This window comes from Streptomyces sp. L2 (assembly GCF_004124325.1).
GTDB lineage: Bacteria > Actinomycetota > Actinomycetes > Streptomycetales > Streptomycetaceae > Streptomyces.
In genome coordinates, this window is sequence record NZ_QBDT01000001.1 from 1 (window position 1) to 113,075 (window position 113,075).

Below are 113,075 nucleotides of genomic sequence, written 5' to 3' on the forward strand. Positions count from 1 at the left end.
ACGGGGGTCGGTATGCGTCTGAGTTAATGAGCCAAGATCGGGGGGGAACACCCAGCCAAATCTCTGGCCTTCGGGCCTTAGTCTGGCAGGTTGCCGATCATGGCAGGAAGTACGGCTCGCAGGCCGAAGAAGCGGCTGGTGCCGTCGGAGAAGTACGAGAGTTCGTTGGCGTACTCACTGACCAGCACACCCAGCGTGGGGCGGCGGAGCGCTGGGGAGTGGACCGCTCCACAGTGATCACGGTGCTGTGGCGCGCGAAAGAGAGTCTGTTGGACGGGTTCGCGGCTGCGGCGCCGGGGCGGCCCCGGATGACGGCCGAACAGGCTCAACTGGCTGAGGCGAGAGCGGAGCTGGACGGTTGCGGGCCACCGTGACCGAGCAGGCCGTCGCTCTGCATCTGTATCAGGGAAAAGCGCGATGGGCCTGAGCCCCAGCCCGGTCCCGGCGCGGGCCGACGCACAGGTCAAGGCCGGGCTGCTGGAGCTGGTCAACCATGCCGGCCGGGCCGGCTGGTCGGTGCGCCGTGCCGCCGGTGTGCTGGGCATCGACCACATGCGTGTGCTGCGCCGACAGCAACGCCGCGCTGCCAGACAGCTCCAGGACGCGATGCCGGGCTCGGATGTCGCGCTGCACGCGCTGCTGGACTTCGAGCGTGAAGCGATCGCCAAGCTCGCCGAGGACTGGGGGCCACCTGGACCGCTCGCACCGCAAACTCGCCCACCGCGGCTCCCGCCTGGGCTGGGTCCACGCCATCGAGTCGTCCTTGTCGGCGTCGATCCAGTGCTTGAACTTGGAGCGCTCATATCCGGTGCGGTCTTCGCTGCGCAGGGGAAGCTGGGCGAGGGCGTCGCGGACGGGGAGGGTGATGGTGTCGGTGGTGGTGGCCGCTGCTGCGGGGGCGGGGCCGGTGAGCGCAGTGAGGAGAGCAGCGAGTACGGCGGTGGCGGCGAGAGCGCGCGGCAGGCGCATGGGCGGGAGTCCTCTCGGAGATCACAAACAGTTCGTGATCTTCGTAGCGGCTCCGGCAGGCGACCGCCCGGGCATCCGTGGCGGCTCTACCCGATCGGGCGGTAAGTCCGATCGTCGGCACCCCGCCTTGGCGGCCTAGGATCCGTGTTCGTGGCAGAGGTCCTCGACGAGTTGATCATGCTGGAACGGTCCGCTGAGGAAGAGCGCGCGAAACTCGCGGGCCTCACCGGCGACGCCTACGACGCCCAGCTGCACCGCTGGCGCGAGGCCAGCGCGGCTGTGCAGGAAGCCATCACCCGGCACGCCGACACCACCGGGACCGACCGCTACGAGGTCGAGCAGGCCGTCAAACGCGCCGTACGGCACGCCCAGGAAGACCCGGCCGTCGAATAGCACCGCGCCAGCCCGCGGCCCACGCCAGTCGGGCCGCCACACAGGCGGTCTCTGGGGCCGTGCTCGCCGATCCAGCCTCCGGGGCCTCTCCCCCGCGACCGCCTCCCGGCTCCACCTGCTCTGCTGCACCGGGCGGCCGACGGTGACCAGCAGGACGGAGCGAGCGAGTCGAAGGCGATCACGCGAGGCGGATCCCCCGGTGCCAACGTCTTCGCCGCCCGTCGTCCACGCCGAGGCCGGCCTTGCCATCGTCCAGGATCCGGATGCAGGCATTTCACTCTTCCTCTGGTCGAACGCCTCCGATGAGGCGCTGCGGGCCTTGTCGGCACTGGACATGGACGAACTGGCGCTCCGACGGCTCGCTCAAGGGCAGGTTCACCTGGTGTGGCACCCGGAACCCGGTACCTGCACATCCGCGGCCACTGACCCGGGCCATCGGCAGGTCCAACTCGTTGTCGGCACCCGGCAGCGGATCGCCGGCCACCGCGCAGCCCGCTGCCTCGACCGCCGCTACCGGCGGCTCTCCCCTGCTGAGCCGTCAACGCTCATGGTGAGCAGACCGGTGAGGGCACCCACGAACCCGCAGGTCAAGTGCTCAGCGATCGAAAAGGTCAGCACTGACGATCAGTCAACGCCGGTGCATTCCGCTCTCCGAACTGAGCAACGCGCAGGCCAGCAGCGAAGGACTGCTCACTTCCGGCAAGGCCGCAACAGGATCTCGTCGACCCGCGAGCGTGATCGGCCCGCATCGGCCACTGCCAGCGCTGACGTGGCCATTACACCTCCATCCACCCGGCGAAGTGCCCCTGAACGCTCGCACTTGACATTCCCCTTCAGCGACGAAACGATCCTGCCGCGAGAGCACCGCAGGAAGCGCTGGGGGCGTACACGGCCTGTGCACGCCCCCCCAATGCCTGCACGCGTTCCAGTACACAACCGCCTCTCATCAGGCACTGGCTGCACCAGGACCTGTGCATCGGACTTGACGGAGCCGGCCGGCCAGGACGTCCACGCGCGGAGATGATCCCTCAGCCCCGAAGCTCTACTAGCCGCTCAAGATCATGCACGCAGGGGCTGCCGCCGCGGAGGGCGCCCCCGACGGCGTCGCCCCAGATGCCGCGTCGGCTTCCCAACCGATCTAGGGCGTGTCTCTTCGATTAGTCAACGGGCTCGTGCACGGTAGGCGGTGAGACGTCGAGTTCTCGATCGTCGATCATGGTCGTGTGGTGGGGAACGCGTCTCGTGCAGTGATCATCAGCGATCGCAGGATCACCGGCCTGTCGGCTGACGTGATCGCTGAACTCGCCGCTGGAGTAGGATCGTTGTGGCGCACGCGGCACCAGGCCAAGCTCGCGTCCGGGCCACCGAAGCGGGCTGTGGGCGCGGGTGCGAAACACCGACTGGTGTTCGTCGACCGGCTCCTGGCGACGCTCGTGCATCTGCGCCATGCCGTCACCCAGGACGTGCTGGCCTGCTGGTTCGGTGTGAACCGTTCCACCATCACCCGTGCTGTCGGCGAGGTGCGGCCGCTGCTCGCCGAGCGACGGTGCACCATCAGCCCGGGTGTGCGGCTGCGGACACTGGCAGAGGTCGTCGACCACCTCGGAACCAGTGGGCAGACCGGCATTATCGACGGAACCGAGATCCGCGTCAGGCGCCAGGCCGCGGGCCGCAAGGACCGGGACAAGTTTTATCTCCGGCAAGAGCAAGCAGAACGCGGTCAAGACCATGGTTGTCACGGACGGCGAGGGCCGCATCCTCTTCTGCAGCCCGTCCCGGCACGGCAGCTGCGCAGACATCACCCATGCCCGCCAATTAGGGCTGGCCGGGCTCCTGGACGGCGGACCCGCACTGGAGATCCTCGCGGATGCCGGCTACCAGGGTCTGGGAGCCCAGACCGGCGGGCGCGTGGTGACGCCACCGCACCGCAAGTTCAAGAAGAACGCCCCGGACTGGTACGAGGAGATGCACGAGCGGAGACGCAAGGCGCACTCCTCGCGACGCATCCGCGTCGAGCACGGCGTCGCGCACCTGAAGAACTGGCGGGCGCTGGCCCGCCACCTCGGCCGCCGCGAGCACATCAGCGGCACCGTGCAAGCCGTCGCCGCCCTGTAGTCCCACCAGCAGACCGCCGACCTGACCCCGCCACGAACAATGTGAAACACCAAGCCCCACCGAGGCCCACGGCGTCTCACCGCCAACCGTGCACGAGCTCGTTAGAGGCCGTGCCATCACGCGTACGACTGGGTCCGCGTGCCGAGTGAGTGATCAAAGACGATTCCGGCGTTGATGCCGGAATAGGTGTCATTGACGCCTCCAGGCGCCGGGGCGATGCTCGAGGACCCCGGTCCGTCCTGCAATGACTGCTGACACACGAGGACAACGGCATGTCCGGATACGCACTGTCTCCCGACGAACTGTCCTGCAGCGCACAGAAGGTGGATCAGTCCTCACAGAACATCAAGGGCATGTATGCCCACCTGCAGAGCACGGTGCAGGACATCGGCGACCAGTGGCCGGGCGACGCGGGCACCGCCTTCAACAAGCTCACCGAGCAGCTCCACGCAACGCCCAAATCAATGGGTCCTTGAACAGGATCGCGGAGAACCTCAAGGCTGCCGGCGTGATCTACGACCGGCAGGAGCAGGGCCCGCCGTCCAGCACCACCAGCCGACTCGGCTGATCCCGCCACCTACCACGCACCGACGAGACGATCCAGGGGAACCGAGACCATCAAAGTCACCTTCGCGCAGCCGCAGTCGGCGCCGTCCGTCCAGGGCACCGCCGCCAAACTGCAGAGCGAGCTCGACGACATGAAGGCCCTCGTCCACAAATTTGCTGAGGGCTGTGACGGCGAGGATTCGGAATCTTGGCAGCGTGTGCAGCAGCGGTGGGAACAGGTCACGACGGAACTGCACCAGATCATCCAGGCAACCCAGCAAGCCCTCGGAAAGGCGGCGGACAACCACCAGGCCGCCGAGAAGAAGAACGTCGGCATGTGAGGCTGCCCAGCGCACCTCTCCTCCACCACGGCGGTGGCCCGGAAGCCATCGTGCACCTGGTGTTTTAGTCCCAGGCACTGGTCATCCAGTCGGCGGACATCGCCTTGGGGAGCCTGCCTCCGGTCACGTAGCCGAAGTACCGCCCACCGCCCGAGCGCACCAGTCGGGGAGCTGCACCTCGGACCAGCACTTCCAATACCTTTGGAAGCATCCGTGGTGTCCTGTGGGAGCTCGCCACCCACAATCTCGCATCGAACGGGTACTCAACGATTAGGGCCAGCTGTCGCCTCGCCCATCTGAGAACGTATCCCTCCAGCTCCGGCCCTTAGGGCCTCATCTTATCTTCGGCACCCCGAGGGATCCAAAAGGCGTACGAGCTGGGTCCATCCGGATGAGCCCATTCAAAGAGCTTCCTGGCCCCCAGTCGCTCGTAAAGCGAAAGGTTGCGGTGACTTGTGGCCTCACCGTAAATTGGTTCACCCTTATCCCGGATAGATCGACGGAAGAGTGATCGCCCAACACCGATTCCCCGACTGGACGGCAAAACAGAACCGAACGACCAATACCAATGCGATTCCTCCATTGGATGGACGTCCGCCCCGCCGAACATGTAGGAGGCCAACCGGTCGGCACAATCGCCGTTGCCGCCGATGGTTTGAATTTCACTGCGGCCGTGCTCACGCCCAGCCCCGGATGGACTGACGGGCTCGGTCAGCAGAACGCCGCGGCCATCGGCATCTAGAAGAGCCTCGCCCACAGCTAGGGTGTGGTCAAACATGTACTTGAAGAAGGCGGGTGCGAGGCTTCGGTACTCCTGCTCGCCTGGATAGATCCACCGAATAACGGCATCATCGGCGAAGCCTTCGGTCAAGATGTTGACGACTGTCTCGGCGTTCTTCGCCTTTGCTATATTAACTGCCATCACAGCTCCTTCATGCATCCTGTCACTAGAATCCGAGTCCGGAAGACCTATTGTGACCCATCGGGTACAAGTTCCGCGCACCCCGTGCCGGTCGAGCCGCAATTGACGCAATACTCCGCGCATTAGCTACGCGGTGCGCTGTTCTACAGACTTGTTGCCATTTTGAACGCGACGCCATCCAGGCATGCCGTCGAACTTAAACATCGCATCTTGAGGGAATGTGAGGTATTTTGGAGCACTATCGGCTCTATCTATCGAACGACTCACGAGCGGCTCGATAGGTATGTTGAGCGGATGAGGATAGGGGCGCAACTAGACTCAGCGACTGAGGTTGTGAACGCGTTGAATCCTGTGAGTTCTCCGCGTTGATCATGAATGTCATGTACCTGCCAATTGATTCGAGCACGGTTGACTGCGGTTCGGCGACTAGTACGCCAGCAGCGTCTTGCTACCTGGCCTGGTCAGAGGCGTTGCCGGGAGTGTAGTTGGCTGATGAAATGTCAGGGGCGGTCTTGGCTGACCGCCCCTCGAGCGAGTGGCGCTGGGACCTGTCTGAGCGGTGACGAGGGCAGCTCCACGCGTGATCGATGACCTCGTCGACGCGACCTGGGACCGTGAACTCAACGACCTCTTCCTGCGCATCGGCCACCGTTTCGGCCGCGCCGACCTGCGACGCCGCATGCGGGACTACGTCCGCGCCCTGCCGGCCCTGTCGGCCGCAAAAACGTCTGGCAACTGGTCGAACACGCAGGCCACCGTTCCCGTGACGGCCTCCAACGGCTACTCAACCGGGCCACCTGGAACGCCGACGACGTCTGCGACGACCTGCAGACATAGATCGCCGACACATTCGGCGAAGACGACGGGGTGCTCATCCTCGACGACACAGGCTTCATCAAGAAAGGCACCACCTCCGCAGGCATCCAGCGCCAGTACTCCGGCACCGCCGGCCTCCCACCGGCCCGGCGAGAGCCTCGACCTCGCCCTCGCGCCGCTGCTGCGGACCCGTATCCACGGGGGGACTCGATGAGCGGCCTTCCTGCCCGGTTCACTCGGTCCACGCGGTCCACTGCAGGGCGGTCCACGCGGTCCACGCGGCTCGCCTGGTTCGCCTGGTTCGCCCGGCTCGGTCCGCGTCCGGCCGGCAGGCGAGCTCCCCGGCTCGTCGTACGTCTCACCTCGCGCATCACCGACCGGCTCCTCGGCACCGGCCTGGCCGTCGCCGCATGCGATCCACCGGCCGCCCTGCACGCGGCGCTGCCGGTCAGGGTGCTGGTGATCGCAGCGGCGGCGGCCGCGTGGTGGGCCGCTCCCATGGTCGATTCGCGGCCTGTCCTGACCTCCATGCGCCGGCGGACCGTCGCGGCCCGCCGCAGGACGACCGTGCTGCCGGCGGCGGCGATCGCGCTCGCTGCGGTGACCGGGCCTCCGCTCTGGCTGATCGCGTGCATCGCCGCCCTGCTGATCGCCTACCTGATCGTCACCGACGCGTGGACAGCCGGTGCCACCGCCCCGCCCGGACCCCGGCAGGCGACACCCGCGCTGACGGCCGCCGCCGCCGGCGCAGTGGTCCTGCTCGCCGCCCAGGCGCCGGTCGTGGGCACCTCATGGGCACGTCTGGCCGCCTCACTCGCCATCATTGCGACCATGGGTTGCGTGGTACTGGCGCTCCGCATCCGCCGCAACCCGCCCCACTGACCAACAGGACTCCTGGCGAGTCCCGCGCTCATCCCGCACCGCAGCGTGCGTGATCTCGCAACGTCTCTCACGATGCCCCTAGGCAGGACGGGCCCGGTCGGCTGCCGCTGAGGGATCACTCACCCACATCCGCAGACAGCGTCTACGGACCCATGGTAGACACTGTCTATGAACAATGAGAGCTCCCTTCGGGAGCGGTTGATCGACGTCGGGGTCGACCTTGTGCTGACCGAGGGCTCCGCGTCCGTGGGGCTGCGGGAAATAGCCCGTCGAGCGGGGGTGTCGCACGGTGCGCCGCGTCGGTACTTCCCCACGCACCACGCGCTGCTCTCGGCGATCGCCCGTCGCGGCTTCGAGGATCTCGCGGCCAGGTTCGAGGCCGCGGTCGCCGGCACGACCACACCGCGCGGCCAACTGGAGGCCCTCGCGCGGGCGTACGTCGGGTACGCACGGGAACGCCGCGGCATGTTCGAGCTCATGTGGCGGCACGACCTGCTCGACAGCGCGGCGCAGGCATCGGATCAACCGACGCTGCGCGAGTCGGCCCTCCCGCTGTTCGGGCACTTCACCGGACTCGTCGCCCGGTGCCGGACGGAGCGGGATGCCGCGCGAAACGCCGACGGGCCGAGCGAGACCGCACCGCCGCCTGCGGTGACTGCCGCCGCCCTGTGGTCGAACCTGCACGGCATGGCTCAGCTGTGGGCCTGGGGCAGCCTGCAACTCGCCCTCGGCGTCTCACCGCTGGACGCCGACGCCGGTGACGACCACCACGACCGGCTCATCGCGGCAGTCCTGGACGCCCATCTCGGCCCGGTGACCTCATGACCGCACCGGCACAGCGGCAGATCGCACTTCTGGTCAGCGTGATCGGCGCGATGATCGTCGCACTGGACGGAACCATCCTGCTCATGGCGCAGCCTCGCATACAGCGTGATCTCGGCGCGAGCGTGGCGCAGATCCAGTGGACGAGCACCGGCTATCTGGTCGCCGTGGCCGCGTTACTTGTGATCGCCGGGCGCCTCGGGGATCGGTACGGACACCCGCGCCTGCTGTTCGTCGGCGTCCTCGGTTTCGGGGCTGCCTCGGCCGGGATCGCGCTCGCGCCGGCCGTCGGCTGGGTGATCGTCCTGCGTGCCGTGCAGGGCGGGTTCGCCGCTTTCCTGCAACCTGCGACGCTCGCGCTGCTACGGCTGGCGTATCCCGCGGACCGGCTCGGCACGCCGATCGCCATCCGTACCAGTGCGATCGCGGTGGCGGCTGGATCCGGGCCGCTGCTGGGTGGTGTTCTCGTGGCGCATCTGGGATGGCGAGCCGTCTTCTGGGTCAACGTGCCCCTCGCGTTCGTGATCGCCGTTCTCGCCCTCGCCGTACGGACGCCGGCACCTCAACGTGCCGAGCCTCCGCGGCTCAACCTCACCAGCGCGGGCCTGCTGACGGTCGCACTCGCCATCCTGGTCCACGCCTTGGCCGACGTACCCGCGCGGGGGTGGACCGCCGCTCCGACGCTGCTCGAATTCCTCGCCGTCATCGGCGTCGCGACGGTGCTCACCCGGCATGAACGCCGTACGACGCACGCGCTCGTTCCACCGGCCGTAGCGCGGTCCGTACCGGTGATGGCGTCGATGGCGATCCTGCTGTTCGTCAGCGCCGGCCTGTTCGGCGCGCTGTTCAAGGCCACGTTCTACCTCCAGGACGTGCTTCGCCTCGGCCCCCTCGCCAGTGGTCTGCGGGTGCTTCCGCTGACCGTGCTCATGGTCCTCGGCGCACCCGCCGCGGTCACCGCCCTGCGCCGGTACGGTGCCCGCCGCACCGCGATCGCCGGCACGGTCCTCGTCGTGGTCGGCATCGCGGGGCTGTCCCGGCTCGGTCCCGCCGGCTCATGGATGGCCATGGCTGCGGCGTTTGGCACTCTCGGTGCCGGGTTCGCCACCGTGATGGTCACCGCCACCGGGACCGTCGTCGGTGACGCGCCGCCCGGGTACGCCGGAGTCGTCGGCGGGCTCAAGCAGACCGCCATGAACATCGGGCCGAGCCTCGGCATCGCCGTCGCGGCAAGCATGAGCAGGACGCCTGTACCCGCATTCGATTCCGCCCTGCTGATCCTGGCCGCGATAGCCGTCCTCGGCCTGCTGCCCGCGTCGCTCCTCCCCTCTGGGAGCCTGGCCCACCCGGCGGGACGCGGCATCGCCAGTAAGGCCGACCCCCGACAACCGAGCCGTTGACCCTTCGATACACGTCTCCTAGTAGAGAACCAACAAATCCTTACCCGGCCACTCCGTCGATCACAGCGCCTGATGGCGCGTAACTCTCCTGGAAGGGTGGCAGATGTCTTGATCATCGCCCGCCTGACCTCCACGCGGGAGGTGTGCCTATTACACAAAGGAGGCTGTTCGGTGACTACTGGCATGACGAAGGTCGTGGTGACAGGACTGGGCGCCACGACGCCTCTCGGCGGAGACGTTTCCTCGACCTGGAGCGGAATGCTGGCCGGAGAATCCGGGATCAGCACGATCGACGAAGAGTGGGCAACCCACCTGCCAGTGCGCGTCGCGGGCCGACTGCGGGTCGAACCGAGCGAGGTCATCGACCGCGTGCAGGCCCGCCGTCTGGACCGCGGTGAGCAGATCGCGCTCATCGCGGCCCGTGAGGCATGGGCCGATGCGGGGCAACCGGAAATCGAACCGGAACGCTTGGCCGTGGTCATCGGCACAGGCACAGGCGGCGCACTGAGCATGCTCGGGCAGGACGACATCCTCGAATCCTCCGGTGTGCGCCGGGTCTCGCCCCACACCGTGCCCATGCTGATGGCGAACGGCCCCGCGGCCTGGGTCAGCATGGAACTCGATGCCCGCGCAGGGGCCCATACCCCCGTCAGCGCATGCGCCTCTGGCGCCGGGGCGATCGCCATGGGACTGGACCTGATCCGCCTGGGACGCGCGGATGTCGTCGTCGCGGGCGGGACCGCGGCATGCATCCACCCGCTGCCACTCGCAGGGTTCGCCCACGCCAAGGCGCACTTCCGTGTCGGTCGGAGGGTTGGGGCTGGATCAAACGGCTGTCGCCGGAGGGCCTTTGCTGAAGTCGACGGCGTACTCCGATCGTGTCCTGCCGACGGCGTCGGCCCCATGGGCGGCTGTCTGGAAGCCGATGCCAAGGACTCGACTGAGGACGAGGGTGGTATCTGGGCTGCGAGGTCCATCAGGGCGCCCTTGCGTCCGCGTCGGGAGGGCTGGCCGTAGGCGGGGCAAGTTTGGCCTGGCCGGGGCGTGGCTCAGTGGGGGTAGCGCAGGCGGGGGTGGGGGGTCAGGTGGAGGTAGAGGCCGGCTGTGGGTTGGTCGGGGTGGATGGGCAGGTTCAGCATGTGGCTGGTGCCGTGGCCACCCAGTCCGCGGTCGGGGCGTCCGTCCAGCGGCTGGGTGAGGGCGTGCTGGAGGCGGTCGACGGCGTCGGACCGGCTGTCGTGGAGGTCTTCGGCGCCGGTGATGATGTTGAGGAAGGACTCGTGCAGGTGCAGTCCTTCCTGGTCGCGGCGGCTGAGCGACTGGGCTTTGCGGAAGTAGGCGTCGCGGCCGTCGTGGATGCGGTAGAAGGCGCTGACCAGGACGAGCAGTCTCTCGTAGGCGTGGCGGTAGGCCGTCTGGTAGAAGCCGCGTGCGTCGGCCTGTTCGACTTCGCCGGTCAGGACGCTCGCGAGGGAGGCGGCGGCGAGGGTGGCGCTGTACATGGCCAGGTGGACACCGGTGGACAGCAGCGGGTCGAGGAAGCAGGCGGCGTCACCCGCCAGGAAGTAGCCGGGGCCGCAGAAGGCGTCGCTGACGTAGGAGTAGTCGCTCTCCACCTTGAGGCCGGAGGCGAGGTGGGCGTCGTCGAGGAGCCGGGCGAGGGAGGGACACTGGGCCAGCGCCCGGTCGTAGAGCGCTTGGGTGGAGCCGGCGTGCCGGCGCGCCTGGGTGAAGGAGTGTTTGTCGGTGACCAGGCCGACGCTGAGGGTGCCGTCGTGCAGAGGTATGGCCCACAGCCAGCCGTGCCGAGGCAGGGAGAAGACACCGATGGCCCCGTCAGGGGCATGCGGCAGCGGCTTGGCTCCTCGCCAGTAGCCCCAGGCGGCCACGTTCCGGAAGACATCGTGGAAGCGCCGGTGGCGCAGTTGGCGGGCGCCGAGGACGCCGGCGCGGCCTGAGGCGTCGATGAGGTACTGGAACGACGTCCGGCCTTCGCGGCCGTCCGGGCCGGTCCAGTCGACGGCCACGGGGCGGCCCTGTTCGAACTCGACGCGCCGTACGGTGGTCCCTTCCCGTACGCCGGCGCCCTGCCCCTGGGCGTGCCGCAGGAGCAGTTCGTCGAACTCGCTGCGCAGGACCTGGAAGCTGTAGGCGGCCGGTCTGCCGGGTTCATCGAAGCCCAGGGACCATTCCTGGCCGCCCCAGCCGTAGAAGGCGCCGGTCTTGCGGACGAAACCGTGCCGCTCGACGACGTCCCTGGCGCCCATCACGTCCAGCAGCGGCAACAAGGAGGGCAGGAGGGACTCGCCCACGTGGTAGCGGGGGAAGCGGTCGCGCTCGAGCAGTGTCACCTCGAAGCCCTGACGTGCCAGCAGCGCGGCGGCCGTCGATCCCGCCGGACCGCCGCCGATGACGAGCACGTGTGTGGTCTCCCGCACGGGGTCCCCTTATGGCTGGCGCGCGCACTGCGATATGGTCACGGTAAGTGACACCCTGGTTGCCATGAAGAGCGAGAAGTGGACATCCTCCGGGGCACGCACTTCGCCGACGGCCCACAACCCGTCACCACTGCCCGTCACCGGCATTCCGCCGACGCTCACGGTGGGCGTCGAGGAGGAGTACCTGCTGGTGGACCCGGTCTCCCGGCAGTTGAGTACCCGGGCGGACAAGGTCGTACGGGAAGCCGCGGAGGAGCTCGGCGACCGGGTCACCACCGAGCTCACCCGCTATCAGATCGAGATCCGCACCGAGCCGCACACCCGCCTGGCCGACCTGTCGGAAGACTTGCGCCGGACTCGGAGCGCCGTGGCACGCGCCGCGGCTCGCCTGGGGCTGCGCATCATCTCCAGCGGCACACCCGTCCTGGGCCAGCACACTCCCCCGCCTCTGACCGCCGGCGCCCGCTACGCCCAGAGCCTGGCCGCCTTCCGCGCCCTGGACCACGAACAGACAGTCTGCGCCTGCCACGTCCACATCGGAATGCCCGACCTGACCACCGCGCTCCAGGTCAGCAACCACCTGCGGCCCTGGCTGCCGACGCTCATCGCCATCAGCGCGAACTCCCCCTACTGGGACGGCCACGACACCGGCTACGACAGCTGGCGCACCCTCACCTGGGGCCGCTGGCCGGCGTCCGGTCCCCCTCCGTACTTCGAGTCGGCGGCCCACTTCGAGAGCCTGGTCGACGACCTCATCATGAGCGGGACGCTGCTGGACCGCGGGGGCCTCTATTGGGACATCCGCCCCTCCCACCACGTCCCCACCCTGGAGATCCGCGTCGCCGACGCCGCCCCCACCGTCAACGACACCGTGGTCCTCGCCGCTGCCGTCAAGGGTCTGGCCGCAGCCGCCCTGAGCGCCCTGCAGGACGGCCGGCCCGCCCCTTGCCCCGCGCCGGAGTTGCTGCGCGCCGCGTACTGGCGGGCCGCCCGCGACGGTGTCCGGGGGCAGGGCATCGACCTGCGCACAAGCCGGCTCGAACCCGCCGACGCCCAGGTGGCCCGCCTCTGGAACACCGTCCTGCCGGCCCTCATCCCAGCCGAGACGGCGTACGTCCGCTCCGCGCGGGGGCGCCTGAGTACGGCGGGAAACGGCGCCGACCGCCAGCGCGCAGCCTACCGCCGGCGGCACAGCCTCCACGACGTCGTCGACCACCTCATCACGGAGGCCATTGCGCCCTGAGGAGGGCGAGGCTCTCGGCCACCGATGAGCTGTACGAGGCGTGGGTGGGTGGCGCGCAGCCGGCAGTCGCCTCCTTCCGGCTGCGCACATATCCACTCGGGGAGAGGAGCTCGTCGCCGCACGAGGCGACGTGAAGGGGTGACCAGGGGGTTGGCAACGGGAGACTTCTGCGGCTCGTAGTGGGCCGGCACGGCTGGTCTCCTATCCCCCCGGATGGCTTTCCCCAAGGGCGCCGCAGGAGATGTCGATCTAGCCTCTGAGATGAGCGCGCGCTGATGGATCTACCGATTGCGCGCTTCGACCCTTGGAGGAGAAATGCGCACCATACAGAAGGCCGCTGTCGCGGCCGCCATCATCGTCGGCGCCAGCTTCATGGGCGCCGGTTCGGCCAACGCCCTGACCGCCGAGAGCATGCACCGTGGCGGTGGGTGCGTCGACATCCTGGGAGAGGTCGGCGTCCTCAACGGATTGCTCGGAAACGTGCTCAACGGCGAGGGAAGTCCAGGTGGACAGAGCACGCGGTGCTAGACCTTTGTCCAACCCCAAGGGTATTCGTTCCAATGCGCCGGACGTCGTAGTGCTCGACGGCGAGGTGGGGGGATCGTCAGCGTAGTTGACCCCGCCTGCGCAAGTCGGTGGCTGGTCGGTGGTGTTGGCGGGCATCCGGCCGAGGGCCTGCGGGTGTCGGCGTTCGCCACGCTGGGGCCGGATGTCCTCGGCCTCCAGCACGGCACGGATCTCGCGGAGGAACAGCGCGTCGTCGCCCACGAGTTGGCGGGCGCGAGCGTGGCCGGCATTCTCGGCTCTTCCTCCGCGAGATCCTTTTGGTGGGAGCCCTCCGTCTCTGCAGGAGGGGGCACCCCGGCGCGTCGAGGGCTGACAGGCAGGCCTTCAGACGCTCCGGCGACTTGTTGCAGCAACAGACGATCACGTTTACGGACAGGGAGAAGCCCTCAGGAGCAGGGCCAAGCGGTGCACGGCGGTGGCACCGCTCGCTCTTTGCCCGCGGACGCCCGCCGCCCAATCCGCTGTGCTGCGGCACCTGGACCGCCCGAGCCGCCGGCCTCCATCCCGGTCCCGCCTACGAGGGCTGGGCGCAAGCGATGGCCCAGGCCACGATCGACCACCCCCTCCTGGCGCAGTGCCTGCGCGAGTGGTCGCTCTTTCGCGCCATCACGCTCAAGCCGCCCTGGCAGCCGGAGGACCTGCTCGCGTCATCCAACTGGCTCCAGCTCACGACCGCCACCGCAACGAACAGCGAGGCCATCGAGATCCTCGCCGAAGCCGGCCGCACCAAGCGGATCCGCAACTCTGCAAGGGCCGGCCGCGACCAGCGCAGCGAGAGCTGAACTCAACTCCCCCGCGCCTCTTGGCCATTGCTCACAGCCTTCCTCCGAATCAGGCGGCTGGAGGCCAGAAATTCCGTCACGAGGGGTCTCAAGATCGCGAGCAGGCAGGCGGGCTCTTGATCCAGGACACGATCGCGATCCGCAGCTCTTCACGACTGGCCGAGGTCCGGCGGTCGATGACGTTCTCTGCAGCAGGCTAGGAAGGGCTCCATGGCCGCGTTGTCTACCGCCGTCCCGATTCTTCCTATCGACCTGGCCATCCTCGCGAAGACACTCCACCGGCGGCTGTGCCGGCAGATCCTCCACGCGGTCTGGTCCGCCACCCTGGCCCCGGCGCAACGCGCTTCATCGGCCATGACCGGTAGCCGAACTCCGGGTCGTCGCGGTGCGCGTCGACCAGCGCGTGCGCGCGACACGTCTCCTCCGGCACGGCGCCGGCAACCGGCCGGTCCAGCCAGCGGTCGTAGGGCTGCCTGGCGAGCTTGAGCGCCCGACACGTCACCGTGACGGGCACCCCCGTCCACAGCCGGCTCCTTCGCGCGCGGGCCGATCCCTTTCCCTGCAGATGCAGCTGGCTTCGTGCATCTCTGGGAACAGCAGATGTTGACCGGTTTGGGAGTCAGTTGATGATCTTTCGCCGCCTGGATGTCGATGAGAAATGACGGCGCGAACGATGGTGGAAGCTGGTTCACGTTCCTGATGCGAGCCCGGCTTGGCCGGCGTCGTCGACTGCTGAGGGAAACTGACGTGACAGGCGATGTCCGCTGAGCAAGACTCGCGTCGTGCGCGATCGTGTAGCTACTTCCTCTGGCCTGGTGCTGCGGAGATGGAAAGTCGAGGACGCTGGGGCGGTGATGACCGCGTTCGCGGATCCGCTCATGCGTGGCCAGTCCATCGAGCCGGTTGATTCTGTCCAGGCCGCCGAGCGGTGGCTAGTGGCTCGTGATGAACAGTGGGCTGCGGACTCTTCCTATTCCTTCGCCGTCGTCGGTGGCGGTGGTCTCGTTCTCGGCCAGGTGTGTGTTGGCCCGGTGGATCGGCGTCATGCCACTGGATGGGTGTCTCACTGGACGACGGCGGCGGCCCGGGGACAGGGCGTGGCTTCCGGTGCCTGCCGTGCTGTGGCCCGCTGGGCCTTCGACGACGTGGGGCTCTTCCGTTTGGAGCTTGGGCACCGGGTGAACAATCCCGCCTCATGCGGGGTGGCTTGCGCTGCCGGCTTCGCGGTGGAAGGTCAGCAACGACAGAAGCTCGAATACGACGGTGTCCGCTTCGATGTGGAACTCCATGCCCGGCTGGCAACTGATGCTGAGCCCGATTCGTCGTGAGGTCGGATCGCTCGTGCGGCAGCTGCTTTCTGGGGAGGCCAGCCGTCCTCAGGGCGGCTGGCGGTCGATGCAGTAAGCGGCAACAGTCAGCCGGTTTTGGCTGAATCCTCAGCTCGGGCCCTGGTGCTGGCGAGGCGGTAGGAGTCGGTTCGGTCTCGATGATGGTTCCGTTGAAGGTGAGCCGGTCGACGATGGCCGCGCAGAGGCGGGGGTCGGTGAAGGTCTTGGTGGTCCGTCTTCCGGAAGCAGCCGTTGGCCGTGATGCAGGCGGGCAGGCCGTGCTGCTTGCGGTAGGTGGCGAGGTCGCTCTCGGCGCGGGGATCGTCGTAGGCGTCGACGATGGCGACGGTCACGCCGTCGCCGCCGTCCGGCAGGTTGTAGGCCGACTTGATGTCGGACGGCCCGTAGCCCGACGGCGCGGCGGGCAGCACACCCTGGCCGCCGTGCGCGTCGTCACGCCCCATGGCCCAGCAGTGCGCGTGCCCGGCCCGGGTGTCGGCGCAGGCACGGGAGACCGTGGCCGGGGCCGTCCCGGGCGAGGGCGGGGCCGGCATGGCGAAGGCCACGGCCGCCGTGGGCAGCACACCGAGCCCTGCCGACAGGGCGGCGGCCATCGTCAGACCGGTCAGCACGGACGGGCGGGCGCGGATGCGGGAACGGGTCAACTTGCGTCTCATGGCGTCCCTTCCGGGTGTGGGGACGGCGCGCGGCGCCGAGCGTCCGGCGGCGAGGTGGTCGCCGTCGGACGCCGGTGCCCGCGCCGAGTGCCTCGCACCGTAGGGCCGCCTCCGCCGGCCGGGCAGGGCGGAGTACGACAATGTCGTCAACAGGACATCGGATCAGCCGACCCCGCTCCCGGAGGTGCGGCGGTCAAGGGCGTACGGGCCGCTCCAGTTGACGCAGGACCTCTTCGAGGGCGTCGGCGGTGGCGTCGATGTCCGCCTGGCGGTGCGCGGTGCTGAGGAAGATCTTGCCGGAGGGCATGAACATCACGCCGCCCGCGAGCATCCCGCCCAGAATCTCCGGCCAGAGGCCGCCCGTCCCGTGCAGGCCGGTGGCCTCGACGTCGGGGACGAACTGGAGCAGAGATCCGACGCGCTTGAGGCGGGCGGGCCGGGGCGCGGAGGCCAGCAGGTCACCGATCACCCGCTCGAACTGGGCGGAGACGCTCTCCAGGGTCTGGTAGATGGACGGGTCCGCGAGGACGCGCATGGTCGCCTGCACCGCGGCCAGCGCCACCGGGTTTCCGTTGAACGTGCCGGCGTGGACCACGCCGTCGGTCACCTGGTCGATCAGGTCGGCTCGGCCGACGACGGCGCTCTGGGTGAAGCCGCCGGCCATGGCCTTGCCGAAGACGGACAGGTCGGGGTGCACCCCGAAGCGCTCGGCCGCGCCGCCCCGGGCGATCCGGAAGCCGGTGATGACCTCGTCGTAGATGAGCGCCACCCCGTGCCGGTCGCAGCGGGACCGCAGCGTCCGCAGGAAGTCCTGCGTGGGTGAGGCGAGGCCCGCGTTGCTCATGACCGGGTCGACGAGTACGGCGGCGATGTCCCGTTCGACGGTGTCCGCGAGGATCCGGTCCGCCATCTCCACGTCGTTGAACCGCGCCACCACGAGGTCGTCGAGGGCACTCGGGCTCTGGCCCCTGCTCGCCGGCACCGCGGCCTCACCCGTGTCGGTGTCGCTCAGGCCCGCGTACACGGTGTCGTGCCATCCGTGGTAGCTCTTGGCGAACTTCACGACCCGCCGGCGTCCCGTGGCCGCACGTGCCAGGCGCAGCGCGACCTGGACCGCCTCGGTCCCGGTGTTGCTCCAGAGGAGGCGTTCGCCGTGCGGCACGGACTCAAGGACCGCCTCCGCCGCCGCGTACTCGAGGACGTGGCCGGTGCCGACGACCTGCATCCGCGTGAGCACGTCGCGTACGGCGTCCACGATGCGGGGATCACTGTGTCCGAGGACGAGCGGACCCCACGCCATGACGTAGTCGATGTAGCGGTCGCCGTCCAGGTCCCAGACATGGGCTCCCCGTGCTTCGCTCACGAAGAGCGGATGGGGTCGCATGGCTGCGCGGAGGCCGGAGCCGACCCCTGCTCCCACGCTGCGCCGGGCTCGCTCGAAGGCGGTGCGCGATGACTCCAGGCCCATCTGACGTTCGTTCCTTTCTCAGGGGCTTGCAGGTGCCTCAGGGGCGAGGCGGGCGCCTTTGCTGGCAAGGGCGCCCACCGGCAGGTCCTCGACGGTGCGGAATCCCGGTGCCGCCTCGACGACCGCGGTCACGGCGTTCGACGCCATGGCCACGGTGGAGAGGAAGCTCTCGAACCCGCCGGGCACCGCGACTTCGATCGTCTGCTCACGACCGGCGATGAGGAGCCGGTCGCCGCGTTCGACGGGGTCCTGCGGGTCGAAGATGCCGAAGCGGGTGGCCAGTTCGATGACGGCCTTCCCCCGCAGCAGGCCACGCGCCCGGTGCAGGACGCTCGTCACGGTTCCCGCGGCGATGACGGCGTGCTGCCCGGTGCGTTCCGTTTCCGCGATCAGGTCCCGCTCGACGGCGTCGACCTCGATCGCGTCGAGGTCCCACTCCAGTCCTCGGGCCAGGGCGCCGATGCTCTGCGCGAAACCGACGTGCCCCATGACGCGGCCGGCATCGCGCTCGGCGTCGAACTCGGCCGGCGTGAGCCCCAGTCCGAACTTCTTCAGGATGGCGCCGTAGCGGCTCATGTCCGCCGTACGCCGCACGGATACGCGATCCACCCCGAGCGTGAGGCCGCTCAGCACCAGCGGAAGCGTGTCCATCAGCATTCCCGGATTGCAGCCGGTGCCGAGGACGGAGACGCCGTGTTCGCGCGCGAGCCGGTCCAGGCGAGCCACGGCCTGAGCGTGGCTGAGGGTCGGGTCCCGTAGCTCCTCGCAGATCGACACGACGTTCGTCCCGCGCTCGACGAGGGCGGCGACGGTCGGTTCTATCGCGTCGACCCAGGACGACGTGGCGACGACGGCCACGTCGGCGGGCGGCAGCTCTGCGACGGTGGCAACCACGGGGACTCGCGGCGCACCGGTGACGAAGTCGGCGAGGGGCACTCCGGCCTTGTCCGCCCCGATGTCCAGCGCGCCCAGCAGGTCGCAGTCGCGCCGGCTCACCAGCGACTCGGCGATGGCGATGCCCGTGGCGCCGAGTCCGGCGAGGACGACACCGGTGGCGTTGGTCATGTTTGAGTGCCTCCTTCAGCACACGCGGGACAGCGGCGCCGACTCGGGCGTCCCGTAGGTCGGCGAGCGGGAACGAGGGGCGGTCCCCGGCGGCGTCCCGCAGAGGGCCGGTGGAGGCCGTCCGCGGGACGTCTTGCCCACGAGGGCGTCGGAGTCGAGGCCGCGTGGGCCGAGGGGCCGGCTCTCAGAGGTTGAGGTAGTCCCCCAGGTCGGCGTAGTCGACCTGCCACAGGCCCGGGGAGCCCGTCGGGTACTGGGAGCGGAAGCCGAGGATGCGCTGGACACGCGGCGAGAGCGTCTTGGCGATCTCCATGTCGACGAGGAAGGGGTACGCCTCCTCGCCGGTCAGGAAGCCCGGGTTGAGGGCGAAGGCCACAGCCCGCCGGTACTCGTCGCCGGTCTGGTTCGCCCCGCCGCCGTGCGCGACCTTGCCGCTGAACACGAGAACGTCTCCGGCGTTCATGATCGCGGGGATCGTCTGCTCAGGGGTCCCCCGGTCCTCGAAGTCGCTCCAGTGGTTGCTCCCGGGGATGACGCGGGTGGCGCCGTTCTCCTCCGTGAAGTCGGTCAGGGCGATCAGGAAGTTGATGGTGACTTCCGGGCCGCCGGGCCCCATGCCGATGAACGGGAACCAGTTCTCCAGGTCACGGTGGAGCATCTGCGCCTGGCTGTTGGGGCCGATCTCGATGACCTGCGCGGTGGTCATCCAGTACGTGCCCGACTCCGGGAGGAAGGTCAGGTCGCAGATCTCGTGGACGAGGGGGTGTTCGAGGATCTCGTTGCGGAAGGTGGCGCTGTGCGTGACCAGGTTCGTGAGTCGCTTGGTGTTGCTGCCGTGGAACGCGGCCACGATTTCGTTCTCGTGGGTCGAGCCGGGGCGAAGCGCCTGCAACGGCCGCTCGATATCGGTGTTGAAGTGCTGGATCTGTTCCCGCGTCAGGAAGTTCTCGATGATGACGCCGCCGTCACGGGCCACGATCTTGAGGATCTCTTCCGCAGGCGTGTCGTTCGCCACGGACGTCAAGGCCTGGGCCTTGTTCTGAGTTGTCATCTGACTTTCTCCCTCAATCTGAATTACTGGTCGACCGAGTACTCGGTCAGCCGGGCCGCCCTTCGCCGTGCGGGGCGTACGGCGGGCCGGCGCTTTCGTGAGGTTGACGGTGCGGCTCGGACGAGCGCCGCGGTCTCCTCAGGCTCGCAGTTCGATCCAGGTCGTCTTCACGGTCGTGAACTTCTCCAGGCCGTGCAGGCTCCGGTCCGAGCCGTGGCCGGAGAGCTTCTGGCCGCCGAACGGTACCGACGTGTCGCCCTCCTCGTAGCAGTTGACCCAGACCAGGCCGGCCTGGATGTCCCGGGAGAGGCGGTGGGCCCGGGTGAGGTCGCCGGTCCAGATCGCGGACCCGAGTCCGTAGTCGGAGTTGTTGGCGATCGCGACCACCTCCGCTTCGTCGCGGAAGGTCGTGACCGACAGGACGGGGCCGAAGATCTCGTGCTGGGCGAGGCGGCTGTCCTGGTCCACGTCCACGAAGACGACCGGGTCCACGTACAGGCCGTCGGTCCTCTTCCGGTCCGATCCGAGGACGAGGCGGGCTCCGTCCGCGATGCCCTTGCGGACCTCGTCCAGCACGTCGTCGCGGTGCTGCTCGTACGCCAGCGGCCCCATCGTGGTCTCCGGGTCCAGCGGATCGCCGATCCGGTGCCGGCCGAGGTGGTCCGCGACCCGGGCGACCAGGTCGTCGCGGATGTCCTCGTGCACGAGAAGCCTCGAACCCGCCGTGCACATCTGTCCGCTGTTGAAGGAGATCGCCCAGGCGGCCGTCCGCGCGGCCTCGTCGAGGTCCGGTGCGTCGGGGAAGACGATGTTGGGGGACTTGCCGCCCAGTTCCAGCCAGACCGGCTTGGCGTTGGACTGTCCGGCGTAGGTCAGCAGTTGCTTGCCGACCTCCGTCGAACCGGTGAAGGTCAGCGTGGCGACGTCGTTGTGCAGCGCCAAGGCCGAGCCGACGGTCGCACCGCTGCCCGTGACCACCTGGAGCACCCCGGCCGGCATGCCCGCCTCGGCGGAGAGTTCCGCCGCGCGCAGGAGGGAGAGGGGGGTCTGTGTCGCGGGCTTGACGACGACGCTGTTCCCCGACACGAGGGCCGCGGGAATCTTGAACATCGACAGCGTCATCGGGAAGTTCCAGGGCGTGATCGCGCCCACGACCCCCAGCGGTTCCCGCGTCACCAGGGCGACGGAGCCGTTACGGCCCCGCGGCGACTCGTCCATCAGCTTGTCCGCGAGTTCGCCGTACCAGCGGATCGTGTTGATGGCGGTGCGCAGTTCGACGGACCACGCCACCGTGACGGGCTTGCCCATCTCGAGCGCGACCAGCAGGGCCAGTTCGTCGCGGTGCCGGTCGAGCAGGTCCGCCCAGCGGATCAGCACGGCCCCGCGCTCACGTGGCTCCAGACCCGCCCAGACCCGGGAGGCGAACGCCTGCCTGGCTCCTTGGACGGCCCGGTCGACGTCGTCGCCGTCCGCGCTGGGGACCTCGGCGAAGGGCAGTTGGTCGCGCGGACTGGTGAGGGTGGCCGTCCGGCCGGTCCGGGACGCGGCCCATTCGCCGTTGATCCACATTCCGCCGGGAAGGCTCAGCTGGTCCTTGAGGGCGACCCAGTCGTCCACAGAACGCGCGGCGGGTGCCCGGTCCGTGTTCAGCATGTCACGCCTCCTGCCATGGCGGGCCGGGATGCGCTCGTCACCGATCGGGCGACGAGCCAGTCGAAGAGGGGGTCCGGCGAGGCCATCCACTCGGGATGCCACTGCACTCCCACCACCGGCCTGTCGGCCAGCTGGATCGCTTCGACGACACCGTCGGCGGTGCTTCCCGTGACGGTCAGTCCTCGGCCGAGGCGGTCGACCGCCTGGTGGTGCCAGGAGTTGACGACGCGCCGGGGCCCGTAGAGCGTGTGCGCGACGCTTCCCGGCGTGAAGCTGACGGTGTGTTCGTCATCGCCGCCGTCGGGTGCGAAGTTCGGGGACGCGTGGACGATCCGGCCCTCGTCGAGGTGTTCGACGAGCGTGCCGCCGAGTACGACGTTGAGGAGCTGGTGACCGCGGCACACGCCCAGGATCGGGACGTCCGCCTGGAGCGCGGCCACGATCAGGGCCGCCTCGTGGTCGTCGCGGTCGAGGTCCGGCGCGTCGTGGTCCCACCTCGGGTCGACCGCGGGGTCGACGTGGACGGACCCGCCCCATCGGGAAGGGTGGATGTCCTGCCCGCCGGTGACGATGAGTCCGTCGAGCCGTTCGACCACGCGTTCCGCGTCGACGTTGAACGGCACGTTGACCGGTATGCCGCCGGCAGCCGCCACGTTGTCGCCGAACGCGCTGAAGTAGGAGTTGATGAACTGGAACTGGAAGCGCCGGGACGTCCGCGCCACCATGCCCAGACTCAGGCGGCGGCCCGTGATTCCGATCAGCGGCTGCGGCATGTCACACCTCCCCGACCCGGGCGACGACGCGGATCTCCCGTCCGGACGCCAAGGCCTTGAACCCTTCGTTGATGGTGGCCAGGTCGCACCGGGCCGTGACGAGGTCGTCCAGGTGTAGCAGGCCCATGCGGTTGAAGTGCACGTACAGCGGGACATCGACCTTGAAGTGGTTGGATCCCATGAACGAGCCCTGGATGCGCTTCTCCTGGAGGAACAGCTCCGCCCCGCGGAGCGGGACCGGCTGGGAGTCCGGGATCATGCCCATCACGGTGGCGGTCCCGCCCGGCCGGAGCATGGCGAACGCCTGGCCGGCCGTGGTGCCCGAGCCGACGGCCTCGAACGCGTGGTGCACACCGGTGCCGGTGATCGCCCGCACCGCCGAGACCGGGTCGCCCTTACTCGCGTCGACGACGTGCGTCGCACCGAACCGGACGGCCCGCTCCAGCTTGCCCGGCACGACGTCGATCCCGATGATCTGCGCGGCACCCGCCAGTTGTGCGGCTTGGACGGCGGAGAAGCCGACCCCGCCCAGCCCGATGACGGCGACGCTGTCGCCGGCGTGCACCGAGGCGCTGTGCAGGACCGCGCCCATGCCGGTGGTGACGGCGCAGCCGAGCACACTCGCCGTCTCCGGGCGGATGTCGTCCGGGATGGCGACGAGGGCGTTCTTGTGGACGAGGATCATCTCCGCGAAGGCGCCGATGCCGGCGGTCGGCCGCACCGGCCGGCCGTCGCCCTTGGTCAGGCGCGGCCGGGGCCGGTCCTGTTGCAGCCGTGAGCGGTTCACGCACAGGGTCTGCCGTCCGGTCACGCAGTACTCGCAGGTGCCGCAGTGCACGGACAGGCAGGTGACGACCGTGTCGCCGGGCGCGAACTCCGGCACGCCCGGACCGGCGGCCACGACCCGGCCGACCGCCTCGTGACCGAGGACGATGGGCGGTTGGGTGTCGAAGGTTCCGTCGATCTCGTGCAGGTCCGAGTGGCACAGGCCGGCGTACGCCACCTTCACCAGGACCTCGTCCGGTCCCGGGTCGTCGATCGCGAGCTCCTCGAGTTCGAGCGGGCCCGGGGCCGTGTTCAGGACGGCGGCTGTGATCCGGGTGCTCATGCCAGCTCGAAGTATCGGCCGCGCTCCCACGGGGTGATCCCGGAGTCGGGGTCGCCCCCGCCGGTGTGGAACGACAGCCACTCCGACAGGCGCGTGCCGATCCAGTAGCCGACGAACTCGACTCCGAGCGCCTCGGGCAGGATCTTGTCCGCTTCGAGTGCCGCGACCGCCTGGGTGATGCTCGCCGGAATCGGCTCCCCGTCGGGGCGGAACCAGGCCATGCCGGTCAGGGGGGTGGGCGGTTCGAGTTCGTTGCGGATTCCGTGGAGGCCCGCGCCGAGGACGGCCGCGGTGACCAGGTACATGTTCGCGTCCGAGCCGGGGACGCGGTACTCGATGCGGGACTGCTCGGGGTGGTCCGCGACGGCGCGCACCGCCGTCGTCTTGTTGCCGACTCCCCAGCTGACGGTCGTGGGCGGACCCTCGGCGGGGACGAGCCGGCGGTAGGAGGTGATGAAGGGAAGGGCGATCGACGTCGTACCCGCCATCGCCGGCATCACGCCGCCGATGAACCGGCTCATCACCGCGGACGGGCCGTCGGGGCTGTGGAAGGCGTTCCCGTCCGGCGTCGCCAGCGAGAGGTTCAGGTGCGAGGCCTGGCCCCAGGCGTCCGACCACTTCGCCATGAAGGTCACGGTCCGGCCGAGCTCGTGGGCCACCTCGCGCATCACCTGGCGGGTCCGGGCCCACCGGTCGGCGACCTCGACGGCACCGCCCAGGGCGACGTTGACTTCGATCTGCCCTGCGGCGGCCTCGTCGTTCCAGGCCTCCCAGTCGATGCCGACGGCCCGCAGCCGCTCCTCCACCCGCTCCAGGTAGGCGCGCCAGTCGGCGTCCTTGGCGAGCACGTACGCACCGCCGCTGGTGCCGCCGAGCGGAGTGAGATTGTCGTAGCCGTTGGCGCGGGCCTCGCGGACCGATTCCTCGAAGACGGTCGCTTCGATCTCGATGGCGGTGCTGACCGCGAACCCGAGCTGCTGGGCGTCGGCCTCGACGCGGCGCAGCAGGTTGCGCGGGCAGACGGAGACCGGGGTGCCCTCCTTGGTCCAGAAGTCGCCGATGACGGCCGCCTTGCCCGGCTTCCACACCACCAGCGTGCCGAGGTCGGGGCGGAGGAAGATGTCCGCGAGTTCGCCGCGCCAGGAAGGGAAGGGGATACCGAGGATCGGGTTGCCGCCCAGGTCGTTGCCGAACACGACATCCGCGAAGGCGAATCCCTGCTCGACGCCGCCCAGGAACTTCTCCCGCGACAGGGTCTTGCCGACGAACGTGCCGTCGAGGTCGGTGGCCTGGATCTCGACGGACGTGATGCCGTGCTCGTCCAGCCAGCGGTCAAGGTCGTTGATGGTCATCTCAGCCACTGAACCGGGCCTTCCAGTGCGCGCCACACAGTGCCGACAGGTGCGCCACACTGCCGACGACGGTGACGCCGGTCGCGAGCGCGAACAGAAAAGAATCACCGCGGCCGCTGAACGCCGCCGCCAGCGCCTCCGCTGGGCCGTGCACCTCGTACGCCCCTGCGCCCTCACCGAAGAGGACTTCCTGCTCCTCGGTCTGGCAGACCACGCGGAGCCCCCCGGGGAATCCGGTCGAGCCCCGGTTCGCCGCCCAGAAGGACGATGCGGCTTCACGCCAGTCGGGTATCGGCGGGTTCAGCAGGGTCTCCACCGCCGAGGCGAGCGCATCGGGTGTCTCGGCGAGCGCGTAGTCGGAAAAGGGCACGAGGGGGATCGCTTCGACGCCCTCGTCCACGCCGTGGTGGATGTCCACGCCGCCCTCGGCGAAGAGCAGGGTCGCGGTCTGGGAGTCCAGCTGCGATCGCAGCGCCACGGTGCCGCCCAGTCCCGTGAGCAGATCACGGAGTTCGGGAACCGCCGCGCTCTCGCGCAAGGCCCTCGCCAGCGAGAGCACGAGCGGAGTCGGATCCGCTTCGGCCTCGATTCTCACAGCGCCGTTCATGGGCACTCACCTCAATCATTCGCGGCCGGACTCAGGGGGCCGGCACCCGTTCACAGAATTTGCGGGTCAAGTGACCTGTTCATATGACTGAGTCGCTTGACTGACTCGAAACTAGACCTGGCAGAGCGCGGGTGTCAACCACATGCCGGCACAGAATTCGGTCCTTGCCGCGGCTCTAGGAGAAGCGCAGGGCGCCGTCCTCGAGAGGCGCGCTCAGAAGGTCCCTCATCTGCTCGTGGACCTGGGGGTTGATCCACGGCGCGCGGTCGCCCTGGACCGGCATCTCGCCCATGTGGCGCACCAGGTAGCCCGAGGAGACGTCCTTGATCCAGGGCCCCCTCGTCATGCCCTGGTCCTCGTCGCGCAGCACCGGCGTCACGACCGCCGCGCCCAGCTCGTCCATCCTGGTGAGCAGCGAGCTCCAGAACCGGTTGACCAGTTCGAGGCGGAGGGTCCAGGAGGAGTTGAGGTAGCCGAAGGCCATCAGGAGGTTCGGGACCCCGCTGAACGCGACCCCCTTGTAGGTGAAGGTCTTCGAGAAGTCGATCGGCTCACCGTCCAGGCTGAACAGGATCTTTCCCAGCGTGACGAGCCGCAGGCCGGTCGCGGTCACGATCACGTCGGCCGGGACCTCCTCGCCGGACGTCATGCGAAGGCCCGTCTCGGTGAACGTCTCGATGTGCCCCGTCACCACGTCGGCCCTGCCGTCCCTGATGGCGTGGAAGAGGTCCCCGTTGGGCACCAGGCACAGGCGCTGGTCCCAGGGCTCGTAGGCCGGGGTGAAGTGCCTCTCCCGGCAGTCACGGCCGACGATCTTCTCGATCTCGTCGAAGAGGGGCTTCTTGAACGCCTCGGGATCCGCCCGGGCGAACCGGTACTTGGCCTGCTGGTCGTGGGTGTTGCGCAGCCGGATCCGGGTGAAGGCCTCGTGCCCTCCCACCTCCACGCGCAGCCGGTTCGCCTCCTCGTCGACATCCGAGTCGATGGCCACGTAGGAGGGCGACCGCTGCACCATCGTGACCTTCGACGCGGTCTGCGCGAGGGCGGGGACCAGGGTGATCGCGGTGGCACCGGATCCGATGACGGCGACCCGCTTTCCGGTGCAGTCGAGGTCGTCCGGCCACTGCTGGGGGTGGACGACCGATCCGCGGAACGCCGACTGGCCGGGGAACTCCGGCTTGTGGCCGCCGTCGTGGTCGTAGTAGCCGGCGGCCACGTAGAGGTAGGAGCAGGAGACGAGTTCGCGACCGGTGGGCCCCACGATCTGGAGGTCCCAGGAGCGGTCGTCCTGCGACCAGTCGGCGCTCAGAACCCGGCGCCCGAGGCGGATGTGGGGCGTCAGGCCGTACTCGTCGACGGTCTCCTTCAGGTAGTCGAGGATGGCCCCTCCGGAGGCGATCGACTTCTCGGGGGTCCACGGCTTGAAGCTGTACCCCAGCGTGAACATGTCGCTGTCGGACCGGATCCCGGGGTACCGGAACAGGTCCCACGTGCCGCCGACGTCGGCGCGCGCCTCGATCATGACGAAGGACCGCTCGGGGTGCGTCTCCTTCAGTTCGACCGCCGCCGCGATGCCCGAGAGGCCGGCGCCGACGATCACGACGTCGACGCGCTCGATGGTCTGGTCCACAAGGATCACTTCCAACCGTGTTCACACGATGCGTTTCAGCACGTCGGTCCGGCCGGGCAGCACCTGGCCGGACATCCCGCCGCCCTTCGTCAGGGCATTGCGACGGCCTCGCAAAGTTGAGTAGAGTCATATGACTAGATCGATCGTCTAGATCAATCGTTCAACATGAGGGTAGCCAGGCCCTCCGGGCCCGCGTCAACCCCGGCCGCGTCGATCGCGTTCTCCGCGACCAGGCAGGACCCCTGCTGCGCACCTCGCATGCCGACACGGCGACCTCCCCACCCAAGGAGCAAGGAATGCTGAGCACGATGCAGGACGGGCCGCTGTCGCTCGCCACGCTGCTGCGCCACGCGACCTCTGTACACGCCGACGCCACCGTCACCACCTGGACCGGCCAGGCGGCACGCCGCCGTACGTTCGGTGAACTCGGCTCGCGGAGCGCACAACTGGCGAACGCCCTGCGCGCCTTGGGCGTCGGCGCCTTCGACCGCGTGGCGACGTTCATGTGGAACAACACCGAACACATGGAGATCTACGCCACGGTCCCCGCCACGGGCGCGGTCCTCCACGCCCTGAACATCCGGCTCTTCCCCGAGCAGCTCGTGTTCATCGCCCACCACGCCGAGGACCGGGTGGTGTTCGTGGACGGAACGCTCGCGTCCGCCTTCGAGGAGGTGCTCCCCCGCCTTCACACCGTGCGCCATGTGGTGGTCGTGAACGGTGACGCGGCCGGCTTCCGCGCGCCGCGCGGGGTCGAGGTCCACGACTACGAGTCCCTGCTCAAGGCTCAGCCCGGCGGGTACGACTTTCCCGTCCTGGACGAACGCTCAGCCGCGGCGATGTGCTACACGTCGGGCACGACCGGCGATCCCAAGGGCGTGGTGTACTCGCACCGTTCGCTCTTCCTGCACGCGATGCACGTCACCACTCCGGCCGCGATGGGGCTGTCGACGGGCGACAGATGCCTGGCGGTCGTGCCGATGTTCCACGTCAACGCCTGGAGCCTGCCGTTCGCCTCCATGCTGTCCGGCACGTCGCTCCTCATGCCCGACCGCTTCCTGCAGCCCGAGCCGCTGCTGGCCATGATGGCAGCGGAGCGGCCGACCACCGCCGCCGCCGTACCGACCATCTGGACGGGGCTGGCCGCCAGGCTCGCGACGCACCCCCAGGACATCAGCCATCTGCGCGAAGTCGTCGTGGGAGGCTCGGCGATGCCGCCCACGCTGATGAGGACGTTCGAGGAGGATCACCGGGTCAAGGTCGTCCACGGCTGGGGGATGACCGAGACCTCGTCCGTGGGCACGGTCGCCCACCCACCGGCCCACGCCAGGGGTGAGGAGCTGTGGCGCTACAGGATGAGCCAGGGACGGTTCGCGCCGCTCGTCGCGTTCCGGCTCAAGGACGACAACGACGCCCTCGTCCCCCACGACGGCGAGTCGCTCGGCGAGCTGCAGGTGAGCGGCCCCTGGATCACGGGGTCCTATTACAGCCCGGGCGAGGAGCCGGTCGAAGCCGGTTCCTTCGACGACGGATGGCTGCGGACCGGTGATGTCGGCCGGATCAGCCCCGACGGGTTCCTCACCCTGGTCGACCGCGCGAAGGACGTCATCAAGTCCGGCGGCGAATGGATCTCCTCCATCGACATGGAGAACGACATCATGGCGCATCCCGCCGTCGCCGAGGCAGCCGTCTTCGGTGTCCCCGACGAACGCTGGGACGAACGGCCCTGCGTGGCCGTCGTCCTGAGGGACGGTGAACCGGCCGACGCCGCGGCCCTGAGGGAGCACCTGGCCGGGACCTGGGCCAAGTGGCAGCTCCCCGAACGCTGGGCCTTCGTCGCCGAGATCCCCAAGACCAGCGTGGGCAAGTTCGACAAGAAGGTCCTGCGCCGCCAGTACGCCGATCGCCGGCTCGCCTTCATCCGCCTGGGTTAGAGCCGCGCCTCAGCCCCGGGTGCGCTCGTGACGGCGGCGTCTGCGGCACGCGCTCCAGCGTCCGGAGACGCCGCCGTTCACGGCGGCGTCTCACGCGTTATCCCCCAGGAAGGCCCTCAGCATCGCGCAGGCGGTCGCGGTGTCGCGCAGCGTGCGCTCCTTGTCGCCGTTGGTGAGCAGCTGCAGCGAGAGCCCGTCGACGAGGGACATCGCGACCCTCACCACCGAGTGCAGCTCCTCGTCCGAGAGGGTCACCTCGACCTGGCGCAGGACGTCCTCCGACGACTTGAGGAAGGCGTCGTAGAAGCCGACGGACAGCTCGGGGTCGTAGCGCTCGGCCCACAGGGTGACCTCGATCATGGCCCGTATCCGCACGGGGTTGTCCACACTCCACCGCATGGCGCGCGTCAGACACTGTTCCATGACGGGCCCCAGGCTCGCCTTCTCACCCTCCGGCAGATCGACGTCGACGGGCAGTTCCTCGGAGAGCTGCGCGAAGACGGCGAGCAGGAGGTTTTCCTTGTTCTGGAAGCAGTAGTGGAGGGACGCGAGGGGGGCCTTCGCCTCGTCGGCGATCTTCCGGGTGGTGGCTCCGTCGGCACCCTCGCGAGCGATCACCCGCACAGCCGCCTCGATGAGCTGCTCTCGCCGCGCGTCTGCTGACACGTACGCCATCCGACCCTCCCGGACATAGTGACTTAGTCATTTGAACCACTTGAACGCTACCACGCCCGGGCGCCCGCCTTCGGCGAAGCGTCGTGGCCGGACGAGAAAGCGCCTTCCTCCTGGCCGGTGAACCCTGCTGCGGGATTCCGCCGGTCCGGGCGGAAGGCGCTTACGACGCCGTTCGGATCCTCGGTGCGATGTTCAGGTCCGGGCAACGCTCCGTTCGTCCGACGCCGGCTCCGCACCCGTCGCCACGTTGTGGCGGTGCAGCGCGCGGTACGCGATGTAGTACACGAAGGCCTGGAGCCCCCAGGTGGTCAGCGCGAGGATGTAGAAGATGGTGCGGGACTCGTCGTCGCCCGGAATCGGGAAGAAGTCGTACGTGAGGGCGATGGCGGTCGCCGCGGCGGTGGTGAGCGCGGCACCGATGGCCGGACCTCTGGCCCTGATCTTCCAGAGCCGCCACGAGAAATAGGCGAGAAACACGGTGGAGATCGCGTTGACGACGACGTAGAACGTCGCCGGGACGACGTGGAACCCATGGCCGTGGAACTGCTGGAGATACAGCCCGGCGACGATGCCCAGCACGAACACGCCGATGTCGACGGCCGGTGTCGGCTTGTACCGGTGCGTCACCCGCATCAGACCCATGACGAGAATCAGGGAGACGCCCACCGATCGCGAGAAGGCGTCGAAGAAGTACGCGATGAAGTACATGAAGCTGTGCTTGTCGCCGCCGAGGAGCGACCAGACGAGGAAGTTCGAGCCGGATGTGGCGACGATGAACCATTCCAGGCCGAGCAGGTAATTGTGGTACTGCCGAATGAGTTTCCATCCGTAGAAGAAGCCGGCGAAGATCATCCAGAGGTCGGCCAGCATGAAGAGCAGGTTTTTCACGGTGTGCGGTTCCTTTGGCTGGGCCTGTGTTGCCGAGCGGAAGACCGGTCTGTACAGGGATTCCGGTTCAGGACGCGGTGCTTTCGGCCCGCCGGCCGGAGCGCGCGCGTGAGACCAGCACGGTCACCACGACGAGCAGGGCGAGAACTCCCGAGAGCCAGTAGCCGATGCCGTAGAGACCCTTCGCGGCGACCTCGAGTCCGGTGCCGGGCACGGAAATCAGGGAGGCACTGAGGTCGCCGCTGACCAGGGCCGTGCCGAGGGTGAATCCCACGGCCATGAACGTGCCGGCGGCCCCGGCCGCCATTCCGGCCTTCTCCTCGGGCACGGCCATCTGCACCAGGGTGAAGCTCGCCGTGTAGCCGATCCTGCACCCGAGACCCATGACCGCGGCGCCCACCAGGTAGTGCCACCGCTGGTCGTGCGCCACGGCGAGCCAGGCCAGTCCCGCCGCGCTGACCAGCGCTCCGGTGACGAAGACGGGCACGGCCCGGCCCTTGAACAACGCGCGGTCGAGCACGGTACCGCGGACCAGGAACGCCGCCGCGAAGGGCGCCATGAGCCAAGCGGTGTCCAGCGCGTCGAGGCCGAGGCCGTACGCGTCCGCCGGGCGAAGAGCAGTGGGACTGGTCTGGGCGTAGGTGCTCAGCAGGAGCAGGAAGGCCGAGTTCACCGCCGCGAACAAAGCGATGCACACGCACGAGGCGGTGACCAACGGCGCTTTCATCATCGCGACGTCGAACACCGCCGAGGACGACCTGCGCTCGACGCGCACCCAGGCGATGCCACCGATGACCCCGGCCGCCAGGGGAATGAGTGCGGCCCTGCCCCACACCAGGCCCTGCGTCAAAGTGAGCAGGACGGCGGCGACCCAGGCGATCATCCACACCGTGCCGAGCACTCCGATGCGGCGGCCGCGTTCGGCGGGCGGGGCGTGCGGGATCGTGGCGTAGGAGGCGACGGTGGTGGCCGCGCAGGCGGCGGTGAGGATGATGAAGAAGCTGCGGAGCGACAGGGTCGCGACGATGACGCCGCCGCCGATCATGCCGACGACGATGCCGACACCGGTGGCGATGACCAGGACCGCGACGCCCACCGTGATGCCGCTCTCGCCCAGATTGCGGCGCAGGAATCCCAGCGGGAGCAACTGTGCCGCGCCGCCGAAGCCCATCAGCGTGCAGCCGGCCAGAAGGGTCGGGTACGAGTCACCGACGGCCGGGATGAGCGCGCCGATCGTGAGGAACGCGGAGGCGGCCACGGCGGCGTTCCGGTCGCCGTGCACGTCGGCGAGACGCGGCAGCAGGATGAAACCGGCTCCCCCGCCGAGGGTCAGCGCCGAGTAGATCCACGTCGTCTCGGCCACCGTGGCCAGGTGGTACTGCGCCTGTATGAGCGGCAGGAGCGGTGGCAGGAGGAAGACGACCGCGTTGGTCAGGACGACCAGCACCGCGCCCACGGCGATGAGCGCCCCCTTGTTCGGCGCCGGGCGAGAGGGCGCCGCGCGGCCGAGTCCGGCGGGCTGATGGATTTCTGTCATGGGTGTTCTCCGGTTCCTGGGCAAAATGTGGTCCGGGAGCCCAGCGCCGACGGCGAGGCAGCCGTCGGCGGCTGAGCAGATCCGTGGGGACGGGGGGTCTTCCCCGGGGCGCGGGAGGGCGAGGTCATCGCCCGTCGAGAGCGCGTCGATGGTTCGGCCGCGTGTGCTCGCCTCGACCGCGGCGTCTGCGCTGACGCCGGGAGCGGCCTGTCGCGGGGCTCGGCCGCGCGCCGGAGCGGCGCCGCCCCGTACGCTAAGACCAAGTGAGTCATCTGTTCAAGACATGCGACCAAGAAAAAGAGACGTGCGCCGGTACTTCCGTTTCCGTGCCGTGGCGATCGCGGCGACCTGACGTCACCCGAGAGGCGTCACAGTCCGAACGCCAGCGGGGTGAGCTTGTCGGGGTCCAGCGACAGTTCCGTCCAGATCGTCTTGCCGGCCGGCGTGTAGCGGGTGCCCCAGCGTTGCGTCATCTGGGCGACGAGGAAGAGGCCGCGGCCCCCCTCGTCCTCCATCGCGGCTCGCCGCAGGTGCGGGGAGGTGTGGCCGCCGTCGGAGACCTCGACGATGAGTCCGCGTTCCCGGATCAGCCGCAGGCGGACCGGGGGGCGGCCGTAGCGGATCGCGTTGGTGACCAGTTCACTGACGACGAGTTCCACGGTGAAGGAGGCGCTCTCGTCGACTTCCCACCGCTCGAGCCGTTCGGTGACCAGCGACCGCGAGCGGGCCACTTCGCCGGGGTCGGCGGGGATGTCCCACGTGGACACCAGGTCCTCGGCGAGGGCGTGCACGCGGACGAGGAGCAGGGCGGCGTCGTCCTCGGGCGGCCGCGGCAGCAGCGCGGCGGTGACGCTGTCGCAGAGGTCTTCCAGCGGGTCGCGCCCAGGGCGGGTGATCGCCTCGCACAAGGCGCGGATCCCCCCGTCGACGTCCCTGTCCCGGCTCTCCACCAGCCCGTCGGTGTACAGCGCGAGCACAGCCCCTTCCGGCAGCTCGACTTCCGCGCTCTCGAAGGGAAGGCCGCCCAGGCCCAGCGGCGGCCCGGAGGGGAGGTCGAGAAGTTCGGCGTGCCGGCCGGGCACGACCAGCACGGGCGGCGGGTGCCCCGCTCGCGCCATGACGCAGCGCCGCGACACCGGATCGTAGATCGCGTACAGGCAGGTGACGCCGAACGCCTGGTCCTCCGCCTCGTCCGCCGTCCGGATGGCACCGGACTGGACCACCAAGTCGTCCAGGCGGGCGAGCAGTTCCTCAGGCGCGAGGTCCAGCGCCGCGAGGGCGCCCACGGTGGTACGCAGACGTCCCATGGTGGCCGCCGCGTTCATCCCACGGCCCGCCACGTCCCCGACGACGAACCCGACGCGCGCCCCGGACAGCGGGATGACGTCGTACCAGTCCCCGCCCACGCCCTCGCCGCCCGTGGCCGGCAGGTAGCGGTGGGCGAGCTCCACCCCGGCCGGCCGGGGCAGTGCGCGGGGCAGGAGGTCCTGCTGCAGCATCAGCGCGGTCGCGTGTTCGCGGGCGTACCGGCGGGCGTTGTCCACGCACACAGCGGTACGGGACGCCAGTTCCTCGGCGAGCGCGATTTCCTCGGCGTCGAAGGGATCACGCGGCGCGGACCGCACGAGGGCCACGGCCCCCATCGCGACTCCGCGGGCTTCCAACGGCAGCACCAGAGCACCGGCGGCCGGGTCGCGGACCGGCGCGGCGTCCGCGAGGCATCGCGGACCTGCCGCGTCCAGGACCGCGGCCGCGACGTCACCGGCCGCCGCGGGCCGCGCGCTCCGCGCCACCTCGCGCAACTCGGCACCGGCCTTGCCGCCGCTCACCGGCACCGGGGGTTCCTGGCCGCTCAGCACCGGCGCGAACAGAGCGACCACGGCCGCGTCGGCGAACTGTGGAACCACCAGGTCGCCCAGCTCAGCCGCCGTGCGCCGCATGTCCAGGGTGCCACCGATGCTGCCTCCCGCCCCGCTCAGCAGCGCCAGGCGCTGCCGGGCCACATAGCGCTCGCTGATGTCCACGCCGGTCTCGCAGACTCCGACCGGCGCTCCGTCCTCGTCGTTGAGCACGAAGTACGAGGCCGTCCAGACGTGCTCGCGCAGCGGCTCGAGCGGGGTGTCGCTCCGGTAGCGCATGTCGATCACCGGCTCGCCGGTCCGCACGACGCGTCGGACGATCTCCTCGATGTCCGGCACCTCATACCCCTCGTCGCTCAGCAGCGCGCCTTGCGGGAGGAGGTCCTTCGGGAACTTCCCGGCACATTCCCCCGCGGGGACGCCGAACTGCTCCTCGACCGCGTGGTTGAACCAGCGGAGCCTGCCGTCCGTTTCGTAGAGGGTCAGCAGGACGGGTGACTGGTGGTAGAGCCCGGCCAGCACCGCCTGATCGACGGCCCGCTCGCGCAGTTCCTTCGCCGGCATCGCCTGGACGAGCCAGGCGGCCTGGGAATTGCCATCGGGCAGCCGGCCGCAGGTCACGGCCGCCTCGACCCTGTGCCCGTCGCGGTGTCGTACCCCCCGGACCGTCGGCGTCCGCCCACGACGCCCGCTGGTGGCGAGCAGGCCGGTGCCGGTGTCCGCGTCGGCCAGGATCACATCGGCGGGACGGCCCAGCACCTCATCCGGGCGGTACCCGAACAACGTCTCGGCTTCTCGGCTCCATCCAGCGAGCCGCTTTTCGTCGTCCAACACCATGATCGCGGTCTCGGCAGCGGACACACCCGCGCACAGACCGCCGTGCGGCGATTCCGCGTCCTGAGGGTCCTGGGAGTCCTGAGGGCTGTTGAGCTCGGTCATGGCCGTTGTCCGTATCCCGTGGGACGGAGCCTGTGGCTCGTTCAATGTATCGCCGGATCTCGGGTCCGGCCTCTCCGCACGACGGGCCGGCCGGCCTGTCGTGCGGAGCCGGGGACGGCGATCGGTCCCCCACCGAAAGCACGTCCCAAGTGTTGATCGCTTGATTTAGTCATGCGACTATGTCCAGATCGTGTCAAGGCCCTTTCCCGTGGAGTTGCCAGTGACCACTCCCTCTGTCCAGCGATCGACACCCTCCGCCGGCCCGGACGGCGCCCGACCACAACCCCCCGCCGCAGGAGGGCAAGCGCCACCCGCCTGGCGCGGACTCCTCGATGCCGAGTCGCTCGTGGCAGCCGACTTCCTGGCCGAGGTCCTCCCCCAGCCCCTGCACACCCTCGGCCTGGACGGGGTACGGAAATTCACGGCCCCGCAGCCCCCGCCCCGGCTCACCCAGGTCGCGTCCGTGGCGGAAGAGAACGCGACCTGGGCGGGACCGGCCGGTACGCACTCCTCCGTGAGGGTGCGGGTCTATCGGCCGCGCGTGCCCCGCTCGGGTGCTGCCGGCCTGCCCTGTCTGCTCTATCTCCACGGTGGGGGCTTCACGGTCGGCAGCCTGGACGGAGTCGACGAAGTGTGCCGTCTCTTCAGCCGCCACGCGGAGTGCGTCGTGGTCTCGGTCGACTACCGGCTGGCCCCCGAGCATCCGTGCCCCGCCGCCATCGACGACACCAGGACGGCTCACGCCTGGCTCGTCGAGAACGCGGCGGATCTCGGCATAGACAGCCGCCGCATCGCGGTCGGCGGCGACTCGGCCGGTGGAGGTCTGGCGGCGGCGCTCTGCCTGGACCTGCGCGACCGCGCCCTGCCCCAGCCCGCGCTCCAGGTCCTCGTCTACCCGGCGGTGGACGACTCCTTCGCGCGCCCGTCCTGGACCGAGTTCGCGGACGCCCCCCTGATGGGGGCCGCCGACGCGCAATGGTTCTGGCGTCAGTACGTCGGTGACGACGGCGTTGCCCCCAGTCCACTCGCGGTGCCCTTCAAGGCCGCGACTCTCGCCGGTCTCGCTCCCGCCCACATCATCACCGCGGAAGTGGATCCCCTGCGCGACGACGGCGAGGCGTATGCGCGACGGCTCGACGCGGAAGGCGTCCCGGTGCGGCACCGCCGCTGTCCGGGCGTGTTCCACGGGTTCTTCACCGAGGTCGGCGCCTTCTCCAAGGCCGCCGAGGCCGTCACGGACGCGTGTGCCGACCTGCGCGGCGTCTTCACCGGCGGGGGCCTCCCCGGCCCCCCCGCGTGATCGAGTCATCCGGCCCACGCCCGACGGAAGTCTCACCTCATCGGCAACGCGGACGTGCACGCCGTCACGGGTCGCCCTGACCCCGCCCGAACGCCACTTCACATCCTCCCGATCACCCAACTCGACCGCATAGGCGTCGAGTTGGGTGATCGGGCTGTCTGGGGCCGAGACGTCCAGCCCCGGCAGCGTCGGCACCGGGGACGTCAGTGGCCGGACATGCCGCCGTCGACGGCGAGGGTGCTGCCGGTGATGTAGGAGGAGGCCGGTGATGCCAGGAAGAGCACCGCGGCGTCCAGTTCGCACTGCCGGCCCAGCCTGCCGAGGGGGCTGCGTTCCGCGATGAAGCCCTTCAGCAGGTCCTCCGGTACGGCCGCTGTCATCTCGCTGGCGAAGTAGCCGGGCGCCACGGCGTTGACCCGGATGCCCTTGCGGCCCGACCACTGGGCGGACAGGTCTCGGGTCAGTCCCATCAGTCCGGCTTTGCTCGCCGAGTACGCGGCTTGAGGGGCGTAGGACGTGATGAAGCCCAGCGTGCTGGCGACGTTGACGATGCTGGAACCGTGCTCCATGACCTTCGCGCAGGCCTGGGCCGACCAGTAGGCGCCGTTGAGGTTGACGTCGATGACCTGGCGGAACTCCTCCGGACGCTCACGCAACGCGGGGACGGCCGTGCCGATGCCGGCGTTGTTGACCAGGACGTCGATCCGGCCGAACTCCTCCAGCCCGGCCCCGGCCATCACCTCGCACTGCTCCGGGTCGGTGACGTCGGTGGCGACGGTGACCGCCCGCCCCCCGGCCGCCCGCACCCGCTCGGCGACGGCGTCCAGCTTGTCGGTGCGGCGCGCGGCCAGCACGAGGTCGGCACCGGCCTGAGCCAGCGCGACGGCGAAGCCGGCGCCGAGTCCGGAGCCGGCACCGGTGATGACGGCCACTTTGCCGTCCAGGCGGAACCGGTCGAGGAGGGGCGTGGTCACAGGTTCCTCCGCAGTGCTCGCAGTCCGGCCGCGGCCAGGGGCGCGGGGGCGTCGCCCACGGTCTCGAACCCGGAGCCGACGGTGAGGCCTTGGCGGTGGCGGGCGTGAATGCCTTCGGCGATCACCGCGATCTTGAAGTAGCCGAGGGCGATGTAGTAGCCGAGGTTGTCCAGGCCACGGCCGCTGACGGTGGCGTAGCGCTCGGCCAGGTGGGCGGGGGCGGGCAGACGTGGGCTGGTCGAGGCGGCCCGGCCGGCCAGCACCGGTGCGAAGACCGGGTCGGTGTAGACCAGGTGCAGGCCGAGGTCGGCGAGCGGATCGCCGAGGGTGGCCATCTCCCAGTCCACGAGGGCGCGGATCTGTGACGGGTCGTCCCGGGCGAGGATGGCGTTGTCGATGCGGAAGTCCCCGTGCACGATCGAGGCGCCGCTCTCGGGCGGGCAGGTCTGCGCGAGGAGCGTGTGCAGGGCCTCGACGTCGGGCAGCGGGCGGGTGCGGACGCGCTGCCACTGGTCGTGCCAGCGCGCGACCTGGCGGGCGAGGTAGCCCGCGGGCCGCCCGAAGTCGTCCAGCCCGACGGCGGTGGGCTCGATGGCGTGCAGCCGGGCGAGCACGTCCACCAGGGCGTGGGCGCAGTCGGCGACCGTCTGGTCGGGCCACGCGTCAAGTTGGGCTTCGGTGCGGAGGACGACACCGTCCACGTACTCGACCAGAGCGAACGGCACGCCCATCACCTGGGCGTCGCCCAGGGCGACGGCGCGTGCCACCGGAACACCGCTGTCGGCGAGTGCCGAGACCACCCGGTACTCGCGGGCCATGTCGTGTGCCGAGGGCGTCAGCCCGCCCAGGGGAGGACGGCGCAGCACCCAGCTGCCGTGGCCGTCCGTCAGCCGGTACGTCAGATTGGAGCGGCCGCCCTGCACGAGCTCGGCGTGGAGCTCGCCACGGAAGCCGGGGACGCTCTGCGTGAAGAACCGCGTGAGTGCGCCCAGGTCCAGCCCCTCGACGGTGTTCACCGGGCGGCCGCCTGCTCGTGGCGCTTCACCGTGCGGCGGGCGATGGCCCAGCGGTGGGTCTCGGACGGGCCGTCGTAGATCCGGAACGGGCGGACCTCGCGCAGGAACCGGCCGAGCAGCGCGTCCCCGGAGACTCCGAGCGAACCGCAGATCTGCAGCGAGCGGTCCACCACGCGATAGATGGCCTCGGCACAGAAGGTCTTGGCGATCGCCGTGGACTGCGCCGCCGAGCGGCCCTCGTCCAGCTCGAAGCACGCCTGTGTGATCAGCCCTCGCGAGGCGGCGATGTCGATCTCGTTGTCCGCGATCATCTGCTGGATCATCCCGAGATCGGCCAGACGCGATCCGAACAGCCGACGCTCCGCGGCTCGCGCCACGGCGATGTCCTGTGCGCGGCGGGCGATGCCGAGCCAGCGCATGCAGTGCGTCATACGGGCCGGACCGAGCCGGACCTGGGCATGACGGAAACCCTCGTCCACGGCGCCGAGCACCGCGTCGTCGGACACGAGGCAGTCGTCGAAGACCAACTCGATGTGGCCGCCGAACAGGCTCTCGTCGAGGGTCTCGATGTGCCTGACCGTCTTCATACCCGGGTTGCCGGCGTCGACCAGGAACATGGTCGCGCCGCCCCGGTCCCCCACCTCGCCGCTGGTGCGGGCCATCACGATGGCGAACCCGGCGCCGTCGGCCCCGGTGATGAACCACTTGTGGCCGTTGATCCGCCAGCCGCCCGAGGCCCGCTCGGCCCGGGTCGACAGCGCGCTGGGGTCGGACCCCGCCCCGGGCGCCGGCTCGGTCATGGCGAAGCACGAGCGGACCGCTCCGGTGGCGAGCGGGCGCAGGTAGCGCTCTCGCTGCTCCGGCGTCGCGATGGCTTCCAGCATGTGCATGTTGCCTTCGTCGGGCGCCGCGATGTTCAACGCCAACGGCCCCAGCAGCGAGTAGCCGGCCTCCTCGAAGACCGGCGCGCGCCCTCGCATGTCCAGCCCGTGGCCGCCGTATTCAGGGGACACGTGGGGGGCGAAGACGCCCGCTTCCCTGGCCGCGGTCTGCAGCTGTGTCCGTACCCGGTCCGAACGCACGACACCGCGGTGTTCCTCCTCGACGGGAAGCACCACCTCACGGACGAATCGCGCCGTACGGTCCGTCAGGTCCGCCACGGCGGCCTCAGGGGTCAGGTCGATGCTCACATACCCTCCAGTTGGCTAATGCTCATTAGCTGACTCTAGATGCAGCTCAGGTCGCCCGCAAGGCGCATATGCTACTCTTCGTTAGCCACCTCGGGCGATCGGTTGGAACAACAGAAGGTGCTCCGTGTCCCGGACCGACGACATCCGCGCCGCCGCGCTGGAGCTGTTCACCAGCCGCGGCTACGAATCGACGACCATGGCGGACATCGGCGCGGCCGTCGGCATCCGCGGCCCCAGCCTCTACAAGCACGTCGCGTCCAAACAGGACCTGCTCGCGCGGATCATGACCGGCACCATGCGGGACCTGATGGACCTGCACCGCACGGCCATCGCCACCACCACCGACCCCGCCGAGCGGCTGCGCAGAGCCACCGAAGCGCATGTGCGCTACCACGCCCGCCACCGCCTCGAAGCCTTCGTCGGCAACCGCGAGATCCGCAGCCTCGAAGAACCGCACCTCGGCGAAGTGCTGGCACAACGAGCCCAGTACGAGACAGGCTTCCGCGACCTGATCAACACCGGAGTCGCCGCGGGCCGCTTCCACGTGGCCTCCGCCCGCCTGGCCTCATACGCGGTCCTCGACCTCGGCATGGGCGTCGCCGTCTGGTTCCGCGAGGACGGCGAGATCACCGAGGATGCCGTGGTGTGGGAGTACGGCGAATTCGCCCTGCGCCTCGTCGGCGCCATCGGCTGAAACCAGCGGGCGGCTCAGCACCGCGCGCACGCCCGGGCCGACCGCGGCCGTACCGCCGCGGAGGACGTGCTGTGGCCGGCGTCCGATTGATAAGATCTCGAATCATGTTCGAAAGGTCTTCGCCGGGCCAGGCGGCCTCCCGGCCGGGCGGTGTGCAGCGCCGGGGGAAGGAACGCAGGCAGGCCATCCTGGACGCCGCGGCGGCCGTGCTCGCCGAACAAGGCTACGAAGCCGCCACCCTCAAGGCGATGGGCGAGCGGGCGGGCATCCCGACCGCTTCCGTCTACTACTACTTCTCCGACCGCCATGAGGTCGAGGCCGAACTCATGGAACGTCACATGTCCGAGCTGGCCGAGCTCATCGCCGAGGCCCTGGACAGTCCCGACGCCCGAACTCTCGCCGGAGCCGTCGACACCCTCATCGACACGCCGCGGGACTACTTCCGTCAGCACCGCGGCTGTGTGGAACTGTGGTTCGCCGGGGAGGTCGCCCCCATCGTGCGGGCCTTCGACGAGGCCCAGGCGGACCGGGCGTGGACCCTCTTGGTCGAGCGAGGACTGCTTCGCGCCGACACTCCCCGACTCGTCGCGCACACAGCGTGGGAGGCAGGGAACCGTCTCTTCGAGATGGCCTTCCGCCGCAGCGCGACCGGCGACTCCGGCACGATCGAGGAAGCACGACGTCTCGTCGGCGCCTACCTCGCCACCTATGCCCCGGCAGACCGGCAGCAGCCTCGCCGGTAGGGGAACCACCGGCAGCGCGGACGCGGCGCAGACGGTCTCTGTCAGACGCGACAGACGCGAGTGCGCACCTTGACGGTGTGTCACCCGCACTGTCCTGCGGGCTGATCCAACGCCGTCGCAGACCGCCCGAGGGCCGTGCCCGAGGCGAGCGGCCGCATCTCCCCCGACGGATCTTGACAGTGGCAGCTCGGCAACGGATAACCTGAACTCGATTCGGAATCGAGTATCTTGTCGACGGCCACACGATCGCCCACTCACGCGGTCGACATGAGCCTGTCCCGGCGTCTGTCCGGCCCACCACGGCCCGGACCTCGGCCGGCTGACTCCCCATGCTTCCCCTCAGAGACGGTCGTCGTGCCCTCGACCGCAGGCCTACGACGCCCCTGGGGCCCGCACCCCGCCAGGAGAGAGGTTTTCCGTGCCACCCGCCTCCACCCAGAACCCCGCAGCCCGCAGCAGACGTGCGTTCTGTACCGTCAACGCGCTCCCGCTGGCCGCGAGCGTCCTGCTGTCCTGCTCCGCCACGATCGGCGGTGTCGCCGTGTACGGCCGACTCACGCTCGGCATCGGATGGGCCGTCCTGCAACTGGCGCTCTTCGTCGCCTCGACGTGGTGGTACGAGAGCCGCGCCAGGAGGCGGTCCGACCTTCCCGATCCGCCCCGACCGACTACGGGCATCGGTGCCGCACCGCGTGCGGGCGGTGCTCGGTGACACCTCATCTGCTGAGCTCCGGCGCACTCGACCCGGTCGGCAGCGGCGCCAGAGTGGCCGTGATCACCGCCTTCTTCGTGTTCATCGGGCTGTGCCTGCTCTGGCTCTTCACACTCGCCACCCATGAGGACGATCCGGAACGGCTGTACGTCGCCGACCGGTCCCTGTCCGCCGCCTTCAACGGATTCGCGATGGCCGGTGAGCAGATGACGGTCGTCATGCTGGTCGCCGTGCCGGGGGTCGTCGCGCTCTTCGGATACGACGGAGTCACGTCGGCCGTCGACAGCGTCATCGCCCTGGGTGTCCTCTTGCTCCTGGCGCCGAGAATCCGGGCCACCGGCCGCTACACACTGGGGGAACTGTTCTCCCTGCGCGCCACGGGACCGGGGCCGCGCACCGCCGGGGCCGTGGTGACCGTGGTCATCGCCATACCTCTGCTCATGGTGCAACTCCGGGCAGGCGGCGTCAGTGCGGCGCTGCTGACCGGTATGTCGTCCGAGACGGCACAGGTGGTGTGCACGGTACTGATGGGCTGCCTCGTCGCGTGCTTCGCCGTGGTGGCCGATCTGCGCGGCACCAGCTTCATGCAGGTCGTCAAGGTGCCGGTGACCCTGCTGACGCTGACCGTGGTGACTCTGCTGGCTCTGAGAAGGTTCGCGTGGCACCCCGGGAACCTGCTGTCCGCCGCGGCGGACAAGAGCACCTCGCCGGGCGAGTACCTGGCTCCGGGGCTCTGGACGCACGCGGCCGGTCTGGGACCGCTCAGCACGATCAGCGACCACGCGGTGGTGATCCTGGGCACGGCGATGATGCCCCACCTGATCCTCAGGGTCTCCGCCAGCCGTACCGGCTCCACGGCGAGACGTTCCATGAGCATCGCCGTAGGGCTGTCCGGCGCGTTCTTCCTCCTCCTGATCGTGGCCGGGTTCGCGGCCGCGGCCGTGGTGGGCGCCGAAGGCATCGGTGCCGTCGACAGCAAGGGACAAGGGGCGCCGATCCTGCTGGCGTCGGGCGTCCTTCCCCACGATTCGACGCGGCGCGTGGTCCTCATCACCGTCGTGGCGTGCGTGGCCTTCCTCGCCGTCCTGACAGCGGTGGCCAGCGTCACCTTCGCGACCGCCGTCTCCCTGGCACGTGACCTGTTCCCACGGGCCGGACGCCCCCGCGCGGGCATACGGGAAACAGGGGTGCTGCGTCTGACCGTCGTGCTGCTCTGCGTCGTCAGTCTGGTGCTCGCCACCGCGTTGCACCGCTATCCCATCGAATTCCTGCTCACCTTCTCGATGAGCGTCGCCGCCTCCTGTGTCTTCCCCGCATTGATCTACTCCTTCTTCTGGGACGGGTTCGACCGGCGAGGACTCATGTGGGCCGTGTACGGAGGGCTGTTGCTCTGCGTCGTGCTCACAGCCCTGTCCCCCACGGTGTCCGGGACGGACTACGCGGTGTGGCCGCAGGACGACTTCGACTGGTTCCCCTCCAACACCCCTGGCCTGGTCTCCGTACCGGCCGCTTTCCTGTTCGGCTGGCTCGGCAGCGCACGACCATGGGTCCAGGCCCAGCGAGTCGAAGGGGACACCGTGTGACGCCGGGCGGAGGGGGCCGGCCGCCCTGTGTCGGCTCCCTCCCACACGGGCTTGTACACCTGCCTGACGCCCAGGATGCCGGTCAGGCGGTGTATCCGCCGTCCACGGCGAGGTTCGTGCCGGTCACGTAGCGGCCGCCGGGCCCCACGAGGAACGCCACCGCGGCGGCGATGTCGTCCGCCTCGCCGAAGCGGCCCAGCGCGGTCAGATCCCGCTGGAAGTCCCCGGCGTCGCCGTCGGCCGGGTTCATGTCGGTGTCGATCGGGCCGGGGTCGACGGTGGTCGCGGTGATCCCGCGCGGCCCCAACTCCCGGGCGAGCGCCTTGGTCATGCCGAGCAGCGCGGTCTTGGCCATGGCCTGGACGACGAAGTCGGCGCCGGGCACGCGTCCGTTGAAGCACGAGCCGATGCTGATGATCCTGCCGCCGTCGCCCATGTGCCGGGCGGCGGCCTGGGCCGCCAGGAACACCGACCGGACGTCCACGGCAAGAGCCCGGTCCAGGTCCTCGGCGGTCACCTCGGCCAGTGGGCCGTAGGCGAGGAAGCCGGCGTTCTTCACCAGGATGTCGATGCTGCCGAGTTCCTCGACGGTCCGCTCAACGGCCTGCGCGGCGGCGTTCGGCAGCGTGAGATCGGCCTGGAGGACCGAGGCCGTACCGCCCGCCGCCTCTATCTCCTTGGCGACCGCGCGTGCCTGTTCCTCCGCCCGTACGTAGGTCAGCGCGACCGAGGCGCCCTCCCGGGCCAGCCGTCTCGCCACGGCCGCGCCGATACCGCGGCTGCCGCCCGTCACCAGGGCCGCCTTCTGGGGCGTGAAGCGGCGCGACGCCCTGCTGGCCGGTCTGGCGGCCGATCGCGACGGTGAGGACACGGCGGTCGGACGGCTGCGCCAGTGCATGATCGCCCTCGCCCGGATGAACGAGGGGCACCGTCAGGAGACCAACTCGCTGCTGATGGCGTGGGTGCGGGCCGGACGGCCGCTGCTGGAGGATCCCTACCTGGCCGACCTGTTCGCCACGATCGCCGCCGCCGGCCTGGAGAGCGGCGAGTTCCGGACCGGGGTGGGCGCCGAGCGGATCGGCCACTCCCTGCGCGACCTCTACCTCGGCGCGCTGTACCGCTGGTGCGGTAGTCCGGAAAGGGGCGAGAAGGAGGCGGCGGCTCCCGACGGCCTCACCACCGAACTGCTCGACATCCTCGACCTGACCCTGAACGGCATCCGGGCGGCCTGAGCCTCCAGCCCGGCTCGGCAAGACGTGAAGCGCCTGGCGGTTCCAGGAAGGAGACGATCGCGGTGAGCGCGCCGCGGTGACCAGGAAGCCCTGGCCGAACCGATGGAGCCACGGTCGCCGTGGAGTCGCGGGCCGGTGCGGGTACCGGTGCTGGAAGCGACGGATTCCGCGGCGTCACCCCGCCGTCACGAATTGGGCAGGCGGCGGAAGCGGTGGTCGCCCTGGTAGCCGACCGCCGGAATGCCCAGCAGGTCGTCCACGCCGGGGAAGTCCTCGCCCGCCTCGAACTGTGCGCCGTGCACCGAGGCGTTCTGCGGCGGACCCGTGTACGTGCCGGTGTGCGCGCTGCCCAGTTCCATGAGGTAGCCGCCCGTCGCCGAGGGACGGCGCCGGTCGCTGGCGACGACCTGCGTGGCGTAGGTGTTCATGGCGGCGACGCGCTCGTAGAGGGCGGTCGCCGACATCGTGGGGCGACGGGCCGGGCGGCCGTCCAGGCCCTTGACCCGGATGCGGTGCGTCCGGGCCGCCTCCAGCACCGCTCCCAGCCCGGTCGCGCCCAGGTTCATGCCGGCGTCGTAACGGGTGACGAACGCCCGCAGCTCGGGGCTCATGGTGCCGCCGGCGAGGTAGGCGTCGACGTGGGACTGGTAACCGTCGTCCCGGATGCTCTCCAGGTAGAGGGTGCGCACCCCGGCGGCCTGGATCTGCTCCATGTGCGAGCGCAGGAACTGCCAGACCAGCGCCGCGGAATGGGTGCCGCCGACGGCCACGCCCTCGAACCGCTCCAGCAGCGCGCGCAGGTCGCCCATCGCGTCCTCGGAACCGGCGCCGGCCAGTGTGTCCTCCACGGTCTGATGGCGCTGTTGCCGGGCCCCGGGCGTCTCCGTGTACGCGTCGCGTGTGGCTCGCGCGTCGCGGCCGAGCTGTGTGTCGCGGGCGTCCTGGCGGTTCCAGTGGCCGAGCGTTCGCGGGTCGGCGCGGCCGATGCCCTCCAGCACGTCGTTGCGCCCGGCCGTCGGGGGGACGTCCGGGGCCAGCCTGCGGATGTTGCCCAGGTTGTAGTGGAGCAGCGGATCGGTCTCCTGGAGCGTCTGCGGGTCCGCGTCGACGTCCACGCGCTGCTTGTGGCCGGCGTCCCGGGTGGCCTGCGGCAGGCTCTGCCATTCGGCCGCCGACAGGGCGTTCGGTGTGCGGTCGCTCGCGCGGGAGGTACGGGGGCCCCGTACCCGTAGCGCGGGGCCCGGCGGGTGCTGGTGCAGTTCGTCCTGCCGCATGCGCTGGACCACGGGAGCGGGGCCCGACGGCGCCGCCGCGCGCTGGACGGGAGGTGTGTGGCCGCAGGCCGCGGTGTGCGTGTGCCGCTGTTCCTCGATGACGCGGGACACCGCCGAGTTCCCGGCGAGACGCTGGAGTTGCAGCAGCGACTCGGCGGCCGTTCCGCCGCCGGACCGGGACTGTCCGGCGGACCGGGGCCGTCGCGCGGCCTTCGCGGCTCCAAGGGGCTGCGGTCCCTTCCCCTGTTCGTCACCGGTCTGCTGCGCCCGCATGCGTGCCTCCCCCTCTGGAACACGGACTGGGAACGTCCAGTGTCACCGCACTGCCCTGCCCGGCGGTACGTCCGGACGGGCAGGCACGGGTGCAGACCCCTTGCCCTCTCCGCGCGGGGCGCGGGGAGGACCCGCCCGCCAGCGGTGCTCAGCCGTTCGGCCGGCCGGCAGCGCTCGACAGCACGGCCGACGGACCTACGGTGCCGACAGGGTTGTGCGTTCGGCCTTCTCCAGCCAGCCGGTGTACCAGCGGGCGAACGTCACGAACGTCACCGGCACACCGTCGGCGTCGAGCAGCGGGGCGAGGTCGACGTCGTCCACCCGGCAGTCGGACCAGATCGTGCCACGGTGGCTGCCGCTGATGCTCAGCCACTCCCGCCGGGCGCAACCCAGGTGGGAGATCACGACGGCGTCGGCGGTGCGCTCCGGGGCGAACATGACGACCTCCCAGCGCTCGTCCATCTGTGTCCACTGGCCCCGAACGTGCGGGCCCCCGAGTGGCGCACACGAGTGGTGGGCGTCCCTCCGCTCGCACAGGCTGGCCACGCCTGGTCGCCGTAGTCACGCGTCGGCCGGCGAGGCGCCGTGTGCCGGCCCGGATGGGGCGGCCTCGGACGTATGAGAGACGGGGTCACAGGGCGGAACAGGTCGTCGATCGATGGTGGCTGCCCTTCCCACGGGGCAGCGGCTGCGGGGCGGTACACGCGGGGGCACGGCATCCGCGCACGCGGCGGTACCTTCGGCGCGTGCGCGGCGGGGCCGCCCTCGCCGTTGCCGGTCCGGCGCTCTTGGGGGCGGCGGGTCCGGCCGCCGGCCGTGCCACGTCAGCCCTCGTCAGCAGCACACGGCCAGGACCTCCCGCGCGGTTCGTGCCCGGCCGCTCCCGAGCCGGTCCCCGGGCGGTGCGGGTTCCTGGAGGTGCCGGAGAACCGCGCCCGCCCCGGCGGGCGGACCATCCGGCTGGCCGTGGTCATCGTTCCGGCCACGTCCGCGAAACCGGCCGAGGACCCGGTCGTGTTCATGGAGGGTGGACCCGGGGGCGACGCGATCGGGGCCATTCCCTTCCTGATCGACTCACGGGTGGACCGGGACCGCGATCTCATCGTCATGACCCAGCGGGGCGGCCTGTACTCGCAGCCGAATCTCGCCTGCCCGGAGATCGACCGGTTCCAGGCTGACGCCGTAGGACTGCGCTACGACGCGCCGTCCACCGGACGGCTCCTCGTGCGCGCGACGGAGCAGTGCCGGAAGGGTCTGACGGCCGCCGGGGCCGATCTGAGCGCGTACAACACCACTGAGAACGCGGCTGACTTCGCCGACCTGCGCAAGGCGCTCGGCATCGGCCGTTGGACCGTCTACGGGTACTCCTACGGCACCGATCTGGCCCTCACCTATCCGCGCAGGCACCCCGCCGGGATCCGGTCGGTGGCCATCGACTCGGTCGCGCCTCCGCGGGTCGTGAGCCTGCCGTGGACCTGGGACAGCGCCAGGGAGGGGATCGACGCGATCTTCCGCGCCTGTGCGGCCCAGCCGCGCTGCAACAGCCGCTACCCCCACCTGCACCGCGCGCTGACGGAGCAGGTCCGCCGGCTGGAGGCGCATCCTCTGACGACGACGGCCGAGCCTCCCGGCGGAGGGGATCCGGTGAAGGTCGTCCTCGACGGGGGGCGCGCTGGTGAACCTTCTGGTCGCCGACGGTGGCGCCCTGCCGGCCGTCGACGTCCCCGCCGCGCTCGACGAACTCGCCCACAAAAACCCGGAGCGCTTCGCCCGCGCGCGTGCCGCCGGTGCGACGCCCACCACCGGCGAGTTCGCCTACGGCCTGACGAACTCCTCCTCGCCGGCCTCGCCGTGGCGCCCGCCTCGGCCGGTCCCGCAGCCGCCGCGCCCCTCGGCACGGTCGCCCGGACAGCGGGCCACGCCCGCTTCGTGCCGGGGCCCTGCCCGAGAACCGCGGACCCGATTCCCGCTCTGGAGACCGCCCGCTGCGGCACACTCACCGTGCCCGAGAACCGGGGCCGGCCCAAGGGCCGGAAGATCACCCTCGCGGTCGCGATCGTGCCCGCGGCCACGCGCAGACCCGCGTCCGACCCGATCGTCTGGTTCGCCGGCGGGCCCGGCGACGACGCGGTCTCCGAGATCCCGCTGGCGCTCGCCGGCGGCCTGAACCACGACCGGGACGTGATCTTCATGTCCCAGCGGGGCACCTACTCGGCCGATCCGGCCCTCACCTGCCCCGACATCGACGAGTTCAACGCCCGCGCCGTCGGCCTCGTCTACAACGCACCGTCGACGGGGAGGCTCCACGTCGAGGCGACGCGGGCCTGCCGTGAACGCCTGGCGAGCCGCGGAGTCGACCTCAGCGCCTACAACGGCACCGAGAGCTCCGCGGACTACGCCGACCTGCGCAAGGCGCTGGGCATCGGACAGTGGAACGTGTTCGGGATCTCGTACGGCACCGATCCGGCGCTCCTCTACACGCGCCTGCACCCCCAGGGCATCCGGTCGGTGGGCATCGACGGCGTCCTGCCGCCGTCCCTGGCGGGCGGAGGCGTGACCTGGAAGGCCGCCCGAGAGGGCTTCGACGGTCTGTTCAGGGCCTGTGCGGAGCAGCCCGCCTGCGACAGCCGCTATCCGCACCTCAAGGCCACCTTCGAACGCCTCGTCCTCGAACTCGACGCCCGGCCGGTCACCACCACCGTCACCCTTTCGGACCGGCCCGCCCCGGTGAAGGTCGTACTGGACGGCGCGGCCCTGGTGACCTGGCTGACCTCCGCCACCCATGTGGCGGCCGGAGTGCCCCGCTCCATCGACGAGTTGGCGCACGGCCGCCCGCAGCGGATCGCCGAGCAGTGGGCGGGCGGAAAGCTCAGCCCCCAGGCCACCGGCAGGGTCTCCCACGGGCTGGCCTACGGCGTCTTCTGCGGCGAGTGGACTCCGTACGAGAGCCAGGCCGACGTGATCCGGGCCGGCCGGCGCGCGTTCCCGTCGTTCCCCCGCTCCCTGCTGGCCAACGCTCCGCAGCTGCCCTTTGTGTACCCGGACTGCCGGGCCTGGGACGTGCCCGCGGCGCCGCCCTCGGTCCGGGACGTGACGCGCAGCGACATCCCGACGCTCGTCGTGTCGGGTGGGTTCGACGCCCAGACCGCGCCGAGCAACGGCCCGTACGTGGCACGTACGCTGAGCCGGTCCATCGCGCTCACGGTCCCCTACGTCGCCCACGTCGCGTACGCCGAGTCGCCGTGTGCGCAGACGATCACCACGTCGTTCTTCGACACTCCGGCCTCGCCCCACACTCGATGCCTCGCGGGCCTCAAGCCGCCCACGTTCGACATCGGGACGTGAGGGCCGGTTCCGTGATGGGGTGGTGACCATGCGAGCCCACGAGAGGGTCCGGCGGCTTCGGGCCGAGGCGCAGGCCCTGGCCGGTGGAGTACGGGAGGCCTCTGCCGAGGCGGCCGTCCGGCGGGTCTTCGCCATCCAGGCCCAGGACGCCACGGCCGCCGACCTGGGCATCCGGGTGCGCGGCCGGGACGTCACCGCCCGCGCGATCCGCACGGCGTACGACGAGGACCGGAGCATCGTCCGCGGCTGGTACATGCGCGGCACCCTGCACACCGTCCCCAGCGACGACGCCCACTGGGTCCTGAGGTTGCTGTCTCCTCGCATCCTTGCCGCGACCAGCCGCCGATATGGGCAACTCGGCCTGGACGAGGGTCTGCGCGTGCGTGCCGACGGTGTCATCCGGCGCGTTCTCGCCGGGCACGGTCCGCTGACCCGGGCCGAGTTGACCGAGCACCTCACCGCCCTCGGTGTCCCGCCGCACGGGCAGGCTCCGTTCCACCTCATCCGCCACGCGGCACTCACCGGCATCCTCTGCCACGGCCCGCGGCGCTCCGGCGAGGCCACCTATGTGCTGATCGACGACTGGCTGCCCCGCCCGGGCCGCCTACGGTGCGAAGGGGACACTGCTCTCGTGGAGCTGGCCCGTCGCTACCTGGCCGCGCACGCGCCCGCCGGGGTGGAGGACTTCGCCACCTGGTCCGGGCTGCCGGTCTCCTGGGCGCGCAGGGCATGGAAACTGCTGGCGGAATCCGGCGCGGTGACCGAGTACGGCGGGTTGACCACGCTCGCCGGGCGGACGCGGGAAGCTCCCGACCCGTCCGACACCCCGGATGTCCGCTTGCTGCCCGCCTACGACAACTACCTGGTCGGCTACCGCACCCGCGAGGTCTCCGTCCCCGCCGACCGTCAGTCCCAGGTCTGGCCCGGAGGCGGCACCATCCGGCCCACCGTCATCGCCGACGGACTGGCCATCGCCACCTGGGCCCGTGGCTCCGGCGCGGCCCCCGTCAGAGTGGACGCCTTCGAGGACGTCCCCCCTCACCTCCAGCAGGGGATCGACGGGGAGACGGGAGCCGTCGTCCGCTTCCTCCGGGCCTGCTGATGTGACGGTTCTCAGTCCGCGCGGGCTCACGGCACCGGGCCGTCCCCCTCGGTCCGGTGCCGTCCTCGCCTCGGGCCGGTGCCGTCTTCACCCCGGGCCGGTGCCGTCCTCGCCTCGGGCCGGTGCCGTCCTCACCCCGGGCCGGTGCCGTCCTCACCCCGGGCCGGTGCCGTCTTCACCCCGGGCCGGGACCCTCGTACCTCTCAGGCCAGGGCGAACTTCTGGGCTGCGGTGCCGTTGCAGTCCCAGATCTGCAGGCGTGTGCCGTTCGCCGTCGCGCCCGACGGGGAGTCGATGCACCGGCCTGTCGTCGGGTTCCTCATCGATCCGTCGGCGTTGGCGACCCAGTTCTGGTAGCCGCCGCCGTTGCACGTGGCGAGCTGGAGCGGTGTGCCCGCGGCGTTGTTGCCGCCCGCGATGTCCAGGCACCGGCCGAGGGTCCGCAGCGTCTGGCCGTTCCACGTCCATTTCTGGTCGAGCGAGGTGGCCTGCTGGCAGTCCCAGAGCTGGACCGCGGTGCCGTCGCCGCCGGTGTCGTCGCCCGACACGTCCACGCACTTGCCGCCCGGGCCGTAGATGGGGGTGCCCATGGCGAACTTCTGGGCGCCGGAGCCGTTGCAGTCCCAGATCTGCAGGCGTGTGCCGTTCGCGGTCCCGCCCGACGGGGAGTCGATGCACCGGCCCGAGGTCGGATTGCGCAGGGATCCGTCGGTCTGCCGCACCCACGACTGGTAGCCGCCGCCGTTGCAGGTCGCGAGCTGGAGCGGTGTGCCCGCGGCGTTGTTGCCGCCCGCGATGTCCAGGCACCGGCCGAGGGTCCGCAAAGTCTGGCCGTTCCACGTCCAGTGCTGGTCCTTGGCCCCTGCCTGGCAGTCCCAGAGCTGGACCGCGGTGCCGTCGCCGCCGGTGTCGTCGCCCGACACGTCCACGCACTTGCCGCCCGGACCGGTGATCGTCTGGCCGGTCACCGAGCCACCGCCGCCGGAGCCGGGGCCCTTGTTGTACACGGCCACCGAGTCGATGACGAGTCTGCCGCCGGAGACGGTGGCCGCGTTCGGGCCGCCGCCGAAGGCGTCCGGGAAGCCGCCGCCCATGGCCAGGTCGTAGATGATGAAGAACGGGTGGTCGACCGCGTTGGACCAGGTCTTCGCGTCCACCTGGTCGGCGTTGACGGTGTAGAAGTTGTTCCCGTCGAGGTAGAACCGGATCTGTTCCGGTGACACCGAGCGGTCGATCTCCGTCGCGTAGTCGTGGAAGCCCGTCTGGCAGCCCGGGCAGGCGCGTTCGCCCGAGCCGATGCCGGTCGACTCGTGGCACGGGCCGCCCGGGTTCACGCCGCAGTGGAGGGTGCTGAAGACGGAGCTGCGGCCGTTGATGTCCTCCATGACGTCGATCTCGCCTGACGTCGGCCAGGACACTCCGCTGCGCAGCGGGGCGCCGAGCATCCAGAAGGCCGGCCAGTAGCCGGCGCCGTTGGCCGTGGTGACGTCGGGCTGTTGAAGGACGGACTCGATGCGGACGACTCCGCCGGCCGGGGCGCCGAACGTCGCCGCCTGGGTTTCCACGCGCCCGGACGTCCATCCCGCGCGCGGGTCGGAACCGGAGTGGTTGGCCTGCAGCACCAGGTGGCCCTGGCCGTCGTAGCGGACGTTCGAGGTGCTGTTGGTCATGGTCTCTATCTCACCGGTGCCGAAGTTGCTGCCCGGCCCGGTGTCGTACTTCCACAGGTTCTGGTCGATGCCCGTCCCGGAAGCGACGTTGAAGTCGTCGCTCCAGGTGAGGGTGAATCCGGAGGGCGGCGAGGGGACGGCCGCCTCGGCGGTGGTGGCGGTGGCGGTGATCGCCACCGTGACCGCGAGGACCGCTAGGGCTGAGAGCGCTCTCTTCATCGCGCTGCGTCTGGGTCTCGCACCATGGGGTTGCATGTGTCGGCCCTTCCAAGGAAGTTGCGTGCTTTGACGGTCGGCGGCGTGGGTGCGGGTGGTGTCAGGTTCCGTCGGCGCCCAGCGTGATGCTCCACGAGGTGGGGGCGCTGTCCTGGAGGTGCCCGTCGACGGGGGCGGCCCCGGTGGGGCCGACGTCGTCGTAGGGGAAGGCGTATCCGATGTCGGCGTGGTCGTGGACGAGCCGCGCGTAATGGTTGGTGACGGGGTCCTGGTAGTAGCCGGAGGGCGGTACGCCGTCGGGCTGGTCGTTCCCTCCCGGGACCAGCAGGGAGCCGCGGTTGAACGCGGCGGCCAGCCGGGCGGCTATCGCCCCGCGGGCGTCCGCCCCGGAGTTGTAGAGGGGGCCGGACGCGCAGCCGAAGATGTCGGTGGCACTCGGTCTGGTGAACGGCACGCCGTTGGTGTCGAGTCCGGAGAAGACGATGGCGTCGCCGGAGACGGTGCCGGTGTAGGAGCCGATGCCGCCCTGCCCGTCGATGGTCAGCGGGGTGGAGGCGAAATGGCTCCAGACCCGGTTCAGGTAGTCGTCCCAGTAGGTGCCGAAGCCCACCGGTGAGTGCGTGGGCGACATCACGCGCAGCACCGCACCGGAGGCGTCGGTGACCACCAGCCTCTCCCAGGGGGCACCGTCGGCGGCGTGCTGCGCCCGTAGGCCGGAGGCGATGGCGGCGAGCGCACCGGTGGGCAGCGGGCTGACCGACTGGTCGCCGCCGCTGCCGGTGCTCGCCATCGAGACGGGCAGCGCGACCATGTCGACGTAGGAGATGTTGGCGTAGAGATTGGCGCTGTTGTAGGTGAACTCGCAGAACGTCCAGTCGGTGGCCCAGTTGGGGTCGGAGCTGACCAGGGCCGGCTGGACCACGCCGGGTACGGGGCCCGGGTTGACGAAGAACTGGAGCTTCTGCCCGACCGAGAACCAGACGCGGCCGCCGATGACGTAGTCGGTCAGCGTGACGTTGGTGGCGGCCGATCCGGAGGCGCCGAGCGCGATGGAGTAGTCGGCGATGGGGGTCACCGTCGTCGAGGGGTTGGGCAGCCGGTTCAGGACGCCGTCCGCCGAGACGAAGACGGGCCAGCCACTGCTGTCGGTGCCCGAGATGTAGGCGTGGACCACGTCGTGGCCGGAGTTGTTCGCCAGCCTCACGGGCAGCCGGGCACCCGCCGCCCGCGCGGTGGCGGCAAGAGGGGAGAGCGGGCTGAAGGGGGCGATGGCGGCCGTGGCGGTGGCGGCACCGGCAGCGGCCAGCAAAGTGCGTCGGGCAACCACAGGGGCCCTCCCGGCGGGGGAATGGCTCGCGGAAGACGAGCGGCGGTGTTGAGCCGTGTGGGGTTCTGTGCGAGGGGGACGCTATTGGACTGAACCAATACCGTCAAGATTCCGCGTCAGATCGCACCAACCGGCGTACGGAGAGGGCTGATCGGGTCGTTCCCGAGCGGCCGCGGCGCCTCGGGGCGAGGGCGCCACTTCGCGCGTCGGGGATGTTCCTCGCGCGAGCCTGGGAGTGTCGGCGGCCGCGGACGCTGCCGAAAGTCGCGCGCTTGGGGCTCAGACGTCGTTTCCTGCGGCGAGTCGACAGTCGGAGTCCGATGCGAGGGCGGCCAGTTGCCGCAGGCGTCGGAGATATTGAACTTCTTCCGCTCCGGTGATCAGGGCCAGGATCTGGTCCAGGTCTGCTACGGAGTCGCGCAGGATCCGGTGCCGCTCCGGGTCGAGAGAGCCACCGTTGTCCTGCCGGGTGGACACGCACCCGGCGATGGCCGCGTCGAGCAGCACGATGTCGACGCCGCCCGGCTCCGCTCCACGCAGCCCGGCGGGGAAGGCCGCGCGCAGATGTTCCTGCCACAGAGACGCGATGCTGGCTGACTGCTCACTCGATCCGCTCATACGGCTCATCTTCCTGCAGGCACCCCGCCCTGGGCGTTCGGTTTCCCGCTCAGGCGGCTGTGGCCGACGAGGGCTGCGGCTGTGCCTGGCTGGGCAACCGGGAACCGGTCCAGGTGGCCGAGCGGCCGGTTTACGGACGGCACAGACGTTAGCCGTATAGAGCGGCCCAACGTCGCGCACATCCAGGAGTACCGCCATGTGCGAGGCTCCCTTCGCGGCAGCCGTCCCCGCTTGCCGTCATGCCCCCGCCATTGCCGGCGGTCGGTCACGGTGCGGACGTACGGGCCACGGGCCGGGGGGTCATGCGGGTTGCCCCTGGCTGTGCCCTCGGGTACCTGGCCCGGCCGCGGGTGGTCCGGATAGGCATGGGAGGGAGTTGTCTGCCCGCCGAGGGAGAGGTCGCATGTACGCCGAAGACCAGGCCAGGCCGGCCGGGGCACGCACGGGCCGGGCGCCGGCCCGTCCCTCACAGGCTGCGGGCCGGACGCCGTTCTCCGGTCTCCTCGCGCTGCAGAGCACGCTCGGCAACGCGGCGGTCGTCCAGTTGCTCCGCCGGGCCGGACACGACCGGAGCCAGGAGGAGCACCAGCACGGGGCCGGCTGCGGGCACCAGGAGACCGGGCAGCCCGTGCAGCGTTCCACGGTCCATGACGTGCTGCGCACCGGTGGCCGTCCCCTCGACGACGGCACACGCAGCGAGATGGAAGCCCGGCTCGGCGCGGACTTCTCGGACGTGCGCGTCCATACCGGCAGCGCCGCGAGGGCTTCCGCCGCCGAGATCGGTGCGCGGGCCTACACCTCCGGCGCCCACGTCGTCCTGGGCGAGGGGGGCGGTGACAAGCACACCCTCGCCCACGAACTCACCCACGTCATCCAGCAGCGCCAAGGCCCGGTCGCCGGCACGGACCGCGGTGACGGGCTGCGGATGAGCGATCCGGGCGACCGGTTCGAGCGGGAGGCCGAGGAGAACGCGACCCGCGCGATGTCCGCGGCGCCCCCCTCCCCCGCCGCCGGGCCGGAGCAGCACGCCGCGGACAGCGGCGGGCACGAGGGGCACGCCGGCCACGGGGCCGGGGAGGCGGCGGTCCAGCGGGCGATCCTCGTGGTGGACCACGAGACGAACGACTACTCCGACATGATCGAGAACGGGAACGAGGTTCCCCGGCACCCCGCGTTCAGGGACCTGGGCCTGCCCGAGGACATGATGAACCACCTGAAGAGACTGGCCGAGGACGACGACGGCAACTACACGGTCGAGGAGGCGCTGGCGCGGGTACGGCACACGGTGACCGGTGGGGTCAACGTCGTCAGCAAGGAGGAGGCGGGCTTCCTGGGCGACCTCGCGCAGCGGCGCGGCAAAGTGTCCTCGTACGACCCGGACATGATGCCGATGGCACGGTCCGTCCTCACCAACCTGGGCGTCCCCGCCGGTGCGGTGGAGGTTCACAAGGGTTCCATCACCGCGTTCGGCAGCCACGTGCCGCACACCGACATCTTCGTACCGCACCCGGGGCCGTGGACCAAGATGGAGCCGCCGCACGACCTCGCCTCCTGTCTGGACGAGGTGATGGGGTCCGCGAGCCATGCCTATGTGCTGACCGACAACGAACCCCAGCAGAATTTCGCCGAGAGCCTTCGCGAAGGCATCAACCGGGTCAACAGGGCCAACACCGGCGCCGAGGGCCACTCGCCCCTGACCGTCACCGTCAAGGAGTTGGAAGGGCCGGAGGGCACCGAGTTCGACATCGCGGACAGCAAGGAGCCGGGGGCCGACGTCCCGTACCGGGCCCACCACCGCCCCGACTACCGGCTGGTCCGCGTCTCCCGCGCCTGAGCACCGCGGCGCGGCGGCGTGTCCCACAAGGTTCCGGTGACGGTGACGGTGACGCGTACGGTCTCGGCCCGGCGTACCGCGCTCAGGCGGGCGGTCACCGCCGGGCGGTCGGCGAGGGCTTCACCCGGGGACTACGAGGTCATCGGCCGGATTCATCCTCGGAGCGGCCCGGTGCGTCGGCCAGGTCGGTGATGTGGATGTCGACGGCGGCGACGTCCAGACCGAGGCTCAGCTCGGCGGTTTCCGTCACGTGTCGGCGGACCTCGTCGGCGAGGACGGTGAGGTCGGGCGTGGACAGCGGGACCTGCACGCCGAGGTGGACGGTCACCTGACTCGTACCGGCGTTCGGTCCGGCGATGATCCGGCAGGAACCCGCGCGCACGCCGGGAACCTCCTCAGCGGCGGCGCGCAGGGTGCGCGCGGCCGCCGACTCCATGATCCACGTGCCTTCGCCGGGTTCCCGGTCCGCCCGGACCCGGGACAGCGGCCGTCCGCAGGGCAGCCGCTCGTCTTCGTACGGCGAGGGCGTTCCGGGCGGGTGGATGGGTGTGGTCATCGCCGGGCCCCCAGGGTGCTGGTGAGACGGCGCCGGGCACGGACGGCCTGCTCGGTGATGCCGACTGTCGCCGCGACGAGGTGCAGGAGCTGCCGTCCCATTCTCTCAGCACCCGGCAGGTCCGCTGCTCGGCCGACATGCCGCGAGGGGCTGGTGCAGTTTCCCGACCGCGGCGCGGCCCTCGGTGATCCGGTCAGGGGCGGCGATGTGCTCGGGTGCGGTCGCCTCGTCCGCCGCCTCCAGTAGTGGCCGCGGGCATTCGGCCCCGGCCACGCGGGAGACGACCCCGGTGTCGCCCCGGAAGAGCCGCCTCTAGCCAGCACAGTCCAAGATCAGCAACAATACGCAACGGTCCGGACGTCGGCCGGGCCACGCCGTGCGCTTCCGCACGCCGCTGTCCACTTTCCACAGCATCCGTTCCCGGGGGAAAAGCATGTCCAGTCCCGCTCCGCAGCCTCCTGCCCGAAAGCGGTCGACCGCCGCCGTCGGCTGGCTGATCACCATCGCCCTCAACGTGGTCGCACCGATCGTCCTCTACAACCAGCTGCACGACCACGGCTACAGCGAGTCCGTCGCCATCATCCTGTCCGGCCTCGGCCCTGCGCTGGACATCGTGATCTACCTCGCCTGGCACCGGCGGGTCGACGAATTCGCCATCCTCTCCCTGACGTTCGTGGCGCTCACCCTGGTCATCTCGCTCGTCGGGCCCGACGACCCACGGCTGCTGCTGGCCAAGGACTCCTTCGTGACGGGCCTGCTCGGGGTGGTCTACCTGGCCACCCTGGCCGCGCCGCGCCCGCTGATGTTCTACTTCGGCCGCAAGTTCGCCACCGACGGCACGCCGGAGATGATCGCCTGGTGGAACGGCATGTGGCAGTACGCCGGATTCCGCCTGGTGCAGCGCAATCTGACGCTCGTCTGGGGTCTGACGTTCATCGTGGAGGCGATGGTGCGCGTCGTGCTGGTCTACCAGCTGCCCCACGGCCAGATGGTGACCGTCAACAGTTTCCTGCCGTACGCCGTGATCGGCGCGCTGGTCTACTGGACGATGGCCTACGCCCGCCGGGCGAGCGCCCGCGGCCGCGCCGCGACCGCCGCGGCACAGGCCACCGCCGCGGAGGCGGTCGGCGCCGAAACCGCCTGAGGCCAGGGCCGGTCGGCAGCGGGCGGGGGTGCCACGAGGCTCACCCCGCCCAGCTGCCTGCCGTCAGTCCCATTGTTCGTCCGCGAGAGAGGTGACCGGCTGCGGCTTGCCGATGACGGCCAGCGCGATGTAGAAGCTGATCTGGCCGATCGCGATGGTGAGGGTGGCCAGGGCCCGGTCGTCGTAGTGCTTGGCGACCTCGGCGTACAGGTCGTCGGTGACACGTTCCCTGCCGTGCGGCGCGGGCTGGAGAGTGGCCTCCACCAAGGCCAGGGCGGCCCGCTCGGCGTCGGTGAAGTACGGGGCGTCCTGCCACGAGGAGACCGCCGTGATGCGCTCCTCCGACTCCCCCGCCTTGCGCAGGAAGCCGGTGTTCAGAACCGTCAGGTAGGTGTTGCCCACGATCTGGCCGGCGCGCAGGTGGACGAGGCTCATCGTGGTGCGCGGCACGGAGCGGTTGCCCGTGGCCCGGAACAGAGCGGCGCTGACGTCGTTCAACTCGGGTACGAACTCCGCCGGGTTGGGCATCCGGGAGATCGAGGTGCTCGTCATGGCTGCACTCCTTCGCATCGGCCTTGTCGGCGACTTCACTGCACTGACACGCCGACGCACGGAGATGTGACAGCACTCGGAAAAAATCTTGGTGCCGAGAGGGCAAGGGGCGACGGTACGGGCCTCGGCCGGGAGGTCAGGGGCCGGGGAGCAGTTGGACGATGATCCTGCGGGCGTCGACCAGGAAGGCACCGTACAGGGCCACCCACTGCGGTCCGGCTGCCGCCTTGCCGGCCAGCACCTCGCGCAGGTCGTCGTGGGTCGCGCGGGCTTCCTCGGTCTTCTGCCTCAGGCACGCCTGCACGTCCGGACGCGTACCGCCGGTGACGACCTCCCCGTAGTCGTCCACCGCGTCGGCGACCTGGTGGAGGAACAGGGCGTAGGGAGCAAGGGCCTCCCTGTGCGGTCGAGCGGAGGCCGGGGTGTCGTCGTCCACGGTTTCCGCCAAGGTGCGGGTCAGGTCGACGGCGTAGTCCGCGAGTGCCTCCAGGTGGAAGACGATGCGCCGGTAGGGAGGTTGGACTCGCCGCAGCTGGGCGCGCCGCCGGCGGTCGGGGTTCAGCCGCATGCTCTCCCCGCTGCGCTCCACGGCGGAGCGCGCCTGCCGGACCATACGGAAGAGCCGTCGGGCCCGGTGGTGCCAGTCGCGCGCCTGCCGGCGCCCCCACGCGTCCTCCAGCCCGTCCGCGATCGCGTGCAGCGTCCGTGCTGCCTCATCGATCGCCGCCCGTACGGCGTCGTGCGCGCTCCGTAGGTGCGCCGGAGGCAGAACGAGCATGTTCACCCCTACGCCGACCAGGGCGCCCAGCAGCGATTCCGCGAGCCGCTCGACGGCCATGCCGAAGCTGGGGCGGGACGTCAGCACGAACAGCGCCGTGGTCGCGCCGTAGATCCCCTGATCGCCGAGCCGGGGCCAATTGCCGAGCAGGAGGACCGCCGGCAGGACCACCGCCATCGCGAGTGCGGGGACGCCGAGCGCCGTGCCGCCGGCGGTGGCCAGTACCGTGCCCAGTGCGATGGCGGCGATCTGCTGGAACCCCTGGGCGAAGGACTGGTACACCGTCGTCCTGACCAGCACCACCGCCACCCACGGCGCGATGAACGACAGCGGCGCGTGCAGCCAGCGGTCCGCGACCAGCCAGGCCACGAAAGCGGCCAGCGCCGCCTTCAGCGACTGGACGACCAGGACCCGCTCCCGCCCGGGGCCGGCCCACGCCCGCCGTGTCGCGCGGCCACGGCCACGGCCTCGGCACGCGCGGCCCGCACTACGTCCATCCCTCGTACCATGTCCGTGCCGGTGCCACGCAGCCCGTGCGGCATTCCTCGTCGGCACGGAGGGCTCGGTCACGGAGGTGCGGCTCGTCGCTCCCGGCTGCTTCGGTGTTCCCCAGCAGGTCTTCGGCGTCGGACGGCATCCCAGTCTCGGCAGGGGGTTGTCCGTCACGCGGTCGTCCGTCAGGCGGCCTTCTGTGAGGCGGCGGCGTCGGGCCGCAGATCAGCCAGGGTGAGCTGGTGTGCCGGCGGTTCGGGCAGGACCACGCGGTGGGTGGTGTGGAGGCCGGGTCCTACGTGGAGCAGCTCGCCCGGCTCCATCAGGCGCCAGTCGGGATGGTCATCCATGCGTTCGCTGGCGATCACCACGGCGGGGTGGTCGATCAGGTCGGCGGAGTGGACCCGCATGCGTCCCTGGCTGCCGCCGTGGTCGAGGTGGCGGGAGCCGTGCTGTCCGCCCGCCGGGCGCTGGAGGACGTACAGCTCGTGCGTGTCGGGGTAGCACAGGGCCCACATCTGGTCGGGTGTGATCAGGACGAGGTTGAGGGCGTACACGGGCAGGTGCCCGGCGATCCATCGGGCGGCGTGCCGGATCCCGGCGGTGAGGTCGCCGCCGTTCTGCCGGGTCTCCCGGGTGATCAGGGCGAAGAACCGCTCCGAGTCGGTGTCGCCCTGGACGAGGGACCCATCCCCGCCCAGGTGGTCGTCGAGCTGGTCGAGGCCCTCGATGACGCCGTTGTGCGCGAAGAGCCGCCCTTCTTGTTCGAAGGGGTGGGTGTTGCGGTCGAGGAGGCTGCCGGTGGAGGCGTAGCGCACGTGGGCGACGAAGGTGGCCGCCTCCACCTGCCGGGCCTCCTCGGCGAAGGCCCGGTCCCGGTAGGCGGCGATCGGCGCCTTGTCGACGTGCGGGGTGCCGTCTGCCGCGAAGTAGCCGAGGCCGGTCCCGTCGGGGTCGTGGTGGCTCTGCCGGCTGAGGCTGTCGGGGGCGTCGAGCAGCCAGAAGGTCGCGTGGGTGCGGCGTGGCGCGCTGCTGAGGCCGAACAGTCGGCACATGGTTCCTCTCCTCCGTCGCCGGGCGGCCGGGGCGTTGCTCGCGGGGGGGTGCGTGCGGGCCGGCTGTACGGCGGTCACCGGTGACGGCCGCGTGGCTGGTCTCAGCTGCTGCCGCTCAGCAGCGCGCTCTCCCGGGGCCGGGCGGCGGGCAGCCGGCGGCGCGCCGCCGTGAGGGCCGCGTCGATGTCGCGGGTGCCGGTGGACACGCACAGGGTGTAGGCGACGTCCTCCATGCGCTGCCGCACGCGCTCACTGTCCGCGGGGGAAGCGTGGAGGGCGGCGAGGGATTCGTACTGGTCGACCAGGTCCCGCAGTACCGCGGGGTGCGCCATCAACATCGCAGAGCTCCTTCCACGCCGCCCCGCGATCGCGGGGAAGCCGTGCGCTCCGGTACCCGATTCTCCGCTTCCCATGCCTCGCATGTCACTACGGCGCCGTGCCACACCAGTCGCGACCAGCCGATCCCTGTCCTCCGCCGGGAGCGGCTAGAGTGCGCGTCCGACGCGATGAGGGGGCATCATGGCCAAGGTCAACATCAGTCTTGACGCGGAACTCGTGGTGGAAGTGATGGTCCTCGCCGGGATCGGTTCGCCCCAGGACGCCGTCGAGGCGGTGGTGCGGGACTACATCGCACGGGGCCACCGTACGGAGGCCCGCACGGAGTCGAAGGACCAGAACCTGCGCGAGGTCGACGTGAAGCCGCAGGATCCGCAGGGCTGAGCCTCCGTCGCCTGCCGCCGCTCGAACTGCCTGGCGCGGCTTTCCTCGGATGAGCCCGCGCGTCACACGCGAAGCGGGGCCCGGCCGTATGGCCGGACCCCACTCAACTCGCGCTGTCAGCGGTGTTGCTGGGCGCTGCTCTTCCTAAGGCCCGTGTCTACCAGCGGTACCAGCGGCCCCTGCGGCCCGCGCCGTCGGCGGAGCGGACGACGAAGCCCAGAAGCCAGACGATGAGCACGATCACCGCGATCCACCACAACGCCTTCAGTGCGAATCCCGCGCCGAAGAGGATCAGAGCCAGCAGAAGAACCAGAATCAGGGGAACCATCGATATCAACCTCCTGGCCATCGAATGCCCTTACGCCAGGTTTACAAGCCCTGAGAATGCGGGTTACTTCTACGAGATGGGGGGCATATTCGCGCCCTGCGCGCGCAGGCGTACGGGCAAGGACACCGGCCGGCCCTGACCGGCGGCAGAGGGGTGAAGTCGCGCGCTTCACACGCTTGTTACTGTTTCCGATCATGCGAGCCCTCTTCCCAGGATCATTCGACCCGGTCACTCAGGGGCACCAGGACGTACTCCGGCGCGCTGCCCTCCTGTTCGACGAGGTCGTCGTGTGCGTGATGTTCAACGCGAACAAGACCGGTCGCCTCCCCGTCACGGAACGGCTGCAGCGGCTCCGTACAGCAGCAGCCGACTTCAGCAACGTCACGGTCGACTCCCACACCGGCGGCCTGCTGGTCGACTACTGCCGCCGAGCCGGAATCGACGTCGTCGTCCGCGGAGTCCGGGGGCTTGCCGACCTGGACTACGAAATGCCGCTGGCCCGCACGAACCACGAGTTGGCCGGAGTCGAGACGCTGTTCCTCGCGGCCGACCCCTCCCTCGCGCACATCTCCTCCACCCTCGTCACCGCGACACGTCACCGGGGCCGTATGCCGAATGGTGATCCGAGCGGGCGGGGCCAGGGCCGGCGGTCGGAGATCGAGGCGGCGAAGTAGGCGCGGTCCGCCGGCTCGCAGGCCAGTACCGCCGGGGCGTGGCCGGCCTGCGGCCGCTTCGGCTCGGGCATGTTGGTCGACTCCGCCGAGCGCGAGCGCCGAGGCCGGGTGCGACGTGGTCAGACGGTGTTACGCGCGGCGGGTGGACGGAACTGGGGCCCGTAGGAGCCGGGGCCGTCGGGGCGGGTGGTTTCCATGAGGGCGACGGCGGGGCCCTCCAGGCCGTGCATGGCGTGCACGGCGGCGTTCAGCGCACGCGGGTCGCCGTCGTTCCAGGCGCTCTCCAGATGATGCAGAACGGCGTGGTACGTCCCGTCGAACCGGCCGAGGAGCCGGCGCACCGCGGGCGACGGGTCGGGCCAGCCGCCGGCGGGGACGGCGGCCATGGGCCGTGTGCTGGGGAAGGGGAAGGGCTGTCCGCTGAACTCCCACCGATGAGCGACGCGCCGCAGGCGCCGTTCGTGGTAGATCTCGCCGAACGCGTAGTAGTGGGCGGGTTCGTCGCCGCCGAAGGCGTCAGCGGGCGAGCTGGTCGTGCCCTCACCCTGTTCCTTGACGATGCCGATGGCGTGTTCGACGTCGTCGAGGCTTGCGACAGGCTTGAGGACGTCGGACCCGATGTGTTTCGCGAGCTGGCCCTCGGCCGACAGTTCCGGGCGAGCGCGCCGGAAGGCGGCGAGTACGGCGTCGTAGAAGTCCCCGATCCCCGGCGACGAGACGTCGGCCCTCGCGAGGGGCTGGTCCGGGGCCTCGATGGCCATCATCACGTCGTGCACCAGGGACTTGGTCAGGCCGGACAGGTACACGGTCACGCCGGCGCGGACGCCGCCCGGCAGCTGTCCGGGGTAGGACATCGCCGCGTCCATGATCCGTGGGCGGCCGCCCACGGCCACCAGCAGGTTGCTGACCACGCCGAGGTGGTACATCTCGTCGGCGACGACGCGCCGGATGAGGCGGGCGGCCTGGCTGTTGCGGTCGTGGATCGACCACCATCCGCACAAGTAGGGCGGAATGGTGGCCAGTTCGAGCTCCACGGCGATCTGCAGCGACTCCCGGATCCAGTCGAGGTCGCGTCGGTGCTCGGGAACGGCCATCAGGCGGGGAACAGCACCGCACCCGGCGGCCGGCCCCGGCTCCTGCTCCGGGCCGGGAGGCGACTGGACGGCGCCGGCGCCGGCCTGGGCGTCCGTGGCTGCCGCGAGCGGAAGCGCTGCGGCCACCGCCGCCGATGCCAGAAACCCCCGGCGCCCGAACGGCAGCACTCTTGAATCGTCCGGACCGTGTCCGCTGTCCGCCACTGATCTCTCCGTTCACAGGCCCGGATCCCTTCGCCGCTCCTGAAGCTGCGAAGGGCAGGAAGATCAGCCAAGCTAGCGGCGGTCACCGGCGGATCCCGGCATGAACAGCCGGTCAGCGGCATCGACCACTCCTGTGGCCGATGCCGCGCCCGCCGGCGAGGAAGGGCACACGCGCTCGCTTGGCCTCATCCGTCGGCCAGCTGCCGGATGGTCTCGACGGTCCGGGCCGCGCCGTCCTCGGCCGCCACATGGTGTGCCGCCGTCGCGGCGGCTCGGCTGTGTACTTGCCGCCTCACCACTCGGTCGAGGGCGTCGGCAAGCCGTTCCTCGGTGAGGGCCCGGAAGGGGATCGGGTCGGTGGCTGCGCCGAGGGCGGCGAGCCGTCGCGCCCAGAACGGCTGGTCCGCGGTCACCGGCACGGGGACGGCCGGCACTCCGGCGCGCAGCGCGGCCGCCGAGGTGCCGGCCCCGGCGTGGTGGACCACAGCGGCCAGCCGGGGGAACAGCAGGGCGTGCGGCACGTTCCCGATGGTGAGCACGTCGTCCCCGTCGGCGGCGAGCCCGGCGCTGCCGGCTTGGAGGATCCCCCGCAGCCCGGCGCGGCGCAGGGCGCGCACAGCGAGCTCGCTCAGCCGTTCCCCGTCGCCGGAGGCCATGCTCCCGAAGCCGATGAGGACGGGCCGGGGACCGGCGCCGAGGAAGTCCTCAAGCTCGGCGGGCAGCCGCTCGGTCACGTCGTGGTGGGGCCACCAGTTGCCGACGACCTCCAGTCCGGGTCGCCAGTCGGAGGGGCGGGGCACCAGGGCTGTACTGAACCCGTGCAGGACGGGCCAGTTCGCCCGCTCCTGTCGCCGGCGCGTCTCGGCCGGGGAGGCCGGAGGCAGTCCGAGGCGGTGGCGCACCTGTGCGACCGCCTGTGCGTAGAGGCGGTCGGTCATCCGCAGTGCGAAGCGTCCCGCGGCCCGGTTGACGAGAGGCCCCAGTGAGCGGGAGCCGGTCACGACGGGTGGGAAGTCGCCCGTGGGTGCGGTGGGTTGGAGGTACACGCCGAGGCTCGGTATGCCCGTGGCCTCGGTGAGGTGCCAGCCGAGCGGGGCCGTGGTCGTCGACAGCAGCAGGAGGTCCGTGCCCGCGTCCACCGCGTCGGCGAAGCCGTGGCCCAGTTCGGTGATGAACGCGGCGGCGTTCCGTATGAGTTCACGTGTGCCGGTGCCGCCGCCTCGCCCCTGGGTGCCGGCGGGCAGACTGCGGAATTCCAGTCCCGCGTCGCGCACGAGGGGCGCGAACGCGTCGGGTGCGGCGAGGGCGACGTCGTATCCTGCGCGCCGCAGCTCAGCACCCAGGCCCGTGTAGGGCGCGACGTCGCCGTGCGATCCGGCCGCGGTGATCAGGATCCTCATCGGTGCTCCTCTGGGTCGGTGCCGTCCCCTGCGTGGCGGGCCGCGTTGGCGTGCACCGCCCGGCAGGTGTAGGCGGCCAGACCCGGTCGTTGGTGGGAAGGCGGTACGACCAGTGCGAAGGCGCGCGGGTCGGCGGCGAAGTCGTCCGCGATACGCCGATGCATGTCGGGCGGGCAGGCGGTGAACCAGCGTGCGATGTGCAGGCGGTGCTCCTCGGCGAGGTCCATGGCCCGCTCGCCGTCGCTCGGCTCCCCCTCGTCGAAGGCCGCGAGCAGCTCCGCTCGCCAGGCGGCGGCCTCGCCCATGAGCCGGCGCCAGTCCTCCTTGGTGTGGGCGGCGGCGCGCGCCATCGCCTCGCGGTGCCCCGCCGAGTTCGCCCACTTCAACTCCGCCTCGGTGGCATAACTCAGGTCGAAGGTGACCTCACCGAAGACCTCGAACCGCTCCTGAGGAGTCAGACGCACCCCGGTCTTCTGGACCTCCACCGCCCGTTCCGCCACCTCGGCCAGCCGTTGCAGCCGGGCGATCTCGTCGCTCAACTGCCGCTGCCGGGCCCGGAGCCGTTCCACTGGATCGGCCTGTGGATCCTTGAGGATGGCGGCGATCTCGTCGAGGGGGAAGCCGAGTTCACGGTAGAAGAGGATCTGCTGGAGACGGACCAGGTCGGCCTCACTGTAGAGCCGGTATCCGGCGTGGCTGCGGTCGCTGGGTGAGAGCAGACCCGCCTTGTCGTAGTGATGCAGTGTCCGCACCGTCACCCCGGCGACGGCCGAGACCTGCCCTACGGAGTAGCTCATTCACCTGCCCTTTCGTCGGCCCACAGCCTCAAGCCTGACGTAGGGGGAGGGTCAACTCGCGGACGTGCGGCTCCGAGTGCTTCCGGCGAGCTGCTGCGAGTGCTCTCGCCGGGCTGCGCGGCCGGGTTCGGCCAGGCCCTAAGATCCCGTGTCCATGGGGGGATCCGTTCGTGGTCGGCCGCCGGCGTCCGACTCGCACCGTGGCCGTCGCGGTGGCCGCGCTGGGCGTACTCGCGGTGCTGGGTGTCGTGCTCCTGGTTCTTCCGGGGCTGGTGGTCGATCACGATCTCACGGCGCGGACCTGGGGCGGGCGAACCTGGAGGGTGCGGTGGCCGGCGACCTGACGGTCTGGCCGGCCGGGTTCGACGTCCGGGCGGCCGGAGTGGTCGTCGCCGCGGCCCCGGGCGCCGAACCGGACAATCCGCTGCCGGCCGCCGCGCTCACCAGGCAGGCCCCGCCTCTGCGGTCCGCCTGACGCCCGTCCCGCACTGCCATCAGGCCGGGCGGGGACCTCAGGGTTCTCGGGCAGCGGTCAGTTCCGACAGGTGCCGGGCGATCACGTCGCGCATGAGAGGCGGGGTGGCGCGGTCCGGGCGGATCACGCAGTGCACCACGAGTCCGTCGATGAGCGCGTACAGCCGCTCGGCCTCCACTCTGAGGTCAAGGTCGTCACGCGGGTCGTGGCGCGTCAGGACCTCGACGAGCTGCTGGCACAGGTCCTGAAGGAGTTCGTAGCTGGTGTCGCGCAGGGCCCGTAGCGTCGGTTCGGTCTGGGCCCGGACGGTGAAGGCCAGCCAGACTTCCGCCTCGGCCCGGCGCTCCGCGTCCAGAGGGAGCAGTTCCTCGATGGCTCTCAGGACCGTCACGGCGGGGTCCGGCTGGAGTTCGAGTGCCTGGACCCTGTCGCGGACCCGGTCGATGACCAGCTGCATCGCGAACACGAGTACGTCCGACTGGGTGGCGAAGTAGTGCCGGAGGGACCCCGCTGACAGGCCGGCCTCCTTCGCGACGCTGCGGACGGAGACGCCTTCCCACCCGCGGCTGAGGATCAGGCGCCACACGGCTTCCGCCACCGCGGCGCGCCGGGCCTGGGGATCGACGACTTTCGGCACCCCTTCTTTTTAGCACGCCCGTGCTATCTTTATTTGGCACAGTCGTATCACATCAGGAGGTGCGGTGCCCGTGCTGTACGTACTGATCGTCGGAAGCGAGATCGCCTTCTGGGTCCTCCTGGTCGCCGGCCTGCTGTGCCGCTACGCACTGCGCCGGCGCCGGGCGAGCGTGGTCCTGCTGCTGATGGTGCCCGCGGTCGATCTTCTGCTCTTCGCCGCGTCCACCGCCGACCTCGTGCGCGGTGCGGCACCGACGGCCGCGCACGGCCTGGCGGCGATCTACCTGGGCGTGTCGACGGCCTTCGGCGGACGGCTGGTGGCGTGGGCGGACGGCCGTCTCGCCCACCGGTTCGGCGGGCCGCCGCCCAGCCGCCCGCCTCGTTACGGGCCGGAGCACGCCGCCCATGAACGCCGTATGTGGGGCCGCCACCTGCTTGCCTGGAGCATCGGAAGCTGTCTGATCCTGCTGGACGCCGCGATCGTCGGCGACGCCCACCGCGTCGCCCCGCTGACCGGCGTCATCGGCTCGTGGGGTGTGATCCTCGCGATCGACTTCGTGTGGTCCTTCAGCTACACCGTGTTCCCCCGCAAGGCCCGGCCCGACCGGCGCGGGCCCGCGGAGGGCCCACCGGCACCGGTGGCCGAGCCGGGCACCGGTCGGCGTGGAGTGGTGGCAACACCCGGGCCGGAGTGGGGAAAGCCCCCCGCCCAGTCCGGTGACTGACCGGCTGTTCCGGTCGGACGGGCGTCCCGAGACTTGACGGCATGACGACTTCCTCTCAGGCCTTGGCCGCGGCCGAGGTTCCGGCCGCCCGTTCCCGCCCGTCCGACCCAGCGGCCGGCAGCGACTTCGCCCGGCTGTCCCGGCGCATCGCCGAGGCCGGTCTGCTGCGGCGGCGCCCGGGCTACTACACGGCACGGATCGGCCTGGTGATCTTGTTGACGGGGGCGGGATGGGGAGCCTTCGTCGCGCTCGGTAACACCTGGTGGCAGCTGGCCGTGGCGGCCTTCCTGGCCCTGATGTTCGGGCAGATCGCCCTGGTGGCACACGACCTGGCGCACCGGCAGGTGTTCCGGCGGGGCGGCCCGAGCCAGACCTGGGGCCGGCTCTTCGGCAATCTCGGGATCGGCATGAGCTACGGCTGGTGGATGCACAAGCACACCCGCCACCACGCCAACCCCAACCATGAGGAGCTCGACCCCGACGTCGCGCCGGACATCCTCGTGTGGTCCACGGCGCAGGCGCGCGACAGCCGGGGCCCGGCCCGCCTGATCGGCGGTCACCAGGCATGGCTGTTCTTCCCGTTGCTCACCCTCGAAGGGTTCAACCTGCATGTCTCGAGCCTGCGGGCGCTGCGCTCACCGGCCATGAAGCACCGGCTGCTGGAAGGGGGCCTGCTCCTGCTGCATCTGGCCGCGTACGTGTCCGCGCTGTTCTGGGTGCTCCCGCCGGGCAAGGCCGTCGCGTTCCTGTTCGTGCACCAGTGCCTCTTCGGGATCTACCTCGGCTGCACCTTCGCCCCGAACCACAAGGGCATGCCCACCTTCACCGGCGACGAACGGCCCGACTTCCTGCGCCGCCAGGTCCTCACCTCCCGCAACGTACGCGGCGGGCGCTTCACCGATGTGATGCTCGGCGGCCTCAACTACCAGATCGAGCACCACCTCTTCCCCAGCATGCCCACGCCGCACCTGCGGCGGGCCCGGCCCGTCGTGCGGGCCTACTGCGCGGAGATCGGCGTGCCTTACCACGAGACCGGCCTGATCCGCTCCTACGGCGAGGCCCTCACCCACCTGCACCGCGTGGGGGAACCGATCAGGCGCCGCCGCAGGACACGCTGACGACGCCCGGCGACGTACGCCTGCGCCTTCCGGCTCACCGCCGGACCGCGTCGGTCGGGGACTCGATCCACCGGAGCATCTGTTCCATGACGGGGACGGGCAGCGACGGGTGCCCGGCGGTGTCCTGTGCGGTGTCGGTGTCCCGCAGCAGACGGATCAGCACCCCTGCGGGCAGTCCGGGATGCCGGGCGGCAGCGGCGCGGATGTGCCCGTGCGGGTCGTCGAGCAGTCGTACCGCCGATTCGGGTGCCAGACGGAGGTCGGACGCGGCCCGGTACCGTACCTCCTCATCGATGTCCCGGCTGAACCGCTCCACCAGCTCGGCCGTCGATTCCGGGTCATCCAGGGCCAGTTGGCGCATCCTCGGGTTCGGGTCGTCCGCGTGGCGGAGCAGGCCGCGGCGGGGGAAGTTGGGATGGCCGCGGGGGCGGTCCGGGACGCTGAGGCTGCCGGTCCACCACTGCCACACCCGGAGCAGCATGTCGGCGGGCGCGTCGTCGCACGACTCGGCGAGGAAGAGCTGGACGACCCGGTCCTCGTCGCGGGCCAGGAGTTCTACGACGTCCGATGGCAGGTGGCGGGCTCGGGCGACGCTCCTGCGTACCAGGGGGTGGGTGGAGGCGGCCATGCGGCGCATGGCGCCGGCATCCTCGTGCAGGGCCGTGACCCACGTGAGCGGGTGGTGGTGGACGTCCGGGTCGAACGTGATGCGGATGCCGGACCGTTGTTCCTCGGTGAGGTCGCAGCGCCCGGCCACCGCGCAACGGACGCTGTCGTCGGGGTCCCGGGCGAGGACCGCGACCAGGTCCGGGTCCAGGTGTGGGTTGCCGGCGAGTGCACTGCGCTCGGCCGGCTCACCGTGGTGGGCCAGGTGTTCGGCGAGGCCGCGTTCCAGGCGGCAGGTGCGTATCGCGCGGTCTCGGAGTCCGTGGGTGTCGAAGACGGACCGGGGCATCGGCTCGTCCTCGTGATGTGCGAGCAGCGCCTCGACGCGGACCTCGCGGGAGGGGTCGTTCAGCAGTGCACTGCGTACCGGCGGTTCCAGATGACGCCAGGCTCGTCGGCAGGCGCTCGCCCGTACGGACGGATCGGCGTCACGGGCCAGGGCGGTGAGGAGCCGGACGGGCAGTCCGGTGAGGCGTACGGTCTCCTCGCGCACCCGGGGCGCGGGGTCGGCGGCGAGTCGCCCGTACGCGGTGTCGGTGAGCTCGGCGCGCCCGTCCGCCGCGAGCCAAGTGAGAACCCAGCGCCGCCGGTCATCCTGTTCACCCAGGATCAGCCGATCCCACTGCTCAGGTGTGAGGTCCGGCTTGGCTTCGGCGAGCAACTGCCGCACCTTCCACTCCGGGTGGACGATGGCCGCTTCGAGGACCTCGGTGGGCAGGCGACGCCACAGAAGGAGACTCGACCGGCCGAGAAGACGCGCGCGCAGGGCGTCGGGAAGGGCCGGGTTGAGCGCGAGTCCGTCCGCCCACAGCTGTCCCAGCCTCTTCGAGGGCGCCGGGCCCCGCGACAGCGATGCCCAGGCGGCCGCCCGCTCCGGGGGTCCCTCCTGGGCCGCCGCCCGGGCGGCTGCCTTCTGCCGCGCCCGCAGGTGGTCCACGACGATCAGCCAGATCTCGTCTTCCTCGGTGGTCGCTCCCAGCACCGTGTTCCCGTCCGTCGAGAGCGTGACGAACTCCGGCTGCCCGGGACGCTCGCCCAGGACTCCGGCGAGGTCCCACCGGTCGCCGAGTCGTACACGCGTCCAGCGTCTGGGGGCTGGGCCCGTCCAGTCACCGGCGACGTCGATGAGGAAGACGCCGTCCCCTCCGAGGATCCCGCTGCCGGTCGCGAGGCGGTGCCACTGCGTGTTGACTTCGGCGACCAAATCGGGGGCGTCTGCCCGCACGCGCACGGTGGGTGTGGTCTCGTACGCGACGATCGGGCGCCACGCGGCTCGGGGCGGCGGGACCTCCCCGGTCCTCCGGTCGCCGGCGATGTCCAGTCCGGCGCGCCGCAGCAGCTCCGTGAGGTTGTCTCTCCCACCCGTCATGGATGTCATCCTGCCCGAGCCCGGGCTGGGTTCCTGTACGGCGGTTCGTGGCGGCTGCTGCGAGGATGTGGGGATGGCGACGTGGCAGCGGTTCGAAGCGGAGGCGGCCTGGTTGGCCGCGGAGGTGCGCGCACGGTTCGAGGCACATGAGACCCACGTCCTCGCGACCCTTCGCAAGGACGGCTCGCCCCGGGTGAGTGGCAGCGAGGTGGATTTCAGGGGAGCCGAGCTGACGTTCGGCTCGATGCTCGGCGCGGTGAAGGCGCGTGACCTTCGGCGTGACGGGCGGTGTGCGATTCACGCTCATCCCGGTGAAGGTGACGCCAAGGTCGCGGGATCGGCCGTCGAGGTCGTCGACCCCGCGGAGAAGCGGGCCATGACCACCGGCACAGAACCGCCCGGTGACTTCCATGCCTTCCGTCTCGACCTCACGGAGGCCGTCCTCACCACGGTGGACCAGGAGGAACAGCTGCTGGTGATTCACCTCTGGCGGCCCGGCCAAGCGGTGAAGGTGATCAAACGGCGTTGAGGGGGGGGTGGCGGCCTTGGCGGTCGTCCAACCGCGGCCCCCCTCACGGCCGGGGGGTGCCGTCCCAGCGCCAGGTGGTCGGGCGGGGGTGTCCGGGCAGGTCGGCTCGGCCGGTTGCCCAGAGGAGGGTGCGCCAGGCGTCGTCCGTGGACGGCGGTGCGTCGGGGAACAGGCGGGTGAGTACGCGCGAGCAGAGGTCCTCGGGCGGGGTCCATGGGAGGTCGAGCCCCTGTGCCAGGTCGTGCGTGTGCACCAGGGTCTCCACGATCCCCATCGCGGCGAAGCCCTCGGGGTCCGAGACGCCGAAGACGTGGTGGGCGCGGGTCCGCGGCGGGGTCGTGCGCACCATGGCGACCAGCAGCGCACCGCTCGCTTCCAGGACCTGGAGCAGACCGGCCGGGCCCGCCTCGCGGTTGGCGTGAATGACGTTCGACGGGCCGCCCGGCCTCCGGCTCCACCACAGGAAGGGCACCTCGTCACCCGAGGGCGGTGGTGTGGGGCCGAGCTGCGCGGCGTAGGCGAAGAGGTCGTCGCTGAGGTGCTCGACGGTTTCCCAGCAGTCCCATTCCAGGGAACCGGCCTTGCTTTCCCAGGCCGTGGGAGGCGCCTCGCGGAGAGTTGTCACGGCGAGCCGCACGGCGAGGCCGAGATCGTCGGCGGTGACGCGGGGCCGGGAGACATGGGTATCGGCTGATCGGGACATGGCAGGACCGTACCGCGCCCGGACTTGAAAACCCGACCGCGTGATCAATGGCCCCCGCCCTCGGCCCACTTGGGCGCGGGGCCCGGCACGAAGAGGCTCAGGCGGTACGTGGATCCCGCTGCCCTGGCATCGCCGGGCCGTAGAGCGCGGGTGGTGCGCTCAGCCCACGTGTGCTCAGCTCGCATGCGTGAGGTCGTGCCCCCGGCACGCTCGGCGTTTCGGCCACCGTCGCCGTAGCGGTCGGCCCTTGCGGGGCAGGGGTCGATGCAGGCCGCATATTCCGGCGCGCCGTGAATCGCGGGGTGGTCGACGCGACCGAAATACATGTGTTCGAAGCCTCGGTTGGCTCGTTGAACGGCGTGAATCAGCCGTGCGACCGTCAAGGGGGACCGCGTTGACTTCGGCCACCGCAGCAGTACCAGCAACAGGAACAGTGACGCTCGATGAACTGCCCGCGCCGGGAGGTGACCGGTGAAGCGGTTCTTCGGGCGGGTGCGGATGGCCGAGCCGGCGGTCTCCGACGCCGAGCAGGAGCTCTTCGGCGGCCCCCTGCGCTACGACCTCGGCTGGTCGGAGCACGAGCATGCGCGGCTCGATCAGACGATGCTGTCGGCGCTGCGTTCCATGCCCGGCCTGGTCGGGGCGACGTTGCGCATGGCGTGGCAGGCGGACCGCCGTGCGCTGCTCACGGTCGCCCTCAGTGAGATCGGGCAGGGGGCCGCCGCGGCCGTCGGGTTGCTCGCGGTCAACGCCGTCATGCACGCGCTGCTCGGCGCGGGCGCCCCCGGGGAGCGGCTGCAGGCGGTGCTGCCCGGTGTACTCGCGGGCGCCGGGGCGGCCGTGGTCAACTCGGGGCTGGCCGGCTGGTCCACCTCGCGGGCGGGCCGGCTGGAACCGCTGGTGGAGCGGATCGCCACGACCCAGTACCTCGCGGCCGCCGCGTCGGTGGAGCTGGAGGCCATCGAGGACCCCGAGTTCCGGCGGCTGATCGACGTGGCCCAGTACGGCGCCGCATCCGCCCGCCGCATGATCAGCGCGTGCGTGGCCGCCCTGAACGGGACCATCTCGCTGATCTCCACGGCCGGCGTGCTCACCATCCTCCACCCGGCGCTCCTGCCGATGCTCATCCTGATCGCGGCACCGCGCGGGTGGGGTGCGATGCGGGTGGCGCAGGAGCGGTACGTGTCGGTGATGAGCTGGGTCGAGCACGTGCGGGCCAGCCGTCTCATCGGCAACCTGCTCACCGAACGGACGGCCGCGCAGGAAGTGCGCGTCCACGCCGTCGGGCCGTTCCTGCTCAGCCGCTACGAGCGGATGGCCGAGAGCGCCGAGGCCGAGCAGGAGCGGCTGGCCGCCGGCAAGGCCGTCACCGAGTGGGCGGCCGCCGCGCTGTCCGGCCTCGCCATGGCGGCGACGTACGCGACCATGTTCGTGCTGATCAGAAGCGGGCACATGAGTCTGGCCGTGGCGGGGACCGCCGTCGTCGCCGTCCGGTCGGGGTCGGCGAGTCTGGGCGCGCTGGTGATGAACGTGAACCAGCTGCACGAGGAGTCCCTCTACGTCCGCGACCACGCCCGGTTCCTGGACGAGGCCGCGCGCCGCACCATCCCCGGCGGGGGCGCGCCGGTACCGGCCCGGGTGAAGCAGGTGGCCCTCGACCGGGTCGGCTACCGCTACCCGGACCGGGAGACACCCGCCCTCGACGGGGTGTCCCTCACGCTGCCGATGGGTTCGGTCACGGCGGTGGTCGGCGAGAACGGGTCCGGCAAGAGCACGCTGATGAAGGTGTTGTCGGGGCTGCTGCTGCCGCAGAGCGGCCGTGTGCTGTGGGGTGACGCCGATGTCGCTTCCCTGGACCGCTCCGAGGTCTTCGACCGCGTCGCCCTGCTCACCCAGGACTTCCAGCGCTGGCCCGTGACGGCCGCGCTGAACATCCGGATCGGGCGGCCCGGCCGGGAGGCCGGGCCGGAGGAACTGCAGCCGTCCGTGGACTACGCGGGTGCCGGGCCGGTCGTCGCGCGGCTGCCCGAGGGGCTGCGGAGTCTGCTGGCCCGGATGTTCCGCGGCGCCAGCGAACTCTCCGGCGGCGAGTGGCAGAAGATCGGGCTCGCCCGGACGCACTGGCGCAGCTCCACCTCGGACGCCGACGGCGTGCTCATCGTGGACGAGCCCACGTCCGCCCTCGATCCGGAGGCCGAGATCGCCGCCTTCGACCGCATCCGCCGGCTGGCCTCCCCCGGCCGGGCCGTCGTCCTGGTCACCCACCGCATGTCCGGCGTCCGGCACGCCGACCACATCTACGTCCTGCACCAGGGGCGGCTCGTCGAGCACGGCAGCCACGGCGAACTCATGGCCGCCCGGGGCCGTTACGCCTCGATGTTCGACGCTCAGGCCGCCCAGTACGCCCCTTCCGGGACCGTCCCCCGCCCCGGCTCCCCCACGGTCGTGGACCCGGCGTGACCTGTCCGTCCACGCGGCCGGCAGGAGAGCGCCCGGGTGCCGGGGGAAGGGGTCAGGCCGGCTCGGGTCGCGGGATCGGCTGGGGTGCCGGTGCGGTCCCCGGCTCCCAGAGCCTGGTGGTGCGCGTGTAGCCGTAGATCACCGAGGCCATGGCGAGGAGGAGAAGTGGCCCGAACAGCCAGGGGTGTTCGGCCATGCGCAGCGGGAAGAAGCGGTACGACAACAGGAGGGCGGTGAAGACGGCCGTGCCGTGGGCGACCAGGCGGAGCCCCGGCCGGTCCCAGTCGCGGGCGTGGGCGCGCAGTGCCGTTTCGACGGTGAGCGCGAAGACGACGCCGGCGACGAGATCCACGCCGTAGTGGTAGCCGAATCCCAGGGTCGCGGTGAGGGTGGCCACGAGCCAGAAGGCGCCGGCGAAGCGCAGGAACCTCGGGCCCTTGCGGGAGTGGATGAAGATGGTCGTCGCCCAGGCCGTGTGCAGGCTGGGCATGCAGTTGCGCGGGGTCATCCCGTCGAATCGCATCGGGTGCGGAGCGTGCACCGGAGTCGGTGTGTGCGGCCAGAGGGCGGCCATCGCCCAGTGTCCGCCGTCCGCGCCGAAGGCGAAGACCGGACCGACCACCGGGAAGACCATGTAGACGGCCGGGCCGAGGACGCCGATCGCCAGGAAGGTGCGGACCAGGTGGTGGCGGGGGAAGCGGCGCTCGTCGGCGACGTTGCGCAGCTGGTACAGCGCTACGACGACCGCGGCGACGGCGAGCTGGATGTAGACGTAGTCGAGGAGGTGTGAGCCGACGGGGCCGGAGGCGTTCACCAGGCGGCCCACCAGCCAGGACGGGTTGCCCAGGGCGTGGTCGGCGGTCGCGGTGTACTGGTCGAGCACCGAGGGGCGGGTCTTGGAGGTGATCAGCAGCCAGGTGTCGCCGGTCTTGCGGCCGGCGACGAGGAGGAGTCCGAGTCCGACGCCCTTGAGGAGCAGGACGCGTTCGGGTCCCGTGCGGCGGGTCACGGCTATGACGCCGTAGCCGAGCATCACCCACAGCGCGCCGTTGCCGAAGGGGTGGCCGTCGGTCACGGTGATGCCGGCCGCCCACCGGACGAGAATGATGGTGACGTCGATCCCGATCGCGGTACCGGCGGCGATGAGCCGTTCACGCCAGGTGAGAACCACCATCATCAGCGCCAGGCTGGCATAGAGCAGAAAGCCGGACTTGGGCGGGAACACCACCTCTCGCGCCTGCTCCGTGATCGGTCCCGGCATTCCGTAGTGGCGCGCGGCGAGTTCCAGCGCGATCAGGAATCCGAGGACCACGACCCCCGCGGCGGCCCACAGCACCACCCGCGGTCTGCGCCCCCCGGCGGGCATGACTATGCGGCTTATTCGCGGGAACACCCGCGCTCCTCTGGTTATCAATTGGTTTGACCGATTTGTCAGTTATTGGATGAACAGGTCGCTACTCGTGCCCGACAGTATGGCAAACCGGTCGCGGACCAGGGTGAACACCGGCCCCATGGCATGATTCCTACTCGACAGTAATTCCGTGTTCCCGACGGGAGGCACCGCCGTGGCCCGAGTGTTCACCGTGAGCGGCAGCATCGTCATCGGTGTCTCGCCGGACACCGCCTACCAGGCCGTGAGCCGTCCCGCCGACATGGGCCGCTGGAGCCCGGAGAACCTGGGCACGACGCCGGATTCGGCCGCCGGCTCGGCGCCGTTGGGCGCCACGTTCGTCGGCCGCAATGTGCGGGGCAGGTTCCGGTGGGTGACGCGGTGCACGGTCACGGCGGCCGATCCGGGCAGCCGCTTCGCCTTCCGCGTCCACGCGATCGGGATCCGGCGCCCCCGCCTGCGGGCGCCGATCGCCACGTGGGAGTACCGCTTCGAGCCGACCGGCGACGGCGGCACGCGCGTGACGGAGATCTGGACGGACGACCGGCGCGCGTGGCCGGAGTTCGTGGCCAACGCCTTCGACCGGCTCGCGACGTCGGGCCGGACGTTCGCCGTCTTCCAGGCCCGGAACATCGAGACGACCTTGCGCAACCTCAAGCGGGAGCTGGAGCGGGAACACGCCGGCTGAGGCGTACGGCGGACCCGGCGGACCGGGCCGCGCCCGTGCCGCGCTCGTCAGGCGAGCAGGGTCCGCCAGTCCTGGGCCGCCGCCCAGTCGGCGAAGGAGTGCCAGCCGACCTCTCGGTGGGCCCGGCGCAGGGCGGCGGTGTCGACGTCGAGGCCAGGGCTGGTGAAGTAGGCGAACATCGCCGCCAGGTCGGACGAGTGCGCGCGTACGGCGGCGAGGGGTGTCCGCCGGTGCGTGACGGGGCGGCCCGTGGCCCGGGCCAGCGTCTGTGCGATCTGCTCGGGTGTCAGCACGTCGGAGGCGATGTCGATACGGCGGCCCGTGAACTCGGCCGGGCGCGTGAGGGCCAGGGCGGCGAACGCGCCGATGTCCTCGGCCGGTATCAGGGCCAGGGGGGTCCCGGGCGGCATGGGCCAGCCGAAGACGTCCTCCCGCAGGCCCTCCAGCGTCCAGTGAGAGGACCAGTTGTCCATGAAGGCGGCCGGCGCGATGATCGTCCAGGAAACGCCCGACGCCCGCAGGTGGCACTCGATCGCGAACTTGCTGTCGTAGTGCGGGATGCCGGTCCGGCGGTCGGCGTGGGCGGCCGAGGTGAACACGATGTGGCCGACCCCGGCGGCCACCGCCTCGTCCACCAGGTTCCGGCCCTGGCGGACCTCGGCGGAGGCGTCCGCCTCGAACGGTGTCGTCACGGCGAACAGGGCGTCCGCGCCGGTGAGCGCGGCGGCGAGGGACGTACGGTCCTCGAAGTCCGCACGATGGATTTCCGCGCCGAGGTCCCGCAGCGCGGTGGCGGCGGATGAGGTGGGGCTGCGGGTCAGGGCGCGCACGCGGCGGCCCGCGGCGAGGAGGGCGCGCGCCGTGGCGCCGCCCTGGGCGCCGGTCGCACCGGCGACAGCGATGACGGACATGGAGGTCTCCAACCAAATTGAATTAACTGCGTCACGCAGTAGAGTAGCAACAGCTCACTGCGTCGCGCAGGTAATTACGCCGCCGCTGGTCTCCGCACACCTCGCCCTCGTCGGCTCAGGGCTCCTGGTGGTCGTGCGCGGCCCGTTCCAGCGCCTCCGCCTCCTCTTCCGCGAGGCGGGCCTCGGCGGCCACGTCGATCGAGCGGGTCAGCCACCAGTAGAGGACGCCGGAGACGGGCAGCCCGATGAACAGGGAGATGTCGGCTCCGCCGAGCGCCTTGGCCGCGGGACCCACATAGAGGGTGCCGACGGAGAAGAACGGGATCATGGCGGCGAAGCCGGCCAGGTAGGCGATGATGCCGTGCCAGCCCCAACGACCGTAGATGCCGTGGGGGTTGAAGATCTCGGCGATGGCGTAGTGGCCGCGGCGCACGACGTAGTAGTCCATCAGGTTCACCGCGGTCCAGGGGATGAACAGGTAGAGCACCAGCAACAGGAAGTCGTTGAAGTTCGCCAGGAAGTGGGAGGTGGCGGACAGGGCGCCGATCAGGGAGAGGGCGGCGGTGAGGCCGATGGTCAGCAGGCGGGCGCCCAGGGTCGGCCGGATCCGCTTGAAGGAGTCGATACCGCTGATGAGGGTGAGCGAGCCGCCGTACATGTTCAGCGCGGTGACGGAGACCAGGCCGAGGGCGGCGAACAGCAGCACGATCGCGCCGAACCCGTCGAAGACCTTGTCGCCGGCGGCGTTGATCGAGGTGATCGTCTCGAAGTCCTTGCCCGCCCAGGCCGCGAGCAGGGTGCCCAGGACCATGAGCCAGATGCCGCCGAGGGCGGAGCCGAAGTACGTCCAGTAGAAGGTCTTGCGGACGGTCACGTGCGGGGGCAGGTAGCGCGAGTAGTCGGAGACGTAGATGGCCCAGCTGATCTGGTAGCCGGCGACGACACCGAACTGGGCGAGGAACGGGGTCCACTTGAAGGCGCCGAGGTCGAAGGAGCCCGCCGGGTAGTGCAGGGTGACGAGGACGCCGACGGTGAAGATCCCGAAGATGACCAGGAAGGTGTACGTCAGGAAACGCTCGGCCTTGTGGATGATGTCGTAGCCGACGAGGGCGATGACGAGCGCGACCGCGGTGACCACGACCACCCAGAGTTTGACGCTGCCGTGCAGGGTGGTGTGCAGGGCGTCGGCGGCCAGGATGCTGTTGAAGACGTTGAACCCCGCGTACTGGACGTAGGCGAAGAGCCAGACCAGCAGGGCGCCGATGTAGCCGAACTGGGGGCGGGACTGGATCATCTGGGGCAGGCCCAGCTGGGGGCCCTGGGCCGAGTGGAAGGCCATGAAGAAGGTGCCGATGACGGTGCCGGCCACGATCGCGAGGAGCGACCAGACGAGGTTGCCGCCCTCGGTGATGCTGATCAGGCCCACGGCCAGCGTGGCGATCTGCGCGTTGGACATGAACCACAGCGGGCCCAGGTGCCACAGCTTGCCGTGCCGCTCGTCCAGGGGGACGTAGTCGATCGACCGGACTTCCAGGCCGGAGACCCTGGGTTGCGCTGACTGGTTCATTCCGCCTCCCGAGACCGCTGACGCCTCTGCGGTCACATTCTTCCCCCGCCGGGGCCCGGTGACGAGGAGGAGAACGTGCCTGGTCGGTGGAGGTGCGGGGGGCGATTCAGGGGAGGTGCCGTGGTTGGCGGCTCGGTGGAGATGCCGGGGGGGGCGGCACCGTCCGCGTGTCCGGCCGGCGCCGCCCCGATCCGTTCCGTGTGTCAGGTCAGGCCGAACTTCTGGGCCGGTGATCCGTTGCAGTCCCAGATCTGCAGGCGCGTGCCGTTCGCGGTGGCGCCGCTGGGCGAGTCCAGGCAGCGGCCGGACTGCGGGTTCAGCAGCGAACCGTCCGCCTGCTGCACCCATTTCTGGCCCCCGACGCCGTTGCAGTCCCACAGCTCGACCTTCGCCCCGTTCGCCGTCCCGTCGCCGACGACGTCCAGGCAGCGGCCCAGTGTCGTCAGGGAGCCGTCGGAGCGGTGGAACCAGTGCTGGTCGACCGCCCAGGACTGGCAGTCCCACAGCTGGACGGGAGCGCTGTCGGTGCCCGTGTCGTCGGCCGCCACGTCGACGCACTTGGCTCCGGGGCCGGTGACAGGGGCTCCGCCGTCGACCGAGAACTTCTGGGCCGGTGATCCGTTGCAGTCCCAGATCTGCAGGCGCGTGCCGTTCGCGGTGGCGCCGCTGGGCGAGTCCAGGCACCGGCCGGACTGCGGGTTCAGCAGCGAACCGTCCGCCTGCTGCACCCATTTCTGGCCCCCGACGCCGTTGCAGTCCCACAGCTCGGCCTTCGCCCCGTTCGCCGTCCCGTCGCCCTCGATGTCCAGGCAGCGGCCCAGCGTGGTGAGGGAGCCGTCGGGGTTGTGGGTCCAGTGCTGGTCCTCGGCGTAGGACTGGCAGTCCCACAGCTGGACGGCGGCGCCGTCGGTGCCGGTGTCGTCGGCGGCGACGTCGACGCACTTGGCTCCGGGGCCGGTGATCGTGCCCTGGGGGCCGTTGGGCACGTTCGTCTCGCCGGAGTAGCCGACGGAGACGATGTTCGCCTGTACGGCGTTCTCGGCGGCGTCGGTCGGGTAACCGGAGACCATCACGCCCTCGAAGAAGGTGCCCCGGTTCCAGTTGCTGTTGTCGCCGCCGGTGCCGAGGATGATGCCGCCCTCCTGGTGCATGGGCCGGTAGCCGCCGCGGGTGGGCAGACCGCCGTCCCACCAGGTGGTCAGTGCGCCGGACTGGGAGTTGCCGCCCTTGAGGGCGTACCTGGTCTGTCCGTCGTTCTTCAGCACCGCCGTGACGAAGGGGCTGCTGTTGCCCCGGTTGGCGGTGTTGGAGCCGTTGTCGCCCTGGAACATGCCGTTCTCCATGTCGGCCTCCACCCAGGGGCCTGAGCCGGTGCACGGGGCGAAGTAGCAGGTGGTGGCGATGCTGACGGCGTCCATGTGGCCGTTGCCGGTGTCGGCGGGCGTGCTCTCGGCGTTGCCGTAGTCGAAGCAGCAGGCCGAGCCGACGTGGGTGCCGCTGGCCACCATGTAGGCGCCCTCGGCCCGGCCGTCGACGGCCACGCCCGAGGCGACGCCGGTGTAACGGTAGCCCACGCCGGGCGAGATCCAGACGCCGTAGACCTTGTGACCGCCCGCGGTGACGGCGATCTCGGAGGCGTCCGCTCCGCGGTCGGCGCCCATGCCGGAGGTTCCGGCGGGGCCCGGCGTCAGGTCGTTGTGCCGGGAGGTCTGGTCGTAGATCTTCGTGATCCGGCAGGTCGTGCCGCCGCAGAAGCGGTCCTGGGCGGCGGCGTCGGCGTAGCCGCCGGGGGCGAGCAGACCGATGTCGGCGCCGGCGCCGTCCGAGGCCCGGGTGACGCGGTACAGGGGGCCGTCGTACGCCGCGAACAGGGCGCGCACCGTGCTGTGCGCGGCGACGCAGGGGGTGCCGGCCGTGCCGTAGATGTCGCAGGGGCCGGAGCCGGCCGCCCGCGCGGGTGCGGCGAGGCCGACGAGGGCGGCCAGCAGCAGGGCGAGGGCGGAGAGCGCGGCGGTGGCGCGTCCGCGGGGGTGGGGGCGGGGTGGCCGGGCGGTGGGTCTCGTCGCGTGCATGGTCTGCTCCTCGGGCCGGGGGTGGCGGGGCGTCAACTCGTCGAGGGGTCAGCTGTGTTCGGCGGCGGACCGGTGCCGGTCCGGGCGCGCTGGGGGACGGTGCGGAACGTACGCAGGCTGGTGGGTCACGTCAAGATTTGTTGCTTCCGGCTTTTTTAAAGCTTTGGACTTGTCCTGAAGTGTTGTCTCGCGTGGAGCCCAACCCTCTTGACCGCGACCCGCTCCGAGGCTTCATACTGGCGGCCAAATCGATTTGGCCCCATCGTTTTGGCCGCCGTCCACGGCCGGATCGTCGAGGCCTGAGCCGAGCGAGCCGAACGGAGCCCGCGCGTGTCCAGTCCCGTACATCCCGTCCGAGAGTCCAGCCCCGCCCCGGTCCATCCCGTCGACGAGTCCCGCCCGGTCGGGCGGATCCTGCTCTTCGGCGTTCAGCACGTCCTCGTCATGGCGGCGACCCCGATCTCCGCGATCTTCCTGATGAGCGCCACCCTGCGGCTGAGCCCGGGGCTCACCGTCGACCTGCTCTCCGCGGCCCTGCTGCTGTCGGGGGTCGGATCGCTCATCCAGTCCCTGGGGCCCTGGAAGTTCGGGCCCAGACTGCCGTTCGTGATGCTGCCCGGCGGCGCCCCGCTGATCCTGTTCCTGTCGATCGCCCAGGCGCACGGCCTGCCCACGGCCACGGGGGCGGTGCTCCTCACCGCCGCCTTCACCTTCGTCGTCCTGCCGCTGTTCGCGCGGCTGCTGAGGTTCTTCCCGCCCCTCGTGATCGGCACGATGATCGTGATCGTCGGGGTCAACCTCGTGAAGGTCGGGGCGCTGCTGGTCACCGGCCAGCCCGGCACCCCCGGCTTCGCCGACCCCGGCGCGCTCGGGCTCGCCTTCGCGACGATCGGCCTGATCGTCGTCTTCACCCGGGTGCTGCGCGGGGTGCTGCGGCAACTGGCCGTGCTGCTCGGGCTGGTGGCGGGCACGGCGCTGGCCTTCGCCCTCGGCCAGGTCCACCTGGGCTCGCTCACCTCCGGGCAACTGGTCGGCCTGCCCCGGCCGTTGCCCTTCGGCGCGCCCGTCTTCGACGTCCTCGCGGCGCTGCCGCTGATGCTGTACAGCCTGGCGTCCATGGCGGAGGCGACCGGTCAGACCGTCATCAACGCCGAGGCGGTGGGCAAGGAGATCGACATCCGCAAGGACGTGCCGAGCACGGTGCGCGGTGACGCGCTGACCTCCCTGCTGGGCGGCTTCCTCGGGCTGCCGCTGATGGTCACCAGCGGCGAGAACATCGGCATCGTCCGCGTCACCGGCGTGCGCAGCCGGTACGTCACGGCGGCGGCGGGCCTGGTCCTCGTCGTGCTCGGCTTCCTGACCCCCGTCGCGCGGGCCATCACCGTCATGCCGCCGGCGGTCGTCGGGGGCGCCGCGATGGTCGTCTTCGCCGTGATCACCGTACTGGGCGTGCAGATGCTGCAGCGGGCCCGGCTGGAGGACCACACGTCGATGGTCACCTGTGCCGTCGCACTCGCCCTGGGCCTGCTGCCGATCCTCGTTCCCGGCGTGTACGACGGATTCCCGTCCGGCGTGCGGATCCTGCTGGGCAGCGGCGTCGCCGTGGGCGCCTTCACCGCCGCCCTGCTCAACATCGTCTTCCACCATCTGGGCCGCCGCCGGGACGAACCCGTCCTGCCGGCCGAGGCGCCCGGCGCGGCCGCGCGGGTCTGAGCCACTCCCCCGCCGCCCCCATCCCGATCAACGGAGAACCATGAGCGACCTGACCCCCGACCTGCTCAGCCGCGCGGAGCTGCTGCTGGTCCCCGACGTGACGCTGACCCCGGACGGCCCCGTGGCCGGGCACGCGGTGGTGGTGCGCGACGGTGTCTTCGCCGACGCCGGCCCGGCCGAGCGGATCGTCCGCGCGTACCCGGCGCTGACACCGATCAGGCTGCCGCACCATGTGCTGATGCCCGGCTTCGTCGACACCCACCACCATCTGACACAGAGCTTCGGCGGCTCGCTGGCCTTCGGGGAGCCCTCGGAGATCTTCCGCCGGGTATGGGTGCCGCTGGAGGGCGCGCTGGACGAGGAATCGGCGTACGTGGCGGCGAAGTTGGCGGCCCTGGAGTCGCTGCGCGGCGGGTTCACCACGGTCGCCGAGGCGGGCACGCGTGCCGCGGTCGACGTCGATGTGGTGGCGTCGGCGGCACGGGACGCGGGCATCCGCTGTGTCCTCGGCCTCGTCTGCAACGACACCTCGGACGGCACCGGCCCGGACGCCGATCCGGGCGCCGTGCTCGCCGCCGCCGAGAAGCATCTGGCCCGCTACGCGGGCGACGACCTGGTGCACGCCTCCCTCGCCGTGTCCGTGCCGGAGGCCGCGACCGGGCGGACGCTGGCCGCGACGGCACGGCTCGCCGCCGAGGCGGGAGCGGTCGTGCAGATCCACGCCAACGAGCACCTCGTCGCCGTCGAGCGGTCCCTCGTCCGGCACGGGCTGCGGCCGCTGGAGTATCTGCGCCATGTGGGCGCCCTGGGACCGCAGTTGCTGGTCGCGCACGCCACGCTGCTCACCGCGTCCGAGATCACCTTGCTCGCCGACAGCGGTACGGCGGTGAGCTACAACCCGGTCGCCAGCGCCTGGAAGGGCAACGCGGTCGCGCCGGCCACCGTGTTCGCCGAGCGCGGCATCCGGTTCGGGCTGGGCACCGACGGCACCCGCGGGGACGGCTTCCGGCTCGCGGACGCCGCCGAGTTCGCGCAGCGGCTCACCTACGGCCTGACCGCCGGCGACTCCTCCTGCGGGGCCGGCTGGACCTGGCTGGACCGGGCATCCGCGGGCGGTGCCGACGCGGCCGGACTCGGCCGGCTCACGGGGCGGATCGCGGCCGGCGCCGCCGCCGACTTCCTGCTCGCGGACATCGGCGGACCCGAGATGCAGCCGTCCTGGGACCTGCCGTGGGAACTGACCCGCCGGGGCAACCGGGACCAGCTCACCGCCGTGTTCGTCGCCGGGCGGCTGCGGCTGTGGCGGGGCGGACCGGTGGGCTGGGACGGTGCGGCGCTGGTGCGGCGCGCCGCCGAGCTGGCGCCCCGGGTGGTAGGGCGCGCCGGGGTGACCCGGGCGCATCCGACGTCGGTGGTGGCGCGGGAGCGGGCGGCGACGTCGGTGGTGGCGCGGGAGCGCGCGGCGGCGCAGGGGCTCTCAGCAGAGGGCGGGCGCGACGCCGGTACGGCGGCTGTCGGCACCCTGGGTGGTCGGCGATGAGCGGGGATGCGCTGGCCGTGCTGGCCGTGACCGTGGCGGTGGCCGCGTTCGTGCAGGGCACCAGTGGGCTGGGGTTCGCGCTGATCGTGGCACCGGTCGCCGGGCTGCTCGACCCGGGGCTGCTGCCGGTGTTCGTCCTGACCGCGATGATCCCGCTCAATCTGTACGTTGCCTGGCGGGAGCGGCGCAGCCTCGATGTGCGCGGCGCGGGCTGGATCACGGTGGCACGGCTGACGGCGACGCCGGCGGGGCTGGCCCTGCTGTGGATCGTCCCGGAGGGGCGGCTCGGCGTCCTCGTGGGCGTGTCGACGGTGCTGGCGGCGGTGGTCAGTCTCTTCATGCCGTCGTTCGTGCCGGGGCGTGCCGCCTATCTGGGCGCGGGTGTGGTCACGGGGCTGAGCGAGACGGCGACCGGGGTGGGCGGGCCGCCGCTGGCCCTCGTCTACCAGCACCGTCCGCCGGGTGAGCTGCGGGCCACCGTGGCGGTGTGCTTCCTCGTCGGTGAAGTCGCCTCGCTGGCGCTGCTGTTCGCGACCGGGCGGGGGCATGCGGGGGACATGGGGCGGGCGGTGCTGCTGCTGCCGGCGCTGGCGGCTGGGGCCTGGTTGAGCCGGCTGGTGCATACGCGGGTGGACGCGCGGAAGATGCGGGGGTTCGTGCTGGTGTTCGCGCTGGTGTCGGGGGTGGTGCTGATGGCTGGGGCGTGAAACGGGGGTGGGGGTGGGGTTGGTTGCCGGTGCGGTGCGCTGGAGCCGGTGGGGTCGGTTGACGGAGCTGCCAGGTGGCGGTGCGCTGGAGCCGGGCGGGGGTGGGGTCGCTTGCCGACGCTTGCCGGGTGCCGCTGCGCCCACCCGTGCCGCCCCTTGCGGCACGCATGCCCGCAGCTATGGGGGCCGGGGGTGCGTGCCGGGCCTTGCAGCACGGGGCCCGCAGTTGAGTGGGCGGCGGGCCTCGCGGCGCGGGGGTCCGCAGCTGGGTGGGCCGGTCCTTGCGAGGCGTATGGCCGCAGTTATGGCGGCTGGGGGCGGTTAGTCGGTGGGGGTTTTGCGGTGGGAGGAGGTTCGGGGGATCAGTCGGGGTGGGGGTGGGGGGGTGGTGGGTGTGGGTGGGGGGGTGCCTAGGCGGGCCAGGAGGAGTTCTACCGCGTCGCCGGCTGCCCGGTCCAGGCGCAGGTCGACCGCGGTGAGCGGGGGTTCGCAGGTGCGGGCGCGCAGTCCGTCGTAGCGGGTGACGACCATGACGTCGTCGGGGATGCGGCGGCCGGCCTCCCGCAGCGCGCGGACCGCGCCGACGGCGAAGGCGTCGACGAGGACGCACAGCGCGTCGATGCCGGGGTGCTCCGCGAGCAGTTCGGCGCACCGGTCGTGCCCGGCCTGTTCCCCGCCGTCCTCCGGCACGGCGGCGACGATCGGCGTCCAGCCGTGGGCGCGGGCCGCCCGTTCGTAGGCGGCGCGGGCGTCCAGGGAGGAGTGGCGGGTGCCGGCACCGACCATGAGCGCGGGGCACCGGGCGCCCTGGGCGTGCAGGTGCTCCAGGAGCAGTTCGGCGACCCGGCCGCCGTGCAGGTCGACGTAGGAGGCGTCGTCGCCGGCGGCGGTGGGCCGGCCGAGCGTGACGTACGGCAGTCCGCGTTCGCGGAGTTGGGCGACGGCGGCGTCGTCGGCCTCGGGCTCGACGACGATCGCGCCGTCGATGTCCACGGAGTACAGCGCGGACCCGGACTGCACGGGCGGGATCAGGACGAGCGCGTAGTCGTGGACGAGGGCGCGTTCGGCCGCGGCGGCGGCGACCTCCATGTAGAAGCCGAGCCGGGAGGGGCCGCCGGCGACCGCGAAGGGCATCGAGGAGACCAGCGCGATCGCCTTGGCCTCGCCGCGGCGCAGGCGCTGGGCGCGCAGGTTGGGCCGGTAGCCGAGTTCGGCGGCGACCGCCTTGATGCGTTCACGGGTGCGGGGGTCGACCTTGCCGATGCCGTTGAGGGCGTGGGACACGGTCGTCCGGGAGACCGACGCCGCCTCGGCGACGTCGGCGATGGTGGGCCGGCGGGCGCCGCGGGACGTGGTCATGCGCCTATCTTCCCAACTCGCCTCCCCCGGGACCAGACACCCCCCTTCGCGGGTTCGCGCCGGGCCGGGGGAAAGTTTCGCGGACCCGGGTGAGATGACGGCGCCGGTTCGGGGCATCCGGAAGGGCAGGGGGGCAGGGCCAACGGCTGGAGGCACGTCATGATCGCCCTCGGAGTCATCCTTCTCATCATCGGATTCATCACGGGCATAGGCATCCTGTGGACCATCGGCATCATCCTGGTCGTGATCGGCGCCGTGTTCTGGATCCTGGGGTCCATGGGGCACGCGATCGCGGGCCGCCGGCACTATTGGTGACCGGAACGCCCGACCGCTCCTCCTGACTACGAGGGGCTCGTGCCCTCGCTGAGGGCGCGGGGCGGGTGGCGGGTGACGCGCAGGCCGACCGCGGCGACGAGCAGGACCGCGCAGCAGGTGAAGACCATGCCCGCGGTGCGCACGCCCAGCGTCACGGCCAGCGCGCCGACCCCGACTACCGGCAGCGAGATGCCCAGGTAGGCGACGACGAAGAACGCGGAGATGGTGGCGCCGCGGTGCTCGGCCGGTGCGGCGGAGCCGACCGCGGTGAGTCCGGCCCGGAAGGCCATGCCCTGTCCCACGCCTCCGGCGACCGCGCCGAGCAGCAGCAGGGGGAAGGACTTCAGCAGCAGCGAGGCCCCGACGAGGAGCAGCCCGACGACGAGGACGCCGCAGCCGCGCGGCAGGGCACTGCGCGCGCCGAGCCTGCCCATCAGCAGCTGGCCGCAGGTCGAGGCGCAGAACACGCAGAAGACGACGGCACCCGTCACCGCCAGATTGTGCTTGCCGAGGGTCTGGGCGAGGAAGGCGGGCGCCACCGCGGTGAACAGGCCGAGCAGGGAGAAACCGGCGAAGGCGGCCAGCGCGCAGGGGGCGAACACCCCGCTCACCTCGGGCGGAACGGTCATGCCCTGGGGGCGCAGCGGGGGCCTCGGTCCCGTGTGGTGCACGGTCTCGGTGGCCAGGCAGGTGACCAGGAAGGCGACGGCCAGCAGGGTGAGGTGGACGAGGAAGGGCAGCACGAGGGGCCGGGGCGCGTACTCGGCGAGGAAGCCGGCGAGCAGCGGGCCCAGTCCGAGGCCGCCCATGTTGGCCGCGGTCGCCGCGAACGCGGCGCGTGCCCGGCGTCCTGGTGGCGCGAGGTCGAGGACGGCCGCCGTGCCGGTGCCGCTGAACAGGCCCGCCGAGAAGCCGGACAGAACCCGGCCGGTGTAGAGCAGGGGCAGTCCGCCCTCGAACAGGAAGCAGACCGCGCTGAGCGCCGACAGGCCGAGGGCGCCCATCAGGACGGGTCGCCGTCCCAGGACGTCGGAGGAGCCGCCGGCGACGAGGAGGGCGGCGATGACGCCGACCGCGTACACGGCGAAGACCACCGTGACGATCAGTTCGGAGAACCCGATCTGCTGCCGGTACAGCCCGTACAGCGGCGTCGGCAGGGTGGTGCCGAGCATCCCGACGGCGAAGACGCCCGCGACGGCCTTGTATCCCGGGCGGCGGCGCTGCGGGCCGGGCCCCGCGTCGGTGCTCATCAGGCCACCTTAGGCCGGGAGCCGGCCGTGGCCCGGCAGGGGCGGGGGGGCTCCGTGTGCGTTTCCGCTGTTCCGGCGATCCGTGGTCCGGGGGGCTTTTCGGGCGGGGCGGACGGGGCACGCGGGCGGGGTACGGACCGACGACTTCCAGGGTGGTGCCCGCGATGTCCGAGTACGAGCGTTCCCGCACGATGCCCGCGCAGCCCGAGCAGGTCTTCGACCAGGCGGCCAATCTCGGACAGCTCGACGCCTGGCTGCCGGACGAGCTGCATGTGCGGGTGGACGACCCGCCCGCCGTCACCGTGCACGAGGACCGCGCCGGTCAGGACACGGCCGCCCTCGTGCGGGCCGAGGGCGAGCAGATGCGCATCGAGTGGGGGACCCGCGAGCAGGGCGCCTACGCGGGCTGGCTGCAGGTCGCGGGGATCGGCAGCGGCGCCAGCGAGGTGACGGTGCACCTGTCGTTCTTCGACGACAGCCACGACCCCGGTGAACAGACGGTCGGTGACGCGCTCGACGGCAGTCTGCGGCGTCTGGAGGAGCAGGTGCGGCTCCGCGTCGACAACGCGGCGGGCTGAGCCCCACCACACCTGCTCCCCGCACCGGGACCGGTGCGGTCAGTGGGGCGCCGGCGGTCTGATCCAGTCCAGGGAGCGTTCCACGGCCCGGAGCCAGTTGTCGTACTCCGTCTCCCGGTGCCCGGGGTCCATGGCGGGCAGCCACTGGGCTGCCCGGTGCCAGTTGCCGCGCAGGACCTCCAGGTCGGACCAGTAGCCGGCGGCGAGCCCGGCGGCGTAGGCGGCGCCGAGGGAGACGGTCTCGACGACCATGGGGCGGACCACGGGCACGTCGAGGACGTCGGCGACGTACTGCATCAGCAGGTTGTCGGCGGTCATCCCGCCGTCCACCTTGAGGCGGCTCAGCGGTACGGCGGAGTCGGCGTTCATGGCGTCGACGACCTCCCTGGTCTGCCAGGCGGTGGCCTCCAGGACGGCGCGCGCGAGGTGCCCCTTGGTGATGTAGGAGGTCAGGCCGACGATGACGCCGCGCGCGTCGCTGCGCCAGCGGGGGGCGAAGAGCCCGGAGAAGGCGGGGACGATGTAGCAGCCGCCGTTGTCGTCGACGGTGCGGGCGAGGGTCTCGATCTCGGGGGCGCTGCTGATCAGGCCGAGGCGGTCGCGGAACCACTGGACCAGGGAGCCGGTGACGGCGATGGAGCCTTCCAGGGCGTAGACGGGGGCCCGGTCACCGATCTTGTAGGCGACGGTGGTGAGGAGCCCGTGCCTGGAGCGGACGACGTCGGTGCCGGTGTTGAGCAGCAGGAAGCTGCCGGTGCCGTAGGTGCATTTCGCCTCGCCCGGTGAGAAGCAGGTCTGGCCGAAGAGGGCGGCCTGCTGGTCGCCGAGGGCGGCGGTGACGCGGACGCCGGGCAGGAGGGTGCGGGCGGTGCCGTAGACCTCGGCGGAGGATCTGATCTCGGGGAGCATCGGGCGGGGCACGCCGAAGAACGCGAGGAGTTCCTCGTCCCAGGTGAGGGTGTGGATGTTCATCAGCATGGTGCGGGAGGCGTTGGTGGCGTCGGTGAGGTGCAGGCCGCCGTCGGCGCCGCCGGTGAGGTTCCAGATCAGCCAGGTCTCCATCGTGCCGAACAGCACGTCGCCGTCGCGGGCGCGCTGGTGGAGGCCCTTGACGTGGTCGAAGAGCCAGCGCAGCCGCAGGGCCGAGAAGTAGGTGGAGGGCGGCAGCCCGCAGCGTTCGAGGAAGAAGGCGTCCCCGGGGTCGCGGGCGAGTTCGTCCACGAGGGGCGCGGTGCGGGTGTCCTGCCAGACGACGGCGCGGCCGAGCGGGGCGCCGGTGTGCCGGTCCCACAGAACGGTCGTCTCACGCTGGTTGGCCAGTCCGACGGCGGCGATCTCGTCCGCGCGGACGCCGGCGTCGGCGAGGGCCTCGGGGACGACGCGCCGCAGGTTGTGCCAGATCTCGACGGCGTCGTGCTCGACCCAGCCCGGCCGGGGGAAGTGCTGCTGGTGTTCCCGCTGCGCGACGGAGACCAGGCGCCCACGGTGGTCGAACAGGATGCATCGCGTGGAGTTGGTGCCCTGATCGATGGACATCACATACCGTTCAACCATGATCGGGTCTGCCTTCCGGGGGGACGAGGAGGCGTCGGGAGGGCCTACCAGCGGGCGGCACCGAGGTCTTTGGAGATCGCCCGGGCGGCCTCCCGGATCAGGGTGATCAGGCTCGGCCGGGGGTGCCCCTGGCTGTCGCAGATCCGCTCGACGGCGCCGGAGAGCCCGATGGCGCCGACGACGAGACCCCCGTGGCCCCGGATCGGTGCGGCGAGCCCGGCCTCCCCCATGCTCATCTCCTGGATCTCGGCGGCCCAGCCGAGCTCCCGGACCTCGGCGAGCGACCTCGTGAGCTGTTCGGCGCTGTCCAGGGTGTGCCGGGTGTAGGTCTCCAGCCCCGCTTCCCGGGCCGGTTCCAGGGCGACGGTGCCGTAGGCCAGGAGGACCTTGCCTAGGGAGGAGGCGTGCAGGGGCAGCAGGGCGCCGACGTCCAGGGTCTGGAAGGTGTCGTCCGGCCGGAACACGTGGTGGACGACGAGGACCTTGCCCTCCAGCGGGGTGCCGAGGCGCACCGCTTCGCCGCTGCGGGCGGCCAGGGCGTCGGCCCAGTTGATGGAGCGGGAGCGCAGCTCGTTGACGTCCAGGTAGCTCGTGCCGAGGTGCAGCAGGGCGGCTCCGAGCTGGTACTTCCCGGTGGCCGCGTCCTGCTCGACGAAATCCACGTGCTGGAGAGTGCGCAGGATGCCGTGGGCCGTGCCCTTCGCCAGCCCCAGCGAGGCCGCCACCTCGCCGAGCCCGAGTCGGCGCGGCCCGCCCGCGAGCAGGCGCAGGATCGCCGCCGCCCGTTCGATCGACTGGACCGGTCCGGCCATGAGGCGAGCCTATTACCGCCGCGGACGGCTCGCCCGGCCTGCGCGGACGGCTCGCCCGGCCTGCGGACGGCCCGCCCGGGACCTGCGCCCGCTGGCTACGGCAGAGGCGGACAGCGCGGCGTTCGGTAATGCCGACCGGTGTTCATTGACCGGCCGGGACCGGCTTCCTAACGTGCTCTGCGACTCGGCAACGCGCCGGGCCGGACGACAGGCCCGCGGCGCCGAACCCCAGGAGAGACGATGGCGGCACAGCTGAACACGCTGTTTCGGGAGGCGTTCGACGAGGTGTGTCCGGTGCCGCCCGTCGCCGGTGCCGTGCCGGCCGTGCGCCGGCGCGTGGGCAGGCTCCTCGCGGACTGGGACGTGTGCCCGCGGATCGTCGACGACTCGCTGCTCGTGGTGTCGGAGCTGCTCACGAACGCGTTCGTGCACGCCCTGCCGCCGGCGGTGCTACGGCTGTCCTGGCGTCCCGGTGACGGGGCGGGCACCCTGCGCGTCGAGGTGACGGACGCCGGCCCCGTGCGTCCGGCGGGCGCCTCGCCTGCGGGAGTGGATCCCGACGAGCACGGCCGGGGCGAACACATCGTGCGCGCGCTGGCCGTGCGCCACGGCATACGTGTGCACGACGGCGGAGTGACCCGGTGGGCGGACCTCGTCACGGCCTGAGAGTCTTGCGATGCGCCGGGGGGCCGGTCAGGCGTGCGCTTCTGCTCAGGTCTGCGGTTCGGGGACGGCAGATTCGGCGGCACCGGACTCGCGGGCGACGGGTTCCAGGGCAGCGGGCTCCGAGGCGGCGGCTTCGCAGACCGCGGGTGCAGGGCCGGCGGCATCAGGGCCGGCGGACTCAGGGACGCCGGGTTCGCGGTCGGCCGGTGAGCCCGCTTCCGGGGTCTCGGGGGTCGTCCGCTCCTCCCTGGTCCGCTGCCGCAGCAACAGCAGGGCGGCGTCGTCGTGCAGTCGGCCGCCCACGTGTGCGAGCAGCTCGCGGTGGAGCGCGGCGAGGGTGCGGGCCGGCTCGTCGCCGACGTGACGGGCCACCCCGTCGGCGAGGGGATAGAACTCCCGGGCGTGGTCGCGGGCCTCCGTGACGCCGTCCGTGTAGAGCAGCAGCTGGTCCCCGTCGGCGAAGGGCAGGAGTTCGAGACGCGGGGTCTCGCCGGACAGGGCGCGCAGCCCGAGCGGCGGGGAGGGATGGGCCGGTTCCACCGCCACGACACCTCCGTCGGCGGATATCAGCAGCGGCGGCGCGTGCCCGCAGTTGACGACCTCCAGCCGGCCGGGGCCGCAGTGGCCGACGACCACGGCGGTGACGAAGTCGTCCGCGCCGAGGTTGCGGGCGAGGCTCCGTTCGATCCGGGCGACGACGGCGAGCAGGTCGGGCTCGTCGTAGGCGGCCTCCCGGAAGACACCGAGTACGAGCGCGGCGGTTCCGACGGCCGGCAGCCCCTTGCCGCGGACGTCGCCGACGATCAGCCGGATGCCGTGCGGGGTCGGCACCAGGGCGTAGAGGTCCCCGCCGATCCGGGCCTCGGCGGCGGCGGCGCTGTACTGGACGGCCACCTGGAAGGGGCCGACGGTCTCCGGTACGGGCTTGAGGAGGGCGTGCTGGGCGGCCTCGGCGACGGAGCGGACGGCGGCCAGCACGCGTTCCCGGCGGCTGCGCAGGGCACTGGCCAGTCCGCTCGCCAGCGTGACGGCGACCAGGGCGGACAGCACGGCGACGAGTTCCCCGCCGGGGACCCCGTCCCGGGCGCCCAGCGCCGCGCCGAGCGCCGCGGCGAGTACTCCGACGCACACGACACCGCGCGGCCCGTTGGTGGCGGCGGCCAGTGCGGGCCCGGCCGCCAGCAGCGGCAGCCACATCGTGCCGGCGCCGCCGAGGACGTCGACGAGGACGACGACGCAGACGATCACCACCGGGAGGACGGGGATGCCGGCGGCCAGTTGGGCGGCGCGGTGTCTGTGGGCCGGCGTCCGGTGCCCGGCCGCCCCCTCCCCCGCCGTTCGTTGACGGGCCGCGCCCTCGCGGGCATGTCGCGACGGCCCGTGCTGCTGCGCCTGACTCATGTGTACGTCCGCGGTCCTCACGTTGGGGGTGCACTCCCGGCATGTCCGTTTCATCCAGGAAACGGGCTGGGCCGGGCCGGTCACAAGGTGAGGGATTTCAGATAGTGAGCGACAGGCTCCTGGTCACACGGCTCGCGGCCGGCAGCAGTCGCCCCCGCACCTCGCCGAGCCGTGAGACGCGTTCCGCCGGCAGGGAGACGCCCAGCGAGCCGAGGATGTCCCCGCTGTAGACGGGCACGGCGACGCACACCGTACCGAGGGCGTACTCCTCCAGGTCCGTGACGGCCGGGGCCAGCGGGGCCGAGTCGAGCCGGCGCAGCAGTTCGGGCGGGCTGGTGACGGTGCGCGGGGTGAGGTCGGCGAGGTGGTGGCGGGCGAGGTAGTCCCGGCGGGCTTCGTCGTCCAGTTCCCGCAGGACGGACTTGCCGAGGGCGGTGGCGTGCCCGGCGTCCGCGAAGCCGACCCACAGGTCCACGCGGGGTGCCCGGGGGCCGTCCACGATCTCGGCGACGCGGATCTCGCCGTCCTCGTAGAACGTGAGGTAGGCGGCGCCGGCGAGTTCGTCGCGCAGGGCGGCGAGGGCCGGCCGGACGCGGCTGAGGAGCCGCTGGGCGCGGCCGGTGGTGTGCAGGGACTGCAGTTTGTCGCCGAGGACGTAGCCGCCGTCGTCCAGTTTGCGCACGTAGCCGTCGTGGACCAGCGTCCGCAGCAGGTGGTAGGCGGTGGCGAGCGGCAGGCCCGTGTCGCGCGCCAGCTGTTTCGCCGGCGCGCCGTTCTCGTGTGCGCTGACCTCCTCCAGCAGGCGGAGGGCGCGCTGCACGGACGTGATGAGGGTGGGGCTGTCGCGAGCAGCCATGGGACCAGGGTGCGCCGGGCACCGGGCGCGGGCAAGACGGGGCCGGTGCCCGGCGCACCCACCGGGCCGGTCCGCCGCCCGCGCACCCCTCGGGCGGGCGGCCGCCCGGCGCACCCTGGCCGGCGCCCCGCGGGCTCAGCCGGCCGCGCCTACCTGGAAGGAGAGGTCGTTGTCGACCGTGTAGTAGGCCCGCACGTCGGTGCCGTCGGTGCGGGCGGCCGGGTAGACGAACGATCCCTTGCGGTGCTCGACGTCGTCCAGGAGCCGGGCGACCCGGACGGGGGGTGCGTCGGGGGCGGGGTGGACGAAGACGTCCCAGAAGCCGCCGCCGGCCGTGGTGCCGGCGGCCAGCGCCCGGTGGTCGACGGTGAAGCGGAAGTCCCTGCCGTCTGCGCCCGCGTGGACCGGCGCGGTCTGCTCCCGGTCGCCGCCGCTGCCCCGCGGGCACAGCCGTACGACCGCTCCGTCGGCGAGGCGGGTGCCGTGCAGCCGGGCGTGGACGGTCGTGGACCGGTCGCCGACCTCGATGCGGCCGGCTTCCGCGTGGGCGGTGCGCAGCCAGGTCCGCAGCGCGAGGTAGCCGTCCTTCGTCGGGTAGGGGATCCGCGCGGCCACGGGTGCGGTCCGGTCCCTGAGGTGTCCGTCTACGAGGGCCCGCAGATCGCGCGGACCGGGTCGCAGGCGTTCTGGCTCGGCGTCCGGTGCGCGCAGGAGGTAAAGGTCCCAGCGGCCTTCGGCCAGCGGCGGGAGCGGGTCCAGGACGGCGCGCGTCTCGCCCTCGGCACCGGTTTCCAGGGTGAGGAGGCGCCGGTCCGTGTCGGGGCTGCCGGTGCCGGTGCGCCGTCGCAGCAGGAGCTGGGGGCGGGGGTCCGGCACGGGTGGGGTGAGGGTGAAGGCGATGTGGCCGTCGGGGCCGGCCAGGCAGTGTGCGCGCGGTTCCGTTCTGTCGTCCCCGGTCATCGGTGGTCCTTCCGCAGGGTGCGTCGGGCGCGGGCGGCGGCGGTCAGGGCGAGATCGCGGGCGGCGAAGCCGTGGCCGAGCAGCGCGCGGGTCCGGCCGCCCGGCGGCCGCGGCGTGCGCCGGCCCGCCGCGCGGGCGGCGACCGCCTCGGCCAGCAGGTGTTCCGCCTGTTCCACCACGGTGCCGGGGGCGAAGCGGGCGGCGTTCTCGAGGGCCGCCCGTCCCATGGTCCGGCGCCGTTCGTCGTCGCGGACGAGTTCCAGGAGGGCCGCGGTGAACGCGTCCCGGTCCCCGGTCGGGACCAGCCGGCCGTCGGTGCCGTCGGCGATGATCTCCGCGGGTCCGTGGGGGCAGTCGGTGCTCACGACGGGCAGGCCGCAGCGCATCGCCTCGACGATCGTCATGCCGAACGGCTCGAAGGAGGCGGCGGAAGCGGCGATGGACGCCTTCACCCACTCCGCCTCCATGGGGGTGGCGGCGCCCATGAGGAAGGCGTTGTTGCTCAGGCCGAGCCGCTCGATGAGGGCCCGCAGCGCGTCCCGCTGCGGGCCGGTGCCGTAGATGCGCAGGCTCCAGTCGGGGTGGGCGGCGGCCACGGGGGCGAACGCGTGGATGAGCAGGTCGTAGCGCTTGACCGGGACGAGCCGGCCGGCCGCGACGATGAGTTTCGCGCGGCCGTCCGCGGGCGGCAGTTCGGGGTCGGGGACGCTGTTCGGCAGTGCTTCGACGCGGACGCGCGGCAGGCTCATCATGCGCCGGTAGGCGCGGGCGTCCGCCTCCGTGACGGTGGTGAGCACGTCCAGGCGGCGGTAGGCCGGGCGCAGGGCGGTGCGCAGGCGCGGTGAATGGCGTTCCAGCGTGAGGTGTTCCTGTCCGATGCGGGCCACCCGGTCCGGTGCCTGGAGGGCGAGGTGCACGTTGAGGCCGGGGCGGGTGCCGACGACGGCGTCGGCGTCGGTCGTCTCCAAGTACGCGGCGATCCGCTGGTCGGTGAGCCGGCTGTACTCCCGGTAGCGGTATTCCGCGGCGGGGAACACCCTGGCCGGCTCCCGGTACAGGGCGTCGTCCTTCTCGTGGCGCTGGTCGACGAGGAAGCGCAGCGCGATCCGCGGGTCGGGGGTGAGTGCCGGCTGGTCCCGGCTGCGCAGCACGGAGACGATCTCCACGTCGTGCCGGTCGGCCAGGGCCTGGGCCAGATTGAAGGTGGTGGTGATCGTTCCTCCGATTCCGCACACGTTGTGGATCAGGAATGAGATCTTCATGCCGGTCCAGACTTCGTCAACTCGCGCGTGGTTGCGTGCCGTTACCACTTCGTGGCCCGTTCGGCCGTCCTGCGCCTCGATCGGCGGGTTACGCTCCCCCGGCATATGCCGGGGGAGAACAGCGAGGTGGGGGGCATGGTCGAGGGCGAGACGCCCGCGGCTGAGAAGCAGCCGCGTCCGGAGAAGCAGCCGCGTCCGGGCGTTCAGGCCGTCGTGGCGGTCGTGGCCATGGCGGGGCTCATGGGCGGGCTGTGGGGGCTCGGGAAGGTGCTGCCCGGCCAGTCCGGTGAGCAGGGGCCGGCCGCGTGCTCGCACTCGGACGAGCATCTGCCGGCGCGGTACGTCTCCGGGGCGAAGCTGTGCGCGGCGCTGAACCGGCCGGACCTGCCGGCGCTGCTGGGCACGCCGGCGGAGCAGGCGGAGACGGCGCAGGGCACCGGGAACTGGATCACCATGGCCGACGGGGAGAAGATCCCCGACCCGGAGGCGGAGGTCAGTCTGACGACGTACGCCGTGCAGCTGTCGGCGTCGTACGACGGTCTGCCGGTCGGTCGGACGGCGCGGCTGCTGAGCGCGGACGCGCGGTCCACCACGGTGCTGGGGCATCCGGCGGCGCTCTATTCGAGCCGCACCGTGCAGTTCACCTTCCGTTTCGACGGCGGGAAGTCCCGCGCGGATCCCGGCGGCGTCGCCCGCTGCCTGCTGGTGGCCAGGGACGTCAAGGAGGGCGGCGGCTCCTTCGAGATCGTCGTCTGGCGGCAGGACGACGTGCTGCCCGACGACGCGGCCCTGCTGCGGGTCGCGCGGAAGGTACTGCCGACGGTTCCGGGCTGGTCCGGCGGCTGACACGGCGCTGTTCGGGACGGGGCTGCTACCAGGCCAGTTCGTCGAACAGCGCCGTCGGGTCGGGTTCGGGGGCGGCCTCGCCCAGGTTCTGTTCGGCCCAGATCACCTTGCCGCGGGCCGTGTAGCGGGTGCCCCAGCGGGCGGCGAACTGGGAGACCAGGAACAGGCCGCGGCCGCCCTCGTCGGTGGTGGCGGCGCGCCGCAGCCGGGGCGAGGTGTTGCTGCCGTCGGAGACCTCGCAGATCAGGGTGCGGCCCAGGAGCAGCCGGACGCGGACGGGCGGGGCGCCGTAGCGGATCGCGTTGGTGAGCAGTTCGCTCAGGATGAGTTCGGTGGTGAACGCCGGCTCCTCCAGTCCCCATTCCGCGAGCCGGCGGCTGACGTCGGTGCGGACCCGGGAGACGGCGGTGACGTCGGACGGCACGTCCCAGGTGGCCACCTTGGCCGGGTCGAGCAGCCGAGTCCGGGCCACCAGCAGGGCCACGTCGTCGCTGGGGTGCCCGGGGAGCATGCGCTCGACCAGGACGCGGCACGTCTCCTCCGGGCTGGGGTCCGCTTCGGCGGCGGCCCGGCGGAGCATCCGGAGTCCCTCGTCGATGTCCCGGCTGCGGTCCTCGACCAGCCCGTCGGTGAACAGGATGAGCCGGCTGCCCTCGGGCAGGGTCAGCTCCCCCGTCTCGAAGGGGTGGCCGCCCACGCCGAGCGGTGGTGACAGAGGCAGGTCGGGGAAGGTGACCCGGCCTTCGGGGCCGACCACGGCGGGGGCGATGTGCCCGGCGCGGGACAGGGTGCAGAGGCCGCCGACCGGGTCGTAGATGGCGTACAGGCAGGTCGCCCCGGTGAGGGGGGCGCGGTCGTCGGCCGTGTCGGCGGTGTGGGTGTCCAGGCGGGCCACCATCTCGTCGAGGTGGCCGAGCAGTTCGTCCGGGGGCAGGTCGAGGGAGGAGAAGTTCAGGACGGCGGTGCGCAGCCGGCCCATGGTGACGGCGGCGTGCATGCCGTGCCCGACGATGTCGCCGACGACCAGGGCCACCCGGAAGCCGGGCAGCGGGATGACGTCGAACCAGTCGCCGCCCACTCCGGACTGGGCGGGCAGATAGCGGGAGGCGATCTCCAGGGCGTCCTGGTCGGGCAGGTCGCGCGGCAGCAGGCTGCGCTGCAGGGTGACGGCCATGGCGTGTTCGCGGGAGTAGCGGCGGGCGTTGTCGATGGCGACGGCCGCCCGGGCGACCAGTTCCTCGGCGACCGCGATGTCCTCCTCCTCGAACCGGGGGGTTCCGGCGCCGCGCCAGAAGTTGACCATGCCGAGGACCACCCCGCGCGCCCGCAGCGGCACCGTGATCAGCGAGTGGATGCCGTAGTCCAGCGCCTGCAGGGCGCCCTCGGGGTCCTGGGCGCGCCAGTCCTGCGCGGTGTGCAGGTCGGGCACCAGGACGGCCTTGCCCCGGTGCAGGGCGGCCACCATCGGGGTGTCGGCCACGACGAACTGGATCAGGTCGCCGACCGGCTGGAGCGGATGGCCGGCCTGCGACTCGCTCAGCGCGGTGCGCCGCATCAGGTTGACGGCGCCGGTGGGCTCCTCGCCGCGCAGCACGGAGTCGAGGAGTTCGACGGTGACGAAATCCGCCATGCGCGGGACGGCGACCTCGGCGAGTTCCTCCGCGGTGCGCCGCACGTCGAGGGTGGTGCCGATGCGGACGCCGGCCTCGTACAGCAGGGTGAGGCGGCCCTGGGCGAGTTCTGCCTGGCCGGTGAGGGCGCGCAGTTCGGTGGTGTCGCGGAAGGTGGCGACGAGGCCCTGGGCCACACCGTAGGGGGCGGTGAGCCGGGTGTTGACGGCCAGCAGCCGGTCGCCGGCCGGGAGGACCTCGTCGGTGGCGGCCACGCCCGAGGCCAGGAGCCGGGTCAGGGCGGGGCCAAGCCCGAGGTCGGTGACCTGCCGCTGGTCGGCGTCGGGGGGCAGGTCGAGGAGGCGGCGGGCCTCGTCGTTGGCGAGGAGCAGGCGGCCGTCGCCGCCGAGGATCAGCACGCCCTCGCGTACGGCGTGCAGGACGGCGTCGTGGTGTTCGTACATCCGGGTCATCTCGGCCGGACCGAGGCCGCGGGTCTGGCGCAGCAGGCGCCGGCTGACCAGGGCGGCGCCGCCGGTGGCGAGGACGAGTACGCCGGCCGCGGAGCCGAGCAGCGCGGGGAGCTGCTGGTTGAGCACGTGCCCGAGGGTGTCGAACTCGATGCCGGCGGTGACGATGCCGATGACGCTGCCGTGGGCGTCCATGACGGGCACCGCGGCGCGCACGGCGTCGGTGGGGGCGCCGTGGAAGGTCTCGGTGTAGGTGTTCCCGTGCTCGGCGGGGCCGACGTCCTGGGCCTTGGTGCCGATCAGTTCGGGGCGGGGGTCGGTGAGCCGGACGCCGTCCTTGTCCAGCACGGTGATGAAGTCGACGCCGGAGCCCTTCCGGGCCGCCTCCGCGTCCGGCTGCAGCCGGGCGGTCGGGTCCGACGAGCGCAGGGCGGCGGCGGTGCCGGGCGCGTGGGCGAAGGCCTCGGCGGCGGCCAGCGAGCGGTTCCTGGCGTTGCGCTCACCGTCGTGGCGGCCCTGGACGACCAGCGCGGCGGCGGCCCCCGCGACGAGCAGCAGCATGAGCAGCGCCTGGAGCAGGAAGACCTGCGCGGCGAGCGTGCGCACGCTCAGGGAGGGCAGGAGGCGGTGTCCGGGGACGCGCCACGGCCTCGGACGACGGGACGGACGGGGCGGGTGCCGTGCGGTGGGCGGCGGCTCCACCCTCGCCCGGAACCAGCGGGAACGTCCGCTCATGTCTACTTTCTAGCATCGGGGCTCCCGGATGGGCGACCGGTGGGCCGGGGCGACACAGTGGGTGAGGAGGGGGGACCCTTGCGAACGGCGCGGTGGTGATCGACGGTAGGTTGGCCGTCATGAGCGAGAACGTCTACTTCGACATCACCATCAACGACCAGCCGGCCGGCCGGATCGTCTTCAGCCTGTTCGACGACGTGGTCCCGAAGACCGCCCGCAACTTCCGTGAGCTGGCCACCGGCCAGAACGGCTTCGGCTACGCCGGTTCGTCCTTCCACCGGATCATCCCCCAGTTCATGCTGCAGGGCGGCGACTTCACCCGGGGCGACGGCACCGGCGGCAAGAGCATCTACGGCGAGAAGTTCGAGGACGAGAACTTCAACCTCAAGCACGACCGGCCCTACCTGCTGAGCATGGCGAACGCCGGCAAGAACACCAACGGCTCGCAGTTCTTCGTCACCACGGTCGTCACCAGCTGGCTCGACGGCAAGCACGTCGTCTTCGGCGAGGTCGTCGAGGGCAAGGAGCTCGTCGACCAGATCGAGGCGCTCGGCAGCGGCAGCGGCGCGCCCAAGGGCAAGGTCACGATCTCCGCGAGCGGCACGGTCTGAGCCGTTTCGCACCGGTGAACCGGACGGAGGGCGGCCCGCGCCGGGCCGCCCTCCGGGGCGTTCCGGGGGCCCTACGGGTGGCCTGATCACCCCGCATGATCGAGTCGAGCGGACGGCCGCCCTCCATACGGGTGTGCGGCGGCGGGTACGGTTCGGCCATGGCAGTTTCTGAAACGGGTGCCGCCCAGGAGGACTTCGGGTCCCCGGCGGCCGTCAAGGCGGTCGCGCGGCGGCTGCTGACCGAGGCCGGCGCGGGCGGGTTGTCGCCGGAAGCCGTCGCCCGCGAGGGCTCACTCCCCGTCGACGACGTGCGGGCCGTCTTCCCGCACCGCGACGACCTGCTGACCGCCCTCGTCATCGACGCCTACGACGCGTCGGGCGCCGCGATGGAGAAGGCCGACGAGACCGCCCGGGAGTCGGGTGCGTCGGCGGGCGCGCGGCTGCTCGCGGTGGCACGGGCCCTGCGGGCGTGGTCGTTCGCCAACCCCGGCGAGTTCACGTTGATCTACGGCTCCCCCGTCCCCGGCTACAACGCGCCCCCGGAGACGGTTCCGCCCGCGTCGCGCACCCCCGCGGTGCTGGCCGGCATCGTGCGCGCGGCGCTGGAGGCCGGCGAGCTCACCCCGCCCCGGCGCGCGGTCCCCGGTCCGCCGCTGCTGCTGCCGGAGGCGGTGCAGCTGTTCGGCGGGGTTCCCGAGGCTCCGTTCTCGGACATCATCGAGCGCGGCATCGTGCTGTGGAGCGGTCTGATCGGGCTCCTGGTGTTCCAGGTCTTCAGCCGTACGCACGACAGCGTCCGCGACGAGTCCGCGTTCTTCGACTACGCCATCGCCGTGGCGGCCGAGAGCATCGGGCTCAAGGTCCCGGGCGACTCCTCCCACTGATCCGTTCGCCGCGTGCGCGGCACCTGCAGGGAATCGGGCCGTGAACACCACTAGAACCCTCTGCTTCGTCATAGCGGCGCTGTCGTCGTACGCCGCGCTGGTCTACCGGCTGTGCCAGGCGCGGCGCAGCCGGCGGGACAGCGCCTACCGCACGCTGGTCGTCACGCTGGTGCTGCAGTGCCTCACCTTCACGATGGGCGCCGTCGCCATGGGCGACGGGAGCTTCCTGGGCGTCGGGAACCTCGCCATCCTGGTGATGCACCTGTCGGCGGTGGCGTTCTGCGTCAGCGCGCAGATCATCCTGCTGCGCTGGGCGAGCGCCGGCGAGGAGGCCGCCCGCCGGACCCGTTACTGGCTGGTCACGGGGGTCGCGCTCACGGTCCTGCTGACCGTGCTGTTCTTCGTGGCGGACGGTCCCGGCCGGCCGGCGTCGGACTTCGACACCGGCAGCGGCCGGCCGCTGGTCCTCACCTACCTCCTGGTCTTCATCGTGTCCCAGGCGGTGCCGTGCGTGACCATCTTCCGGCAGTGCGGCCCCTATGCGCGGATGACCGACAAGGCGCAGCTGCGCCAGGCCCTGCGGCTGCTGTCGGTGGCCGCGGTGATCCTGTTCCTGTACTGCGCGGCGCGGACGGTCAACATCCTGACCGCGGCGGCGGGGCTGGACATCGGGGCGTGGACGGTGGCGCCGTCGGTGTTCAGCGCGGCGGGCATCGTCGCCCTGTCGCTGAGCCTGACCCGGCCGTCCTGGGGTGCTCCTGCGGTCAAGGTGCTGGACTGGGCGGACAGTTACCGCTCGTACCGGGTGCTGTATCCGCTGTGGCGGGATCTGTACGAGTCGTCGCCGGACATCGTCCTGGAGCCACCGGCCGGGGCGGCGGTCTCCGACCTGAACTACCGGCTGCACCGGCGGGTCGTGGAGATCCGCGACGGCTGGCGGGATCTGCGCCCCTACATCGACCGCGCGGTGGCGGCCGCGGAGGAGCGGCCGGGGCCGGGTGCGAGCGCGGAGTCCCGGCAGGCGTTCGCCGAGGCGGCCCGGATCCGGCAGGCGCTGCACGCCAAGCGCACCGGCACGATGCCGGACGACAACATGGACGCCGGCGACTTCGACGACCGGGATACGGACAACTTCACGGCGGAAGTGGCCTGGCTGACCCAAGTCGCGTCCGCCTACAGTAAACTCGGCAGCGCGGGTTGAGAGCTCCCGCCCGGTCTGCATCCCCCGTCAGACCGGGCGGGTTTCCCCCATTTCCACCCCCGGGTTCCCCCGTACTCCCCCCGTGGGTACTCCCCCGTGGTTTCCCCGTTCGGTCGCTCCGGACGAGTGGCTCCCGTCCGGACTGGCTCGACCCATCCCCCGAGGGTCGGGCCAGTCCGACGTCACCGGCATCCAACTCGGCCACCCCCGTGAGCCAAGTTAGCTGTCAGCTATCGGCGAGCACCAACGTTGGCTCAGTCCAGGCCGATTGTCAACTGACCGCTAATCTGGAAAGCTGACGGATAGCCGAGGGCTATGCCGAGGAGGTGACGGGAGGGAGAAACGCGATGTCCGAGACCGAGGACCGGCCTTTGCTGGCGGTGCGGCTGGACGACCTGTTCAGGACGGTGCGCCCCAAGGGCAGGCACTGGACCAACGCCGAGGTGGCGGAGGAGCTGAAGCGGTCCAGCCCGGAACTCAAGGTCGGGGGTGTGTATCTCTCCCAGTTGCGGACGGGCAAGCGCTCCAACCCCTCGCCGGACCTGCTGGCCGCCCTGGCCCGCTTCTTCGGCGTGTCGGTCGCCTACTTCTTCGACGACCAGGTCGCCGAGTCGGTGCTCGGCGAGCTCGCCGCCCTGGAGGCGCTGCGGCAGTCGGGGGTCCGGGCCGTGGCGATGCGGGCGGCCGGGATGAAGAAGGAGAACCTGCAGGCCATCACGGCCATCATGGACCAGTACCGGCAGATGCAGGGGCTGCCGCCGGTCACCGACGCCTCGGAGGCCGAGTGAGGCGCGGCAGGAGGCAGCAGCCGGCCGACCAGGAACGGCACAGCCGGCTCAAGCGCCTGCGGAAGGCGGGCGCGCGCAAGCTCGCCGAGCTGGACCTGCCCAAGGTGACCGACGTGGCCGAGCTGTGCCGCTACCTCGGTGAGGTCCGCGGCCGTCCGATCACGCTGGTGCCCATGCAGATGCCCGCCTCGCACCCGTGCGGCATGTGGGTCGCCGCCCGCGACGAGGACCTGATCTTCTACGACGCCAACACCACCGGCGCGCATCAGGAGCACATCATCTTGCACGAGCTGGGTCACATCATCTGCTGCCATCGCGGGGCGGGCTGGCTGGACGAGGCGACCGCCCGTCTGCTGTTCCCCAACCTCGACCCCGACCTCGTGCGGGACATGCTCCTGCGCGCGACCTACGACGACGTCCAGGAGCAGGAGGCCGAGATCATCGCCTATCTGCTCTCCCAGCGGGTCGGCGGCGCCGAGCCGGGGCACACGGCGCCGTCCGCCGGGGAGCACGGGGAGAGCGGGACGGGCAGGACCGGCGGGACCGGCGGGGACCCCGGCCAGGACGCCCTGCTCAGCCGGATAGAACGCACCCTGATCTGAGGTGCGCGGCTCACCCGCCGGCGGACCTCACCTCCTCGGCCACGACCGACACGGCGCGCCGGATGTCGTCCTCGCGGTGCTCGCCGGTGATGAAGAACCGCAGCCGGGCGAGGCCCTCCTCGACCGCCGGATGGAAGATCGGGTCGGCGACGACACCGCGGGCGAACAGCCGGTCGGCGAGCTGCAGGGTGCGCGCCGAGTCGCCGAGGAGGACCGGCACGATCGGTGTGTGGGCGCTGGTGCCCGTCGCCAGTCCGGCCGCCCGCGCGAGGTCCAGGAACAGCGCCGCGTTACGGGCGAGTGCGCGGACCCGGTGGGGTTCGGCGACGATCAGCTCGGTGGCGGCGAGCGCCGCGGCCGCGTTGGGCGGGGTCAGGCCCACGCTGTAGACGAAGCCGGGCAGGGTGTGGCGCAGCCAGCGCACCATGCGGGCCGAGCCGCCGAGGTAGCCGCCGCAGCTGGCGAACGCCTTGGACAGGGTGCCCATCCACACGTCCACGTCTCTGCGGTCGACGCCGAAGAACTCCCCGACGCCGCGGCCCTGTTCGCCCACCGTGCCGATGCTGTGCGCCTCGTCCACCATGAGCAGGGCGCCGTGGCGCTTCTTCAGCTCGATCACCGCGGGCAGGTCGACGAGGTCGCCGTCCATGCTGTACGCGCCCTCGACGACGATCAGGACGCGGCGGAAGCGGGAGCGGTTGAGCCGCAGCAACTGCTCCAGCCGGTCCAGGTCGTTGTGGGCGAAGGGCCGCCGTGCCGCCCCGGACAGGGTGCAGCCCTGGAGGATGCTGTCGTGGGCGAGCGCGTCGTGGAGGACGAGGTCGCCCTTGCCGACGAGGTGCCCGATGGCGGTGACGTTGGTGGCGTGGCCGCTGACCAGGGCCAGGCAGTCGTCGACGCCGAGGAATTCGGCGAGCGCCCGCTCCAGCCGTACGGTCAGTTCCCGTTCGCCGGACAGGACGCGGCTCGCGGAGACCGAGGTGCCGTAGCGGTCCACGGCCCGGTGGACGGCCTCGTTCACCGCCGGATGGCCGGACAGGCCGAGGTAGTTGTAGCTGCCGAACGACAGGTAGGCGCGGCCGTCGATCACGGTCGTGTCGCGGATGTTGCCTTGGTGCACCCGGAAATACGGGGTGCCGGCACCGCCCGCGGCGACGGCTGCCAGGCGTTCCTCGAACTGGCGGACCTCGGGGAACTCGTCGATGCGCGCGGTCCCGGAGTCCGGTCTCTGCGGGGGCGTCGGGCCGGGCAGGGCGTCGAGGGAGGCGGCCGGCCCGGTCAGGTGCGGGGCGACGAGTGCGATCAGCCGTTCGACGGTGAGGGCGGGCGTGAACAGCTCGTCGGTGCGGAACCCCGGCGCCCGCTTGGCGATGTTGACCTCCAGCTCCTGCAGCATCAGCGAGTCGAAGCCGAGATCGTGCACCAGGGTCATCCGCTCGCTCAGGTCGGAGACGGGGAAGACACCGGCGCGGGACACCTCTTCCAGGACGACGGCCGCGGACGCCGTGGCCGTCCGCACGGGAGGGGCGGCCGGCGTGGTGCGGGCAACCTCCGGGGAGACGGCCATGCCGGCGGCCACCGGGGTCGACCGGGAGTACGCGGCTTCCGGACGCGCGGGCGCGACGGCGGCCACCGTGGTGGAGCTGTCCGACGGCAGGCGTTGTGCCGGCACGTGCACAGGTTCCCGTTCCGAGGGGGCCTCGGCGGTGTCGCGGGCCGAGGCGTCGACCACCCAGTGGTGGCGCGGGGAGAGCGGGCTGGGCGGCAGGGTGCACGGGGGTATTCGCTCGGTCCCGGGGCGGACGTCCAGGCCGGTGACCGCCTGTTCGGCGAGCCGGGTGAGAGCGGCCGTGCGGTCCTGTGCGGACATCGTCCCCGGCGCCGGAACGGCCGATGCGCCGCCCACCGCACCGGACGGCACGGTGCCGGCCCACTGCCCCGGCCCGAGCGCTCCGGTACGACCCGACGCCAGCGCCTCGGCCGCCTCGGTCAGCCGGGCGACCGCCTCGGCGGTGTCCCGCGCCACGACCGCGAGACGTTCGGCGAACGGGGTACGGCGGGCCAGGGTGTCCGCCACCCGGCCGGCCGGAAGCCGGTCCTCGGCGACGGTCCGGGCGACCTCACATGCGTACCGCACGAGCCCGTCCCGGTCGCGTGCGCTGAGAACGAGCAGATGCGGCTCGCTTTCCTGGTCCGGACGTCTCAGTACCGAGCCGGTCTCTGGGGGGCGACCCGGGGCGGGGCCGTCACAGACCCAGCCGAGCGGGGCGGAGGGGACGGCAGCCGGCCCGTCCGGCGCGGGGCGCTCCGCACTGACACGGTCCTGCGCGAGACGCTCGGAGCCGACACGGTCCTGCACGTGATGATCCAGGGCCGGGCGGCCCGGGGCATGGCCGTCCGAGGCCCGGTCGGTGGGCGCTGCGATGGGTTCTTCTACGACGACGTGGACGCCGGTGCCGCCGAAGCCGAAGGCGCTCACGCCGGCGCGGCGTGGCCGGGCGGGGCCGGGCCAGGTGACCGGTGTGGCCGGGACGGTGAGACGGGCGGCGTCGAGTCCGGTGCGGTCGGCGAGGTCGAACGCGGGCTGGGGCGGGATGACGCCCCGGTGCACGGCCAGCACGGTCTTGACGAGGCCGGCGATGCCGGACGCGTTCAGCGAGTGTCCGACGACCGCCTTGACCGCGCCGAGGTAGGCGGACTCGGCCCGCTCGCCGCGCAGTTCGCGCAGGACGTCGACCTCCACGGGGTCGCCGACGGTGGTTCCGGTGCCGTGCGCCTCCAGGTAGCCGACGGCGCCCGGGGGCAGACCCGCGTCGCGGTAGGCACGGCGCAGGGCCCTCAGCTGTCCGGAGGGCTGGGGGTGCAGGCCTCCCTGGACGGTCCCGTCGTTCGCGGTGCCCACCCCGCGGATCACGGCGTAGACGCGGTCCCCGGCGGCCAGCGCGTCGCTCAGGGGCCGCAGGACGAGGACCCCGCCGCCCTCCCCGAGGACGAAACCGTCGGCCCCGGCGCCGAAGGGAAGGCAGCGGCCGCTGCGCGAGATCGCGCCGATCCGGCACAGACCCACCAGCAGGTCCGGAGTGAGGACGAGTTGGGCGCCGCCCGCGAGGGCGATGCGACAGCGGCCGGCGCGCAGCGCGAACACCGCGTTGGCGACGGCCATGAGGCCGCCCGAGCACGCGGAGTCGAGGGCGTAGCTCTCGCCGTGCAGGTCGAAGACCGAACTGATCGTGTTCGGGCCCATGTTGAGCAGGAGTCCGGCCACGGAGCTGCCGTGCAGGGGATCGACCCCGCGGACCGTCTCCTGCAGACCGGGCCCGGCCGCGCGGGCGCCGAACTCGCCGCCGACCAGCTGCCGCATGCGGACCCGCAGGGTGCTGATCTCGCGGTAGCCGCTCTCGGTGAGCGAGGTGATGACGGAGGTCTCCTCGCGGTCGAAGCCGTCGGTCTCCCAGCCGGCGTCCTGGATCGCCTCGCGGGCGAGGTCGATCAGCAGCCGGTGCTGGGGGTCCATCGCCCGGGCCCGGCGCGGCGGGATGCCGTAGTGCGCGGCGTCGAAGTGCCCCACGTCCGGCAGGAGCGCCATGGTGTCGGTGTAGGCGGCGGACGCGTCACGGAAGTCGTCGCTGCGGAAGGCGGCGCCGCGCCACCGGGTGTCGGGCACGGTGGAGAACTGCGGGCGCGGGTCCGTCAGGAGCCGCCAGTACTGGTTGACGTTGGGGGCCCCCGGGAACCGGCAGGCCATGCCGACGATGGCGACGTCGTCGCGCCGCCGTTGCGTTGAACCCACTGTGGAATCTTTCGCTCTCGCAGCTGTCAGGTCAGGGGTGTCACCCGGTGGCGCCGGACCGTTCGCGCCACCAGTCGACGGTCGCCTTGACCTGTTCGTCGAGGGGGGTGGCGCGGACGGTGAACTCGGCCTCGTACACGCTCGAATCGACCACGAACGGGCGGTCGAACTGGTAGCGGATCTCCTTGAGTTCGCGGATCAGCGGGGAGACGAGGGAGAGGGCGCCCAGCACGGCCGGGGGCAGCGCGCGGACGGTGACCGGCGCGGTGCCGGCCTCGGTGGCCAGGCGGCCGGTCATCTCCCGGGTGGACAGGGCGGGTCCGGTCGGGACGTGCCAGGCGCGTCCCCAGGCCCGTTCCTCGCCCGCGACCTCGGTCAGGGCCCGGGCGACGTCGGGCAGGTAGGTCCAGCTGTGCGGGGCGTCCGGGTCGCCGAGGACGGAGACCGGTTTGCCGCGCAGCAGCCGGGGCACGACGCGGGCGGCCAGGTGGCCGCCGTCGGTCACGCCGGGCCCGAAGAAGTCGGAGGCCCGCACCTCGACGGCCTTGACCCGGCCCTGCCGGTGCAGGTCCCGTGCCTGCTCCCAACCGGCGGCCCGCACCCGTCCCTTGGGGCCGGTCGCGGCGAGCGGCAGGTCCTCGGTGAGGGGGCCGTCGACCGGGCCGTAGCCGTAGAGGTTGCCCAGCAGGACCAGGACGGCGCCGGTCTCCTCAGCGGCCGCGCAGACCGAGGAGACAAGGGGCGGCCACTGGGCCGCCCAGCGGTGGTAGGGGGGTGCCGCGCAGTGGTAGAGCGCGTCGGCGCCCCGCACGGCGTCGGTCAGGCGCCGGGGGTCGGCGGCGTCCAGCGCGATGTGCTCGATGCCCGGTTCGGGGCTCCGGCCCGTTCTGGTGATGACCCGTACCGTATGCCCCTGTTGGGCCAGCAGCCGCGCTGTGGCCGCTCCGGCGGGACCGTTTCCGATGACGACTTTAAGGCTCACGGGCGCACACTAGCGCGCGTGTGTGTCAGTCCTGTGTCAGCTCTGTCCTGGGCCGGAACGGGTGACCACGCGGCTGGTCACGCGGCTGTTCAGGGGCTGGTCACGGGGCCGGCCGGTACAGGACGGGCAGATCGGAGGGGCGTACCCGGACCGTCACGGGCAGGGTGGCCTCGACCTCGCCGTCGGCGCCGTAGGGGACGGGCCGGGCGGCCTCGATGCGGATCTCGCGGCCGCGCAGGACCCGCACCTGGGGGCGGTGCACGTGGGCACCGGTCTTCAGGTCGTTCATGAGGGCGAAGAACAGCAGGCGCGGGGCGTGCCGGATCAGCACCAGGTCGAGCAGTCCGTCGTCGACGCGGGCGCCGGGGGCGATGAGCCGGTCGAAGCCGTAGTAGGGGGAGTTGGCGGCCACGACGGTGTAGCCGCGGTGGGTGTGCTCCTCGCCGTCGACGGTGATGCGGTAGTCGGCGGGCCGCCAGGTGGTGACGGCGCGCAGGCCGCCCGCGTAGTAGGAGGCGGCGCCGCGCAGCAGCCGGCTGTGGTTGGCGTGCCGGTTGGCGAGCGCGTCGACGCCGGCGTAGACGCTGCCGAGGACGACGGTGCGCGGGTGGACGGCCGACTCGACCTCGATGGTGTCGACGGGCCGCGGTTCGGCGTTGAGCAGGATGTCGGCGAGGGCGGCGGGGTCGCGGGGCAGGCCGAGAGCGCGGGCGAAGTCGTTGCCGCGTCCGGCGGGGACGAGGCCGAGGACGGCGCCGGTGCCGCTGAGGGCGCCGCCGATGCCGCCGGCCATGCCGTCGCCGCCGACCGCGAGGACCACCCGGCCGCGTTCCCCGGCCCGCCGGGCGAGGTCCCGGGCGTGGTCGAGGCTGTGGCTGTACTCCGTGTCCAGGCCGGCGCCCGCCTCCCGGAGCAGGCGGGCCACCTGGAGCAGCGTCGCCGCGCCGGTGGAGCCGCCGGCGGTGGGGTTGACGACGGCGGTGAACTGTCGCATGGATGTGCCTCCGGGCGGTCACGGTAGGGACAGGCTACGGCTGCGGGGCCGGCGGGACGGTGGATCGGCGGGGCCGGGCGGGCCGGGTGACGCGGGTGGTCAGGCCGGGGCCGGACCGGGGTCAGTCGGTGGGGAGCAGGACGCCGGGGTTGAGGAGTCCCTCGGGGTCGAGGCGGCGCTTGACGGCGCGCAGGGCCTCGATGCCGAGCGGTCCGGCCTCCTGGACGTACCAGTCGCGGTGGTCGGTGCCCACGCCGTGGTGGTGGCTGATGGTGCCGCCGGCGGCCACGATGGCGTCGTTGGCGGCGTGCTTGGCGGGCGTCCAGTGGGCGACGGGGTCCACGCCCTGGGCGCTCACGACGGTGAAGTACAGGGAGGCGCCGTTCTCGTACACGTGGGAGATGTGGCACATCACCAGCGGCGGGGTGCCGGCCTCGGTCAGGGTGTCGGTGAGCGCGGTACGGACGGCGGCGTAGAGGGCGGGGACGCGGGACCAGAACGCGGCGGTCTCCAGGGTCTCGGCGAACGCGCCGGCGTCGAGGAGGGCGTCGCGCAGGTAGGGCGCGGAGTAGCGGCCGTGGGCCCAGCGGTCGCCCGGTTCGGTGCCGATGAGGGTGCCGCCGCAGGCGCGCAGGACGGCCGCGGCCTGCTCCCGGCGCTGTGCGGTGTCCTCGGGTGTGCCCTCGTAGCCGGTGACGGCCATGCAGCCGGCGTCGCTCTGCGCGAGGTTGCCGCCGATCGCGTCGGGCTGGGCGAGGCCGATGAGGGTCTCGGTCTCGTCGGACAGGCGCAGTACCGTCGGCCGGGGTCCGTCCTGGGCGAGGCGGCGCAGGGCGGCGGCGCCCTCCTCGAAGGAGGCGAACCGCCAGCCCTCGTAGACGCGGACCTCGGGCAGCGGGCGGATCCGCACGGTGACGGAGGTGATGACGCCGAAGGCGCCCTCGGAGCCGAGGACCAGCTGACGCAGGTCGGGTCCGGCGGCGGAGCGGGGGGCGCGGCCGGTGTCGAGGGTGCCCTCGGGGGTGGCGAGGGTGAGTCCGAGGACCATCTCGTCGAAACGGCCGTAGCCGGCGGAGGCCTGTCCGCTGGAGCGGGCGGCGGCGAAGCCCCCGATGGTGGCCCATTCGAAGGACTGCGGGAAGTGGCCGAGGGTGAAGCCCTGTTCGGCGAGGAGGGCCTCTGCCTCGGGGGCGCGCAGGCCGGGCTGGAGGACGGCGGTGCGGGAGACCGGGTCCAGGTCGAGGAGGGCGTTCATGCGGCGCAGGTCGAGGGCGACGAAGGCGCTGCGCTCCGGGGCGAGTCCGCCGACGACGGAGGTGCCGCCGCCGAAGGGGACGACGGCGAGGCTGTGCTCCGCGCAGGCCCGCAGGACGGCGAGGACCTCGTCGTGGGAGGCGGGCAGGACGACGGCCTGGGGGACGTCCGCGAGGTCGCCGGTGCGGATGCGGAGCAGGTCGGGCGTGGACTTGCCGCGGGTGTGCCGGATCCGGCTCACCGCGTCCGTGCGGACGTGCTCGTCGCCGCCGACGGCCCGGGCGAGCGCCGCCAGGGCGGCGGGTTCGGCCGTGGGAGCGGGCAGGTGGATGTCCTCCAGGGCGAGCGCGGGGGTGGTGCGCGGCTTGACGCCGAGCAGGTCGCGCAGCAGTCCGGTCACCGAGTCGGGCAGCGGGGCCGCCTTGGCCGGGTCTCCCCAGCCGTTCCACAGCATGTCCATTGAACGGTCGTCCTCACAAGGTCGGTGTCTCGGTTCGCGGCGGCGTGGTCGGCGCGGCCCCCGGGGCGTTACACTGTGACACATGACGCCTATTCGTCACAACGGCTCGGACAACGACCACGTGCTCGACGCGGTGCGCGACTGCGTTCTCGCCGTCGGGGTGCGCCGCACCACGCTCGCCGACGTGGCCCGCCGCGCGGGCGTCTCCCGGATGACGCTGTACCGGCGCTGGCCGGACCTCAGGACCCTGGTGGGCGACCTGATGACCCGGGAGTGGATCGACGTGGCCACCCGCGCGATCCCCGAGCCGGTGCCCGGCGCCGAGACCCGGGAGCACGTCGTGACCGGACTGGTGGCCGGGGTGGAGGCGTTTCGCGCGCACCCCCTCTTCCGCAAGATCGTCGACGTCGACCCCGAGCTGCTGCTCCCCTACGTCCTCGACCGGCGCGGCGCGAGCCAGGAGGCGCTGCTCGCCCTGCTCGCCGACGGGCTGCGCGAGGGCCACGCGGACGGTTCGGTGCGCGTCACCCACCCCGAACGGCAGGCGCGCGCCGTGCTGCTGCTCGTGCAGTCGTTCACGCTGTCGCTGCGCACGATGACGGACGAGGACGACCCCGACCTCGACGCGCCCGCCTTCCTCGGCGAACTGCGCATCCTTCTGGAGAGGACCCTGACGCCATGAGCAACTCCACGGCCCTGCCCGGCTCGTCCCTCGACGCGGGCCGCCGGGTGCGGGAACTCGCCGAGGCGACGGACGGCCGTACGGTCGACGTCCTGGTCGTCGGGCTCGGCGCCACGGGGGCCGGAGCCGCCCTGGACGCGGCGGCCCGCGGCCTCGACGTCGTCGCGGCCGACGCCCACGACCTGGCCTTCGGCACCTCCCGCTGGAGCTCCAAGCTGATCCACGGCGGGCTGCGCTATCTGGCGTCCGCGCAGTTCGACGTGGCGCACGAGAGCGCGGTCGAACGCGGGGTGCTGATGACCCGTACCGCCCCGCACCTGGTGGGCGCCCAGCCGTTCGTGCTGCCGCTCACCTCCCTGGTGTCCCGGGCGCAGGCGTCCCTGGCCTGGGCCGGGTTCCGGGCCGGCGACATGCTGCGGCTGGCCGCCCGCACCCCGCGGCAGGTCCTGCCCGCACCGCGCCGGCTGACGGCGACCGAGGCGCGGCACCTCGCGCCCGCGGTGCGCGCGGACGGGCTGCGCGGCGGACTGCTGTCCTGGGACGGCCGGGTGACCGACGACGCCCGCCTGGTCACGGCCCTGGCCCGGACCGCGGCGGCGCGCGGCGCCCGGGTGCTGACCCGGCTCCGGGTGGTCCGGATGACGGGCACGGGCGCCGTGGTCCGCGACGAACTGACCGGCGAGGAGGGCGAGATCAGGGCGCGCGCCGTGATCAACGCGACCGGGGTGTGGGCCGGGGAGCTCGTCGAGGGGATCCGGATCCGTCCGTCGCGCGGCACCCACCTGGTGCTGCGCTCGGAGCGGCTCGGCGCCCTGCCGGCCGGTCTGCACGTGCCCGTCCCCGGCGAGACCAACCGGTTCGTGCTGGTCCTGCCGCAGGGCGACGGCCGCGTCTACGTCGGCCTCACCGACGAACCGGTCGAGGGCCCCGTCCCCGACGTCCCGGAGGCCCCGGAGTCCGACATCGGTTTCCTCCTGGACGTTCTCGGCTCCGTCCTGGACGTCCCGGTACGCCGGGACGAGGTGGTCGGCGCGTTCGCCGGGCTGCGCCCGCTGCTGGACACCTCCGGGGACGGCGGGCACGACGGGACGCCCGCGCGGACGGCGGACATCTCCCGCCGGCACGCGGTGCTGACCTCGGACGACGGGGTGACGACGATCGTCGGCGGCAAGCTGACCACCTACCGGCGGATGGCCCAGGACGCCGT

Annotated in this window: 99 protein-coding genes and 4 pseudogenes (1 of these 103 running past the window's edge); 47 read left to right on the forward strand and 56 right to left on the reverse strand. The window is 71.5% G+C overall.

Annotated features, from left to right (window positions below; genetic code table 11):
- Positions 1-402: 402 nt before the first annotated feature.
- Entirely contained in the window at positions 403-969 is a 567-nt protein-coding gene (locus DBP14_RS36530) for a hypothetical protein (RefSeq protein ID WP_241740727.1), read from the reverse strand.
- Between the two features lie 150 nt (positions 970-1,119).
- On the opposite strand from DBP14_RS36530, the gene DBP14_RS00015 reads away from it, so the two are divergent.
- From DBP14_RS00015 to DBP14_RS00030, 5 genes and pseudogenes are all read left to right on the forward strand, one after another.
- Positions 1,120-1,362, forward strand: coding sequence for a hypothetical protein (locus DBP14_RS00015; RefSeq protein ID WP_241740728.1), 243 nt, complete (start codon positions 1,120-1,122; stop codon positions 1,360-1,362).
- A gap of 1,433 nt (positions 1,363-2,795) precedes the next feature.
- Positions 2,796-2,846: pseudogene (locus DBP14_RS36535) on the forward strand (hypothetical protein); the annotation flags it as partial.
- Between the two features lie 127 nt (positions 2,847-2,973).
- Positions 2,974-3,477, forward strand: a complete 504-nt coding sequence (locus DBP14_RS35870) for a transposase family protein (protein ID WP_241740729.1) — start codon at positions 2,974-2,976, stop codon at positions 3,475-3,477.
- Between the two features lie 272 nt (positions 3,478-3,749).
- Positions 3,750-3,953 carry a WXG100 family type VII secretion target gene (locus DBP14_RS00025; protein WP_129305004.1) on the forward strand — a complete coding sequence of 68 codons (204 nt, stop codon included), beginning with the start codon at positions 3,750-3,752 and terminating at the stop codon, positions 3,951-3,953.
- A gap of 141 nt (positions 3,954-4,094) precedes the next feature.
- A complete protein-coding gene (locus DBP14_RS00030) occupies positions 4,095-4,364 on the forward strand; it encodes a WXG100 family type VII secretion target (RefSeq protein ID WP_129305005.1) in 270 nt (89 codons plus the stop codon).
- A gap of 325 nt (positions 4,365-4,689) precedes the next feature.
- Here DBP14_RS00030 and DBP14_RS00035 read toward each other — a convergent pair whose 3' ends face one another.
- Positions 4,690-5,304, reverse strand: a complete 615-nt coding sequence (locus tag DBP14_RS00035; RefSeq protein WP_129305006.1) for a GNAT family N-acetyltransferase — start codon at positions 5,302-5,304, stop codon at positions 4,690-4,692.
- 562 nt (positions 5,305-5,866) lie between these two features.
- Here DBP14_RS00035 and DBP14_RS00040 point away from each other — a divergent pair.
- The 5 genes from DBP14_RS00040 (at position 5,867) to DBP14_RS00060 (ending at position 10,223) form a co-directional block, all read left to right on the forward strand.
- Complete coding sequence (locus DBP14_RS00040) at positions 5,867-6,316, forward strand: hypothetical protein (protein ID WP_241740731.1); 450 nt, start codon at positions 5,867-5,869, stop codon at positions 6,314-6,316.
- Positions 6,313-6,984, forward strand: a complete 672-nt coding sequence (locus DBP14_RS00045) for a hypothetical protein (protein WP_241740732.1) — start codon at positions 6,313-6,315, stop codon at positions 6,982-6,984. Before DBP14_RS00040 ends, DBP14_RS00045 begins: the two co-directional genes overlap by 4 nt.
- 168 nt (positions 6,985-7,152) lie before the next feature.
- Positions 7,153-7,809 carry a TetR/AcrR family transcriptional regulator gene (locus tag DBP14_RS00050; protein WP_129305007.1) on the forward strand — a complete coding sequence of 219 codons (657 nt, stop codon included), beginning with the start codon at positions 7,153-7,155 and terminating at the stop codon, positions 7,807-7,809.
- Positions 7,806-9,206: an MFS transporter gene (locus DBP14_RS00055; protein ID WP_129305008.1), complete on the forward strand. Its 1,401-nt coding sequence runs from the start codon at positions 7,806-7,808 to the stop codon at positions 9,204-9,206. Before DBP14_RS00050 ends, DBP14_RS00055 begins: the two co-directional genes overlap by 4 nt.
- A gap of 183 nt (positions 9,207-9,389) precedes the next feature.
- A complete protein-coding gene (locus tag DBP14_RS00060) occupies positions 9,390-10,223 on the forward strand; it encodes a beta-ketoacyl synthase N-terminal-like domain-containing protein (RefSeq protein ID WP_277752745.1) in 834 nt (277 codons plus the stop codon).
- A gap of 32 nt (positions 10,224-10,255) precedes the next feature.
- On the opposite strand, the gene DBP14_RS00065 is transcribed toward DBP14_RS00060, so the two are convergent.
- Positions 10,256-11,644, reverse strand: coding sequence for an FAD-dependent oxidoreductase (locus DBP14_RS00065; RefSeq protein WP_129305009.1), 1,389 nt, complete (start codon positions 11,642-11,644; stop codon positions 10,256-10,258).
- Between the two features lie 64 nt (positions 11,645-11,708).
- Here DBP14_RS00065 and DBP14_RS00070 point away from each other — a divergent pair, with 64 nt between their 5' ends.
- The 4 genes from DBP14_RS00070 (at position 11,709) to DBP14_RS00095 (ending at position 15,564) form a co-directional block, all read left to right on the forward strand.
- Positions 11,709-12,887: a glutamate--cysteine ligase gene (locus DBP14_RS00070; protein ID WP_129305010.1), complete on the forward strand. Its 1,179-nt coding sequence runs from the start codon at positions 11,709-11,711 to the stop codon at positions 12,885-12,887.
- Positions 12,888-13,202: 315 nt separating this feature from the next.
- Positions 13,203-13,415 carry a hypothetical protein gene (locus tag DBP14_RS00075; RefSeq protein WP_129305011.1) on the forward strand — a complete coding sequence of 71 codons (213 nt, stop codon included), beginning with the start codon at positions 13,203-13,205 and terminating at the stop codon, positions 13,413-13,415.
- A 575-nt stretch (positions 13,416-13,990) separates the two neighbouring features.
- Positions 13,991-14,236 carry a hypothetical protein gene (locus DBP14_RS00085; RefSeq protein ID WP_129305012.1) on the forward strand — a complete coding sequence of 82 codons (246 nt, stop codon included), beginning with the start codon at positions 13,991-13,993 and terminating at the stop codon, positions 14,234-14,236.
- A gap of 782 nt (positions 14,237-15,018) precedes the next feature.
- On the forward strand, positions 15,019-15,564 hold the full coding sequence (locus tag DBP14_RS00095; protein WP_129305013.1) for a GNAT family protein: 546 nt from the start codon (positions 15,019-15,021) through the stop codon (positions 15,562-15,564).
- A gap of 86 nt (positions 15,565-15,650) precedes the next feature.
- On the opposite strand, the pseudogene DBP14_RS00100 reads toward DBP14_RS00095, so the two are convergent.
- The 10 genes and pseudogenes from DBP14_RS00100 to DBP14_RS00150 form a co-directional block, all read right to left on the reverse strand.
- Positions 15,651-15,793, reverse strand: a pseudogene (locus DBP14_RS00100) (AAA family ATPase); the annotation flags it as partial.
- Positions 15,794-16,434: 641 nt separating this feature from the next.
- Positions 16,435-17,709 carry an aminotransferase class III-fold pyridoxal phosphate-dependent enzyme gene (locus DBP14_RS00110; protein ID WP_129305014.1) on the reverse strand — a complete coding sequence of 425 codons (1,275 nt, stop codon included), beginning with the start codon at positions 17,707-17,709 and terminating at the stop codon, positions 16,435-16,437.
- 18 nt (positions 17,710-17,727) lie between these two features.
- Complete coding sequence (locus DBP14_RS00115; protein ID WP_129305015.1) at positions 17,728-18,774, reverse strand: dihydrodipicolinate reductase; 1,047 nt, start codon at positions 18,772-18,774, stop codon at positions 17,728-17,730.
- A 184-nt stretch (positions 18,775-18,958) separates the two neighbouring features.
- A complete protein-coding gene (locus tag DBP14_RS00120; protein ID WP_129305016.1) occupies positions 18,959-19,825 on the reverse strand; it encodes a phytanoyl-CoA dioxygenase family protein in 867 nt (288 codons plus the stop codon).
- A gap of 138 nt (positions 19,826-19,963) precedes the next feature.
- Positions 19,964-21,478, reverse strand: a complete 1,515-nt coding sequence (locus DBP14_RS00125; protein WP_129305017.1) for an aldehyde dehydrogenase family protein — start codon at positions 21,476-21,478, stop codon at positions 19,964-19,966.
- A complete protein-coding gene (locus DBP14_RS00130) occupies positions 21,472-22,251 on the reverse strand; it encodes a gamma-glutamyl-gamma-aminobutyrate hydrolase family protein (protein WP_129305018.1) in 780 nt (259 codons plus the stop codon). Before DBP14_RS00130 ends, DBP14_RS00125 begins: the two co-directional genes overlap by 7 nt.
- A 1-nt stretch (position 22,252) precedes the next feature.
- The gene (locus DBP14_RS00135) at positions 22,253-23,359 is read right to left on the reverse strand and encodes a Zn-dependent alcohol dehydrogenase (RefSeq protein ID WP_129305019.1); all 1,107 of its coding nucleotides are present in this window, start codon (positions 23,357-23,359) and stop codon (positions 22,253-22,255) included.
- Positions 23,356-24,711, reverse strand: coding sequence for a glutamine synthetase (locus DBP14_RS00140; RefSeq protein WP_129305020.1), 1,356 nt, complete (start codon positions 24,709-24,711; stop codon positions 23,356-23,358). Before DBP14_RS00140 ends, DBP14_RS00135 begins: the two co-directional genes overlap by 4 nt.
- A 1-nt stretch (position 24,712) precedes the next feature.
- Positions 24,713-25,318, reverse strand: a complete 606-nt coding sequence (locus DBP14_RS00145; protein ID WP_129305021.1) for a hypothetical protein — start codon at positions 25,316-25,318, stop codon at positions 24,713-24,715.
- Positions 25,319-25,493: 175 nt separating this feature from the next.
- On the reverse strand, positions 25,494-26,948 hold the full coding sequence (locus DBP14_RS00150) for an NAD(P)/FAD-dependent oxidoreductase (RefSeq protein WP_129305022.1): 1,455 nt from the start codon (positions 26,946-26,948) through the stop codon (positions 25,494-25,496).
- 296 nt (positions 26,949-27,244) lie between these two features.
- Here DBP14_RS00150 and DBP14_RS00155 point away from each other — a divergent pair, with 296 nt between their 5' ends.
- Positions 27,245-28,882, forward strand: coding sequence for a long-chain fatty acid--CoA ligase (locus DBP14_RS00155; protein ID WP_129305023.1), 1,638 nt, complete (start codon positions 27,245-27,247; stop codon positions 28,880-28,882).
- 90 nt (positions 28,883-28,972) lie between these two features.
- Here DBP14_RS00155 and DBP14_RS00160 read toward each other — a convergent pair whose 3' ends face one another.
- The 4 genes from DBP14_RS00160 to DBP14_RS00175 form a co-directional block, all read right to left on the reverse strand.
- On the reverse strand, positions 28,973-29,557 hold the full coding sequence (locus tag DBP14_RS00160) for a TetR family transcriptional regulator (RefSeq protein ID WP_129305024.1): 585 nt from the start codon (positions 29,555-29,557) through the stop codon (positions 28,973-28,975).
- Between the two features lie 192 nt (positions 29,558-29,749).
- Complete coding sequence (locus tag DBP14_RS00165) at positions 29,750-30,445, reverse strand: transporter (protein WP_129305025.1); 696 nt, start codon at positions 30,443-30,445, stop codon at positions 29,750-29,752.
- A 67-nt stretch (positions 30,446-30,512) separates the two neighbouring features.
- On the reverse strand, positions 30,513-31,982 hold the full coding sequence (locus DBP14_RS00170) for an MFS transporter (protein WP_129305026.1): 1,470 nt from the start codon (positions 31,980-31,982) through the stop codon (positions 30,513-30,515).
- A gap of 368 nt (positions 31,983-32,350) precedes the next feature.
- Entirely contained in the window at positions 32,351-34,780 is a 2,430-nt protein-coding gene (locus DBP14_RS00175) for a SpoIIE family protein phosphatase (RefSeq protein WP_129305027.1), read from the reverse strand.
- Between the two features lie 346 nt (positions 34,781-35,126).
- Here DBP14_RS00175 and DBP14_RS00180 point away from each other — a divergent pair, with 346 nt between their 5' ends.
- Positions 35,127-36,080: an alpha/beta hydrolase gene (locus tag DBP14_RS00180; protein WP_241740734.1), complete on the forward strand. Its 954-nt coding sequence runs from the start codon at positions 35,127-35,129 to the stop codon at positions 36,078-36,080.
- 203 nt (positions 36,081-36,283) lie between these two features.
- Here DBP14_RS00180 and DBP14_RS00185 read toward each other — a convergent pair whose 3' ends face one another.
- From DBP14_RS00185 to DBP14_RS00195, 3 genes are read right to left on the reverse strand one after another with little or no spacing between them, the layout of a single operon-like run.
- Positions 36,284-37,054, reverse strand: a complete 771-nt coding sequence (locus tag DBP14_RS00185; RefSeq protein ID WP_129305029.1) for a glucose 1-dehydrogenase — start codon at positions 37,052-37,054, stop codon at positions 36,284-36,286.
- The gene (locus DBP14_RS00190) at positions 37,051-38,070 is read right to left on the reverse strand and encodes a phosphotransferase family protein (RefSeq protein WP_129305030.1); all 1,020 of its coding nucleotides are present in this window, start codon (positions 38,068-38,070) and stop codon (positions 37,051-37,053) included. Before DBP14_RS00190 ends, DBP14_RS00185 begins: the two co-directional genes overlap by 4 nt.
- Positions 38,067-39,260, reverse strand: a complete 1,194-nt coding sequence (locus DBP14_RS00195) for an acyl-CoA dehydrogenase family protein (protein ID WP_129305031.1) — start codon at positions 39,258-39,260, stop codon at positions 38,067-38,069. The genes DBP14_RS00190 and DBP14_RS00195 overlap by 4 nt, the downstream gene beginning before the upstream one ends.
- Before the next feature lie 124 nt (positions 39,261-39,384).
- On the opposite strand from DBP14_RS00195, the gene DBP14_RS00200 reads away from it, so the two are divergent.
- From DBP14_RS00200 to DBP14_RS00210, 4 genes are all read left to right on the forward strand, one after another.
- Positions 39,385-39,954, forward strand: coding sequence for a TetR/AcrR family transcriptional regulator (locus tag DBP14_RS00200; protein ID WP_129305032.1), 570 nt, complete (start codon positions 39,385-39,387; stop codon positions 39,952-39,954).
- Positions 39,955-40,058: 104 nt separating this feature from the next.
- Entirely contained in the window at positions 40,059-40,697 is a 639-nt protein-coding gene (locus tag DBP14_RS00205) for a TetR/AcrR family transcriptional regulator (protein ID WP_129305033.1), read from the forward strand.
- Between the two features lie 418 nt (positions 40,698-41,115).
- Positions 41,116-41,409, forward strand: a complete 294-nt coding sequence (locus DBP14_RS36540) for a DUF485 domain-containing protein (protein ID WP_241740735.1) — start codon at positions 41,116-41,118, stop codon at positions 41,407-41,409.
- Positions 41,406-42,992, forward strand: coding sequence for a transporter (locus DBP14_RS00210; protein ID WP_241740736.1), 1,587 nt, complete (start codon positions 41,406-41,408; stop codon positions 42,990-42,992). Before DBP14_RS36540 ends, DBP14_RS00210 begins: the two co-directional genes overlap by 4 nt.
- A gap of 82 nt (positions 42,993-43,074) precedes the next feature.
- On the opposite strand, the gene DBP14_RS00215 is transcribed toward DBP14_RS00210, so the two are convergent.
- Complete coding sequence (locus DBP14_RS00215) at positions 43,075-43,785, reverse strand: SDR family oxidoreductase (RefSeq protein ID WP_241740737.1); 711 nt, start codon at positions 43,783-43,785, stop codon at positions 43,075-43,077.
- A 19-nt stretch (positions 43,786-43,804) separates the two neighbouring features.
- On the opposite strand from DBP14_RS00215, the gene DBP14_RS00220 reads away from it, so the two are divergent.
- Positions 43,805-44,224, forward strand: a complete 420-nt coding sequence (locus DBP14_RS00220; protein ID WP_164992202.1) for a hypothetical protein — start codon at positions 43,805-43,807, stop codon at positions 44,222-44,224.
- Positions 44,225-44,409: 185 nt separating this feature from the next.
- Here DBP14_RS00220 and DBP14_RS00225 read toward each other — a convergent pair whose 3' ends face one another.
- The gene (locus DBP14_RS00225) at positions 44,410-45,771 is read right to left on the reverse strand and encodes a hypothetical protein (RefSeq protein WP_129305037.1); all 1,362 of its coding nucleotides are present in this window, start codon (positions 45,769-45,771) and stop codon (positions 44,410-44,412) included.
- Positions 45,772-45,966: 195 nt separating this feature from the next.
- A pseudogene (locus DBP14_RS00230) lies at positions 45,967-46,230 on the reverse strand (SMI1/KNR4 family protein); the annotation flags it as partial.
- A 459-nt stretch (positions 46,231-46,689) separates the two neighbouring features.
- Between DBP14_RS00230 and DBP14_RS00235 the strand changes: the two are divergent.
- Positions 46,690-49,116 carry an alpha/beta hydrolase gene (locus DBP14_RS00235; protein WP_241740738.1) on the forward strand — a complete coding sequence of 809 codons (2,427 nt, stop codon included), beginning with the start codon at positions 46,690-46,692 and terminating at the stop codon, positions 49,114-49,116.
- Positions 49,117-49,144: 28 nt separating this feature from the next.
- Entirely contained in the window at positions 49,145-50,218 is a 1,074-nt protein-coding gene (locus DBP14_RS00240) for a winged helix DNA-binding domain-containing protein (protein WP_129305038.1), read from the forward strand.
- A 203-nt stretch (positions 50,219-50,421) separates the two neighbouring features.
- Here the strand turns inward: DBP14_RS00240 and DBP14_RS00245 are convergent, their stop codons facing one another.
- From DBP14_RS00245 to DBP14_RS00255, 3 genes are all read right to left on the reverse strand, one after another.
- Positions 50,422-52,107 carry a ricin-type beta-trefoil lectin domain protein gene (locus tag DBP14_RS00245; RefSeq protein WP_241740739.1) on the reverse strand — a complete coding sequence of 562 codons (1,686 nt, stop codon included), beginning with the start codon at positions 52,105-52,107 and terminating at the stop codon, positions 50,422-50,424.
- Between the two features lie 97 nt (positions 52,108-52,204).
- Positions 52,205-53,431, reverse strand: a complete 1,227-nt coding sequence (locus DBP14_RS00250; RefSeq protein WP_347239627.1) for a beta-1,3-glucanase family protein — start codon at positions 53,429-53,431, stop codon at positions 52,205-52,207.
- A gap of 279 nt (positions 53,432-53,710) precedes the next feature.
- A complete protein-coding gene (locus DBP14_RS00255) occupies positions 53,711-54,049 on the reverse strand; it encodes a hypothetical protein (RefSeq protein WP_241740740.1) in 339 nt (112 codons plus the stop codon).
- 403 nt (positions 54,050-54,452) lie between these two features.
- Here DBP14_RS00255 and DBP14_RS00260 point away from each other — a divergent pair, with 403 nt between their 5' ends.
- Complete coding sequence (locus DBP14_RS00260; RefSeq protein WP_129305041.1) at positions 54,453-55,883, forward strand: DUF4157 domain-containing protein; 1,431 nt, start codon at positions 54,453-54,455, stop codon at positions 55,881-55,883.
- A gap of 139 nt (positions 55,884-56,022) precedes the next feature.
- Here the strand turns inward: DBP14_RS00260 and DBP14_RS00265 are convergent, their stop codons facing one another.
- Positions 56,023-56,439, reverse strand: a complete 417-nt coding sequence (locus DBP14_RS00265; protein WP_129305042.1) for a hypothetical protein — start codon at positions 56,437-56,439, stop codon at positions 56,023-56,025.
- A gap of 433 nt (positions 56,440-56,872) precedes the next feature.
- Between DBP14_RS00265 and DBP14_RS00270 the strand changes: the two genes are divergently transcribed.
- Positions 56,873-57,583 carry a VC0807 family protein gene (locus tag DBP14_RS00270; RefSeq protein ID WP_129305043.1) on the forward strand — a complete coding sequence of 237 codons (711 nt, stop codon included), beginning with the start codon at positions 56,873-56,875 and terminating at the stop codon, positions 57,581-57,583.
- A 63-nt stretch (positions 57,584-57,646) separates the two neighbouring features.
- Here DBP14_RS00270 and DBP14_RS00275 read toward each other — a convergent pair whose 3' ends face one another.
- From DBP14_RS00275 to DBP14_RS00290, 4 genes are all read right to left on the reverse strand, one after another.
- Complete coding sequence (locus DBP14_RS00275; RefSeq protein WP_129305044.1) at positions 57,647-58,135, reverse strand: carboxymuconolactone decarboxylase family protein; 489 nt, start codon at positions 58,133-58,135, stop codon at positions 57,647-57,649.
- Between the two features lie 136 nt (positions 58,136-58,271).
- Complete coding sequence (locus tag DBP14_RS00280; protein WP_347239628.1) at positions 58,272-59,579, reverse strand: aromatic acid exporter family protein; 1,308 nt, start codon at positions 59,577-59,579, stop codon at positions 58,272-58,274.
- Between the two features lie 11 nt (positions 59,580-59,590).
- On the reverse strand, positions 59,591-60,460 hold the full coding sequence (locus DBP14_RS00285; protein WP_129305046.1) for a class II glutamine amidotransferase: 870 nt from the start codon (positions 60,458-60,460) through the stop codon (positions 59,591-59,593).
- Between the two features lie 101 nt (positions 60,461-60,561).
- Positions 60,562-60,798: a DUF5133 domain-containing protein gene (locus tag DBP14_RS00290; protein ID WP_129305047.1), complete on the reverse strand. Its 237-nt coding sequence runs from the start codon at positions 60,796-60,798 to the stop codon at positions 60,562-60,564.
- 181 nt (positions 60,799-60,979) lie between these two features.
- Between DBP14_RS00290 and DBP14_RS00295 the strand changes: the two genes are divergently transcribed.
- Positions 60,980-61,180 (forward strand): type II toxin-antitoxin system VapB family antitoxin, encoded by a 201-nt coding sequence (locus DBP14_RS00295; RefSeq protein WP_129305048.1) that lies wholly within the window; start codon positions 60,980-60,982, stop codon positions 61,178-61,180.
- Positions 61,181-61,337: 157 nt separating this feature from the next.
- On the opposite strand, the gene DBP14_RS00300 is transcribed toward DBP14_RS00295, so the two are convergent.
- Positions 61,338-61,508, reverse strand: a complete 171-nt coding sequence (locus tag DBP14_RS00300) for a hydrophobic protein (protein WP_129305049.1) — start codon at positions 61,506-61,508, stop codon at positions 61,338-61,340.
- Between the two features lie 194 nt (positions 61,509-61,702).
- Between DBP14_RS00300 and coaD the strand changes: the two genes are divergently transcribed.
- The gene (gene coaD / locus DBP14_RS00305; RefSeq protein ID WP_129305050.1) at positions 61,703-62,182 is read left to right on the forward strand and encodes a pantetheine-phosphate adenylyltransferase; all 480 of its coding nucleotides are present in this window, start codon (positions 61,703-61,705) and stop codon (positions 62,180-62,182) included.
- On the opposite strand, the pseudogene DBP14_RS36545 reads toward coaD, so the two are convergent.
- The 4 genes and pseudogenes from DBP14_RS36545 to DBP14_RS00325 all read right to left on the reverse strand — a co-directional run.
- Positions 62,155-62,253 (reverse strand): annotated as a pseudogene (locus tag DBP14_RS36545) (GNAT family N-acetyltransferase); the annotation flags it as partial. The gene coaD and the pseudogene DBP14_RS36545 overlap by 28 nt on opposite strands.
- 48 nt (positions 62,254-62,301) lie before the next feature.
- On the reverse strand, positions 62,302-63,402 hold the full coding sequence (locus tag DBP14_RS00315; protein WP_241740741.1) for a ferritin-like protein: 1,101 nt from the start codon (positions 63,400-63,402) through the stop codon (positions 62,302-62,304).
- A 263-nt stretch (positions 63,403-63,665) separates the two neighbouring features.
- Complete coding sequence (locus DBP14_RS00320) at positions 63,666-64,880, reverse strand: glycosyltransferase (protein WP_129305051.1); 1,215 nt, start codon at positions 64,878-64,880, stop codon at positions 63,666-63,668.
- Positions 64,877-65,677 carry a MerR family transcriptional regulator gene (locus DBP14_RS00325; protein ID WP_129305052.1) on the reverse strand — a complete coding sequence of 267 codons (801 nt, stop codon included), beginning with the start codon at positions 65,675-65,677 and terminating at the stop codon, positions 64,877-64,879. The genes DBP14_RS00320 and DBP14_RS00325 overlap by 4 nt, the downstream gene beginning before the upstream one ends.
- Positions 65,678-66,005: 328 nt before the next feature.
- Here DBP14_RS00325 and DBP14_RS35875 point away from each other — a divergent pair, with 328 nt between their 5' ends.
- Entirely contained in the window at positions 66,006-66,152 is a 147-nt protein-coding gene (locus DBP14_RS35875; protein ID WP_164992219.1) for a hypothetical protein, read from the forward strand.
- Positions 66,153-66,189: 37 nt separating this feature from the next.
- Here the strand turns inward: DBP14_RS35875 and DBP14_RS00330 are convergent, their stop codons facing one another.
- Positions 66,190-66,789: a TetR/AcrR family transcriptional regulator gene (locus DBP14_RS00330; RefSeq protein WP_129305053.1), complete on the reverse strand. Its 600-nt coding sequence runs from the start codon at positions 66,787-66,789 to the stop codon at positions 66,190-66,192.
- Positions 66,790-66,859: 70 nt separating this feature from the next.
- Between DBP14_RS00330 and DBP14_RS00335 the strand changes: the two genes are divergently transcribed.
- On the forward strand, positions 66,860-67,513 hold the full coding sequence (locus tag DBP14_RS00335) for a hypothetical protein (protein WP_206739177.1): 654 nt from the start codon (positions 66,860-66,862) through the stop codon (positions 67,511-67,513).
- Between the two features lie 41 nt (positions 67,514-67,554).
- Positions 67,555-68,631, forward strand: coding sequence for an acyl-CoA desaturase (locus DBP14_RS00340; protein WP_129305054.1), 1,077 nt, complete (start codon positions 67,555-67,557; stop codon positions 68,629-68,631).
- Between the two features lie 34 nt (positions 68,632-68,665).
- Here the strand turns inward: DBP14_RS00340 and DBP14_RS00345 are convergent, their stop codons facing one another.
- The gene (locus DBP14_RS00345) at positions 68,666-70,666 is read right to left on the reverse strand and encodes a PE-PGRS family protein (RefSeq protein ID WP_129305055.1); all 2,001 of its coding nucleotides are present in this window, start codon (positions 70,664-70,666) and stop codon (positions 68,666-68,668) included.
- Between DBP14_RS00345 and DBP14_RS00350 the strand changes: the two genes are divergently transcribed.
- Positions 70,665-71,195 (forward strand): pyridoxamine 5'-phosphate oxidase family protein, encoded by a 531-nt coding sequence (locus tag DBP14_RS00350; protein WP_241740742.1) that lies wholly within the window; start codon positions 70,665-70,667, stop codon positions 71,193-71,195. The genes DBP14_RS00345 and DBP14_RS00350 overlap by 2 nt on opposite strands.
- Before the next feature lie 43 nt (positions 71,196-71,238).
- Here DBP14_RS00350 and DBP14_RS00355 read toward each other — a convergent pair whose 3' ends face one another.
- Positions 71,239-71,898 (reverse strand): maleylpyruvate isomerase N-terminal domain-containing protein, encoded by a 660-nt coding sequence (locus tag DBP14_RS00355; protein WP_129305056.1) that lies wholly within the window; start codon positions 71,896-71,898, stop codon positions 71,239-71,241.
- A 498-nt stretch (positions 71,899-72,396) separates the two neighbouring features.
- Here DBP14_RS00355 and DBP14_RS00365 point away from each other — a divergent pair, with 498 nt between their 5' ends.
- Positions 72,397-74,358, forward strand: a complete 1,962-nt coding sequence (locus DBP14_RS00365; protein ID WP_164992483.1) for an ABC transporter ATP-binding protein — start codon at positions 72,397-72,399, stop codon at positions 74,356-74,358.
- Positions 74,359-74,410: 52 nt separating this feature from the next.
- Here DBP14_RS00365 and DBP14_RS00370 read toward each other — a convergent pair whose 3' ends face one another.
- Positions 74,411-75,724, reverse strand: a complete 1,314-nt coding sequence (locus DBP14_RS00370) for a phosphatase PAP2 family protein (RefSeq protein ID WP_129305058.1) — start codon at positions 75,722-75,724, stop codon at positions 74,411-74,413.
- A gap of 199 nt (positions 75,725-75,923) precedes the next feature.
- Between DBP14_RS00370 and DBP14_RS00375 the strand changes: the two genes are divergently transcribed.
- Complete coding sequence (locus DBP14_RS00375; protein ID WP_129311591.1) at positions 75,924-76,436, forward strand: SRPBCC family protein; 513 nt, start codon at positions 75,924-75,926, stop codon at positions 76,434-76,436.
- A 47-nt stretch (positions 76,437-76,483) separates the two neighbouring features.
- On the opposite strand, the gene DBP14_RS00380 is transcribed toward DBP14_RS00375, so the two are convergent.
- From DBP14_RS00380 to DBP14_RS00390, 3 genes are all read right to left on the reverse strand, one after another.
- The gene (locus DBP14_RS00380; RefSeq protein ID WP_129305059.1) at positions 76,484-77,347 is read right to left on the reverse strand and encodes an NmrA/HSCARG family protein; all 864 of its coding nucleotides are present in this window, start codon (positions 77,345-77,347) and stop codon (positions 76,484-76,486) included.
- 115 nt (positions 77,348-77,462) lie between these two features.
- Positions 77,463-78,914, reverse strand: coding sequence for a cytosine permease (locus tag DBP14_RS00385; protein WP_129305060.1), 1,452 nt, complete (start codon positions 78,912-78,914; stop codon positions 77,463-77,465).
- A gap of 203 nt (positions 78,915-79,117) precedes the next feature.
- A complete protein-coding gene (locus DBP14_RS00390) occupies positions 79,118-80,986 on the reverse strand; it encodes an arabinofuranosidase catalytic domain-containing protein (protein WP_129305061.1) in 1,869 nt (622 codons plus the stop codon).
- 330 nt (positions 80,987-81,316) lie between these two features.
- Here DBP14_RS00390 and DBP14_RS00395 point away from each other — a divergent pair, with 330 nt between their 5' ends.
- Genes DBP14_RS00395 through DBP14_RS00405 form a run of 3 tightly spaced genes read left to right on the forward strand, consistent with a single transcriptional unit; the run spans position 81,317 to position 84,946 of the window.
- Complete coding sequence (locus tag DBP14_RS00395) at positions 81,317-82,699, forward strand: solute carrier family 23 protein (RefSeq protein WP_241740743.1); 1,383 nt, start codon at positions 81,317-81,319, stop codon at positions 82,697-82,699.
- A 40-nt stretch (positions 82,700-82,739) separates the two neighbouring features.
- Positions 82,740-84,239, forward strand: coding sequence for an amidohydrolase family protein (locus DBP14_RS00400; protein WP_129305062.1), 1,500 nt, complete (start codon positions 82,740-82,742; stop codon positions 84,237-84,239).
- Positions 84,236-84,946 (forward strand): sulfite exporter TauE/SafE family protein, encoded by a 711-nt coding sequence (locus tag DBP14_RS00405; protein ID WP_129305063.1) that lies wholly within the window; start codon positions 84,236-84,238, stop codon positions 84,944-84,946. Before DBP14_RS00400 ends, DBP14_RS00405 begins: the two co-directional genes overlap by 4 nt.
- Positions 84,947-85,267: 321 nt before the next feature.
- Here the strand turns inward: DBP14_RS00405 and DBP14_RS00410 are convergent, their stop codons facing one another.
- Positions 85,268-86,305, reverse strand: coding sequence for a LacI family DNA-binding transcriptional regulator (locus DBP14_RS00410; RefSeq protein ID WP_129305064.1), 1,038 nt, complete (start codon positions 86,303-86,305; stop codon positions 85,268-85,270).
- A gap of 159 nt (positions 86,306-86,464) precedes the next feature.
- Between DBP14_RS00410 and DBP14_RS35880 the strand changes: the two genes are divergently transcribed.
- Complete coding sequence (locus DBP14_RS35880) at positions 86,465-86,620, forward strand: DUF6131 family protein (protein ID WP_164992220.1); 156 nt, start codon at positions 86,465-86,467, stop codon at positions 86,618-86,620.
- Positions 86,621-86,646: 26 nt separating this feature from the next.
- On the opposite strand, the gene DBP14_RS00415 is transcribed toward DBP14_RS35880, so the two are convergent.
- Positions 86,647-87,870, reverse strand: a complete 1,224-nt coding sequence (locus DBP14_RS00415; protein WP_347239629.1) for an MFS transporter — start codon at positions 87,868-87,870, stop codon at positions 86,647-86,649.
- Between the two features lie 164 nt (positions 87,871-88,034).
- Between DBP14_RS00415 and DBP14_RS00420 the strand changes: the two genes are divergently transcribed.
- Positions 88,035-88,448, forward strand: coding sequence for an SRPBCC family protein (locus DBP14_RS00420; protein ID WP_129305065.1), 414 nt, complete (start codon positions 88,035-88,037; stop codon positions 88,446-88,448).
- Positions 88,449-88,487: 39 nt separating this feature from the next.
- Here the strand turns inward: DBP14_RS00420 and glpK are convergent, their stop codons facing one another.
- On the reverse strand, positions 88,488-90,002 hold the full coding sequence (glpK, locus tag DBP14_RS00425; protein ID WP_129305066.1) for a glycerol kinase GlpK: 1,515 nt from the start codon (positions 90,000-90,002) through the stop codon (positions 88,488-88,490).
- Between the two features lie 44 nt (positions 90,003-90,046).
- Positions 90,047-90,814: an IclR family transcriptional regulator gene (locus tag DBP14_RS00430; protein ID WP_129305067.1), complete on the reverse strand. Its 768-nt coding sequence runs from the start codon at positions 90,812-90,814 to the stop codon at positions 90,047-90,049.
- Positions 90,815-91,054: 240 nt separating this feature from the next.
- Here DBP14_RS00430 and DBP14_RS00435 point away from each other — a divergent pair, with 240 nt between their 5' ends.
- A complete protein-coding gene (locus DBP14_RS00435) occupies positions 91,055-91,480 on the forward strand; it encodes an ATP-binding protein (RefSeq protein ID WP_129305068.1) in 426 nt (141 codons plus the stop codon).
- A 45-nt stretch (positions 91,481-91,525) separates the two neighbouring features.
- On the opposite strand, the gene DBP14_RS00440 is transcribed toward DBP14_RS00435, so the two are convergent.
- The 4 genes from DBP14_RS00440 to DBP14_RS00455 all read right to left on the reverse strand — a co-directional run bounded on the left by DBP14_RS00440 (position 91,526) and on the right by DBP14_RS00455 (position 95,959).
- Positions 91,526-92,881 carry a PP2C family protein-serine/threonine phosphatase gene (locus DBP14_RS00440; protein ID WP_241740745.1) on the reverse strand — a complete coding sequence of 452 codons (1,356 nt, stop codon included), beginning with the start codon at positions 92,879-92,881 and terminating at the stop codon, positions 91,526-91,528.
- A gap of 97 nt (positions 92,882-92,978) precedes the next feature.
- Positions 92,979-93,737 carry an IclR family transcriptional regulator gene (locus DBP14_RS00445; protein ID WP_129305069.1) on the reverse strand — a complete coding sequence of 253 codons (759 nt, stop codon included), beginning with the start codon at positions 93,735-93,737 and terminating at the stop codon, positions 92,979-92,981.
- Positions 93,738-93,872: 135 nt separating this feature from the next.
- On the reverse strand, positions 93,873-94,697 hold the full coding sequence (locus tag DBP14_RS00450) for a transferase (RefSeq protein WP_129305070.1): 825 nt from the start codon (positions 94,695-94,697) through the stop codon (positions 93,873-93,875).
- Entirely contained in the window at positions 94,694-95,959 is a 1,266-nt protein-coding gene (locus tag DBP14_RS00455; protein WP_129305071.1) for a glycosyltransferase family 4 protein, read from the reverse strand. The genes DBP14_RS00450 and DBP14_RS00455 overlap by 4 nt, the downstream gene beginning before the upstream one ends.
- 105 nt (positions 95,960-96,064) lie before the next feature.
- On the opposite strand from DBP14_RS00455, the gene DBP14_RS00460 reads away from it, so the two are divergent.
- Positions 96,065-96,805, forward strand: coding sequence for a DUF6215 domain-containing protein (locus DBP14_RS00460; RefSeq protein WP_241740746.1), 741 nt, complete (start codon positions 96,065-96,067; stop codon positions 96,803-96,805).
- A gap of 25 nt (positions 96,806-96,830) precedes the next feature.
- Here DBP14_RS00460 and DBP14_RS00465 read toward each other — a convergent pair whose 3' ends face one another.
- A complete protein-coding gene (locus DBP14_RS00465; protein ID WP_241741138.1) occupies positions 96,831-99,446 on the reverse strand; it encodes a SpoIIE family protein phosphatase in 2,616 nt (871 codons plus the stop codon).
- Between the two features lie 293 nt (positions 99,447-99,739).
- Here DBP14_RS00465 and DBP14_RS00470 point away from each other — a divergent pair, with 293 nt between their 5' ends.
- The 5 genes from DBP14_RS00470 to DBP14_RS00490 all read left to right on the forward strand — a co-directional run bounded on the left by DBP14_RS00470 (position 99,740) and on the right by DBP14_RS00490 (position 103,706).
- Positions 99,740-100,231, forward strand: coding sequence for a peptidylprolyl isomerase (locus DBP14_RS00470; RefSeq protein ID WP_129305074.1), 492 nt, complete (start codon positions 99,740-99,742; stop codon positions 100,229-100,231).
- A gap of 158 nt (positions 100,232-100,389) precedes the next feature.
- Positions 100,390-101,115 (forward strand): TetR-like C-terminal domain-containing protein, encoded by a 726-nt coding sequence (locus DBP14_RS00475; RefSeq protein ID WP_129305075.1) that lies wholly within the window; start codon positions 100,390-100,392, stop codon positions 101,113-101,115.
- Positions 101,116-101,155: 40 nt separating this feature from the next.
- Entirely contained in the window at positions 101,156-102,316 is a 1,161-nt protein-coding gene (locus DBP14_RS00480; RefSeq protein ID WP_129305076.1) for an MAB_1171c family putative transporter, read from the forward strand.
- 347 nt (positions 102,317-102,663) lie between these two features.
- Positions 102,664-103,104, forward strand: a complete 441-nt coding sequence (locus DBP14_RS00485; RefSeq protein WP_129305077.1) for a helix-turn-helix transcriptional regulator — start codon at positions 102,664-102,666, stop codon at positions 103,102-103,104.
- On the forward strand, positions 103,101-103,706 hold the full coding sequence (locus tag DBP14_RS00490; protein WP_129305078.1) for a toxin: 606 nt from the start codon (positions 103,101-103,103) through the stop codon (positions 103,704-103,706). Before DBP14_RS00485 ends, DBP14_RS00490 begins: the two co-directional genes overlap by 4 nt.
- Positions 103,707-103,716: 10 nt before the next feature.
- On the opposite strand, the gene DBP14_RS00495 is transcribed toward DBP14_RS00490, so the two are convergent.
- The 4 genes from DBP14_RS00495 to DBP14_RS00510 all read right to left on the reverse strand — a co-directional run bounded on the left by DBP14_RS00495 (position 103,717) and on the right by DBP14_RS00510 (position 111,186).
- Entirely contained in the window at positions 103,717-107,496 is a 3,780-nt protein-coding gene (locus tag DBP14_RS00495) for an aminotransferase class I/II-fold pyridoxal phosphate-dependent enzyme (RefSeq protein WP_277752674.1), read from the reverse strand.
- A 40-nt stretch (positions 107,497-107,536) separates the two neighbouring features.
- Positions 107,537-108,478, reverse strand: a complete 942-nt coding sequence (locus tag DBP14_RS00500) for an NAD-dependent epimerase/dehydratase family protein (protein WP_129305079.1) — start codon at positions 108,476-108,478, stop codon at positions 107,537-107,539.
- A 100-nt stretch (positions 108,479-108,578) separates the two neighbouring features.
- On the reverse strand, positions 108,579-109,472 hold the full coding sequence (locus tag DBP14_RS00505; protein ID WP_129305080.1) for a YegS/Rv2252/BmrU family lipid kinase: 894 nt from the start codon (positions 109,470-109,472) through the stop codon (positions 108,579-108,581).
- A gap of 121 nt (positions 109,473-109,593) precedes the next feature.
- Entirely contained in the window at positions 109,594-111,186 is a 1,593-nt protein-coding gene (locus tag DBP14_RS00510) for an FAD-binding oxidoreductase (protein WP_164992222.1), read from the reverse strand.
- 82 nt (positions 111,187-111,268) lie between these two features.
- On the opposite strand from DBP14_RS00510, the gene DBP14_RS00515 reads away from it, so the two are divergent.
- Both DBP14_RS00515 and DBP14_RS00520 read left to right on the forward strand, forming a co-directional pair.
- Positions 111,269-111,868 carry a TetR/AcrR family transcriptional regulator gene (locus DBP14_RS00515; protein WP_129305081.1) on the forward strand — a complete coding sequence of 200 codons (600 nt, stop codon included), beginning with the start codon at positions 111,269-111,271 and terminating at the stop codon, positions 111,866-111,868.
- Positions 111,865-113,075, forward strand: partial view of a glycerol-3-phosphate dehydrogenase/oxidase gene (locus DBP14_RS00520; protein WP_129305082.1) — the 5' portion only. 367 nt of this gene lie beyond the right edge of the window; 1,211 of the gene's 1,578 nt are visible here — the first part of the coding sequence; its start codon is at positions 111,865-111,867; its stop codon lies beyond the right edge, outside the window. Before DBP14_RS00515 ends, DBP14_RS00520 begins: the two co-directional genes overlap by 4 nt.

Coding starts and splice junctions, on each gene's coding strand:
- DBP14_RS36530 (WP_241740727.1), bottom strand. CDS start 969: ATGCGCCTGCCGCGCGCTCTCGCCGCCACCGCCGTACTCGCTGCTCTC.
- DBP14_RS00025 (WP_129305004.1), top strand. CDS start 3,750: ATGTCCGGATACGCACTGTCTCCCGACGAACTGTCCTGCAGCGCACAG.
- DBP14_RS00035 (WP_129305006.1), bottom strand. CDS start 5,304: ATGCATGAAGGAGCTGTGATGGCAGTTAATATAGCAAAGGCGAAGAAC.
- DBP14_RS00045 (WP_241740732.1), top strand. CDS start 6,313: ATGAGCGGCCTTCCTGCCCGGTTCACTCGGTCCACGCGGTCCACTGCA.
- DBP14_RS00050 (WP_129305007.1), top strand. CDS start 7,153: ATGAACAATGAGAGCTCCCTTCGGGAGCGGTTGATCGACGTCGGGGTC.
- DBP14_RS00055 (WP_129305008.1), top strand. CDS start 7,806: ATGACCGCACCGGCACAGCGGCAGATCGCACTTCTGGTCAGCGTGATC.
- DBP14_RS00060 (WP_277752745.1), top strand. CDS start 9,390: ATGACGAAGGTCGTGGTGACAGGACTGGGCGCCACGACGCCTCTCGGC.
- DBP14_RS00070 (WP_129305010.1), top strand. CDS start 11,709: ATGAAGAGCGAGAAGTGGACATCCTCCGGGGCACGCACTTCGCCGACG.
- DBP14_RS00075 (WP_129305011.1), top strand. CDS start 13,203: ATGCGCACCATACAGAAGGCCGCTGTCGCGGCCGCCATCATCGTCGGC.
- DBP14_RS00085 (WP_129305012.1), top strand. CDS start 13,991: ATGGCCCAGGCCACGATCGACCACCCCCTCCTGGCGCAGTGCCTGCGC.
- DBP14_RS00110 (WP_129305014.1), bottom strand. CDS start 17,709: ATGGGCCTGGAGTCATCGCGCACCGCCTTCGAGCGAGCCCGGCGCAGC.
- DBP14_RS00115 (WP_129305015.1), bottom strand. CDS start 18,774: ATGACCAACGCCACCGGTGTCGTCCTCGCCGGACTCGGCGCCACGGGC.
- DBP14_RS00120 (WP_129305016.1), bottom strand. CDS start 19,825: ATGACAACTCAGAACAAGGCCCAGGCCTTGACGTCCGTGGCGAACGAC.
- DBP14_RS00125 (WP_129305017.1), bottom strand. CDS start 21,478: ATGCTGAACACGGACCGGGCACCCGCCGCGCGTTCTGTGGACGACTGG.
- DBP14_RS00130 (WP_129305018.1), bottom strand. CDS start 22,251: ATGCCGCAGCCGCTGATCGGAATCACGGGCCGCCGCCTGAGTCTGGGC.
- DBP14_RS00135 (WP_129305019.1), bottom strand. CDS start 23,359: ATGAGCACCCGGATCACAGCCGCCGTCCTGAACACGGCCCCGGGCCCG.
- DBP14_RS00140 (WP_129305020.1), bottom strand. CDS start 24,711: ATGACCATCAACGACCTTGACCGCTGGCTGGACGAGCACGGCATCACG.
- DBP14_RS00145 (WP_129305021.1), bottom strand. CDS start 25,318: ATGAACGGCGCTGTGAGAATCGAGGCCGAAGCGGATCCGACTCCGCTC.
- DBP14_RS00155 (WP_129305023.1), top strand. CDS start 27,245: ATGCTGAGCACGATGCAGGACGGGCCGCTGTCGCTCGCCACGCTGCTG.
- DBP14_RS00160 (WP_129305024.1), bottom strand. CDS start 29,557: ATGGCGTACGTGTCAGCAGACGCGCGGCGAGAGCAGCTCATCGAGGCG.
- DBP14_RS00170 (WP_129305026.1), bottom strand. CDS start 31,982: ATGACAGAAATCCATCAGCCCGCCGGACTCGGCCGCGCGGCGCCCTCT.
- DBP14_RS00175 (WP_129305027.1), bottom strand. CDS start 34,780: ATGACCGAGCTCAACAGCCCTCAGGACTCCCAGGACCCTCAGGACGCG.
- DBP14_RS00205 (WP_129305033.1), top strand. CDS start 40,059: ATGTTCGAAAGGTCTTCGCCGGGCCAGGCGGCCTCCCGGCCGGGCGGT.
- DBP14_RS00225 (WP_129305037.1), bottom strand. CDS start 45,771: ATGCGGGCGCAGCAGACCGGTGACGAACAGGGGAAGGGACCGCAGCCC.
- DBP14_RS00240 (WP_129305038.1), top strand. CDS start 49,145: ATGCGAGCCCACGAGAGGGTCCGGCGGCTTCGGGCCGAGGCGCAGGCC.
- DBP14_RS00245 (WP_241740739.1), bottom strand. CDS start 52,107: ATGAAGAGAGCGCTCTCAGCCCTAGCGGTCCTCGCGGTCACGGTGGCG.
- DBP14_RS00255 (WP_241740740.1), bottom strand. CDS start 54,049: ATGAGCGGATCGAGTGAGCAGTCAGCCAGCATCGCGTCTCTGTGGCAG.
- DBP14_RS00260 (WP_129305041.1), top strand. CDS start 54,453: ATGTACGCCGAAGACCAGGCCAGGCCGGCCGGGGCACGCACGGGCCGG.
- DBP14_RS00265 (WP_129305042.1), bottom strand. CDS start 56,439: ATGACCACACCCATCCACCCGCCCGGAACGCCCTCGCCGTACGAAGAC.
- DBP14_RS00270 (WP_129305043.1), top strand. CDS start 56,873: ATGTCCAGTCCCGCTCCGCAGCCTCCTGCCCGAAAGCGGTCGACCGCC.
- DBP14_RS00275 (WP_129305044.1), bottom strand. CDS start 58,135: ATGACGAGCACCTCGATCTCCCGGATGCCCAACCCGGCGGAGTTCGTA.
- DBP14_RS00285 (WP_129305046.1), bottom strand. CDS start 60,460: ATGTGCCGACTGTTCGGCCTCAGCAGCGCGCCACGCCGCACCCACGCG.
- DBP14_RS00290 (WP_129305047.1), bottom strand. CDS start 60,798: ATGTTGATGGCGCACCCCGCGGTACTGCGGGACCTGGTCGACCAGTAC.
- DBP14_RS00295 (WP_129305048.1), top strand. CDS start 60,980: ATGGCCAAGGTCAACATCAGTCTTGACGCGGAACTCGTGGTGGAAGTG.
- DBP14_RS00300 (WP_129305049.1), bottom strand. CDS start 61,508: ATGGTTCCCCTGATTCTGGTTCTTCTGCTGGCTCTGATCCTCTTCGGC.
- coaD (WP_129305050.1), top strand. CDS start 61,703: ATGCGAGCCCTCTTCCCAGGATCATTCGACCCGGTCACTCAGGGGCAC.
- DBP14_RS00320 (WP_129305051.1), bottom strand. CDS start 64,880: ATGAGGATCCTGATCACCGCGGCCGGATCGCACGGCGACGTCGCGCCC.
- DBP14_RS00325 (WP_129305052.1), bottom strand. CDS start 65,677: ATGAGCTACTCCGTAGGGCAGGTCTCGGCCGTCGCCGGGGTGACGGTG.
- DBP14_RS00340 (WP_129305054.1), top strand. CDS start 67,555: ATGACGACTTCCTCTCAGGCCTTGGCCGCGGCCGAGGTTCCGGCCGCC.
- DBP14_RS00350 (WP_241740742.1), top strand. CDS start 70,665: ATGGATGTCATCCTGCCCGAGCCCGGGCTGGGTTCCTGTACGGCGGTT.
- DBP14_RS00345 (WP_129305055.1), bottom strand. CDS start 70,666: ATGACGGGTGGGAGAGACAACCTCACGGAGCTGCTGCGGCGCGCCGGA.
- DBP14_RS00355 (WP_129305056.1), bottom strand. CDS start 71,898: ATGTCCCGATCAGCCGATACCCATGTCTCCCGGCCCCGCGTCACCGCC.
- DBP14_RS00365 (WP_164992483.1), top strand. CDS start 72,397: ATGGCCGAGCCGGCGGTCTCCGACGCCGAGCAGGAGCTCTTCGGCGGC.
- DBP14_RS00370 (WP_129305058.1), bottom strand. CDS start 75,724: ATGCCCGCCGGGGGGCGCAGACCGCGGGTGGTGCTGTGGGCCGCCGCG.
- DBP14_RS00380 (WP_129305059.1), bottom strand. CDS start 77,347: ATGTCCGTCATCGCTGTCGCCGGTGCGACCGGCGCCCAGGGCGGCGCC.
- DBP14_RS00385 (WP_129305060.1), bottom strand. CDS start 78,914: ATGAACCAGTCAGCGCAACCCAGGGTCTCCGGCCTGGAAGTCCGGTCG.
- DBP14_RS00390 (WP_129305061.1), bottom strand. CDS start 80,986: ATGCACGCGACGAGACCCACCGCCCGGCCACCCCGCCCCCACCCCCGC.
- DBP14_RS00400 (WP_129305062.1), top strand. CDS start 82,740: ATGAGCGACCTGACCCCCGACCTGCTCAGCCGCGCGGAGCTGCTGCTG.
- DBP14_RS00405 (WP_129305063.1), top strand. CDS start 84,236: ATGAGCGGGGATGCGCTGGCCGTGCTGGCCGTGACCGTGGCGGTGGCC.
- DBP14_RS00410 (WP_129305064.1), bottom strand. CDS start 86,305: ATGACCACGTCCCGCGGCGCCCGCCGGCCCACCATCGCCGACGTCGCC.
- DBP14_RS35880 (WP_164992220.1), top strand. CDS start 86,465: ATGATCGCCCTCGGAGTCATCCTTCTCATCATCGGATTCATCACGGGC.
- DBP14_RS00415 (WP_347239629.1), bottom strand. CDS start 87,870: ATGAGCACCGACGCGGGGCCCGGCCCGCAGCGCCGCCGCCCGGGATAC.
- DBP14_RS00420 (WP_129305065.1), top strand. CDS start 88,035: ATGTCCGAGTACGAGCGTTCCCGCACGATGCCCGCGCAGCCCGAGCAG.
- glpK (WP_129305066.1), bottom strand. CDS start 90,002: ATGGTTGAACGGTATGTGATGTCCATCGATCAGGGCACCAACTCCACG.
- DBP14_RS00430 (WP_129305067.1), bottom strand. CDS start 90,814: ATGGCCGGACCGGTCCAGTCGATCGAACGGGCGGCGGCGATCCTGCGC.
- DBP14_RS00435 (WP_129305068.1), top strand. CDS start 91,055: ATGGCGGCACAGCTGAACACGCTGTTTCGGGAGGCGTTCGACGAGGTG.
- DBP14_RS00440 (WP_241740745.1), bottom strand. CDS start 92,881: ATGAGTCAGGCGCAGCAGCACGGGCCGTCGCGACATGCCCGCGAGGGC.
- DBP14_RS00445 (WP_129305069.1), bottom strand. CDS start 93,737: ATGGCTGCTCGCGACAGCCCCACCCTCATCACGTCCGTGCAGCGCGCC.
- DBP14_RS00450 (WP_129305070.1), bottom strand. CDS start 94,697: ATGACCGGGGACGACAGAACGGAACCGCGCGCACACTGCCTGGCCGGC.
- DBP14_RS00455 (WP_129305071.1), bottom strand. CDS start 95,959: ATGAAGATCTCATTCCTGATCCACAACGTGTGCGGAATCGGAGGAACG.
- DBP14_RS00460 (WP_241740746.1), top strand. CDS start 96,065: ATGCCGGGGGAGAACAGCGAGGTGGGGGGCATGGTCGAGGGCGAGACG.
- DBP14_RS00465 (WP_241741138.1), bottom strand. CDS start 99,446: ATGCTGCTGCTCGTCGCGGGGGCCGCCGCCGCGCTGGTCGTCCAGGGC.
- DBP14_RS00470 (WP_129305074.1), top strand. CDS start 99,740: ATGAGCGAGAACGTCTACTTCGACATCACCATCAACGACCAGCCGGCC.
- DBP14_RS00475 (WP_129305075.1), top strand. CDS start 100,390: ATGGCAGTTTCTGAAACGGGTGCCGCCCAGGAGGACTTCGGGTCCCCG.
- DBP14_RS00485 (WP_129305077.1), top strand. CDS start 102,664: ATGTCCGAGACCGAGGACCGGCCTTTGCTGGCGGTGCGGCTGGACGAC.
- DBP14_RS00505 (WP_129305080.1), bottom strand. CDS start 109,472: ATGCGACAGTTCACCGCCGTCGTCAACCCCACCGCCGGCGGCTCCACC.
- DBP14_RS00510 (WP_164992222.1), bottom strand. CDS start 111,186: ATGGACATGCTGTGGAACGGCTGGGGAGACCCGGCCAAGGCGGCCCCG.
- DBP14_RS00515 (WP_129305081.1), top strand. CDS start 111,269: ATGACGCCTATTCGTCACAACGGCTCGGACAACGACCACGTGCTCGAC.